The 113596-nt window shown below is 65.7% G+C and carries 97 protein-coding genes and 2 tRNA genes (2 of these 99 cut by a window edge); 53 read left to right on the plus strand and 46 right to left on the minus strand.

Features of this window, described 5'->3' with window-relative positions:
• From EAH73_RS08585 to EAH73_RS08600, 4 genes are all read left to right on the plus strand, one after another.
• A protein-coding gene (locus EAH73_RS08585) for a PAS domain S-box protein (protein WP_140466084.1) crosses the window boundary here: on the plus strand, positions 1-2883 show its 3' portion. The gene continues 915 nt to the left of window position 1, outside the view; only the last 2883 of its 3798 coding nucleotides appear in the window; its start codon lies off the left edge, out of view; the stop codon is at positions 2881-2883.
• 44 nt (positions 2884-2927) lie between these two features.
• A complete protein-coding gene (locus tag EAH73_RS08590) occupies positions 2928-3314 on the plus strand; it encodes a response regulator (RefSeq protein WP_068233985.1) in 387 nt (128 codons plus the stop codon).
• A gap of 206 nt (positions 3315-3520) precedes the next feature.
• A complete protein-coding gene (locus tag EAH73_RS08595) occupies positions 3521-4288 on the plus strand; it encodes an MBL fold metallo-hydrolase (RefSeq protein ID WP_140466085.1) in 768 nt (255 codons plus the stop codon).
• Between the two features lie 14 nt (positions 4289-4302).
• Positions 4303-5973, plus strand: coding sequence for an NFACT RNA binding domain-containing protein (locus tag EAH73_RS08600; RefSeq protein WP_140466086.1), 1671 nt, complete (start codon positions 4303-4305; stop codon positions 5971-5973).
• Between the two features lie 52 nt (positions 5974-6025).
• Here EAH73_RS08600 and EAH73_RS08605 read toward each other — a convergent pair.
• A tRNA-Leu gene (locus EAH73_RS08605) sits at positions 6026-6107 on the minus strand.
• A gap of 196 nt (positions 6108-6303) precedes the next feature.
• On the opposite strand from EAH73_RS08605, the gene EAH73_RS08610 reads away from it, so the two are divergent.
• Entirely contained in the window at positions 6304-6777 is a 474-nt protein-coding gene (locus tag EAH73_RS08610; RefSeq protein WP_140466087.1) for a low affinity iron permease family protein, read from the plus strand.
• 51 nt (positions 6778-6828) lie between these two features.
• Here EAH73_RS08610 and EAH73_RS08615 read toward each other — a convergent pair whose 3' ends face one another.
• Positions 6829-7494: a Dps family protein gene (locus EAH73_RS08615; protein WP_140466088.1), complete on the minus strand. Its 666-nt coding sequence runs from the start codon at positions 7492-7494 to the stop codon at positions 6829-6831.
• Between the two features lie 189 nt (positions 7495-7683).
• Between EAH73_RS08615 and EAH73_RS08620 the strand changes: the two genes are divergently transcribed.
• Positions 7684-8217: an MOSC domain-containing protein gene (locus EAH73_RS08620; protein WP_140466089.1), complete on the plus strand. Its 534-nt coding sequence runs from the start codon at positions 7684-7686 to the stop codon at positions 8215-8217.
• 76 nt (positions 8218-8293) lie between these two features.
• On the opposite strand, the gene EAH73_RS08625 is transcribed toward EAH73_RS08620, so the two are convergent.
• On the minus strand, positions 8294-9694 hold the full coding sequence (locus EAH73_RS08625) for an RtcB family protein (protein WP_140466090.1): 1401 nt from the start codon (positions 9692-9694) through the stop codon (positions 8294-8296).
• 1599 nt (positions 9695-11293) lie between these two features.
• Between EAH73_RS08625 and EAH73_RS08630 the strand changes: the two genes are divergently transcribed.
• The gene (locus EAH73_RS08630) at positions 11294-12196 is read left to right on the plus strand and encodes a histone deacetylase (RefSeq protein ID WP_140466091.1); all 903 of its coding nucleotides are present in this window, start codon (positions 11294-11296) and stop codon (positions 12194-12196) included.
• Positions 12197-12229: 33 nt separating this feature from the next.
• Positions 12230-13273, plus strand: coding sequence for a J domain-containing protein (locus EAH73_RS08635; RefSeq protein WP_140466092.1), 1044 nt, complete (start codon positions 12230-12232; stop codon positions 13271-13273).
• 144 nt (positions 13274-13417) lie between these two features.
• On the opposite strand, the gene EAH73_RS08640 is transcribed toward EAH73_RS08635, so the two are convergent.
• Positions 13418-14146, minus strand: a complete 729-nt coding sequence (locus EAH73_RS08640) for a PD-(D/E)XK nuclease-like domain-containing protein (protein ID WP_140466093.1) — start codon at positions 14144-14146, stop codon at positions 13418-13420.
• 80 nt (positions 14147-14226) lie between these two features.
• The gene (locus tag EAH73_RS08645; RefSeq protein ID WP_140466094.1) at positions 14227-14544 is read right to left on the minus strand and encodes a hypothetical protein; all 318 of its coding nucleotides are present in this window, start codon (positions 14542-14544) and stop codon (positions 14227-14229) included.
• 107 nt (positions 14545-14651) lie between these two features.
• Between EAH73_RS08645 and EAH73_RS08650 the strand changes: the two genes are divergently transcribed.
• The 4 genes from EAH73_RS08650 to EAH73_RS08665 all read left to right on the plus strand — a co-directional run bounded on the left by EAH73_RS08650 (position 14652) and on the right by EAH73_RS08665 (position 19481).
• Complete coding sequence (locus tag EAH73_RS08650) at positions 14652-15071, plus strand: EamA family transporter (protein WP_140466095.1); 420 nt, start codon at positions 14652-14654, stop codon at positions 15069-15071.
• Between the two features lie 138 nt (positions 15072-15209).
• The gene (locus EAH73_RS08655; RefSeq protein WP_140466096.1) at positions 15210-16010 is read left to right on the plus strand and encodes a glucose 1-dehydrogenase; all 801 of its coding nucleotides are present in this window, start codon (positions 15210-15212) and stop codon (positions 16008-16010) included.
• A 150-nt stretch (positions 16011-16160) separates the two neighbouring features.
• On the plus strand, positions 16161-18782 hold the full coding sequence (locus tag EAH73_RS08660) for an MGH1-like glycoside hydrolase domain-containing protein (protein ID WP_140466097.1): 2622 nt from the start codon (positions 16161-16163) through the stop codon (positions 18780-18782).
• Between the two features lie 84 nt (positions 18783-18866).
• A complete protein-coding gene (locus tag EAH73_RS08665; protein ID WP_140466098.1) occupies positions 18867-19481 on the plus strand; it encodes a cyclase family protein in 615 nt (204 codons plus the stop codon).
• A gap of 90 nt (positions 19482-19571) precedes the next feature.
• Here the strand turns inward: EAH73_RS08665 and EAH73_RS08670 are convergent, their stop codons facing one another.
• From EAH73_RS08670 to EAH73_RS08710, 9 genes are all read right to left on the minus strand, one after another.
• Positions 19572-20252 (minus strand): type 1 glutamine amidotransferase domain-containing protein, encoded by a 681-nt coding sequence (locus EAH73_RS08670; RefSeq protein WP_140466099.1) that lies wholly within the window; start codon positions 20250-20252, stop codon positions 19572-19574.
• Between the two features lie 77 nt (positions 20253-20329).
• The gene (locus EAH73_RS08675) at positions 20330-20641 is read right to left on the minus strand and encodes a putative quinol monooxygenase (protein ID WP_140466100.1); all 312 of its coding nucleotides are present in this window, start codon (positions 20639-20641) and stop codon (positions 20330-20332) included.
• Positions 20642-20667: 26 nt separating this feature from the next.
• On the minus strand, positions 20668-21666 hold the full coding sequence (locus EAH73_RS08680; protein WP_140466101.1) for an NADP-dependent oxidoreductase: 999 nt from the start codon (positions 21664-21666) through the stop codon (positions 20668-20670).
• A gap of 28 nt (positions 21667-21694) precedes the next feature.
• Complete coding sequence (locus tag EAH73_RS08685; protein ID WP_140466102.1) at positions 21695-22147, minus strand: MarR family winged helix-turn-helix transcriptional regulator; 453 nt, start codon at positions 22145-22147, stop codon at positions 21695-21697.
• Positions 22148-22264: 117 nt separating this feature from the next.
• Positions 22265-23155 carry an EthD domain-containing protein gene (locus EAH73_RS08690; protein WP_140466103.1) on the minus strand — a complete coding sequence of 297 codons (891 nt, stop codon included), beginning with the start codon at positions 23153-23155 and terminating at the stop codon, positions 22265-22267.
• Between the two features lie 132 nt (positions 23156-23287).
• Complete coding sequence (locus EAH73_RS08695; protein WP_140466104.1) at positions 23288-24052, minus strand: porin family protein; 765 nt, start codon at positions 24050-24052, stop codon at positions 23288-23290.
• Positions 24053-24141: 89 nt separating this feature from the next.
• Positions 24142-25326 (minus strand): hypothetical protein, encoded by a 1185-nt coding sequence (locus EAH73_RS08700; protein WP_140466105.1) that lies wholly within the window; start codon positions 25324-25326, stop codon positions 24142-24144.
• 109 nt (positions 25327-25435) lie between these two features.
• Positions 25436-26458 (minus strand): LacI family DNA-binding transcriptional regulator, encoded by a 1023-nt coding sequence (locus EAH73_RS08705; RefSeq protein ID WP_140466106.1) that lies wholly within the window; start codon positions 26456-26458, stop codon positions 25436-25438.
• A 108-nt stretch (positions 26459-26566) separates the two neighbouring features.
• On the minus strand, positions 26567-27649 hold the full coding sequence (locus tag EAH73_RS08710; RefSeq protein ID WP_140466107.1) for a glycoside hydrolase family 43 protein: 1083 nt from the start codon (positions 27647-27649) through the stop codon (positions 26567-26569).
• 356 nt (positions 27650-28005) lie between these two features.
• Between EAH73_RS08710 and EAH73_RS08715 the strand changes: the two genes are divergently transcribed.
• Genes EAH73_RS08715 through EAH73_RS08730 form a run of 3 tightly spaced genes read left to right on the plus strand, consistent with a single transcriptional unit; the run spans position 28006 to position 31329 of the window.
• Positions 28006-29025, plus strand: coding sequence for a family 43 glycosylhydrolase (locus tag EAH73_RS08715; protein ID WP_140466108.1), 1020 nt, complete (start codon positions 28006-28008; stop codon positions 29023-29025).
• A 47-nt stretch (positions 29026-29072) separates the two neighbouring features.
• A complete protein-coding gene (locus EAH73_RS08725; RefSeq protein WP_161599485.1) occupies positions 29073-30185 on the plus strand; it encodes a 1,4-beta-xylanase in 1113 nt (370 codons plus the stop codon).
• A 58-nt stretch (positions 30186-30243) separates the two neighbouring features.
• Positions 30244-31329 (plus strand): family 43 glycosylhydrolase, encoded by a 1086-nt coding sequence (locus tag EAH73_RS08730; protein WP_140466110.1) that lies wholly within the window; start codon positions 30244-30246, stop codon positions 31327-31329.
• Positions 31330-31410: 81 nt separating this feature from the next.
• Here EAH73_RS08730 and EAH73_RS08735 read toward each other — a convergent pair whose 3' ends face one another.
• Together EAH73_RS08735 and galK are read right to left on the minus strand one after the other, a co-directional pair.
• Positions 31411-32523, minus strand: coding sequence for a UDP-glucose--hexose-1-phosphate uridylyltransferase (locus tag EAH73_RS08735; RefSeq protein WP_140466111.1), 1113 nt, complete (start codon positions 32521-32523; stop codon positions 31411-31413).
• 36 nt (positions 32524-32559) lie between these two features.
• A complete protein-coding gene (galK, locus tag EAH73_RS08740; protein ID WP_140466112.1) occupies positions 32560-33729 on the minus strand; it encodes a galactokinase in 1170 nt (389 codons plus the stop codon).
• A 342-nt stretch (positions 33730-34071) separates the two neighbouring features.
• On the opposite strand from galK, the gene EAH73_RS08745 reads away from it, so the two are divergent.
• Positions 34072-35670 (plus strand): family 43 glycosylhydrolase, encoded by a 1599-nt coding sequence (locus EAH73_RS08745; protein ID WP_140466113.1) that lies wholly within the window; start codon positions 34072-34074, stop codon positions 35668-35670.
• Positions 35671-35724: 54 nt separating this feature from the next.
• On the opposite strand, the gene EAH73_RS08750 is transcribed toward EAH73_RS08745, so the two are convergent.
• Positions 35725-36180, minus strand: coding sequence for a hypothetical protein (locus EAH73_RS08750; protein ID WP_140466114.1), 456 nt, complete (start codon positions 36178-36180; stop codon positions 35725-35727).
• 304 nt (positions 36181-36484) lie between these two features.
• Between EAH73_RS08750 and EAH73_RS08755 the strand changes: the two genes are divergently transcribed.
• Positions 36485-38278 carry a glycosyl hydrolase gene (locus tag EAH73_RS08755; RefSeq protein ID WP_140466115.1) on the plus strand — a complete coding sequence of 598 codons (1794 nt, stop codon included), beginning with the start codon at positions 36485-36487 and terminating at the stop codon, positions 38276-38278.
• 135 nt (positions 38279-38413) lie between these two features.
• Here EAH73_RS08755 and EAH73_RS08760 read toward each other — a convergent pair whose 3' ends face one another.
• Complete coding sequence (locus tag EAH73_RS08760) at positions 38414-38950, minus strand: hypothetical protein (RefSeq protein WP_193560196.1); 537 nt, start codon at positions 38948-38950, stop codon at positions 38414-38416.
• A 261-nt stretch (positions 38951-39211) separates the two neighbouring features.
• On the opposite strand from EAH73_RS08760, the gene EAH73_RS08765 reads away from it, so the two are divergent.
• From EAH73_RS08765 to EAH73_RS08775, 3 genes are all read left to right on the plus strand, one after another.
• The gene (locus EAH73_RS08765; RefSeq protein WP_140466116.1) at positions 39212-39796 is read left to right on the plus strand and encodes a TetR/AcrR family transcriptional regulator; all 585 of its coding nucleotides are present in this window, start codon (positions 39212-39214) and stop codon (positions 39794-39796) included.
• Between the two features lie 99 nt (positions 39797-39895).
• Positions 39896-40774, plus strand: coding sequence for an alpha/beta fold hydrolase (locus tag EAH73_RS08770; protein WP_140466117.1), 879 nt, complete (start codon positions 39896-39898; stop codon positions 40772-40774).
• A gap of 92 nt (positions 40775-40866) precedes the next feature.
• The gene (locus EAH73_RS08775; RefSeq protein ID WP_140466118.1) at positions 40867-41502 is read left to right on the plus strand and encodes an MOSC domain-containing protein; all 636 of its coding nucleotides are present in this window, start codon (positions 40867-40869) and stop codon (positions 41500-41502) included.
• 239 nt (positions 41503-41741) lie between these two features.
• Here the strand turns inward: EAH73_RS08775 and EAH73_RS08780 are convergent, their stop codons facing one another.
• Positions 41742-42740, minus strand: coding sequence for a glycoside hydrolase family 43 protein (locus tag EAH73_RS08780; RefSeq protein ID WP_140466119.1), 999 nt, complete (start codon positions 42738-42740; stop codon positions 41742-41744).
• A gap of 186 nt (positions 42741-42926) precedes the next feature.
• Here EAH73_RS08780 and EAH73_RS08785 point away from each other — a divergent pair, with 186 nt between their 5' ends.
• Complete coding sequence (locus EAH73_RS08785) at positions 42927-44924, plus strand: sialate O-acetylesterase (RefSeq protein ID WP_140466120.1); 1998 nt, start codon at positions 42927-42929, stop codon at positions 44922-44924.
• A gap of 163 nt (positions 44925-45087) precedes the next feature.
• Here EAH73_RS08785 and EAH73_RS08790 read toward each other — a convergent pair whose 3' ends face one another.
• Positions 45088-45963, minus strand: a complete 876-nt coding sequence (locus tag EAH73_RS08790) for a helix-turn-helix domain-containing protein (protein WP_140466121.1) — start codon at positions 45961-45963, stop codon at positions 45088-45090.
• A gap of 300 nt (positions 45964-46263) precedes the next feature.
• Between EAH73_RS08790 and EAH73_RS08795 the strand changes: the two genes are divergently transcribed.
• The 7 genes from EAH73_RS08795 to EAH73_RS08820 all read left to right on the plus strand — a co-directional run bounded on the left by EAH73_RS08795 (position 46264) and on the right by EAH73_RS08820 (position 56581).
• Positions 46264-47568 (plus strand): glycoside hydrolase 5 family protein, encoded by a 1305-nt coding sequence (locus EAH73_RS08795; RefSeq protein ID WP_140466122.1) that lies wholly within the window; start codon positions 46264-46266, stop codon positions 47566-47568.
• 21 nt (positions 47569-47589) lie between these two features.
• On the plus strand, positions 47590-48723 hold the full coding sequence (locus tag EAH73_RS08800) for a glycoside hydrolase family 26 protein (RefSeq protein WP_140466123.1): 1134 nt from the start codon (positions 47590-47592) through the stop codon (positions 48721-48723).
• A 95-nt stretch (positions 48724-48818) separates the two neighbouring features.
• Positions 48819-50651 carry a sodium:solute symporter family protein gene (locus tag EAH73_RS08805; RefSeq protein ID WP_140466124.1) on the plus strand — a complete coding sequence of 611 codons (1833 nt, stop codon included), beginning with the start codon at positions 48819-48821 and terminating at the stop codon, positions 50649-50651.
• A gap of 121 nt (positions 50652-50772) precedes the next feature.
• On the plus strand, positions 50773-52005 hold the full coding sequence (locus EAH73_RS08810; protein WP_140466125.1) for a glycosidase: 1233 nt from the start codon (positions 50773-50775) through the stop codon (positions 52003-52005).
• Positions 52006-52084: 79 nt separating this feature from the next.
• Positions 52085-53251, plus strand: coding sequence for an AGE family epimerase/isomerase (locus EAH73_RS08815; protein ID WP_140466126.1), 1167 nt, complete (start codon positions 52085-52087; stop codon positions 53249-53251).
• A gap of 64 nt (positions 53252-53315) precedes the next feature.
• The gene (locus EAH73_RS23020; RefSeq protein ID WP_161599486.1) at positions 53316-54968 is read left to right on the plus strand and encodes a hypothetical protein; all 1653 of its coding nucleotides are present in this window, start codon (positions 53316-53318) and stop codon (positions 54966-54968) included.
• Positions 54969-55015: 47 nt separating this feature from the next.
• Complete coding sequence (locus EAH73_RS08820; protein WP_161599487.1) at positions 55016-56581, plus strand: glycoside hydrolase family 28 protein; 1566 nt, start codon at positions 55016-55018, stop codon at positions 56579-56581.
• A gap of 187 nt (positions 56582-56768) precedes the next feature.
• Here EAH73_RS08820 and EAH73_RS08825 read toward each other — a convergent pair whose 3' ends face one another.
• Positions 56769-56948 carry a hypothetical protein gene (locus EAH73_RS08825; RefSeq protein WP_140466128.1) on the minus strand — a complete coding sequence of 60 codons (180 nt, stop codon included), beginning with the start codon at positions 56946-56948 and terminating at the stop codon, positions 56769-56771.
• Positions 56949-57400: 452 nt separating this feature from the next.
• Positions 57401-57476, minus strand: a tRNA-Lys gene (locus tag EAH73_RS08830).
• A gap of 168 nt (positions 57477-57644) precedes the next feature.
• Between EAH73_RS08830 and EAH73_RS08835 the strand changes: the two genes are divergently transcribed.
• The gene (locus EAH73_RS08835; RefSeq protein WP_161599488.1) at positions 57645-58325 is read left to right on the plus strand and encodes a hypothetical protein; all 681 of its coding nucleotides are present in this window, start codon (positions 57645-57647) and stop codon (positions 58323-58325) included.
• An 84-nt stretch (positions 58326-58409) separates the two neighbouring features.
• On the opposite strand, the gene EAH73_RS08840 is transcribed toward EAH73_RS08835, so the two are convergent.
• A complete protein-coding gene (locus EAH73_RS08840; protein WP_140466130.1) occupies positions 58410-59210 on the minus strand; it encodes an SDR family oxidoreductase in 801 nt (266 codons plus the stop codon).
• A 175-nt stretch (positions 59211-59385) separates the two neighbouring features.
• On the opposite strand from EAH73_RS08840, the gene EAH73_RS23970 reads away from it, so the two are divergent.
• The 5 genes from EAH73_RS23970 to EAH73_RS08865 all read left to right on the plus strand — a co-directional run bounded on the left by EAH73_RS23970 (position 59386) and on the right by EAH73_RS08865 (position 67668).
• Positions 59386-61650, plus strand: a complete 2265-nt coding sequence (locus tag EAH73_RS23970; protein ID WP_140466131.1) for a GEVED domain-containing protein — start codon at positions 59386-59388, stop codon at positions 61648-61650.
• Between the two features lie 100 nt (positions 61651-61750).
• On the plus strand, positions 61751-65200 hold the full coding sequence (locus EAH73_RS08850; protein WP_140466132.1) for a gliding motility-associated C-terminal domain-containing protein: 3450 nt from the start codon (positions 61751-61753) through the stop codon (positions 65198-65200).
• A gap of 150 nt (positions 65201-65350) precedes the next feature.
• The gene (rlmD, locus tag EAH73_RS08855) at positions 65351-66763 is read left to right on the plus strand and encodes a 23S rRNA (uracil(1939)-C(5))-methyltransferase RlmD (protein WP_140466133.1); all 1413 of its coding nucleotides are present in this window, start codon (positions 65351-65353) and stop codon (positions 66761-66763) included.
• A 7-nt stretch (positions 66764-66770) separates the two neighbouring features.
• Complete coding sequence (locus tag EAH73_RS08860) at positions 66771-67316, plus strand: hypothetical protein (protein WP_140466134.1); 546 nt, start codon at positions 66771-66773, stop codon at positions 67314-67316.
• The gene (locus EAH73_RS08865) at positions 67294-67668 is read left to right on the plus strand and encodes a hypothetical protein (protein ID WP_140466135.1); all 375 of its coding nucleotides are present in this window, start codon (positions 67294-67296) and stop codon (positions 67666-67668) included. Before EAH73_RS08860 ends, EAH73_RS08865 begins: the two co-directional genes overlap by 23 nt.
• A 145-nt stretch (positions 67669-67813) precedes the next feature.
• On the opposite strand, the gene thiL is transcribed toward EAH73_RS08865, so the two are convergent.
• Positions 67814-68842: a thiamine-phosphate kinase gene (thiL, locus tag EAH73_RS08870; protein WP_140466136.1), complete on the minus strand. Its 1029-nt coding sequence runs from the start codon at positions 68840-68842 to the stop codon at positions 67814-67816.
• A gap of 151 nt (positions 68843-68993) precedes the next feature.
• Here thiL and EAH73_RS08875 point away from each other — a divergent pair, with 151 nt between their 5' ends.
• The 3 genes from EAH73_RS08875 to EAH73_RS23025 all read left to right on the plus strand — a co-directional run bounded on the left by EAH73_RS08875 (position 68994) and on the right by EAH73_RS23025 (position 70336).
• Complete coding sequence (locus tag EAH73_RS08875; RefSeq protein WP_140466137.1) at positions 68994-69623, plus strand: hypothetical protein; 630 nt, start codon at positions 68994-68996, stop codon at positions 69621-69623.
• A gap of 89 nt (positions 69624-69712) precedes the next feature.
• Positions 69713-70033 carry a hypothetical protein gene (locus EAH73_RS08880; RefSeq protein ID WP_140466138.1) on the plus strand — a complete coding sequence of 107 codons (321 nt, stop codon included), beginning with the start codon at positions 69713-69715 and terminating at the stop codon, positions 70031-70033.
• Between the two features lie 129 nt (positions 70034-70162).
• Positions 70163-70336 (plus strand): hypothetical protein, encoded by a 174-nt coding sequence (locus EAH73_RS23025; protein ID WP_161599489.1) that lies wholly within the window; start codon positions 70163-70165, stop codon positions 70334-70336.
• A gap of 82 nt (positions 70337-70418) precedes the next feature.
• Here the strand turns inward: EAH73_RS23025 and EAH73_RS08885 are convergent, their stop codons facing one another.
• Complete coding sequence (locus EAH73_RS08885) at positions 70419-72161, minus strand: M3 family oligoendopeptidase (RefSeq protein ID WP_140466139.1); 1743 nt, start codon at positions 72159-72161, stop codon at positions 70419-70421.
• A 149-nt stretch (positions 72162-72310) separates the two neighbouring features.
• Positions 72311-73414: a ferredoxin--NADP reductase gene (locus tag EAH73_RS08890; protein ID WP_140466140.1), complete on the minus strand. Its 1104-nt coding sequence runs from the start codon at positions 73412-73414 to the stop codon at positions 72311-72313.
• Between the two features lie 170 nt (positions 73415-73584).
• Here EAH73_RS08890 and EAH73_RS08895 point away from each other — a divergent pair, with 170 nt between their 5' ends.
• On the plus strand, positions 73585-74268 hold the full coding sequence (locus EAH73_RS08895; RefSeq protein ID WP_140466141.1) for a peptidoglycan DD-metalloendopeptidase family protein: 684 nt from the start codon (positions 73585-73587) through the stop codon (positions 74266-74268).
• Between the two features lie 148 nt (positions 74269-74416).
• On the opposite strand, the gene EAH73_RS08900 is transcribed toward EAH73_RS08895, so the two are convergent.
• Positions 74417-75634, minus strand: a complete 1218-nt coding sequence (locus EAH73_RS08900) for an ABC transporter permease (protein ID WP_140466142.1) — start codon at positions 75632-75634, stop codon at positions 74417-74419.
• 82 nt (positions 75635-75716) lie between these two features.
• On the opposite strand from EAH73_RS08900, the gene EAH73_RS08905 reads away from it, so the two are divergent.
• The 4 genes from EAH73_RS08905 (at position 75717) to EAH73_RS08920 (ending at position 78907) form a co-directional block, all read left to right on the plus strand.
• A complete protein-coding gene (locus EAH73_RS08905; protein WP_140466143.1) occupies positions 75717-76946 on the plus strand; it encodes an exo-beta-N-acetylmuramidase NamZ domain-containing protein in 1230 nt (409 codons plus the stop codon).
• Between the two features lie 111 nt (positions 76947-77057).
• Positions 77058-77981, plus strand: coding sequence for a methionyl-tRNA formyltransferase (gene fmt, locus EAH73_RS08910; protein ID WP_193560197.1), 924 nt, complete (start codon positions 77058-77060; stop codon positions 77979-77981).
• Position 77982: 1 nt separating this feature from the next.
• Complete coding sequence (locus EAH73_RS08915; protein WP_140466144.1) at positions 77983-78474, plus strand: dihydrofolate reductase; 492 nt, start codon at positions 77983-77985, stop codon at positions 78472-78474.
• Positions 78475-78499: 25 nt separating this feature from the next.
• Entirely contained in the window at positions 78500-78907 is a 408-nt protein-coding gene (locus EAH73_RS08920) for a GNAT family N-acetyltransferase (protein ID WP_140466145.1), read from the plus strand.
• A gap of 74 nt (positions 78908-78981) precedes the next feature.
• Here the strand turns inward: EAH73_RS08920 and EAH73_RS08925 are convergent, their stop codons facing one another.
• On the minus strand, positions 78982-83586 hold the full coding sequence (locus tag EAH73_RS08925; RefSeq protein WP_140466146.1) for a C25 family cysteine peptidase: 4605 nt from the start codon (positions 83584-83586) through the stop codon (positions 78982-78984).
• Positions 83587-83654: 68 nt separating this feature from the next.
• On the minus strand, positions 83655-84761 hold the full coding sequence (locus EAH73_RS08930) for a PorV/PorQ family protein (RefSeq protein WP_140466147.1): 1107 nt from the start codon (positions 84759-84761) through the stop codon (positions 83655-83657).
• A gap of 306 nt (positions 84762-85067) precedes the next feature.
• On the opposite strand from EAH73_RS08930, the gene EAH73_RS08935 reads away from it, so the two are divergent.
• Positions 85068-85415: a PadR family transcriptional regulator gene (locus EAH73_RS08935; protein WP_068234140.1), complete on the plus strand. Its 348-nt coding sequence runs from the start codon at positions 85068-85070 to the stop codon at positions 85413-85415.
• Positions 85416-85479: 64 nt separating this feature from the next.
• Positions 85480-88242, plus strand: coding sequence for a PspC domain-containing protein (locus EAH73_RS08940; protein WP_140466148.1), 2763 nt, complete (start codon positions 85480-85482; stop codon positions 88240-88242).
• A gap of 115 nt (positions 88243-88357) precedes the next feature.
• Here EAH73_RS08940 and EAH73_RS08945 read toward each other — a convergent pair whose 3' ends face one another.
• From EAH73_RS08945 to mce, 3 genes are all read right to left on the minus strand, one after another.
• Positions 88358-89797, minus strand: a complete 1440-nt coding sequence (locus tag EAH73_RS08945; RefSeq protein WP_140466149.1) for a CCA tRNA nucleotidyltransferase — start codon at positions 89795-89797, stop codon at positions 88358-88360.
• A 68-nt stretch (positions 89798-89865) separates the two neighbouring features.
• Positions 89866-90438 carry an L-threonylcarbamoyladenylate synthase gene (locus EAH73_RS08950; protein ID WP_140466150.1) on the minus strand — a complete coding sequence of 191 codons (573 nt, stop codon included), beginning with the start codon at positions 90436-90438 and terminating at the stop codon, positions 89866-89868.
• 31 nt (positions 90439-90469) lie between these two features.
• Entirely contained in the window at positions 90470-90880 is a 411-nt protein-coding gene (mce, locus tag EAH73_RS08955) for a methylmalonyl-CoA epimerase (protein ID WP_140466151.1), read from the minus strand.
• Between the two features lie 137 nt (positions 90881-91017).
• Between mce and EAH73_RS08960 the strand changes: the two genes are divergently transcribed.
• The 3 genes from EAH73_RS08960 to EAH73_RS08970 all read left to right on the plus strand — a co-directional run bounded on the left by EAH73_RS08960 (position 91018) and on the right by EAH73_RS08970 (position 93208).
• Positions 91018-92232 carry an IscS subfamily cysteine desulfurase gene (locus tag EAH73_RS08960; protein WP_140466152.1) on the plus strand — a complete coding sequence of 405 codons (1215 nt, stop codon included), beginning with the start codon at positions 91018-91020 and terminating at the stop codon, positions 92230-92232.
• 74 nt (positions 92233-92306) lie between these two features.
• Complete coding sequence (gene iscU, locus EAH73_RS08965) at positions 92307-92717, plus strand: Fe-S cluster assembly scaffold IscU (protein WP_035561862.1); 411 nt, start codon at positions 92307-92309, stop codon at positions 92715-92717.
• 164 nt (positions 92718-92881) lie between these two features.
• Positions 92882-93208: a HesB/IscA family protein gene (locus tag EAH73_RS08970; protein WP_068234160.1), complete on the plus strand. Its 327-nt coding sequence runs from the start codon at positions 92882-92884 to the stop codon at positions 93206-93208.
• Positions 93209-93308: 100 nt separating this feature from the next.
• Here EAH73_RS08970 and EAH73_RS23650 read toward each other — a convergent pair whose 3' ends face one another.
• The 4 genes from EAH73_RS23650 to EAH73_RS08985 form a co-directional block, all read right to left on the minus strand.
• Positions 93309-93650 (minus strand): nucleotidyltransferase domain-containing protein, encoded by a 342-nt coding sequence (locus EAH73_RS23650; RefSeq protein WP_240047191.1) that lies wholly within the window; start codon positions 93648-93650, stop codon positions 93309-93311.
• 39 nt (positions 93651-93689) lie between these two features.
• The gene (locus tag EAH73_RS23655) at positions 93690-94391 is read right to left on the minus strand and encodes a DNA polymerase beta superfamily protein (protein WP_240047192.1); all 702 of its coding nucleotides are present in this window, start codon (positions 94389-94391) and stop codon (positions 93690-93692) included.
• Positions 94392-94510: 119 nt separating this feature from the next.
• The gene (locus tag EAH73_RS08980) at positions 94511-95278 is read right to left on the minus strand and encodes a DNA polymerase beta superfamily protein (protein WP_140466153.1); all 768 of its coding nucleotides are present in this window, start codon (positions 95276-95278) and stop codon (positions 94511-94513) included.
• Positions 95279-95383: 105 nt separating this feature from the next.
• The gene (locus tag EAH73_RS08985) at positions 95384-98020 is read right to left on the minus strand and encodes a polynucleotide kinase-phosphatase (protein WP_140466154.1); all 2637 of its coding nucleotides are present in this window, start codon (positions 98018-98020) and stop codon (positions 95384-95386) included.
• Positions 98021-98051: 31 nt separating this feature from the next.
• On the opposite strand from EAH73_RS08985, the gene EAH73_RS08990 reads away from it, so the two are divergent.
• Positions 98052-99023 carry a hypothetical protein gene (locus EAH73_RS08990; protein ID WP_140466155.1) on the plus strand — a complete coding sequence of 324 codons (972 nt, stop codon included), beginning with the start codon at positions 98052-98054 and terminating at the stop codon, positions 99021-99023.
• A 3-nt stretch (positions 99024-99026) separates the two neighbouring features.
• On the opposite strand, the gene EAH73_RS08995 is transcribed toward EAH73_RS08990, so the two are convergent.
• On the minus strand, positions 99027-100463 hold the full coding sequence (locus EAH73_RS08995; RefSeq protein ID WP_140466156.1) for a 3' terminal RNA ribose 2'-O-methyltransferase Hen1: 1437 nt from the start codon (positions 100461-100463) through the stop codon (positions 99027-99029).
• 91 nt (positions 100464-100554) lie between these two features.
• Here EAH73_RS08995 and EAH73_RS09000 point away from each other — a divergent pair, with 91 nt between their 5' ends.
• A complete protein-coding gene (locus EAH73_RS09000) occupies positions 100555-101295 on the plus strand; it encodes a hypothetical protein (RefSeq protein ID WP_140466157.1) in 741 nt (246 codons plus the stop codon).
• A 59-nt stretch (positions 101296-101354) separates the two neighbouring features.
• Here EAH73_RS09000 and murI read toward each other — a convergent pair whose 3' ends face one another.
• The 4 genes from murI to EAH73_RS09020 form a co-directional block, all read right to left on the minus strand.
• A complete protein-coding gene (gene murI, locus EAH73_RS09005; protein ID WP_140466158.1) occupies positions 101355-102191 on the minus strand; it encodes a glutamate racemase in 837 nt (278 codons plus the stop codon).
• A gap of 232 nt (positions 102192-102423) precedes the next feature.
• Positions 102424-102918, minus strand: coding sequence for a hypothetical protein (locus tag EAH73_RS09010; RefSeq protein WP_140466159.1), 495 nt, complete (start codon positions 102916-102918; stop codon positions 102424-102426).
• 45 nt (positions 102919-102963) lie between these two features.
• Entirely contained in the window at positions 102964-103530 is a 567-nt protein-coding gene (locus EAH73_RS09015) for a hypothetical protein (RefSeq protein WP_140466160.1), read from the minus strand.
• Positions 103531-103568: 38 nt separating this feature from the next.
• Positions 103569-104408 carry a hypothetical protein gene (locus EAH73_RS09020; protein WP_140466161.1) on the minus strand — a complete coding sequence of 280 codons (840 nt, stop codon included), beginning with the start codon at positions 104406-104408 and terminating at the stop codon, positions 103569-103571.
• A 239-nt stretch (positions 104409-104647) separates the two neighbouring features.
• Between EAH73_RS09020 and EAH73_RS09025 the strand changes: the two genes are divergently transcribed.
• The gene (locus EAH73_RS09025) at positions 104648-106762 is read left to right on the plus strand and encodes a heavy metal translocating P-type ATPase (protein ID WP_140466162.1); all 2115 of its coding nucleotides are present in this window, start codon (positions 104648-104650) and stop codon (positions 106760-106762) included.
• Positions 106763-106869: 107 nt separating this feature from the next.
• Here the strand turns inward: EAH73_RS09025 and EAH73_RS09030 are convergent, their stop codons facing one another.
• Genes EAH73_RS09030 through EAH73_RS09045 form a run of 4 tightly spaced genes read right to left on the minus strand, consistent with a single transcriptional unit; the run spans position 106870 to position 110818 of the window.
• Positions 106870-107481 carry a M949_RS01915 family surface polysaccharide biosynthesis protein gene (locus tag EAH73_RS09030; RefSeq protein ID WP_410503756.1) on the minus strand — a complete coding sequence of 204 codons (612 nt, stop codon included), beginning with the start codon at positions 107479-107481 and terminating at the stop codon, positions 106870-106872.
• A gap of 16 nt (positions 107482-107497) precedes the next feature.
• On the minus strand, positions 107498-108013 hold the full coding sequence (locus EAH73_RS09035) for a WG repeat-containing protein (protein WP_140466164.1): 516 nt from the start codon (positions 108011-108013) through the stop codon (positions 107498-107500).
• Positions 108014-108063: 50 nt separating this feature from the next.
• Positions 108064-110001, minus strand: a complete 1938-nt coding sequence (locus EAH73_RS09040; protein ID WP_140466165.1) for a DUF4153 domain-containing protein — start codon at positions 109999-110001, stop codon at positions 108064-108066.
• A gap of 4 nt (positions 110002-110005) precedes the next feature.
• The gene (locus EAH73_RS09045) at positions 110006-110818 is read right to left on the minus strand and encodes a hypothetical protein (RefSeq protein WP_140466166.1); all 813 of its coding nucleotides are present in this window, start codon (positions 110816-110818) and stop codon (positions 110006-110008) included.
• A 214-nt stretch (positions 110819-111032) separates the two neighbouring features.
• Between EAH73_RS09045 and EAH73_RS23030 the strand changes: the two genes are divergently transcribed.
• Together EAH73_RS23030 and EAH73_RS09055 are read left to right on the plus strand one after the other, a co-directional pair.
• On the plus strand, positions 111033-111314 hold the full coding sequence (locus EAH73_RS23030) for a hypothetical protein (RefSeq protein ID WP_161599490.1): 282 nt from the start codon (positions 111033-111035) through the stop codon (positions 111312-111314).
• A 241-nt stretch (positions 111315-111555) separates the two neighbouring features.
• Entirely contained in the window at positions 111556-112743 is a 1188-nt protein-coding gene (locus EAH73_RS09055) for a zinc ribbon domain-containing protein (protein WP_140466168.1), read from the plus strand.
• A 121-nt stretch (positions 112744-112864) separates the two neighbouring features.
• Here the strand turns inward: EAH73_RS09055 and EAH73_RS09060 are convergent, their stop codons facing one another.
• On the minus strand, positions 112865-113344 hold the full coding sequence (locus tag EAH73_RS09060; RefSeq protein ID WP_140466169.1) for a hypothetical protein: 480 nt from the start codon (positions 113342-113344) through the stop codon (positions 112865-112867).
• 146 nt (positions 113345-113490) lie between these two features.
• Between EAH73_RS09060 and EAH73_RS09065 the strand changes: the two genes are divergently transcribed.
• A protein-coding gene (locus EAH73_RS09065; protein WP_140466170.1) for a hypothetical protein crosses the window boundary here: on the plus strand, positions 113491-113596 show its start. 590 nt of this gene lie beyond the right edge of the window; 106 of the gene's 696 nt are visible here — the first part of the coding sequence; the start codon lies at positions 113491-113493; the stop codon falls past the right edge of the window.

Genomic DNA, 113596 nt, shown 5'->3' on the forward strand with positions numbered 1-113596 from the left:
GACGACGCCCGCACCGAGCTGCAGTTTGCGTATTACGTGGACCAGCACCCCCAGCCCCGGGCCCACGCCCCGCGCCCGTTCTCGTCGGGCCTCTCGGAGTATGTCATTCGCGGCGGGCAGCCGCGCTACATCACCCGGGCCGAGATGCAGCAGCTGGTGCAAAACGGCACCATCACGGCCTTCGGGCTGATGCCGGAGGTGATGCTGGCCTCGCCGCTGAGCGTGGGCGAGCGCATCATCGGGGTGCTGGCCGTGCAGGACTACCACCGCCCCGATGCCTACGCGCCCGGCGACCTCGACGTGCTCCACTTCATCTCGAACCAGGTGGCGCTGGCCATCGAGCGCAAGCGCAACGAGGAGCAGATCCAGCGCCAGAACGCGCGCCTGAACGCCATTTTTGAGAGCGGCTCGCACTTGATGTGGACCGTGGACGGGCGCGGCCGCTTGGCCTCGTTCAACCGCAACTACGGGGCCTACTTCCTGCGCCGCAACGGGGCCCCCGCCACCCGCGGCCTCGACCTGCGCGTGGCCGACCTGGCCCGCATGGACGACGAGCCGCGCTCGACCTTCATGCAGTACTACCAGCTGGCCGAAACCGGGCAGCCCCAGCGCTTTGAGGTGCGCCTGCGCGACCTGCGCGGCCGCGACCTTTGGATTGAGGTGCACCTGAACCCGATTTACCTCGGCGACGGCTCGTTCGAGGAGATTTCGGCCATCGCCCACGACATCACCGAGCAGAAGCGGGCCCAGTTGGCCCTGGAGGCCCAGGAGGAGAAGTTCCGCTCCATCTTCGAGTCGTTCCAGGACGTGTACTACCGCACCGACGAGGCGGGGCTGCTCACCATCGTCAGCCCGTCGGTGCGCGAGGTGCTGGGCTACGAGCCCCACGAGGTGCTGGGCCGCCCGGTGCGCGACTTCTACTACGAAGCCTCCACCACCGACCGCCTGGCCAGCCTGGTGGAGCACACCGGCAACCTGCGCAACTTCGAAACCGCCATGCGCCACCGCGCCGGCCATCCGGTGAGTGTGCTCATCAACGCCCGCCAGGCCGTGCAGGGGGCCCCCGGCAGCGAGGGCATTGCCCGCGACGTAACCGAGCTGCACCAGATGCAGGACGACCTGCGCTTGGCCAAAGACACGGCCGAGGCCGCCCTGGAGGCCAAAACGCAGTTCCTGGCCAACATGAGCCACGAGCTGCGCACGCCCATGAACGGCATCATCGGCATGATTGACCTGCTGAACCAGACGGTGAACACCGACGAGCAGCGCGAGTACGTGGACACGCTGCGCAAGAGCAGCGACGCGCTGCTCACCATCCTCAACGACATCCTGGACCTGAGCAAGATCCAGGCCGGCAAGATGCGCCTGCAGGAAGGGGCCCTGGAGCTGAAGTCCGTGCTCGAGCGCATCCGTTCGCTGTTCCTGTACCGGGCCGAGCAGAAGCGCCTGATTTTCACCTACCACATCACGCCCCACACGCCGCGCTTCATCGTGACGGACGAGGTGCGCCTGTTGCAAATCCTTTCGAACCTGGTGGCCAACGCCCTCAAGTTCACCAACGAGGGCACGGTGAGCGTGGTGGTGTCGTCGGTGGCCACCGACGGCGATTACCACACGGTGCGCTTCGCGGTGCAGGACTCGGGCATCGGCATTTCGCCCGACGACGCCTCGCGCCTGTTCACCAACTTCACCCAGCTCGACACCACCTCCAGCAAAACCTACGGCGGCACGGGCCTGGGCCTGGCCATCAGCCGGCAGCTGGCCGAGCTGCTGGGTGGCGAAATCGGCGTGTTTTCCGACACCGGCCAGGGTAGCGTGTTCTGGTTCACCATCCGCTGCCGCCAGGCCGAGTTTGAGGACCTGCCCGTGGCACTGCCCGACGCCGAGGGCCCCGTGCAGACGTTCCTCACCCCGCCCCATATCCTGCTCGTCGACGACAACCCCATCAACCAGAAAGTGGGCCAGCGCCTGCTCTACAAGCTGGGCTGCGTGGTGGACGTGGCCACCGACGGCCCCGACGCCATTGCCCAGGCCACGGCGCTGGGGGCCAATTACGACCTGATTTTCATGGACATCCAGATGCCCGACATGGACGGCATCACGGCCACCCGCGAAATTCGGGAGCGCCTGGGCACCGGCTGCCCGCCCGTGGTGGCCATGACGGCCTACTCGATGCAGGAAGACGCCAGCCGCTTCATGCGCCAGGGCATGGACGACTACGTGGGCAAGCCCGTGAAAACCCAGCGCCTGAACGAGGTGCTGCACCGCTGGGTGCGCCCCCGCCCGGCCCGCCGCCCCCGCGCCGCCGCCGGGGCCCCCGAGCCCCTGGCCCTGCCGCCCGCCCCGGAAGCCACCGCATCCGTAGCAGCTCCTGGGGCTCTTATCGCAGCAGCGCCCGTGGCCACAGCAGCCCCAGTGGTTGAGGCGGCGCCTTTAGAGGCACCCGTCGCCGCTCCAGTGGCGGTGGTAGCCCCTGTGGTGGCGGCAGCCGCTACGCCCCCCGCTCCGCCGGAGCCGGTGCTCGACTTGGCGGTGCTGCACCAGCTCCAGGAACTGGGGGGCCCCGAGTTTGCCACCGACCTGTACCGCGAGTTTGAGGAGGAGGCCCGGCAGCTGGTGGCCGATGCCGCCCCGCTGGCCGAAGCGGCCTCGGCAGCCAACGGCACAGCGCTGCTCTCGCCCCTGCACCAGCTCAAGGGCACGGCCGCCACGGTGGGCGCGGTGGCCCTCGCGGCGCAGGCCCGGACGCTCGAAATCCAACTCAAGGAGGACCCCGCCGCCGACGTGAAAGATAATTTTCTCGTGTTACAGCATTACTTTGTAGCGTTTGCGGAAGCTTACGTGTCGGCACTGGCCCTGGCCGCCGACGCCGACGCCGCTTAACGACGCCTTGGTTTTTGTTTTTCACCCCCTTTGCCCCGCCTGCCATGCCCCCCGAAACCAGCACGAAAACTGTGCTCATCGCCGAAGACAGCTCCGTTATTCTCAACCTAACCCGCAAAATATTAGAGCTACAAAAATACAAAATTGTGCTGGCCCGCAACGGCGGCGAAGTCATTAAGCAGCTGGAAGCCAACCCGGTAGACTGCGTACTGATGGACATCAACATTCCTGTGATGGACGGCATGGAGTGCACCCGCGTCATCCGCCGCCACCCCAACCCGGCCATCAACCAACTGCCGGTCATCGCCATCACCGGCAACGCCAACAACTACTCCATGGAGCAGTTCCGCGAGGCCGGCGTGACCGACTACTTGCCCAAGCCGCTGGATTTCGACGCCCTGGTGCGGGTGGTGAAACAGTACGTGAGCTAGTATTTTATAGTATAAATTTTGAATTATAAATTATAAATAAACGGATACGCCGCTTTCGTTATTATCAGGGCGAAATGCAACTACCCGTTTATTTATAATTTATTAATTCGAAACCAATAGTTGCGAACCGTAGGGCCCCGGCGCTGCTGGGCTGCCCGGCCGGGGGCCCCGCAGCGCCCAAGCAAGGGCCCCTAATTTCCTGCGTAGTGACCATCACTTTTCTCGGCACCGGCACGTCGTCGGGCGTGCCCATCATTGGCTGCACGTGCCCGGTGTGCCGCTCGCTCGACCACCGCGACCAGCGCCTGCGCACGGCCGTGCACATAGCCGTAGACGGCCGCAGCCTGGTGGTGGACACGGGCCCCGACTTCCGGCAGCAGATGCTGCGCGCCCGCATCACGCAGCTCGACGCGCTGCTGTTCACCCACGAGCACAAAGACCACACGGCGGGCCTCGACGACATTCGGGCCTTCAACTTCCGGCAGCAGCAGGAAATTCCGGTGCACGGCGAGCCCCGCGTGCTCGAGCAGCTAAAGAAGGAATTTGCCTACGTGTTCGCCGAAAACAAGTATCCCGGCGTGCCCCAGGTCAGCCTCCACCCCATCCTGGCCGACGACGCGCCGTTTGACGTGCGCGGCGTGGCCGTGCAGCCCCTGCGCGCCCGCCACCACAAGCTGCCCGTGCTGGGCTTCCGCATCGGCGGCTTCTGCTACCTCACCGACGCCAACCACCTGCCCGCCGAAACCCGGGCCCTGATGCAGGGCGCCGACGTGATTGTGCTGAACGCACTGCGGCGCGAGCAGCACGTGTCGCACTTCACCCTGGCCGAGGCCGTTGAAATTTTGGAAGAGCTGCGACCTAAGCGCGCCTACCTCACCCACATCAGCCACCAGCTGGGCCGCCACCTAGCCGTCGAAGCCGAGCTGCCCGCCTGGATTCGGCTGGCCTACGATGGCCTGCAAGTGACGGTGTAGGGCCCCCGCGCACCATGCACACCAACTACTACTTCCTGCGCCAGCTGGCCCCGGCCCTCACGGCGCAGCTGCGGGGCTACCGGGTGGCCAGCTGCTTTTCGCAAGAAAAGGACGAGCTGGTGATTGGGCTGACCGATGGCGCGCGTGAATTCTGGCTGAAGGCCCAGCTCGGGGCCACCTTTCCGGCCCTGGCCCTGCCCGAAACCTTCCAGCGGGCCCGCGCCAACTCGGTCGATTTGTTTCCGGAGCTACTGGGTGAGCTGGTCGAAACCGTGGCCGCCTGGCCCCAGGACCGGGTGCTGCAAGTCAACTTCCGCAGCGGGGCCCGGCTGGTGTTCAAGCTCTACGGCCCGCGCCCGAACGCCATTTTCCGCTCCTCCCCCGACGCCCCGGCCCAACTGTTTCAGCAGCGCCTGCTGGCCGATGCCGACCTGCGCCCGGGGCCCGCGCCGGGGGCCCCGGCGGCCGCGCCAGGCGCCCCAGCGCCTAGCACCGCCCTAGGGCCCCCGGCTGATGGCTCGCCCACGTCATCCTCGAAATCCGACCCATCCGATAAATCCGTGGTTCAGACAAAGGCCAAGCTGCCGCCGGCCTTGGCCGACCTGCCGGCCCGCTACCTGCGTGCCCATGGCTACGATGCGGCCCCGCCGGACGCCCAGATGCGCCTAGTGAACCAGGTGCTGGCGCAGCTCGAAACCCCGGCCCACTACTACCTCATCCGGCTCGACGGGCGCACGCGGCTGAGCTTGCTGCCGCTGGGCGAAATCCTGGACACGCTGCCCGGCGCCGACCCCGTGGGGGCCCTGCGGCGCTTCGTGCCCATGGCGCTGTCCCGCCGCGCCCTTGAAGCCGAAACCAAGCAGGTGCGCCAGGCCCTCACGCGCCGCGCCGACGAGGCTACTACTGGCGCGGCCCACGCCCGCCAGCGCCTGCACGCCCTGGCCCACGAAGCCGGCTACCGCCACGCCGCCGACCTCATCATGGCGCACTTGCACGAGATTCCGGCCGGCGCGGCCGAGGTCGAGCTGCTGGATTATTACACCAACCAGCCGCGCCTCGTCAAGCTAAAAACCGGCGAGAAGCCCCAGCGCACCGCCGAAAACCTTTACCGCAAGGCCAAAAACCAGCAAATTGAGGAGCGCCAGCTCAGCCAGCGCATCGAGCGGCGCGAAACGGAGGCCCTGGGGGCCCTGGAGCGGCTGGAAGAGCTGGACACCCAGCCCGCGCTGGCCGAGCTGCGCGCCTTTCGCGCCTGGCGCAAGCAGCACGGCCTGGAGCCCGCCGCGGCCGCCGGCAAGGGACCCACCGAGCTGCCCTTCAAGGTGTTTGAGGACCGGGGCTTCACGATCCTGGTGGGCCGCAACGCCGCCAATAACGACCTGCTCACCCAGAAATACACCCACAAAGACGACTACTGGTTGCACGCCAAGGACGTAAGCGGCTCGCACGTGGTGGTGCGCCACCGCGCCGGCCAGCCCGTGCCCGCCCCCGTGCTGGAGCACGCCGCCCAGCTGGCCGCCTGGTACTCGCGCCGCCAAAACGACTCGCTGTGCCCGGTTACCGTTACGCCCAAGAAATTCGTGCGCAAGCCCAAAGGGGCCCGGCCCGGCCAGGTTATTGTGGAGCGCGAGCAGGTGCTGCTGGTGGTGCCCGCCAACCCGTTTGAGGGGCAAGAGCGGGAATAGGGCCCCAATGGGCATAAAAAAAGCCCGCTTTGCAGCGGGCTTTTTTGTTCAGTGCGCGCGGGGAGATTCGAACTCCCACACCCGAAGGCACCACCCCCTCAAGATGGCGTGTCTACCAGTTTCACCACGTGCGCAAACTTGGGGCACTGAACCGGGCAACTTCGGCCGAAACCGACTCCGCTGAGGCGGCGAAGCGGGTGCAAAGATAGGCTGCCGAACCGGCCCCCGCAACGGGGGGCGGCTTTTTTTGCGAATACCGGGGCCCTACTTCACCTTTTGCGCAGCAAAAGTTTACCATCTTCGTTGCTTTCTACGCTCATTTACTGCGGCATGGCTACCGGTGCTTCTTCTGCCAAAACCAATTCTTTTTTTGGCCGCCTGGCCGAAAGCATCACCCGGTTCTCGGGTTCGACGGCCGCATTCATCGGTTCGGCGGGCGTGGTGCTGCTGTGGGCGGCCACGGGCCCCCTGTTCAAATACTCCGAGACCTGGCAGTTGGTCATCAACACAGGCACCACCATCGTCACATTTTTGATGGTATTTCTCATCCAGCGGGCCCAGAACAAGGATTCTCTGGTGCTACACCTCAAGCTCAACGAGCTGATTGCGGCCACCCAGGGCGCCAGCAACCGCATGATCAACGCCCAAGACTTGTCGGAGGAGGAGATTCGGGTGCTCCACCAGTTCTTCTGCTTGCTGGCCGAAAAAGCAAAGCAAGACACCGACCTCGGCCAAACCCACTCGGTGGAGGAGGCGGAGGACAACCACGAGGAAAAGCTGGCCGCCCTGCGCGACGGCAAATAAAAAAGGCGGCCCCCGATACCGGGGGCCGCCTTTTTATAGGGTTGCAGCAGCTTACTTGGCGTGCACCAGGGGCGAGTCCACTACGTGCTCCGATACGAACCATACTTGCAGCTCGTTGGCGCGCATCACGTCGCTCACGGCCAAGTCGTTGGTGCCATCGTCGCCCGACTCGTCGGCTTTTTTAGCAATTTCGTGGCACTCCTGGAGGATAATCTGGTGGGCCTCCAGCAGACGCGAAATCTGCACGGGGGCCTCCTCGCGGTCGCGCGGGGGGCGCGGAATGAGGGTATTTTCGGCCACGTCGGCGGCCATAGCGAAGGCCACGCCGCCCAAAATCTGGATGCGCTCGGCGATGGTGTCCACCAGCTCCGACTGCTCCTCGTAGTGCTTGTCAAACAGCAAGTGCAGCTGGTAGAACGTGGGGCCCGTCACCTGCCAGTGGCTTTTCTTATATAGGTCGCGCAGCGACATGGTATCAACCAGCAACTGGTTCAGCATCTGCACACTTTCCAGGCGCACGTTATCGGCCAGGCCGATGGGCAGGCGCTGGCTCACGGTGCCAAACTTCTGGGTCGGGGCCGGGGCGTTGATCTGCTGGTTGAGGACGGGCTGTACGTTCACGGCCTTGTTGGGCAGGTTGGCAACGGCTACCGAGGTGGTTACGTTTTTGGCAGCTTTTTTAGGAGCGGCGTCTTTGGTTTTGGCAGGAACGGCCATAAAACAAGGGATTTAAAAGATTTTTTAGGGAGAAAGGCTGTTGTAAACGGCCTGCTTAGCATACGTAAGGGCCGGGCCGGGGTTAAGGCCGCGGGTATATTTGTGTGGTTTTGCAGGCCGGCTTTTTTAGGGCCCCGGGGGCCCCCGCGGCCTGGGCGTACTTTTCCTCTTTTCTGGTTTCCTAGCTCCATGCCTTTTCCCTTCTTCGGCGACGATAAATCGACCGTGGCGCGCCTGCTCGCCACCCTGCCCCAAACCGGCCGCCTCGCCTGGATTGGCCAGCGCCCGGCCCGCCGCCAGCCCCTGCTGAGCGTGCCCGAAGCCGAGGTCATTACTGATGCCCACCTGGCCGGCGACCACGCCCGCCCCAAGGCCGGCGGCAAGCGCCAAATCACCCTCATCCAGGCCGAGCACTTGCCCGCGGTGGCCGGCTACCTGGGCCTGCCGGGGCCCCTCGACCCCGCCCGCCTGCGCCGCAACCTGGTGGTGAGCGGCCTCAACCTGCTGGCCCTCAAAGGCCGCCAAATCCAAATCGGCGACGAGGTGCTGCTCGACATCACCGGCGAGTGCCACCCCTGCTCGCGCATGGAGGAGGAACTGGGCCCCGGCGGCTACAACGCCATGCGCGGCCACGGCGGCCTCACGGCGCACATTGCCCGCGGCGGCACCATCCGCGTGGGTGATGCCGTGCGGGTAGTAGCGGCCGAGCCGGCGGCGGAGTAGCAGGCTTGAATACCAACGAAACAGGGCCCCGGACGCATTGCGCGCCGGGGCCCTGTTTCATTATTAACGGCGCAAACTATGCGCCGTCCATGCGCACAATTTTGGGCGTGAAGGAGCCAAGCACGTCCACCAACTCGCGCTGGCTGGCCATCACTTGGTGGATGTCCTTGTAGGCCATGGGGGCTTCGTCGAGGCCGCCGCCGTGCAGGGTTACGCCGTGCGCGGCCAGGTGCTGGCGCACCTGGGCTTCGCCCAGCTCAGCCTTGGCGCGGGTGCGCGACATCAGCCGGCCGGCCCCGTGCGAGGCCGAGGCCAGCGAGGCCGCCGCGCCCCGCCCCCGCACGATGAAGCCGGGGGCCGTCATCGAGCCGGGGATGATGCCGAGTACGCCCGCCCCGGCCGGCGTGGCGCCCTTGCGGTGCACCACAGCGGCGCGGCCATCGGCCAGGGTTTCCCGCCAGGCGAAATTGTGGTGGTTTTCTACTTTCGCCAACGGCTTTTCGCCTAGGGCTTTGGCTATGCGCCGGTGAATCTGGTCGTGGCACGCCGAGGCGTAGTCGCCGGCCAGGTTCATGGCGGCCCAGTATTCCTGGCCAGTTTCGGTGCCGAGGCCCAGCCAGGCGAGGTGCTTGGCTTCGGCAGGCAGCATGCACTGCTCCATGGCCAGGGCCGTGTAGTGGTTGGCGATGCCCGCGCCCAGGCCCCGCGAGCCGGAGTGCGAGAGCAGGCCCACGTACTGGCCCGGGGGCAAACCGAGGTCGTTGGCCGGGTCGGTAATCTCAACGATGCCGAACTCCACGAAGTGGTTGCCCGAACCCGAAGTACCGAGCTGCTCGGCGGCTTTGTCGAGCTTGTTTTTCAGGAACGGCACGGCCCGGAAGGTGTCGTCGGCCAGCACGGCGTGGTCGAGGCGCTGGCCCCGCTCCCAGGACCGGCCCGAGCCGAAGCGGGTGTTATCCAGCAAGAGCTTGCCCATTTCCTGGGTGCGCTGGGCGAGGTACTTGGCCGGCAGGTCGAACACCGACAGCGCCATCCGGCAGCCAATGTCCACGCCCACGGCGTAGGGAATCACGGCGTTATCAGTGGCCAGCACACCGCCGATGGGCAGGCCGTAGCCGTGGTGGGCGTCGGGCATGAGGGCCCCAGCGAGCGTCACGGGCAGCTTCATGGCCGTTTCCATCTGGTGGATGGCCCCGGCCTCGATGTGCTCGGCCCCGAAGGTGGCGTAGGGCTTGCGCTCGGCCAGGGCGATGTGGCGCGAGGGGGCCGGCAGCAGCGCCGCGGCGGTGTGGCTCCAGGCCAGGTCGGCAAGGAAAGCGGGAGGATCGGCCAGCACCCGGCCGAGCAGGGCCAGCTGCTCGGCTTGGGTAAGGCGCTTGTGCTCTTTGCGTTGGAGCTGCGCCAGCGCTAGGCCAATGGCGCGGCCCTCGGGAAACCCGAGCTGCCGCAGGTCGTTGCCGCGTAATTGAGAAGCCATAAAAGGGGTGTTGCACGCGCAGCGGGCCGCGTTGATTGGGGGCCCCGGCGTTGGTAAAGGATCGGTTTTTTTAGCCGCGACGGGCCGGGCCACGGGGGCCGCCCCCGCAATTAGGGGCGGCCGCGCAGCCGCCGGCACCGGCCCGTTGTGGCTACTAACGTTTCCGGATTGGGGCCGCAGCCGGCAGAAGCCGCACCCACGCCGGGTTTGGAGCGGGGGCTGGCCCGGCTGCGGCACCCACCCAGAAACAAGTAACAGTCAGCCTTCTCCGAAATCCAGGGCAGCGGGCCGCTGGTGCGCATTTCCTCCCACGGCCAGGGCCAGGGGGCGGGGCTTATACCCAAGGCGCGGCCGGAGCAGCGCCGGAAATTACCAGCAAAATAGGCCCGCTTACGGCACCTGAACCAAACGGAGTTGGCCGATTTGGGACGGTCCACCGCAGTGAGGCCGCCCCGGTCGGCGACTACGCCAAAATGCGCAGCCGTCTTTCCAATGGAGTTATTATAAGGACATGGCGAGCAAAAAAGTTTCTTGTGAGCGGGGCCCCTGCCCAAGAGTTCGGGGCGCTGCAGTGATTAAAAAAGTCGCTCCCGGGGCCTATAGGCCGTTTAAAGCGGGGTGGTCCGGCGAATTGCCCAAAGGGCTTCGTCAGGCCACTCTGGCGTTTGAACAGGGGCCCTGTTCTTTGGTAAGAGCGGCCCCGCGACTGAAAAAGTCGCCGGACTACCCCGTTTTACCCAGCCGCCCTTTCCCGTACCATAGCCGCGGAAAAGCTGCTGCTCTACACGCTGAATGCCGCGCTAAATACTTTCCGAATAGCTTTTTTATCGGCAATTAATCGTGCCTAATTAATTCGCACTGCTGCTTAATTAATTATTAGTGGGCGCATTTATCCCAGGCAAATAAAACGTGTTTTTATTTGTTAACTAATTGCATGAAAAAGCCCGGCTTTGGAGGAGCCGGGCTTTCGTTAGGTGCGCTATGCAGGCCGAATTTATCGGGGCATTTTACGCAGTAAGAAAGCACGGCCGCGCCGGTCCCGCGGGCCGCGATGGGGGCGGCGAACGGGCTGTTTGCTCAGGGGCTGGGCGGGGAGGAACGGCACGGGACGAATGACTAACTGGCTATGAAAGCGTCATTAAACAAAAAACCCGAGCGTTGTGGGCTCGGGCGGCGTCGGGTTTCAGCGGGGCTGAAATCAGGCAAACGTACCGAGCAGAGACAGCCGTTTTGGCTGCGTCTTGGCTGAAATACTGGTGCGGATCAGTTGGCGGTACATGGTTGTTTGCTTTTGGTGCGACAAAGGTTGAGGATTAATTTTAATTGCGCAACTAATTTTCAAATAATTAATAAATATTTTTTTGGGCGGTTAATTAATCGCTGAATTATTGCTTTAATCCTCCATTAATCCCGCAATAATTATTTCAAGTATTAACCCGCTATTATGTCGGCGTTACCCTGCCAACGTGGTAAGAGGCTTCCTTCGGGACATTAAATGGGCATGACAGGAGGCGAGCGGGAGAAGCAACAGGGCCCCACTGTTGCATGGTAGCTGGGGCCCTAAAAACATCCGCGGCGGTTTGGCGGTACCTGCCGGGTATGCCGCGCCTTGCTACTTCCGACCACTACACCCTGGACTTGCCCGCCGGGCACCGCTTCCCCATCGCCAAGTACGCCCTGATCCGGGAGCAGCTGCTGTGGCAGGGCGTGGCCGCGCCGGACGATTTTTACGAGCCCGGGCTGTGCGCGGAGGCCGACGTGCTGCGGGTGCACACCGCCGCCTATTGGCACCGGGTGCGCGACTTGCAGCTCTCGGCCCGCGAGGTGCGCAACTTGGGGCTACCGCAGAGCCCGCAGTTGGTGCGCCGCTCGCTGAGCAGCAGCGCCGGCACGCTGCAATCGGCGCTGGGGGCCCTGAAAAGCGGCATCGGCCTGAACCTGGCCGGCGGCACCCACCACGCCTTTGCCGACCGCGGCGAGGGCTTTTGCGTGCTCAACGACCAGGCCATTGCCGCCGCGCACCTGCTGACGCACGGGCTGGCGCGGCAGGTGCTCGTCGTGGATTTGGACGTGCACCAGGGCGATGGTACGGCGGCCATTTTCCGCGACGAGCCGCGGGTGTTTACGTTTTCGATGCACGCCGGGGCCAACTACCCACTGCGCAAAGAGCAATCGGACCTGGACATTGCGCTGCCGCTGGGCACGGGCGACGCGGCGTATTTGCAGATTTTATCCGATACACTGGGGCCCCTGGTGGACCGGGTGCGGCCGGACTTTATCTTCTACCAGGCTGGGGTGGACGTGCTGGCCACCGACAAGCTGGGCAAGCTGGCCCTCACGCCCGCTGGCTGCCAGCGGCGCGACGAGCTGGTGCTGGGCCTGTGCCGCGCCCGGGCCCTGCCGGTGGCCGTGAGCATGGGCGGCGGCTACTCCGAGCGCCTGGCCGACATCGTGGACGCGCACTGCCACACGTTTCGGGTGGCGTTCAACTTTTGGCCCTAGCCGGGCGTTATGTACCCGCTGCCGCTGCCTGCCATGAAGAAAATCGCTCCCTCCGCCTCTCCCCTGCCTGCGCCGGTGCGCGTACCCCGCACCCCCGTTATTACCGAAGCCTGCGCGCGGCTGGCGGTGGCGCAGTCCGAAGCCTGCGCCCCGAGCAGCATTGCCCAGTCTGCTTTTCGGCGGGCGCTGCTGGTGCTGGAGGGGCTGCGGGCGCAGCTGGCGGCGGCCCAGGAGGCCCGCGCCGCCGCCCGCCAGCGCTACTGGCAGCAGGTGGGCCCCGCCGCCGCGGCCGTGGTGGCTGCCCGCCGGGCCCTGTACGTCCCCCTCGAAGGGGCCCTGCTCACGCCCTACTTCAGCCGGCTGGAGGAAACCCAGATTGTGCAGTTCATCGTGGGCAATGCGGGGGCCCTCATCGAGCGGTTTGGCGAAGACGAGGCGGCCATAATGGCCCGGTACGTGCCCGCCCGCCGGGCCGCGCCACCCGCCGAGGCAGCCCCCGGGGGCCCCGGGGCCCCTGCTGATGCGGCGGCCGCGGCCCGGGAGCGGGCGGCCCAGGCGCGGGAGCAGGCCCGGGCCGAGCGCCTGGCGCAGGCCACCACCCTGGCGGCCCGCGCCGACCAGCAGCGCCTGCAAACCAGCGCCAAAACCGTGTACCGCCAGCTCGCCCGCACCCACCACCCCGACCTGGAGCGCGACCCCGCCCAGCAGCGCATCAAAACCGAGCTGATGCAGGAGATAACGGCCGCCTACGAGACCGGCGACCTCTACGCTTTATTGCAGTTGATGGCCGACTCGGCCCACACCGACGCGGCCGATGCCGACGTGCTCATTGCCTACACCCAGGCCCTGCACCGCCAGCAAATCGACCTCAGAAACCAGCTCAACGCCCTGCAAAACGGCCCCGACGGCCTGGGCACCAGCACCGGCAAAAAGCGCGAGCTGGAGCTGCGCCAAATCAAGCGCGACCTGCGCGCCGAGGCCGACTACGTGCAGCAAGTGGCCCGCCAGCTCCACGAAACCGCCGGCCTGCGCGAAATCCTGCGCGAGCTGGCCGCCGAGGGCCTGGACACGGTGTAGCGCGGCTGAAGCGCGTCCGCGCTGTTGAACGAGCGCGGCGCGTGTAGCGTGGACTTTGTAGTCCGCGGCCCTCGCTTCGTCCTGCCAATAATCGTTGGGCGACCGTTCAAAAACGCGGACTACAAAGTCCGCGCTACAGCTTTGCTATAGCTCTTCGGCGCTGAGGCCCAGGGCATTTACGGCGGCTTGCACGGCCTCGGCGCGGTAGGCGGGCGCGGTGGCAGGGGCTTGCAGCAGGCGCAGCAGGCGGTGGTATTTCTGGCGGCCTTCGGCGAGCATCTGGTCGGTTACTTCGAGGGGAAACACGCCGAAGGGCTCCGACTTTTGCACGCCCACCAGCAGGAACCGCTCGGCGCCCAGGGCGTCGGTGTAGAAGGCGGCCTGGCGGTCGTAGTCGTAGGCCGAGCACTGCCAGCGGAAATGGTCGGCGTCGCGGGCGTTGGTGGTTTTGAAGTCGACGATGGTGTAGGGCAGGCCGGGCGCGTCCACCACCAAGTCGGCGCGCAGCTTGCAAAGCGTGCCGGTTTGGGGCTCGGTGAAAAGCACGCTGGGCTCGGGGGTGCCGGCCTCAAGCAGGCGGTTGAGCTCGGTATTGAGCTTTACACCCTCCACCAGCCACCACACCAGCGTATCGTTCAAGCCAGGCTGGCCAGCCTGGTAATCAGCGGGTTCGAGCAAAGCGGTGTGGAAGGCGGTGCCAAAGCTGAGGGCCCCCTGGTTGCCGCCGTCGGTGCGCGGGGGGCGGCCGTCGAGGGCGTCGCGCAGGCGCGAAAGGTCGGAGTTGGCAATGGCGGGCAGGGCCCGGTAGGTGTCGTAGTCGAGGCGCAGCAGGTCAGGCCGGCGGAAGGCGGGGTCGGCGGGAAGTGAGGACATGGTTTCTTAACAACAAAACGGCGTGTTTTGCTGCATCAGCGGCGGGATTTTCTTGGCAATCTTGCCAGCCAACGAGTTACCTACGGTTTCTTAGCAAACAGCAACGTAGTGTATCCTTGGGCACCAGAAAAAGTACTCTGCAACGCGTAGCCTTCCTGGTACAACTTATTCACGACTTTGTAATACCCTTCTCCGGAAGCACTCAACCGCTTGTCGCTGGCGCCACTGTCAAATTCCACTACTTCGCTTTTGCCTTCGCCCCGGGTAAGAACGAGGTGCACTTTGGTCGGGTATTCGTACACCCGCACCACTACAATTTCCGGGCTCGCCGTTTGCGCAGCGGCGGGGCGGGCGGCGAGGGCCAGCAAGCACGCGCTCAAGAGGAGTAGCTTTCTCATGGCAGCGAAATAAAGCCGGCGGCGTGAATGCCGGCTGAGCGCGCGGGGCGAAATGCGCGTATGCCTTTTCAGCGGCGAAATTTTCTGCCCATTTCTCTCGAAATTTTATGGCACCCTGGCTCCCCTACGCCCTGCTTTCGGCCGTGTTTGCGGCCCTCACCGCGCTGTTTGCCAAGGTGGGCATTAAGGGCGTCGATTCGGATTTGGCCACGGCCATTCGCACGGTGGTGATTCTCATCCTGGCCTGGGGCATCGCCATTGGGCGCGGGGCCACCGCCGGGCTGCCCGCGCTGAGCGGGCGCACGTGGGCGTTTCTGGTGCTGTCGGGGCTGGCCACGGGGGCCTCGTGGCTGTGCTACTTCCGGGCCCTGAAGCTGGGGCCCGTGGCCAAGGTGGCCCCCATCGACAAGTTGAGCGTGGCGCTGGCCATTGGGCTGGCGGTGGTGTTTTTGGGCGAAAGTTTGAGCTGGCGCACCGCCCTGGGCGCGGGCCTAATCGTGGCCGGCAGCATTGTATTGGCCCTCTAATAACCAACCCATTAGCCCCACACTAACGCGAGCTTAAACGGTTTTCTGTCAGCTTCTTCATCCCGATTTAATCTAACCCTGGGGGCCCTTGGCTCGTTTGCGGGGCAAGCTATTCGCTTTCACCAGCCTCTTCACACCATGCGCTTACAAAACCGCATCGCCCTCGTTACGGGCGGCAGCTCGGGCATCGGCACGGGCATCGCCCGCCAGTTTGCCGCCGATGGCGCCACCGTATTCGTCAACTACCACGGGGGCCCCTCCGATAAGGCCGACGCCGTAGTCAAGTCCATCACCGACGCTGGCGGCAAGGCCTTCGCCATTGCGGCCGACGTGAGCAAAGAGGCCGAGGTACAGGCCATGTTTGCCCACATCATCGAGCAGTGCGGCACGCTGCACATTTTGGTGAACAACTCGGGCCAGCAGAAGGACGCGGCCCTTGTGGACATGACCCTAGCGCAGTGGCAGCAGGTGATTGATGTGAACCTGACCGGGCAGTTTTTGTGCTCGCGCGAGGCGGCCCGGGAGTTCCTGCGCCGGGGGCCCCAGCCCGAAATTGCCCGCGCCACGGGCGTCATCCTGCACACCAGCAGCGTGCACGAAGTCATTCCGTGGGCCGGCCACGTGAACTACGCCACCAGCAAGGGCGGCATCATGCAGCTCATGAAAAGCACCGCTCAGGAGCTGGCACCCCACAAAATTCGGGTGAACAGCATCGGGCCAGGGGCCATCAAAACGCCCATCAACACCAGCGCCTGGAACACGCCCGAGGCCGAAACGGCCTTGCTCAAGCTCATCCCTTATGACCGGGTGGGCGAGGTGGAAGACATTGGGGGCCTGGCCGCCTGGCTTTGCTCCGACGAGGCCGACTACATCACCGGCCAAACCATTTTCATGGACGGCGGCATGACGCTTTACCCCGGCTTCGCCACCGGCGGCTAGGGCTTAGAATGTGCAGAATGTGGGAATGAGAAGGTGTGAAAATGTGCGGGCTGTGCCCGTTCGTCTTCCCGCCTGGCAGTTGCTGCTTATGGGCAGCGCCGGCCTTCCCAATTTCCACATTTTCACATCCCCACATTTCTACATTTTATTATGACTGCGGAACACGAACGCCTGCGCGACGTGGGGCCCTGGCGCACTTTTGGGCCCTACCTGGCCGAGCGGCAATGGGGCACGGTGCGCGAAGACTACTCGGCTAACGGCGAGCCCTGGAACTTCACGACCCACGACATGGCCCGCGCCTACGCCTACCGCTGGGGCGAGGACGGCCTGGGCGGCATCTCCGACGACCGGCAGCTGCTGTGCTTCGCGCCCGCGTTTTGGAACGGGCAGGACCCCATCCTCAAGGAGCGCCTGTTTGGGCTGAGCGGGCCCGAGGGCAACCACGGCGAGGACGTGAAGGAGGCGTATTACTACCTCGACAACACGCCCACCCACAGCTACATGCGGATGCTGTACAAGTACCCGCAGCACAAGTTTCCGTACGACTGGCTGGTGCAGCAAAACGCCAAGCGCACCCGCGACGACGCCGAGTTTGAGCTGGCCGACACGGCCGTGTTCCGGGAGGACAAGTACTTCGATATCTTCGTGGAGTACGCCAAGGCGGGGCCCCAGGACGTGCTCATCACCATCACGGCCCACAACCGAGGGCCCCAGGCCGCGCCGCTGCACGTGCTGCCCACGCTGTGGCTGCGCAACACCTGGGCTTGGGGCGATAAAGACGACTACTGCCCCGGCCTAAGCGCCGCCGACGCCGGCCGCATTGCCGTGCACCACCGCGACCTGCCCGGCCTGGCCCTGCACGCCGACGGGGGACCCGAGCTGCTGTTTTGCGACAACGAAACCAACGCGCCCCGCCTCTACCAGGCGGCCCCCCGGCCGGGCGTGCGCTTCTTCAAAGACGGGCTGAACGAGTACGTGGTGGGCGGCCGCGCCGACGCCGTGAACCCCGACCACAGCGGCACCAAGGCCGCGGCCCACTACGTCCTCACCATTGAGGCCGGCCAAAGCCAGACCCTGCGCCTGCGCCTGGGCCCCCAAGATTTGGCGGCGCCGTTTGCCGATTTTGACCAGCTGGTGGGCCAGCGCCGGCAAGAGGCCGGCGCCTTTTACGGGGCCCTGCAGCACGGCCTGGCCGGCGCCGACGCCCGCGCCGTGCAGCGCCAGGCGTTGGCCGGCATGTTGTGGAACAAGCAGTTCTACTACTACGACGTGCGCCGCTGGCTGGCCGGCGACCCCGCCTTCCCGGCCCCGCCCGCCAGCCGCCAGGAGGGGCGCAACGCCACCTGGACGCACGTGCGCAACCACGACATCATTTCGATGCCCGACAACTGGGAGTACCCCTGGTACGCGGCCTGGGACCTGGCCTTCCACGCCGTGCCGCTGGCCCTGGTGGACCCCGCCTTTGCCAAGGACCAGCTCCGGCTGCTGTGCCACGACCGCTACATGCACCCCAACGGCCAGCTGCCGGCCTACGAGTGGCAGTTTGGCGACGTGAACCCGCCGGTGCACGCCTGGGCCGCGTTTCGGGTGTTCAAGATGGACCAGAAGCACCACGGGGGCCCCGGCGACGTGGCCTTTCTGGAAACCATTTTCCACCGCTTGCTCCTGAATTTCACGTGGTGGGTGAACCGCAAGGACACCACCGGGCGCAACATTTTTGAGGGCGGCTTCTTGGGGCTCGACAACATCGGCGTGTTCGACCGCTCGGCCCCGATGCCCGCCGGCGTGTACATCGAGCAGGCCGACGGCACGGCCTGGATGGCCCTTTACGCCCTGAACCTGATGCGCATGGCCCTGGAGCTGGCCCAAACCAACCCCGTGTACGAGGACCTGGCCGGCAAATTCTTCGAGCATTTCCTGGCCATTGCCCAGGCCATGACCGGCTACGGGCCCCACGACATCGACATGTGGGACGAGGAGGACGAGTTTTACTACGACGTGCTGAAAACGCCCGACGGCCGTACCCCGCTCAAGGTGCGCTCGGTGGTGGGCCTGGTGCCGCTGTTTGCGGTGGAAGTGCTCGACGACGAGCTGCTGCAAAAATCGCCCAAGTTCACGGCCCGCCTGAACTGGGTGCTGGCCAACCAGCCCGAGCTGGCGGCCCTCGTGAGCCGCTGGCAGGAACCCGGCCAGGGCGCCACCCACCTGCTCTCGCTGCTGCGCGGCCACCGCCTCAAGGCCCTGCTGCGCCGCACGCTCGACGAGGCCGAGTTTTTGTCCGACCACGGCGTGCGGGCCCTCTCCAAGTTCCACAAAGACACGCCCTACGTGTTCCACGGCGACGGCCAGTCGTTCACGGTGACCTACGAGCCCGGCGAATCGACCACGAGCCTCTACGGCGGCAACTCCAACTGGCGGGGCCCCGTGTGGTTTCCGGTCAACTACTTGCTCATCGAGGGGTTGCAGCGCTTCCACCACTACTACGGCGACGATTTCAAGGTGGAATTTCCGACCGGCAGCGGGCAGTACAGCACCCTTTTGGCCATTGCCGATGAGCTCAGCCGCCGGCTCACCGGCCTGTTTTTGCGCGGCGAAAATGGCCAGCGCCCTTGCTTCGGCGCCGATGCCCAGCAGCAAACCGACCCCAATTTCAAAGATTACCTGCTCTTCCACGAGTACTTCCACGGCGACACCGGCCAGGGCCTCGGCGCCAGCCACCAAACCGGCTGGACGGGCCTTGTGGCCAAGCTGTTGCAACCAAGGGGCAAGTAATATCCGTAGCGTGGGCTCGGCGAGCCCCCGCGGCTGAATGTTTAACGCGCGGACTCGCCGAGCCCACGCTACACCCAATCTTCCATGAACTACCTCGATATCACCACGCCCATTTCCGACCAAATGGTGCACTGGCCCGACAACGCCCCGGTGCACTTGCGCCTCACACGCTCGTTTGCCTACGGCGACCCGGCCAACGTGAGCGAAATCAGCATGAGCGTGCACACCGCTACCCACGTGGATGCCCCGCGCCACTTCATCAAGGACGGGCCCGACGTGACGACGCTCGACCTGAACACGCTGCTGGGGCCCTGCCGCGTGGTGCGCATCCACGACCCCAAGCTCATCACGCTGGCCGAAGTAGAGCCGCTCGACCCGCAGCCCGGCCAGCGCATCCTCTTCCGCACCCGCAACTCGGACGCGGACTGGACGCACCAGCCTTTCAACCCCGACTTCGTAAAGCTCGACTTCCCGGCTGCGCAGTTCCTTCAGCAACGCGGCGTGGTGTGCGTGGGCGTGGACTACATCTCGGTGGGCGGCTCCGATACCCACCACGCCTTGCTCGACCACAACATCACCGTCATCGAAGCCCTCGCCCTGGGCGACGTGGAGCCCGGCGACTACGAGCTGATCTGCCTGCCCCTGCGCATCATCGGCGCCGATGGGGCCCCCTGCCGCGCCCTGTTGCGCCCGCTGTAGAGTAGGCCGGTTTACACAAACGCAAAGCCGCCCCGGGGCCCCTGTTGTAAGGGACTCCGGGGCGGCTTTGTGCTTAGGTAAGCTGAGAGGCTACTTACCCAACTGCTTGAGCAGCTCCTGGGCAGCGGGCTCCGACGAGGCCGGGTTTTGGCCCGTGATGAGGTGGCCCGCGGCGACTACGTAGGGGCCCCAATCGGCGCCTTTGGCGTAGGTGCCGCCGGCGTTTTTCAGCATGTCTTCGACTAGGAAAGGCACTACGTCGGTGAGGTGCACGGCCTCTTCCTCGGTGTTGGTGAAGCCGGTGACGGCCTTGCCTTTCACAAGCAGCTCGCCATCAGTGCCTTTCACGTGGCGGAGCACGCCGGGGGCGTGGCACACCAGGGCCAGCGGCTTGCCGGCGGCGTAGGCGGTTTCGAGCAGAGCGATGGAGTTTTTATCCTCGGCCAAATCCCAGAGGGGGCCGTGGCCGCCGGGGTAAAAGATGGCGTCGAAATCAGCGGCTTTGATGGTGTCGAGCAATACCGTATGGGCCAGGGCTTGCTGGGCGGCGGCGTCTTGCTTGAAGCGCTTGGTGGCTTCGGTTTGGGCCCCGGGCTCGTCGCTTTTGGGGTCGAGGGGCGGCTGGCCGCCCTTGGGCGAGGCCAGCGTGAGGTCGATGCCGGCGTCCTTAAACACGTAGTAGGGCGCGGCAAATTCTTCCAGCCAGAAGCCGGTTTTCTTGCCCGTGGTGCCCAACTCGTCGTGCGAGGTCAAAATCATGGCGATTTTCATAATCTTAGTCAGTTACAAAGTGGAAATAAAACCAGCCGCGCCCGCCCTAAGCGGGCGCGGCTGGTACGCCGCTGGCTTTAGCCTAGCAGCTGGTAAAAGGTGACTTTGCGCTCGGCCAGCAGCGGCACGATCTGGGCCACCACCAGGTCCTGGTAATGCGCCGAGTCGCGGTGCGCCTCCAGGGCGGCTTGGTCGGCGTACTGCTCGTAGAAAAAGAAGCGGGCCGGGTCGGCGGCGTCCTGGTGGGCCACATAGAGCAGGTTGCCGGGCTCGTGCTGGCGCACGGCGGCGGCGGCTTGCAGCATCAGCTGGCGCACGGTGGCTTCCTGGCCGGGCTGGGCGCGCCACTCGGCGGCCACGGCGATGATGTTCTGGGTTTCGGCACTCATAATTAAAGAAATAAGGGGGGCCCGGATTAAGCGACTTTCACCACGGCTTTGCCGGTGTTTTCGCCCTCGAATAAGCCCAGGAACGCGGCCGGAATCTGGTCGAAGCCATTGGTCACGGTTTCCTCGCCCTTGAGCTGGCCGGCGGCGTACCATTCGGTGAGCTTTTTTACGCCCTCGGGCCAGCGAGCGTGGTAGTCGCTCACGATAAAGCCTTGGAGCTTGGTGCTGGTTTTGAGCAGCTTGCCTTCGGGCCGGGGCCCCACCGGGGCGTCGGTGGCGTTGTAGGTCGAAATCTGGCCGCAGAGGGCGATGCGGGCGTGCTTGTTGAGCAGGTCGTACACGGCGTCGGTGATGGCGCCGCCCACGTTGTCGAAGTAGCAGTCCACGCCGTTGGGGGCGGCGGCGGCCAGGGCCCCGGCCAGGTCGGGCGTGGTTTTGTAGTTAATGGCCTCGTCGAAGCCCAGCTCTTTCAGGTAGGCCACCTTCTCGTCGGAGCCGGCGGTGCCCACCACGCGGCAGCCCTGGATTTTGGCCAGCTGGCCCACTATCGAGCCCACGGCACCGGCCGCGCCCGAGACAACCACCGTTTCGCCGGCCTTGGGCTGGCAGATGTCGAGCAGCCCAAAGTAGGCCGTGAGGCCGGGCATGCCCAATAGCCCGAGGAAGTAGCTGGCGGGGGCCTGGTCCGCGGGCACGCGCTGCACGGCGCTGGCCTCGGCCACGCTGTGCTCCTGCCAGGGCAGGTTGCCCACCACCACGCTGCCCACGGGCAGGGCTTCGCTGCGGCTCTCCACCACTTCGGCCACCACGCCGCCGGCAATGGGGGCCCCCACTTCGAAGGGCGCGACGTACGACTTGGCGGCGCTCATCCGGCCGCGCATGTAGGGGTCGACGGATACGTACAGGGTTTTGAGCAGCACCTGGCCCGCGGCGGGGGCGGGCACTTCGCGGGTTTCAAACTGGAAGTTGGCGGCTGTGGGCACGCCCTGGGGGCGGCTGGCCAATAGGATGGTGTTGGTATTCATAAGCAACGGTAATAAAAAACCCAGCGGCTTAGGCCAGCTGGGCCAAAATGTGGGTGAGGTGCACGCGCAGGGCCCCTACTTCGGCGGGCGACATGTTGACCTTGGCGAGCATTTGCAGGGGAATGTCGCCGACTTGCGCTTCCAGGGCGCGGCCGGCGGGCAGCAGGCCCACCACAACCGAGCGCTCGTCGCGCGGGTCGCGGCGGCGGCTGAGCCACTGCCGCTGTTCCATGCGCTTGAGCAAGGGCGTGAGGGTGCCCGAATCGAGCAGCAGCTTCTCCCCTAGCTCCTTCACCGTCAGCTCCTGGTGCTCCCACAGCAGCAGGAAAACCAGGTACTGCGGGTAGGTGAGGCCCAGCGCCTGCAAGTAGGGCTGGTAGGCCTTGGTGAGCTGCCGCGACACGGCATAGAACGGAAAGCAAAGCTGGCTTTCGAGCTTCAGTAAGGAGTTTTTGGCGTCGGGGGCGGGGGTAGCTTCCATAGGCTTCGGCTTTATAAACGGTGTTCGATTGCCTAATGTTTGATTGTGCGCAATTAAATTTTATAAAAGTAAAATACCCCAGTGGCCTTGCCAGGCCACCGGGCACCCCTCGCTCCGCTACGCCTGGGGCAGGAAGTAGGCCAGCACGTCGGCGCTGGTCTGGTTCAGGGCCCCAATCTGCTCGATGAGGCGGGCGGGACGGGCCCCGCGCTGGCCCGCCGTGGTCAGCACGCCGTCGCGGATGAACACGATGACGTCCTGCACCAAAAAGGCACCCAGCGAAGTCACCACGTCCTCAAAGCCGGCGGCCAGCGCCTCGTACTCGGCGCTGCGCAGGTAGCCCTCGGCCAGCAGCCGGTTTTCCCAGCGGATTTCCAGCGCGGCGGTGGTCAGCAGCTGGGCCGGCAGCCGGTGGCGCACGTCGGGGGCCGCGGGGGCGGGCTGGCTATTGTCGTAGGGCTCGGGCAGGTGCAGGCGCACCTTCAGGATGCCGGCCTGGGCGGCCAGCGACTCGGCCAGCCGGGTGGCGGCGACCCGCAGCGGCTTCAGCTGGGGCCCGTGCAGGTGCAGCAGCAGCCGGTAAGCGGTTTCCGGGGCGTTGGGCGTGGGGTTGGCGTCGTGGTCCACCAGGGTGCGGGAGCCGTCCGGCAGGTCGTAGGCCGCGTCTTGCCCAATGAAGTTGCGCTCGTCTTTGAACAGAACCGGGCTGGCTTTCTGAAACTTCCCCTGGTTTTTGGCCGAAGAAAACCCGATTTCCACCATGCCGTCGAGCACGCTGCCGTCGGCCTGCGCGCCCGGAGGCAGCGGCCAAAGGTTGGCGCTTTGCTCGCGGGCGAAGTGGTACTGCACGTAGTAGCCCAGGCCCGGCAGCCGGGCGCACAGGGGCCCGTGGGCATCGCTCCAGTAGTAGTGAAAAAGGTCGTTCGGCACGCCTTCGCGGCGGCGCAGAATGGTGTAGGTGAGCAGCTTGATGTTACTGTCGCGCTCCGAATAATCTGGCTTGGTCATGGGGCAAGGCGGGCGGTTGCGCAGGCAATGGCCCGCGGCGTAACCGGCCCGCGGTTGCCTTTCCCTACGGTAAACGCCCCCCCACCGATGCTCCTATTTCTGGCCCGGGGCCCTAAAAACGGCCACGCCGGCCTACAGGCTGAAGAAGTACGTGCCCGTGAGCTGCGCCACGCGGCTGTACGCCTTTTCGTCAGCAAAGCCGCGGCCAGGGTCGTAGCTCGTGCTGCTGGGCGCGAACAGCAGCGGCGGCGCTTGGTACAAGTTGCGCAGGCCCAGGCCGTAGCCCAGCTGCACTTGCAGGGGCCCCTGGCGGTAGCCCACTCCAAAGTTCACACCTGCATCGAGGCGCCGGTTGCAGGTGCCAGTGCCGTAAGCTACCCGGTTGTCAAAGTCAACCGGCCACGTGTCGATGGCCGGGCCTAAGTAGTCCCTGTACGTGCCGGTTTGGCGGCCGCCCACGGCCAGCGCCACGTAGGGCCCCGCGAAGAGTTGCAGGCCGTGGTCGCCGTGCAGGGTGTATACCACGTTCAGCGGCAGCTCCAGCCAATTGGTGCGGGTAGTGCCGGTCGCTATGCGGGCAGTGGCCCCGAATACGCCACCCGTGTAGCGGCCGGTGCTGAACTCGTTGCCTTTTTGCGAGAACAGCAGCGCCGGCTGAAACGCCAGCTTCCCGAAGCGGGCCTCGAAGGCCACGCCGGCTTGCCAGGCCAGCAGGGCCGACTTGTCGTTTTGCAGTTCGCCGGCCGGCAGATTGGACTGGTTGCTGGCCGGGTCCGTCGTGCTCAGGGCCCTATTGAGGCCGCCGCGCAGGCCGAGGCGGTAGGTGGTTTGGGCCGAGGCCGGGGCGACGCCAGCCAGCAGGGCGGCGCCGAGCGCGAGGGTAAATAGTGATTGCATAAGCACGGGCGGAAAGGCGTGGTGCTACCACGAGCCCGCTGGGGGCTAAAAGGTTGCAGGGGCCCCGGCGTCCGGGTGCCGGGGCCCCGCTAAAACACTTCGCCCAAGTTGAAAAACACGCCCCGCGAGCCCTGCACGCCCACGGCGTAATCGACGGCCAGGAAGGTGCCCACCTTCTTGCTCAGGCACAGGCGCAGGCCCGCGCCGCCGGCCGGGGCCACCCGCTGGAAGCCCGTGGCGGGGGCCCGCACCGTTTGGGCGTTGGCAAACACCGCGCCGCCCAGCACCCGCGAGCGGGTGAGGTTGAAACGGTACTCGGCCTCGCCGTAGAGCAGGCCGGGGCCCCGGAAGCGCCCCTGGATGTAGCCGCGCCCGGTCACGCTGTGCGTGTCCCAGCCGGTGGCGGGCAGGTCGAGGTAGGGCGCCGACGAGGCCACGAACTCGCCGTAGAGCCAGAAGGCCAGCACGTTGCCCGGCCGGCCGGCCGGCAGGTAGCGCCGGGTGTCAAACTGCACCCCGCCGTAGGAGGCATCCGAGGCCAGGGCGCGCAGGTTGGCGCGCGCTACCACAATCAGGTACGACTCGCCGGCGGCCGGGCGCAGCGGGTTGGCGCGGGTGTCGCGCAGCACCGACGCCACCACGCCCGACGAGGTGGAGCGCCCGGCCACGCCGCGGCGGTAGCCCGCAATTTCGGCCAGCGGCTGCCCGTCGGGGCCCTGGCTCGTGATGTTCCAGCGCTGGTCGAGGAAGTAGCCCACCCCGGCGTAGAGGGCCCCGGCGGGCCCCACGCGGTGGTAGTAGCTCTGGTGCAGGCGCAGCAGGTTGTAGTCCATGGCCACGGCCCCGGCGGTGCGCGTAGCGCTGCCCAAGCCGTAGGTGAGCTGCGGGTAGTGAAGCAGGCGGTGGTCGCTCAGCCACAGGCTGCGGTTGGCGGGCCGCCACACGGCCCCGTTCACCGACAGCACCAGCTGCCGGTTCTGGGTGTAGGTGAGCGTGTTGGAGAACACCGACACGTTGGCCCCCGGCCGCCGAAACGTGATGCTGGCCGTGACCGAGGCCAGCAGCCGCGCCTCCAGGGTGTAGCCCACGGCCGGCAGCACCACCACCGCCACCGCCCGCGGGGGCCGCACGCGCCCCGAATCGGGGGCCGGGCGGGCGGGCCGGGGCGGCAGCACCCGCCGCACCAGGTCGCCCAGGTCCTGGGTGGGGCGGCGCACCGAATCGGCGGCGGCGGGGGCCTGGGCCTGCGCAGCGCCTCCCGCAAGCCATAGCACCCCGGGCAAAAGCAAGCCTAATCTCATCCGTCGTTCGTGCACACGTCCACGCCTTCGAACGCGGCCGGCGGGGCCAGGGTTGGCGCCGGGGCTTTGGCGGGGGGCCCCACTAGCCCCGCAGCGACGAGGCGCGCACCAGCAAATCGGGCTGAAGCAGCACCCGGCGCGGCGACACGTTCTGGCGCTTTTCGCCCAGAATTTCGAGCAGCAGGCGGGCGGCGGCCTGGCCCATTTGCTCGCAGCGCTGGTCCACGGTGGTGAGCATGGGCTCGGTGAACGACGAAAACAGCTCGTTGCTGAAGCCCGCCAGGGCCACGTCCTGGGGCACGCGCAGGCCGCGCTTTTTCAGCACCTGCAGGGCCCCCACGGCCGAAACATCGCTGGCCGAAAACACAGCGTCGGGCCGCACCGGCAGCTTCAGCAGCTGCTCCATGCCCTGGCTGCCGTCCTCCAGACGCATGTCGCTGGTAAAAACCAGGGCCTCGTCGAAGGGCACGTCGTACTCGCGCAGGGCATCGAGGTAGCCCTGGCGGCGGTTTTTGTAGATGTTCAGGTGCTGGGGCCCCGCGAAGTGGGCAATGCGCCGGCAGCCCTGGGCCAGCAGGTGCCGCGTGCTCTGGTAGGCCCCTTCGCGGTCGTCGAGCACCACGGCGTTCACGTCGCGCCCCTCCAGAATGCGGTCGAAAAACACCAGCGGCAGGTCGCGCTTAGCAGCCTTGTCGAAGTGCTTGAAGTCGCGCGTGGTGCGGGCCAGCGAGACCAGAATGCCCTCCACCTGGGCGTTGATGAGGGTTTCGATGTTCTTGCGCTCGTGGGCCACGTCTTCGTTCGACTGGCAGATGAGGATGTTGAAGCCCGCCTTGGTGGCCACCGTTTCGATGCCCTTCACCACCATCGTAAAGAAGTGGCCGTCGATGTGCGGCACCAGCACGCCCAGCATGTTGCTGCGGCCCTTGCGCAGGCCCGCGGCCATGTGGTTGGGGTGGTAATTCAGCTCCTTGGCCAGCTTGGTGACGCGCTTTTTGGTGGCGTCGCTGATGCTGGGGTGGTTGCTCAGGGCCCGCGAAATGGTGGACACCGACACGCCCAGGGCCGTGGCCATGTCGGTGATGGAAGCGCGCTTGGAAGCCAACGGGCGGGGGGGGTTAGAAAGGAAGCAGAGAAAACCGCAGCGCAAATATCCACGCAAAATCTGTGCAATCCCGCGGGGCACCACCGGCACCCCACCGGGGCCCCGCGCCTAGCCCGGCAGCGGCTGCGGCGCGTAGGTGGGCCCCAGGCAGCGGGGCCCTTCGTTCGTCCAGGCCAGCTTATCGATACAGAGCTGGCGCTCCGTCATTTGCGGATTCCAGGCGTGGTACACCAGGTACTCGGTGCGGCCGTCGGGGCCCAGGGTGTGCGAGTGGTGGCCGGGGCCCCGCACGTGGCCCGGCACCGCGTGCAGCACCCGCGCCCCGGCCCCGCCGCCGGCCTCCGAGTAGGGCCCCAGGACGGTGTCGGCCACGCAAAAATCGACGCCGTAGCGGTCGGTCAGGAAGTTGGCCCCGCTGTAAAAGCAGTAGTATTTGCCGCCGTGGCGGCGCACGAAAGGCCCCTCCAGCGTGTGCCACTGCGCAAACACTTGGTTATCATAGAGCGGCATCCGGCGGTTGGCCTCAAAAATCGTCCAGGGGTGGCGGGCGCGCAGCACGGTACGCGGCTGCTGGGCCAGGCGGGTCATGGTGGCCAGGCGGTCCACGGCCAGGCCGGTGCCGGGGAAGTAACCGCCGTCCGAATCAATGAAATCGCGGGCGTAGAACAAGTACCACTGCCCGTCGTCGTCGCGGAACGGGTGCGCGTCGATGGTGAACTTACTTTCCGGCACGTCGAGCGCCGCCACTTCGGTGTAGGGCCCCTGGGGCAACTGGCTGGTTGCTACGTGCAAGCGGTGCCCCTGGGTGGCCGCAATGGCCCCGCCGCCCCGCGAGTAGTACATGTAAAACGTGCCTTCGTGCAGCACCACCTCGGGGGCCCAAAAGTCGAGCCCCGCGCTGCCGGGCGGCGGCACCAGGGCCCCGCCCGCGTCGCGCCATTTCACCAAATCCTTGGAAACCAACACGCTGAAGATGCGCCCGTCGGCCGTGCGCCCCTGCCCGGTGGTGCCAAAGGCGTAGTACGTGCCCTGGTGCAGCAGCACGGCCGGATCGGGGAAGTTGCGCGGCACCACGGGGTTGGTGTAGGTGCGGGCGGCGGCGCGGGCGTTGCGGCCGGGCAGCAGGGCCAGCAGGCCGCCGGCCGCGGCGGCCAGGCGCAAAAAGGTGCGGCGGGAATCGGGAACGGGCATGGGGCGGGCAGGAAAAGGGAAACGGGCCAAAACGGGCAGTGGGCGGCGGTAGCGCCTGGCTCACAGGGGCCAGCCAAAGGTGGCATTTTCCAAATATAGGTGCAAACGTTTGCACGAATCGCAAAATAACCTATACCTTGCGGGCGGTGACGCCACGGTGGTTTCGGCCCGGCCCGGAATAGCATTTTTTGCTCCTTTGGGGTGGTTCGTGGCGAACGTTTGCTTGCGCGGGCGCCGGGGCGCTTCCCGGGGTCCGCGCCCCCTCCTGCCCGGCGGCTACCCCGGCGGCGGGCGGGGCCCCTGCCCGCCCCCTCCCACCCGGCGCCCCCCACGCCTTTGCCTCCGCCCTCCTGCCCATGCGTTGCCAACTGTTGCTTTTGCTGGCGCTGCTCGGGGCCCGGCCGGCCGCCCAAGCCCAGGGCCCCGCGGCCGGCCGCACCTTCACCAACCCCTTGCAGGCCGACGGGCCCGACCCGTGGGTGGTGCGCCACGGCGGCTACTACTACCACACCCACACGACGGGCAAAAACATCACCCTCTGGAAGTCAAAAACCCTTGAGGGCCTGAAGGATGCCCTCGGCACGGTGGTGTGGACGCCGCCCGCCGCGGGGCCCCACTCCACCCAAATCTGGGCCCCCGAGCTGCACTTCCTCGGCGGCAAGTGGTACCTCTACTACACGGCTTCCGACCGGGCCAACGCCGGCGACCAGACGCGCTACGTGTTTGTGCTGGAAAACGCCAGCCCCGACCCTACCGCTGGCACCTGGGCCGACAAGGGCCGGGTGAACACCCGCTACCCGGGCCTCGACGGCTCGGTGTTTGCGCACGGCGGCCGGCGCTACTTCCTGTATTCGGCCTACGTGGGGGCCCAAAGCGTGCTGGCCATTGCCCCGATGACCAATGCCTGGACGCTGGACGCAGCCCGCGAAACCATCATCGCCCGGCCCACCCACGCCTGGGAAAAAGGCGGCGGCCGCCAGATTCTGGAGGGCCCCGAGTTTCTGGCGGGTAAGCAAGGGCAGCTTTTTATCGTGTACTCGGCCAGCGCCTGCTGGGACGATAACTACTGCCTGGGCCTGCTCACGGCCCGCCCCGGGGCCGACCCGCTGCGGGCCGATTCGTGGGCGAAAGCGCCGGAGCCGGTCTTCCGTCCCTCGGCCGAAAACGGCGTGTGGGGCACCGGCCACAACGCCTTCACCACCTCGCCCGACGGGCGCGAAAACTGGCTCATCTACCACGCCAAGGCCGCCGCCGATGGCAAGTGCGAGGGGCGCAGCACCCGGGCCCAGCGCTTCGGCTGGCACCCCGACGGCACCCCCGACTTTGGGGCCCCGGCCGCGTTGGCCACGCCCCAGGCCGTGCCTTCGGGCGAATAACTATTCCATGTCTACCTGCTTTCCAATTCCTTTTCCCTTTTTCCCGCATGAAGAAATTCTCGTTCCTGCTTTTGCTCGTGGCGCTGCTGGGGGCCCCCGGGGCCCACGCCCAAAAGGTTAAAACCAAAACCAAGGGCGCCGCCGCGGCCACGGCCGCCGCCCAGGCCCCCCGCTGGACCACCGCCAAGGCCAACGCCTGGTACGCCGCCCGCCCGTGGATGTCGGGCGCCAACTTCACGCCCAGCACGGCCATCAACCAGCTTGAAATGTGGCAAGCCGCCACCTTCGACCCGCAAACCATCGACAAGGAGCTGGGCTGGGCCGAGGGCATCGGCTTCAACACGATGCGCGTGTTTTTGCACAGCCTGGCGTGGAAGGAAGACCCGGCGGGCTTCAAAAAGCGCGTGGGCGACTACCTGGCCATTGCCGACAAGCACCACATCAGCACCATTTTGGTGTTTTTCGACGATTGCTGGAACAAGGACCCCAAGGCGGGGCCCCAGCCGGCGCCCAAGCCCGGCGTTCACAACTCGGGCTGGGCCCAGGACCCCGGCGACCCGGCCTCGCGCGACTCGGCCACCTTCGCGCAGCTGCGGCCCTACGTGACGGACGTGCTCACGAGCTTCGCCCACGACAAGCGCATCTTGCTCTGGGACTTGTACAACGAGCCGGGCAACAACGGCAAGGGCCTGGCCTCGCTGCCGCTGCTGCGCAACGTGTTTGCCTGGGCCACCGCGGTGCGCCCCGACCAGCCCCTGAGCGCCGGCCTCTGGAACTGGGAACCCGCCTACGGGCCCCTGAACACGTACCAGGCCCTGCACTCCGACGTCATCACCTACCACTGCTACGACGAGGTGCCGCTGCACGAGCGCATCATTTCGCTGCTCGCCACCCACGGCCGCCCGCTACTCTGCACCGAGTACATGGCCCGGCCCCGCAACTCGCGCTTCGTCAACATCATGCCCCTGCTGAAGAAGTACAACGTGGCCGCCATCAACTGGGGATTGGTGGACGGCAAAACAAACACCAAGTACCAGTGGGACGTGCCGATTGCCGACGGCTCGGAGCCCACCGAGTGGTTCCACGAGGTGTTCCGCAAAGACGGCACCCCCTACCACCAGGACGAGGCGGACCTGATCAAGAAAACCAACGGCAAGTAGGGCCCCGGGGCCCTACCCCTCACTTTACTACGGCTTTGCGATGCGCACTTTTCGAGGAATGACGCGGCTTTTGGGCGCACTACTGCTGGCGCTGGCGCTCCTGCCCGCCTGCACCCGGCAGCCGCGGGGCCCCGGGCCCCTGGTGCCGGCCACGGGGGCCCCGCCGGCGGCCACGTTCACCAACCCGCTGCTGCCGGTGGGGGCCGACCCGTGGAGCATCTACCACGACGGCTACTACTACTACACCAACACGACCGGCGACAACCTCACGCTCTGGAAAACCAAGAACCTGGCTGACCTTAAGCACGCCGAGCACCGCGTGGTGTGGACGCCGCCCGCCACGGGGCCCAACAGCCAGCACATTTGGGCCCCCGAGCTGCACTTCCTGCGCGGCAAGTGGTACCTCTACTACGCCGCCGACGCCGGCGATAACCCCTCGCACCGCCTCTGGGTGCTCGAAAACGCCTCGCCCGACCCGCTGCTGGGCACCTGGACCGACCGCGGCAAGCTGGCCGACCCGGCCGCCGACATGTGGGCCATCGACGGCTCGGTGTTCATCAACAATGGGCGGTTGTACCTCGTCTGGTCGGGCTGGGACGGGCGCGTGAACGGCCGCCAGGACATTTACCTGGCCCCAATGAAAAACCCCTGGACGCTGGCCGGCCCGCGGGTGCGCATCTCCACCCCCACCTACCCCTGGGAGCGCAACGGCGACCTGCACGGCGCCAACGACCCGGCCCACGTGGCCGTGAACGAGGGCCCCGAAGTGATTAGGCACGGCAACAAGCTGTTTTTGGTGTACTCGGCCAGCGGCTGCTGGACGGATTTTTACGTACTCGGCATGCTTACTGCCAACGCGAACAGCGACTTGCGCAACCCCGCGTCGTGGACGAAAACTCCCACGCCCGTGTTCCAGCAGTCGCCCGAAAACAAGGTGTACGCGCCGGGCCACAACTCCTTTTTCACCTCGCCCGACGGCAAGGAGAACTGGTTCCTTTACCATGCCAACAGCGCGCCCGACCAGGGCTGCGGCCCCAAGCGCACCCCGCGGATGCAGCGCTTCACGTGGCGCCCCGACGGCACGCCCGACTTCGGCCAGCCCGTGCCCGCCGACCAAGTACTGGCCGTGCCCTCGGGCCAGTAGCCCGCCCGGCCCCCAACCGACAAAAGCCCCGCCAATCGATGATTGGCGGGGCTTTTGTCGGTTGTTGCAACCCGTGGGGCCCTACTTGGCGGGCGCTTCGGGCGGAGCCACTTCGTCGGCCACGGGCGCGGCGGTAGCGGCCGCCGTTTGCTTGTAGTGGACTTCGGGTAATGAGCGCAGACGTTCGGCGGCCCACTCGGCCGTCACGTCGCGCTGGGGGTTGGCCAGCATCTCATAGCCCACCATGAACTTGCGCACCGTGGCCGAGCGCAGCAGCGGCGGGTAGAAGTGCATGTGCAGGTGCCACTCGGGGTGCTCCTGGCCGTCGGTGGGGCGCTGGTGCCAGCCGGCCGAGTACGGGAACGACAGCTCGAATAGGTTGTCGTAGCGAATGGTGAGGCGGCGCAGGATGTCGGCCAAGTCGTTCTTCTCGGCGTCGTTCAGCAGCTCCAGCGAGGCCACGGCGCGGCGCGGCAGCAGCAGCGTTTCGAAGGGCCAGGTGGCCCAGAACGGCACCAGCACCACCCACGTATCGTTTTCGATGACGACGCGCTGCTTTTCGCGCAGCTCGGTGGCCAGGTAGTCGGTGAGCAGCGTGCGGCCGTGCTCCTCGAAGTACTTGGCCTGCTGCACGGTTTCCTTGGCGGGGTCAACCGGCACGGTGTGCTGGGCCCAGATTTGGCCGTGCGGGTGCGGGTTCGAGCAGCCCATGATGAAGCCCTTGTTCTCGAAAATCTGCACGTAGTTGATGTCCGGCCGGGCCCCCAGGGTCTGGTACTCGTCCACCCACACGTCCACCACCCCGCGGATGGCCTCCGGGGTCATTTCGGGCAAGGTCAAGTCGTGCCGCGGCGAGAAGCAGATGACGCGGCCCACGCCGGTTTCGGCCTCCGCAATCAGCAGGTTGTCAATGTTGATGCCGCCCGCGGGCCCGTCGGGCTGCAAGGCCGCAAAGTCGTTGTCGAACCGGAACGTGCCGGTGTACGGCGGGTTGTGGGCGCCGTTGGCGCGCACGTTGCCGGGGCACAGGTAGCAGGTGGGATCGTAGGCGGGGCGGTTGTCGGGGGGCGTTTTTTCCTGCTGGCCCTGCCAGGGGCGCAGGGCGCGGTGGGGCGACACCAGCAGCCAGTCCCCGGTGAGCGGGTTGTAGCGGCGGTGCGATTGGTGGGTGGGGTCGAAGGCGGAATCGGACATGGGCGGGAAACGCAAAAGGGAGGAAAAGGGATGGATTTAGGCGGCCACGGTGGCGTCGCGCAGCTCGCTCACGCCGCCCACGATGACCGTGTGGTAGGTCTCGAGCTTATCGTGGTAGCGCAGCTCAAACGCCTTTTCCATCGCGGCCACAAACGCGTCGACCTCGGCCACGGCCACCAGGTTGATGGTGCAGCCACCGAAGCCGCCGCCCATCATGCGGGCCCCCAGCACGCCGGGCAGCGGGCGGGCCATTTCCACCAGCGCGTCCAGCTCCGGGCAGCTCACCTGGTAGTCGTCGCGCAGGCCGGCGTGCGAGCCGAACATGGCTTGGCCCACGGCGGCCATGTCGTTGGCCTTCAAGGCGTCGCAGGCTTCCTGCACGCGCTGGTTTTCCTGCACCACGTAGCGGCAACGGCGGTACACCACGTCGCCCATGGCGTCGTGCGCGGCCTCCACTTGGGCCAGGGTGGCGTCGCGCAGGCTCTTAATTTCGGGGTGCGTTTTTTGGAGTACGGCCACGCCCTGGGTGCATTCCTGGCGGCGCTTGTTGTACTCGGAGCTGGCCAGCGAGTGCTTCACGCCCGAGTTGCACAGCACGAGGTGGTACTGGTCGGCGGCGAAGGGGAAGTACTCATAGTCGAACGAGCGGCAGTCGAGGCGCACCACGTGGCCGGCGCGGCCGTGCAGGCTGGCAAACTGGTCCATGAGGCCGCTCATCACGCCGGCGTAGGTGTGCTCGGCCTGCTGGCCCATCTTGGCCAGCGTCATGCGGTCGAAGCCCGTGTGCAGCAGCTCGTTGAGGGCAAACGCCAGCCCGCACTCGATGGCAGCCGACGATGACATGCCCGCCCCCATCGGTACGTTGCCGCCGAATACGCAATCGAAGCCCGGCACCGCCACGCCGTGCTTCTGGAACTGGGCCACTACGCCCAACAAGTAATTGGCCCACAAGTGCTTGCTGGGCGCCACGTCGGCCACCGCCACGTCGTAAGCATCGGCCTTGTCGAACGACACCAGCCGCACCGTATCGCTGCCGTTCAGGCCCACCGCGAAGAAAATCTCCTTGTTGATGGCGGCGGGCAGCACTAGGCCGTCGTTGTAGTCGGTGTGCTCCCCGATGAGGTTGATGCGGCCAGGGGCCCGCACCAGCAGGGGCTCGTGGCCAAAACGGCGGTGGAAATCGGCGGCGATGGCGGCAATGGGCATGGCGGGAGGGGATGAAAGGGTGGGGAAATAATTGCTAGACAAGCCTAAAGATGGGAAATTTTATTAATTAGAACAAACGTTTGCATTAAATTTGATCTCATTTTTATTATAATACGCTTGTATCCAAGTCATTATGTCAACAAAAACGTTAGCACATTTACCCATAAAAAGAGTCCATTTAACGTGCGTTTCATGAAGCTTTCAGGCAGTAATTTGCCCGGTAAAATCGGCTAACCCCGCGGGCCCGCGCTTGGGCGAACGGCTGGCCTTGCCAGCGGCGGCCGCGCCGCTTGCTGGGGCCCTGGCGGGTGGCTTAGGGCCCCGGTTCATTACTTTCGGCGCATGAGAACTACGACTTTTTACCGCTGCGTGTTGGGGCTGGGGCTGTTGGGCGCCGCCCGGCCCGGAGCCCAGGGCCAGCGCCTGAGCCCTGCTGCCGCCCCCGCCACCACTGCCTCCGCGGCCATTGCCCTGGCCAACCCCGTGCTGCCGGGCGATTTCCCCGACCCATCGGTGGTGAAAATTGGGAATACTTACTGGGCCACGGCCACGTCGTCGAACTGGGGCCCCGTGTTTCCGCTGCTGAAATCGACCAACCTGACGGACTGGACGCTGGCGGGCAGCGTGTTTGGCGGCGAGCGCCCGGCCTGGGCCGACTACTACTTCTGGGCCCCCGAAATCAGCCAGGACGGCGGCAAAACCTACATCTTTTACACGGCGCACAAGCGCGGCGGCAACCTGGCCGTGGGCGTGGCCAGCGCCGACCGCCCCGAGGGCCCCTACCGCGACCACGGCCCGCTGGTGGGCCAGCCCGACGGCTCGATTGACGCCTTCCCGATGCGCGACGAGAAGGGCCAGCCCTACCTTATTTGGAAGGAGGACGGCAACAGCGCGAACAAGCCCACGCCCATCTGGGCGCAGCCGATGAACGCGGCCCGCACCGCCCTCACGGGCACCAAAACCGAGCTTTTCCGCAACACCGCGCCCTGGGAAGGCAACCTCGTGGAGGGCGTGAGCATGGTGCGCCACGGCGGCTACTTCTATGCCTTTTACGCGGCCAACGGCTGCTGCGGGGGCGGCTGCACCTACGCCACCGGCGTGGCCCGCGCCCGCACCCTGCTGGGGCCCTGGGAGAAGTACGCCCGCAACCCCATCCTCACCCAAAACGCGGCCTGGAGGTGCCCCGGCCACGGCACCGCCGTGGAGCGCAACGGCCGCTGGTACCTGCTGCACCACGCCTACGCCGCCGTGGCCGGCAGCCAAATGGTGGGCCGCCAGGGCGTGCTCAGCGAATTTACTTGGGGCCCCAGCGGCTGGCCGGTGTTTGCCGGCGGCGGGGTGGCCACGGGGGCCCCGGCGCGGCCCGCGCCGGCCGTGCGCGATGGCTTCGACGGCACCGCGCTGGGCCTGGCCTGGCAGTGGCCGGTGGAGTACCAGCCCACGGCGGCCGTGCGCGATGGCCAACTGCACCTCAGCGCGCGGCCCGACCACGGCGGCGCGGCCCTGGGCCACACCGTGTACGTGGCCGACTACGATGCCACCGCCACGCTGCTACACCCGGGGGCCCTGCCCGCCGGCACCGCCGCCGGCCTGGCCGCCCTCGGCGACCCCGACAACGCCCTGGCCCTGCTGGCCGGCGACGGCCGCCTGCGCCTGGTGCGCCGCGCCAAGGGCCAGGAAGAAGTGCTGGTGGAAACCGCCCTACCCGCCGGCGCGGGGCCCCTGCGCCTGCGCCTGCAGGCCCGCCGCAACACCCAGTTTACCTTCGCCTACAGCACCGACGAAGGCCGTACCTGGGCCCCCCTGACCACCGGCACCGCCACCAGCGGCGCCTACCTTCCGCCCTGGGACCGCGGCATTCGGGTGGGTGTGCTGGCGCAGGGCCCCGCCACGGCCGTGGCTGACTTTGATGAGTTTACGCTGACCAGCCAAGCGCCGTAGCACAGCTTTTGCGCGCCCCGCACCGGGGCGAACGACGCCAAACGGGCGGCTGGCTTATGGCCGGCCGCCCGTTCTTTTTGGGGCGGCCGGAGCCGGGCGCGGGGCCCCGGCGGGGTGGCGGCGCGCCTCTTCGGCGGCGTAGAAGGCGGCCTCGCGGCGGTAGGCATCCTGGTTCCAGGTGGGCTCGACGGCGGCGGCCTGCTCGGCAGCCTGGGCCACGGCTTCGGCCAGGATGGGTGGGAACACGGCGGCGGTGGGGCTGGCCGTTAGGGCCCCGTAGGCTTGGGAGAGGAGCGTTTCCAGGCGCAGAATTTCGGCCTGCCCGCCCAGGGGCAGCGCCTCGATGGGCGTGCGCCGCTGCGGAAACGACTGGCCGCGGTAGCTGGCCATAGCGGGCGCTTCGGGCGGGGGGCCCTGGGCCTGGGCGTGCCCCGGCACGGCGGGCGCAGCCGCGGCCAACAAGACCAGCAGCAACGGTTTGCGAAGAAAAAAGCGGAGGTGAGTAGGCATGCGTGGGGCCCCCAGGGCCCTGGCGGCCACCGGTTCCCGAAGGTAGGGCCCCGGGCCGCCAGGAGCCCGGGGGCCCCGCTCCGGCCAGGGGGCCGCCGGGCCCAGGGCCCCTACCCCGCCAAGGCCCGCCAGCAATGGCAGGTTAAGTGCAAGCAATTGCCGGATTAGTATTAAAGTCAAGTAGTTGATTAACCTACTTTTACAAACACCGCAAACGATTTCTGTAGCTGCTGCTTGCGGCCGCCAAAACGCCTGCTTTTTAGCTGCTTACTTCTCCTTCCTTTTCACTTTTTTACCCGCTTTTATGCATTCTTCTCTACTCGACTCGCTGGGCCGCTGGGGCCGCGGCCTGGCGTTGGCCGGGGCCGTGCTGGCCCCCCTAGCCGGCTGGGCCCAAACCACCGTGGTGCCCCTCACCAACGGCCGCGCCGAGGCCGAGGCCGGCGTGCTGAGCGGCGTGACGGTGGCCACCACGCCCACCGGGTTTTCCGGCGCGGGCTTCGTCACGGGCTTCGACAACAACGACGCTAAGAACGTGGCCATCACCTTCGACAACCCCACTGCGGGCCTCTATAAGCTGGCGGTGGGCTACACGTCGCCCTACGGCCCGAAGGTGGCCAACCTGGACGTGAACGGGTCCAAGTCGACCGTTTCGTTTGCCAGCACCACCGCCGGGGCCGATTTTGCCGCCGCCGACGCCGGTACCGTCCTGCTGCCCGCGGGCCTGACCACCGTCACCATCGGCGGCAACTACGGCTACTATGGCGTGGACTACGTGCAGCTGACGGCCGCCTCGGTGGCCCCCCCGCCCAAGCCGGCCAAGCAACTCTCCGACCCGCTGGCCACGCCCGCTGCCAAAGCGCTGCACGGCTACCTGGTCGATTTGTACGGCAACAAAATCCTGTCGGGCCAGCAGGACGATAACTACGGCCGCGCCAACTCGGAAGTGAGCTATGTGCTGGCCACTACCGGCAAGGAGCCGGCCATCGTGAGCATGGACATATTCGACTACTCGGCCGCGCCGGTGGCCAAGTATGGCACGCCCAGCGGCACCACCGAGCGCTACCTGGGCTGGAGCCGCAGCGGCAACGGCCGCGGCATCACCGCCCTGATCTGGCACTGGCGCGCCCCCGCCGACAACGTGACGACCGCCAACCCGACCAGCAGCCCGGACGGTGCTTTTTACACCACCAACACAAACTTCAACTTCGCCGCCGCGCTGGCCGACACGGCCGGTACGAAGTACCACTTGCTGCTGGCCGACATCGACCTGATTGCCGTGCAGCTCAAGAAGTTTCAGGTGGCTGGTGTGCCCGTGCTGTGGCGGCCGCTGCACGAAACCCCGGGTACGTTTTTCTGGTGGGGCAACCAGGGCCCCGACAATTTCAAGAAGCTCTGGCAGCTGCTCTACACCCGCCTCACGGTGCGCCACCAGCTGCACAACCTAATTTGGGTGTACTCGGCCAACGCTACGCCTGACGCGGCCTGGTACCCGGGCGACGCCTACGTGGACGTGGCCGGCGACGACATCTACCAATCGTCCGCGACGCCCGACCCCAACGTGAACATCTCGGGCAACTGGACCGCCATGCGGGCCCTGGCCCCCACCAAGCTCATTGCCCTCACCGAGAGCGAGAGCCTGGTGAATCCCGCCCAGGCGCGGGGCTATGCCACGTGGTGGTCGTGGTTTTGCGCCTGGCAGGGCAGCTACATCCGCACCCAGCCCGTGGCCTTCCTCACCAGCTTGTATAATGACAACGACATCATTGCCAAGGACAGGCTGGCCGACTGGGCCACCCAATCACCTTTGGCGGCCCGCAGCGGCGCGGCGGCCACGGCGGCCGGCCTCACCGCCTTCCCCAACCCGGCCAGCGGCTACACCCTCACCGCCAGCCTGCGCCTGGCCACGGCCCAAGCCGTAACGGTGGAGCTGCTGAACGCCCTAGGCCAGCGCGTGGTCACGCTGCACCCGCGGCTTGCCGCCGGCGCCAACCAGTTCCAGGTGCCGCTGGCCGGTGTGGCCCCCGGCGTGTACCAGTTGGTGGTGCGCCCCGCAGGCCAGCCCGCCCTGAGCCAGCACGTGCTGATCACCAAATAGTTAATTCATGAATGGTTTAATGCAAACGCTCAAAAAGGCGGTTGCGCTACGCCTACCGAAGCATCCCTCCCGCGTCGTTGCCCCACACTTTTTCGATACGCTCCAAGCGCTCTGGTTGCCCTTTGGGCTACCCTTTTAGCCAAGGCCGAGGTTGGCGTCCATCCACGCGGCCACATCGGTGACCAGCAGGGCGTGGCGCTGGTTGAACGTCCCGTCTTTGGGCCAGGCCACCCCACGCCCTTGGGCAAAAGCGGCGCGGTACTTACGCATCATATTCTGCGGGTCTCGCACCAGATCTTCCATCAGCAAGGGCACGGTCCATTCCAAGCGGCCGAACGGGCGGTGGAGTGCCGCGGCCAACTTGTCGGCTACCTCGCCGTAGGTCACGGCATCGCCGCCCAGAAGCACCACCTCGTTCTTGATGGTAGTTTCAGCAAACATGGTTTCGGCGGTCAGCAGGCCAACATTGTCCGGCGTGGTCAGCGTAACGGCGGTGTCAAGGCTGCCCAGCGCTTGCATTTCGCTTTTGGTGATGTCAACCACCCCGAACTTAGGCTCAAGCAGATAGCTCACGAACATGCCGGTCGAGATGATGCACGACTCGGTAGCAGCCTGGGGCTGAAGCTGCGCCGCATCACGGCCGCCATGGAACTGCTCATCGAAGGCCAACACACAGCGGAGGAAGTGGGCTACGCATTGTGCTACAATATATTACTTGTGTTGAGCAGCGCCCTCTTTCAGGTAGTGAGGCGTCGGCCTACCGAATTTTTAGCAAGCATCAGAAGCGCAGGGTAGCCCCGGCTACTGCTCGCATAATACCCCGGCATGCAGTCGTGGTACCGCACGTAGAGACAATTCGGATAGGCTATTAGCAAGTTATTAAATAATATTGCCTACTATTGTACCAGCAAGTACAATAATCCGTTGCGAGCCGTGGCTGGAAGACCCAAACTGTTTGATGAGTACGCCGTGATTGAGCGGGCGCAGCGCGTTTTTTGGCGGCTGGGCTACGCTGCGGCATCTACTGAGGAGCTGCTGGCGGCCATGGGCATCGGCAAGGGCAGCTTCTACCTGGCCTTTCCAGGTGGTAAAAAAGAGCTGTTTGTCAAAACGGTGCATCAGTTTCACCAGGCTACTTTCCAGCAGCTCGCGCAGCGGGTAGCCGCCAGCGCGCAGCCCCTAGAGGAGGTAAAGGACTACTTCCGGCGCATTGCCACCGCCGCCCCGGATGCCCACGAAAAGGGCTGCTACCTGGGCAACACGGTCGTGGAAATGTCGGTGCTTGACCCGGCCCTGCAGCAGGAGTCCGGGCGGCTACTGCTGCAGCTGGAGGGCCTGTTCTTTACCGTCATTCAGCAAGCCCAGGCCAGCGGCCAGCTCACCAACCCCACCGATGCCCGCCTGCTGGCCCGCCACCTGCTCACGCTCTGGAATGGCCTCAGCATTACCCGCCGCCTGTACCCCGACAATGCCCAGCTGCACGAACTCATTGATCTTCAGCTAGCGGTGCTGCACTGACTTTTTTTTGCGCCAATTTGTACCGATTAGTACACAATTTAATTTCAAACCCGATATTCCTAATTCTTTTTTGTTGCACCCCTTTTTTCCTTCTTGCCGATGAACACGCAACCCCCAGTTTATTGCCGCACCATTGCCGTCGATGGCCTCGACGTATTTTACCGTGAAGCCGGCCCGGCCGATGCGCCCGTGCTGCTGCTGCTACACGGCTTCCCCTCCTCGTCGCACCAGTTCCGCCAGCTGCTACCGCTGCTGGCCGACCGCTACCGCGTGCTGGCGCCCGACCTGCCGGGCTTTGGCTTTACCACCTCGCCGCCAGCCACGGCCTTCGCCTACACCTTCGCCCACTTGGCCGAGGTGGTCGACCACTTTACGCAGGCGCTGGGGCTGGCGCAGTACGCGCTCTACGTTTTCGACTACGGCGCGCCGGTGGGCCTGCGCCTGGCCCTGGCCCACCCCGAGCGGGTGACGGCCCTCATCACGCAGAACGGCAATGCCTACGAGGAAGGCCTGAGTACCGCATGGGACTCGGCCCGCACGTACTGGCAGCAACCCACGCCCGCAAACCGCGCCGCGATGCGCGCCATGTACACCTGGGATTCTGTGCAGGACCAGTACCGCCACGGCACGCTCGACCCCGCGCAGGTGGCGCCCGAAGCCCCGGCGCTGGACTTCTGGGGCCTGCAACGCCCCGGCTACGACGAGATGCAGCTCGACCTCATCCTGGACTACCGCACCAACGTGGCGCTGTACCCGCGCTTTCAGGAATACTTCCGGGCCCACCGCCCGCCTACCCTGGCCGTGTGGGGCGAAAACGACGCTTTTTTTCTGCCCGCCGGGGCCCTGGCCTACCGCCGCGACAACCCCGCGGCCCAAGTGCAGTTGCTGCCCACCGGCCACTTTGCTCTCGAAACGCACGTGGTCGAGATTGCCGGCTTCGTTCGCGCCTTTTTAGCCACCGTGTTGGCAGCGGGGTAGGGCGGGCCGCTGGCTGCCCTGTTGGCGCGGCCCGGTTGCCAGCGGCCACTTGATTGCGCAGTAATTCATTCGTTTACAAGCATTTGTATTCCATGCAACTCCTCTCGATTAACGTTGGCCAGCCCCGCTTGCTTAACTGGAACGGCCGCGAAATCAGAACCGCCATTTTCAAGCAGCCCGTGGCTGGCCCGGTGGCGCTGGCCGGGTTCAACCTAGCCGGCGACGCGCAGGCCGACCTGCGCGTGCACGGCGGCCCCGACAAGGCCGTGTACGCCTACGATGCCAGCCACTACGCCGCGTGGCGGGGGCTGCTGCCCGCCTGGCAGGACTGGGGCCCCGGGCTGTTCGGTGAAAACCTGACCACGGAGGGCCTGCTCGAAACGCAGGTGCGCGTGGGCGACGTTTTTGGCCTGGGCACGGCGCAGCTGCGGGCGGTGCAGCCCCGGCAGCCCTGCTACAAGCTCAACGTGCGCTTCGACGACGGGGGCATGGCCGCGCACTTTGCCCGCGCCGCCCGCCCGGGCATTTATTTCCGGGTTGAGAAGCCGGGCACGGTGCAGGCCGGCGACGCATTCACCCTGCTCGAAGCGGCGGCCACCACCATCACCATTCAAGACGTCTGGCAATTACTAACCGCGCGCACCATTGCCCCCGACCGCCTGGCCGACGTGCTGGCCCTACCCCACCTGCCCGCGGAGGTGCGCCGCTACCTCGGCGGCCAGGCGTAGTAAGTAACGCATTGACGCAGCATCTTTTACTTCAACTGTCCCACACCTTTTGATGCGCTCCAATCGGAGCAACGACGCGGGAGAGGTGCTTCGGCAGGCGCAGCACAACCACCTTTTTGACGGTCTGCTTATTTTACGCTCAACTACCTAGCCCGCCCCCTTTTGGTCACAACAGGGCCCCCGGCTGCGTATGCTGCCGGGGGCCCTGTTGTGACCAAAAGGGGGCGGGCAGTTCGGCCTTATTTCAGGGGCTGGGCGGCCACGCCTTGGGTGGTGATTTTGACGGGCAGGATGCGGCCGGCCTTGTCGAAGTGCATCTCGTCGATGCATACCTCGCGGTGGTTGCCGTCGGCGTCGCCGAGCGGGTGGCGGTGGTAGGCAATGTACCAGCGGTCGGTTCCCGGCACCTGGATGACGGCGTGGTGGCCGGCCCCGGTGCCCACTTTGAGGTCTTGGGCCAGGATTTTACCCACCCGCTGGAACGGACCGAACGGCGAATCGCCCACGGCGTAGGCCACCGAGTAGTCGGGGCCCGTCCAGCCGCCTTCGCTCCACATGAAGTAGTACTTGCCCTGGCGGCGGAACATCACGGGGCCCTCCACGTAGCCCTGGGGCGTGATGGACTTGAACGTGGTACCGTCGGCGAAGGGCACGAAGCCCGTGAAATCGGCCTTGAGCTGGGCAATGTTGCAGTGCCCCCAGCCGCCGTAGATGAGGTAGTATTTCCCGTCGGCGTCCTTAAACACGAACTGGTCGATGGGCTGGGCCCCGTGCTCCACGGTGCCCACCAGCGGCTTGCCCAGGTAGTCTTTGAAGGGCCCGGCCGGGTTGTCGGCCACGGCCACGCCGATGCCCCCCGGCGGCTCGTTGGGCTTCTCGGGGTGGTAGTCGTTGGCCCCAAAAAACAGGTAGTACTTCCCGCCCTTCTCCACGATGGCGGGGGCCCACATGGCGCGGTGGGCCCATTTCACGCGGGCCGTGTCGAGCACGTGCGGATGCTTGGTCCAGTGCACCAGGTCGGGCGACGAAAACGCATCGAGGTACACCTGCTGGTTGTAGGGGGCCGAAAAAGTGGGATAAATCCAGTATTGCTTCCCGAAGATGGCCGCCTCGGGGTCGGCGTACCAGCCGGGAAAAATGGGGTTGTGGGCCGCCCGGGCGGGCGGGGGCGTAGCCTGTTGAGCCCGGGCGGCGGCAGGGGCGGCCAGCAGGGCAGCCAGCAAAAGCGCGTGTTTCATGCGGCGTGGAAAGGGGAAGGAATGGGGCCCCAAGGTATTCACCACGATTCGAAAAGCCCCCGGCGGGGCCCCGGCGCGGGGCCGGCCGCTATGCGTTTTGGTCAAAAAAATACCAGTATTATTCTGCCTGCCTGGCCGATCTTCGCCCGGGCTTAGTGCCCGCTCTTCGCCCCTAGCCCGCCCGCCATGCCCACCCACCGTTTGCGCCTGCTTCCTTTCGTTTTGCTGGGCCTGGCCGCGCCCGCCGCCCGCGCCGCCGTGCGCCTGCCCGCGCTGGTGGGCAGCCACATGGTATTGCAGCGCGACCGGCCAGTGCCGGTCTGGGGCTGGGCCGCGCCGGGCGAAAAAGTAACCGTCACGTTCCGGGGCAAGGCCTACCCGGCCACGCCCGGCGCGGGCGGCCGCTGGCAGGCCACGCTGCCGGCCACGCCCGCCGGGGGCCCCTACGCCCTAGCGGTGCAGGGCAGCAACCGCATCGAGCTGACGGACATCCTGGTGGGCGACGTGTGGCTGGCCTCGGGGCAGTCCAACATGCAGTTCAAGGTGAAGGACAGCAACGTGGGCGGCTACCAGCCCACCGACAACGCCGACCAGGAAATTGCGGCCGCCAACTGGCCCAAAATCCGCGTGTTCACCGTGAACCAGGCAGTGGCCTACCGGCCCCAGGCCGAGGCCGCCGGCAGCGGCTGGCAGGTGTGCAGCCCGGCCACGGTGGCGCAGTTTTCGGCGGTGGCGTACTTCTTCGGGCGCGCCCTGTACCAGCAGTACCAGGTGCCGATGGGCCTGCTGGTGAGCAGCTGGGGCGGCACCCCGGCCGAGGCCTGGGTGAGCGCCGCGGGCTTAAAAGCCTTCCCCGAGTTTGGCAAAACGGTGGCCGACTTTGCCAGCCGCCCCACCGACCTCGCCGCCGACCAGCAGGCCTTCGCAGAGCAGCAACGCACGTTTTCTCAAAACCTGGCCGCCCACGACCAGGGCTACCTGCCCGGCGGCAAAACCTGGGCCAGCCCCGATTTCGACGCCCGCGCCTGGCCCACCATGGCCGTGCCCGGGGCCTGGGAAAGCGCCCCGGCCCTGGCCGACTACGACGGCGTGGTGTGGTTCCGCAAGGAAATTGAGCTGACCGCCGCCGACGCCGGCCGCGACCTAACCCTGGCCCTGGGGCCCATCGACGACGCCGACAGCACCTGGTTCAACGGCGTGAAGGTGGGCGGCACCACCGGCTACGACCAGCCCCGCACCTACCGCGTGCCCGCCGCCCTGGTGCACCCGGGCCGCAACGTGGTGGCCGTGCGCGTGGTGGACACGGGCAGCGGCGGCGGCCTGATGGGGCCCGCCGAAGCGCTGCGCCTCACCACGCCCGGCCGCACGCTAGCCCTGGCGGGGCCCTGGCAGTACCAGCCGGGCGTGGCCCCCGGCCTGGTGCCCAAGCCGCCCGTGGCCGGTGGGGCCCAAAACGCCCCCACGGCCCTCTACAACGCCATGATTGCTCCACTCGAACCGATGGCTTTCAAGGGCGTCATCTGGTACCAGGGCGAGAGCAACGCCGGCCGCGCCGCCCAGTACCGCACCCTGTTCCCGGCGCTCATTGCCGACTGGCGCGCCCACTGGGGGCCCCAGTTGCCGTTTTTGTTCGTGCAACTCGCCAACTTCCAGCCCGCCCAGCCGCAGCCCACCGAGTCGGCCTGGGCGGAGCTGCGCGAAGCCCAGGCCGGGGCCCTAAAACTGCCCCGCACCGGCATGGCCACCGCCATCGACATCGGCAACCCCGCCGACATCCACCCCCACAACAAGCAGGAAGTGGGCCGCCGCCTGGCCCTGGCCGCCCGCCACGCAGCCTACGCCGATAACCAGGTGGTGTACAGCGGCCCCACCTACGCCAGCCAGGCCGTCGCGGGCCCCACCATCCGCCTGAAATTCGCCCAAACCGGCGCGGGCCTGCAAGCCAAGGGCGGGGCTCCGCTGCAAGGCTTCGCCGTGGCCGGAGCCGACCGTCAGTTTCACTGGGCCACGGCCAAGTTGGTAGGCAACGAGGTGGTGGTGCAGAGCGCGCAAGTGCCCGCGCCCGTAGCCGTGCGCTACGACTGGGCCGACAGCCCCAACGGCAACCTATACAACAAGGAAGGCTTGCCCGCCGTGCCCTTCCGCACCGACACCTGGCCGGGCACCACGGAGGGCCGCAAGTAGCCCGTAGCATGGGCGTTGCGAGTCCGCACGGTTGAACAAGCTCAACGCACTACAGCGCGGACTTTGTGGTCCGCGGCGCTGCCCGGTCGCCCAACGATAATCGACAGGACGAAGCGAGAGCCGCGGACCACAAAGTGCGCGCTACAGCGCGTTGAGCCGCTATTCAAATGAAAATGCGGGTGCCCGAGAAGTTGCCGCGGAACTCCTTGGGTGTGCAGCCCTTGCGCTTTTTGAAGGTGCGGTTGAAGTTGGAAATGTTGTTGAAGCCGCACTTATAGGCCACTTCGGCCACGTTGTGGGTGGTTTCGATGAGCATGCGCGTGGCGTGGCCCAGGCGAATTTCGTTCAGGCTGTCGATGAACGTGCTGCCGATGCGCTTTTTGATGAAGCGGCTGAACGAGGCCACCGGCATATTGGCCACCTTGGCCACCTCCGTGAGCGTGACGGCGCGGCTGTAGTGCAGGTTCATGTACTCAAACACCTTCTCGATGCGGCGGCTGTTGTAGTTAAGTTGCTCGTGGTTGGAGCTGGCGTCGGAGAGCGTGCGCATGTTGCGCGACGTGGACAGGTCGTGCAAGATGGAGAGCAGTTCCAGCACCGAGTCGAACCCGTTTTTCTGGCCCAGCGCCAGGATGCGGGGCTGGAGCCGCTCAATGGTGTCGCGCGAGAACAGGATGCCCCGCTGCGCCTTCTCAAACATCGTTTTGATGAAGCTGAGCTGGTTTTTGCGCAAAAACCGCTCCTCAAACAAGTCCTGGTGGAACTGGATGGTGAGCTCCCGGATGTCCTCGGTTTCGCATTTGTGCGTGAACCAGGCGTGGTACAGGTTGGGCCCCACCAGCACCAGCTCCAAATCGTCGATGGCCTCGATGTGGTCGCCCACGATGCGTTTGGCACCCTTGGCGTTTACGATCAGATTTAACTCGTACTCCTCGTGGAAGTGCAGCGGGAAGTCGAACTTCTTCTTAATGCGGGAAAATAGCGTGAAGCAGTCGCTTTGGGTGAGCGGCGTGATTTCACGCATGATGTCGGGCTTCATGGCAGGGCGGGCGGGAGAGTTTGCGTCAATAAAAGTACAGCCGGCGGCGAAAATTCTATCAGTCCGCAATCCTTTGCCACGCAGGGCAAAAGAACATATTTTATTATCCAGCAGCCCTGTTTGAATATATTAGGGCTTTGGGCGGAGCGTGATGCTGCAATAGCATACAAATAAATGACCTTATAGTATTACGAATTGCTCATCGATTGCGGGACCTTTGTTTCCTTGGCGCCCGCCAATTTCTGGGCGTTGTTTTCCCTCGTTTTCATTCCTCGTCCGGGGCCCTCACACGGTTTTTGCATGAACAAGTTTTTTCGGTGGAGCGGCGCGGCAGTGGTGGGCCTGGCCCTGGCCACGGGGGCCCTGGGGGCCCCGGCGCCGGCGGGCTTCGTGCAAGCCAAGGGCACGCAGTTCACCCTCGACGGCAAGCCCTACCGCTACATTGGGGCCAACTACTGGTACGGCGGCTTGCTGGCCACCCAGGGCCCCGCCGGAAAGGCCCGCCTGGCCCAGGAGCTGGACTTCCTCAAGCAGCACGGCGTGGCCAACCTGCGGGTGATGGTGGGCGCCGAGGGCCTGAGCAGCGGCTACCAGTACCGGGTGCTGCAGCCGCTGCAGCCCACGCAGGGGCAGTTTGACGAGAACATCATGGCCGGGCTCGACTACCTGCTGGCCGAGTTGGGCAAGCGCCAAATGAAGGCCGTGCTGCACTTCACCAACACCTGGGAGTGGAGCGGCGGCCTGGGCCAGTACCTGGAGTGGAACAACTACACCGGCCAGCCCCTGCCCAAAAACCCCGGCTATACTTGGGACAAGTACCGCGCCTACATCGCGCAGTTCTACGGCTGCGCGCCGTGCCAAGACGCCGTGGCCACCTACATCCGCTACGTGCTGGCCCGCACCAACAGCCTGACCGGCCAGCGCTACACCGCCGACCCGGCCATCATGGCCTGGGAAATCATCAACGAGCCGCGGCCCATGCTGCCCGCCGCCAACCCCGCCTTCGAGGCCTGGATGCGGCAGACGGCGGCCCTGGTAAAGTCCATCGACCCGAACCATTTGCTGACCACCGGCAGCGAGGGCGTGATGGCCTACGACGGCGACCAAGGCGTATTCGAGCGCCTGCACGCCGACCCGCACATCGACTACCTCACCATCCACATCTGGCCTAAAAACTGGGGCTGGTTCCGCGACACGGCCACCGCCCAGGGCTTCCCGGCGGTGCTGGCCCGCACCAAGGCCTACGTGGACCAGCACGTGGCCGTGGCCGCCCGGCTGCGCAAGCCGCTGGTGGTGGAAGAGTTTGGCCTGCCGCGCGACGGCCAGGTGTTCACCCTGGGGGCCCCCACCGCCCTGCGCGACCAGTACTACGGGGCCCTGTTTGGCATGGCCAAGGGCAACACGCCGGCCAGCCGCGTGATTGCGGGCTACAACTTCTGGGCCTTTGGCGGGGCGGCGCGGCCGGTGTCGGGCCAGGTGTTCTGGAAGCCCGGCGACGCCTACATGGGCGACCCCGGCGGCGAAGAGCAGGGCCTGAACTCGGTGTTCGACGCCGACCAATCGACTTGGGCCGTGATTGACCAGTACACCAAAACGCTCCGCTAACCCTTCGCTAATCCACCGCCCATGAAGCTGTTCCGCACTTTTGCGCTGGCCGTCGCGGCCGCCGCGCTGGCCCTGGGGGCCCAGGCGCAAGCCCCGGCGCCCATCGCCGACCCGGCCGCCACGCCCGCCACCAAGCTGCTGCTGGCCAACTTGCACCGCCTGCTGCCCCGCGGCGTGATGTACGGCCACCAGGACGACCTAGCCTACGGCATCACCCAGGACGCCAAGATGTGGAAGGGCGACGCCAACCGCTCCGATGTGAAAAGCACCGCCGGCGCTTACCCGGCCGTGTTTGGCTGGGAGCTGGGCCACCTGGAGCTGGATAGCGCCCGCAACCTCGACGCCGTGCCGTTTGCCAAAATCCGCAGCTACGTGCAGCAGGCTTATGCAATGGGGGCCGTCAACACCATCAGCTGGCACCTGGACAACCCGCACAACGGCAAAACCGCCTGGGACACGGCCCGCACCGTGCCGTTCATTCTGCCCGGGGGCCCCGACCACGCCAAGTACGTGGCCTACCTCGACCGGGTGGCCACCTTTTTGGGCAGCCTGAAGGGACCCCAGGGCGAGGCCATCCCGGTCATCTTCCGGCCGTTTCACGAGCACACGGGCTCGTGGTTTTGGTGGGGCAAAAAGGAGTGCACCCCAGCCGAGTTCACGGCGCTGTGGCGCTTCACGGTGGACTACCTGCACAACCAGAAGCAGTTGCACAACCTGATTATTGCCTACTCGGCGTCGGACTTTGCCGACGAGGCCGACTACCTGGAGCGCTACCCCGGCGACGCCTACGCCGACGTGCTGGGCTTTGACGATTACGTGAACGGCAAGGACGTGGCCAAGTTCCAGCCCGGCATGGCCCGCAAGCTGGCCCTGCTCACGCGCATCAGCAAGGCCCACGGCAAGCTGCCGGCCGTCACCGAAGTGGGCTACGACGGCGTGCCCGACCCCGCCTGGTGGACGAAAACCCTGCTCCCGCTGCTCAAGCAATACCCCGTGTCGTACGCCCTCACCTGGCGCAACGGCGACCCGGTGCACTTCTTCACCGCCCACCCCGGCCAGGCCAGCGCCGCCGATTTCAAGCAGTTCTTTCAGGACAAGCGCACCCTTTTCGCCAACCGCCTGGGGCCCCTGCGCCTCTACACCAAGCCGATTTAGCCCGTTCTTTTAAGCCGTTCCGCGCGCCCTGCGGAACGGCTTTTTCAACAAGCCCCCAGCCAATAACCCTTGGCCGCCGGCTTACCATTTCCCTGATGAAATTACATTTAATTGACCTCCTGATCATCGCGGCGTATTTGCTGACGACGGTGTTCATCGGCGTGTACTACAGCAAAAAGGCGCGCGAAAACAAGGACAGCTACATGCTGGGCGGCCGCACGCTGCCCTGGTACAAGCTGGGCCTGAGCGACGCCTCCGACATGTTCGACATCAGCGGCACGATGTGGATGGTGAGCCTGTGCTTCGCCTACGGCATGAAAAGCATCTGGATTCCGTGGCTCTGGCCGGTGTTCAACCAGGTGTTTCTGATGATGTACCTCTCGCGCTGGCTGCGCCGCTCGGGCGCCAGCACCGGGGCCGAGTGGCTGGCCACGCGCTTCGGCACCAAGGGCCCCGGCGTGCTGGCCTCGCACCAGGTGGTCATCGCCTTTGCCCTGCTCAGCTGCCTGGGCTTCCTGGCCTACGGCTTCGTGGGGCTGGGCAAATTCGTCGAGATTTTCATCCCCTGGGAGCTAGTGAAAGGGTACGTGCCCTTCGCCGTGGCCCCACAGTACGTGCCGCACGTGTACGGCATCGTGTTCACGCTCTTTGCCATGTTCTACGCCATCGTGGGGGGCATGCACAGCATCGTGCTCGGCGACATGATTAAGTACGCCATCATGACGGTGGCCTGCGTGGCCATTGCCGTCATTGCCTACACCAACCTGCAGGGCAAGCAGTTGGCCGTGCCCAACGGCTGGTTCAACCCCTTCTTCGGCTGGCGGCTGGGGCTCGATTGGTCGAAGCTCATCCCGGAAGTGAACAGCAAGATTGCCAGCGACGGCTACTCGCTGTTCGGCATCTTCTTCATGATGATGGCCTTCAAGGGCGTGTTTGCCTCGCTGGCGGGCCCCGCGCCGAACTACGACATGCAGAAAATCCTGAGCACCCGCTCGCCCGAAGACGCCAGCAAGATGAGCGGCTTCGTGTCCATCATCCTGCTGCCGATTCGCTACTCGCTCATCATCGGCCTCACCATCCTGGGCCTGCTCTATTACCACCAGATGAACCTGAAGGCCCCCGACGGGACCATCGACTTCGAGCGCATTCTGCCGCTCACCATCAACAACTTTTTGCCCGCCGGGCTGGTGGGCCTGGTGCTCACGGGCCTGCTGGGGGCCTTCATGGGCACGTTCAGCGGCACCGTGAACGCGGCCCAGGCCTACATCGTGAACGACATTTACCTCAAGTACGTGAACCCCCAGGCCCCCACCGGCCGCATCATTTCGATGAACTACCTGGTGGGCGTGGTGGTGGTGGCCGTGGGCGTGGCCCTGGGCTTCATCGCCAAAGACGTGAACACGGTGCTCCAGTTCATCGTGTCGGCGCTCTACGGCGGCTACATCGCCTCCAACGTGCTGAAGTGGCACTGGTGGCGCTTTAATGCCACGGGATTTTTCGTGGGCATGCTCGCGGGCATCGTGGCGGCGCTGGTGTTCGGGGCCCTCATCCCGGCCGCCAACCTGCTGTACTGGTTCCCGCTGCTGTTCGGCATTTCGCTCACGGGCTCCATCGTGGGCACCTATATGTCGCCGCCCACCGAGGCCGCGGTGCTCCACTCGTTCTACAAAACGGTGCGGCCCTGGGGCTTCTGGGGCCCCGTGCTGGCCCAGGTGCAGGCCCAGGACCCCGGCTTCCGGCCCAACCCCAACTTCGGGCGCAACATGTTCAACATTGTGCTCGGCATCGTGGCCCAGCTCTGCCTCACCATCCTGCCCATGTACCTGCTGCTGAGCCAGCACGTGCCGCTGGCCATCACAATCGCCATCCTGGTGGTGGTGGGCCTCATCCTGAAAAAAACCTGGTGGGAGCGCCTCAGCGACGACTAGCCTTTGCGGGCCGCTGGCGCGTGGCGCCGTCCGGCGGCCTTTTTTGCCCGGTGCGCCTCTCCCCCGCTTTTGTACTATCCCATTAACTCCCGGCCGCGCCGGGGCCCCAGCATTTTTTTCCATGGCCTCCCCTGTATTCAACCGCCGCCTGCAGCAGCTGCAAGCCCACCACGACCAGCTCGTGCACCGCGCCAACCCCCGCGAGGAGGCCGGCAACGGCATTTTTGACCGCTACGCCCACCCCGTGCTCACGGCCGCCCACGCCCCGCTGGCCTGGAAGTACGACCTGAACCCGGCCACCAACCCCTTCCTGATGGAGCGCATCGGCGTGAACGCCACGCTGAACGCGGGGGCCCTGAAGTGGCACGACAAGTACGTGGTGGTGGCCCGCGTGGAGGGCAACGACCGCAAGTCGTACTTCGCCGTGGCCGAAAGCCCCAACGGCGTGGACAACTTCCAGTTCTGGGACCGCCCCATCACCATGCCCGAAACCGCCGAGCCCGACACCAACGTGTACGACATGCGCCTAGTGGCCCACGAAGACGGCTGGGTGTACGGCCTGTTTTGCACCGAGCGCCGCGACCCCGCCGCCTCCGACGCCGACCAATCGGCCGCGCTGGCCAAGTGCGGCATCGCCCGCACCAAGGACCTCGTGGCCTGGGAGCGCCTGGCCGACCTCACCACCAACTCGGCCCAGCAGCGCAACGTGGTGCTGCACCCCGAGTTCGTGGACGGCCAGTACGCGTTTTACACCCGCCCGCAGGACGGCTTCATTGAGGCCGGTTCGGGCGGCGGCATCGGCTTCGGCCTGTCGCCGTCCATCGAAAACGCCACGGTCATGCAGGAGGTCATCGTGGACAAAAAGCAGTACCACACCATTTCGGAGCTGAAAAACGGCCTGGGGCCCGCCCCCATCAAAACCGAGCAGGGCTGGCTGCACCTGGCCCACGGCGTGCGCAACACCGCTGCTGGCCTGCGCTACGTACTGTACGTGTTCATGACGGACTTGCACGATTTGACGAAGATTACCCACAAGCCGGCTGGTTATTTCCTGGCTCCGGAGGGCGACGAGCGGGTGGGCGATGTGTCGAACGTGGCTTTCGGCAACGGCTGGATTGCCGAGCCCGACGGCCGCGTGTTCATCTACTACGCCTCCTCCGACACGCGCCTGCACGTGGCCACCACCACCCTGGCGCAGCTGCTCGACTACGTGGTGAACACCCCCGAAGACGGCCTACGCTCGGCCACGTCGGTGCAGGCCATCAACGCGCTGGTGGACCGCAACGAGACCTTTCTGGGCGGCTCCGACGTGGCCGCCCACGCCGTGGCCCACGTGGTGGCCAAGAGCCTGTAACCTTTGTCGTACCCGTCGCCCGCTGCGGCCGCTCCCGCTTTTGGGGGCGCCCGCAGCGGGCGATGCTTATTGTAGCCGCATGTACCAAGCCGCCGATTTTCAGCGCGAACTTGACCGCATCCTCTCCTACTGGGCCACCCGCGCCGTGGACCCCACCGGCGGCTTCTACGGCCGCCTCGACGCCGACGACGCCGTGGTGCCGGGGGCCCCCAAGGGCGCGGTGCTCAACGCCCGCATCCTGTGGACGTTCGCAGCCGCCTGCAACCACGCGCCCGATCCCGCGCGCCTCGCCCTGGCCCGCCGCGCCTACGACTACATCCGCCAGCACTTCGTGGACGAAGAATTTGGCGGCGTGTACTGGACTGTGGATGCCCAAGGGGCCCCGCTCGACACCAAAAAGCAGGTGTACGCGCTGGCCTTCACCGTCTACGGCCTGGCCGAGTACTACCGCGCCAGCGGCGACGCGGGGGCCCTGGCGCTGGCCCAGGCCCAGTACCGCGCCATCGAAGCCCACAGCTTCGACGCGGCCCGGGGCGGCTACCTGGAGGCATTCGCGCGCGACTGGCAGCCGCTGGCCGACCTGCGCCTGAGCGCCAAGGATGCCAACGAGAAGAAGACCATGAACACCCACCTGCACGTGCTGGAGGCCTACGCCAACCTGTACCGCGCGTGGCCCGACGCCGGCCTGGCCCAGCAAATCAGGGCCCTGCTGGGCGTGTTCGACACGTATATTATCGACCACGGCACGCACCACTTGCAGCTGTTTTTCGACGAAAATTGGGCGTCAAAGTCCGAAGTCGTTTCCTACGGCCACGACATTGAGGCCGCCTGGCTGCTGCTCGAAGCCGCCGAGGTGCTGCGCGACGACGCCCTCGTGGCCCGCCTCCGGCACCTGGCGGACCCCATGGCCGCGGCCGCCGCCGAGGGCCTCGACGCCGACGGGGGCCTCAGCTACGAGCTGGAGCCCGGCCACCTGGTGCGCGAAAAGCACTGGTGGGTGCAAGCCGAGGCCCTTGTGGGTTTTCTGAACGCCTACCAGCTCACCGGCAACCCGCAGTTTATGAACTACTTCGACGGCGTGTGGCAATTCGCCCAGGCCCACATCCTCGACCAGCAGCACGGCGAATGGGTGTGGGGCGTGGAAGCCGACCACGCCCGAATGGCGGGCCAGGACAAGGCTGGCCTCTGGAAGTGCCCGTACCACAACGGCCGCGCTTGCCTCGAAATCCTGCGCCGCAGCGCCTGAACTTCAATTGTTTTCCTAGATATTTGGCGCCATGGATAGAAGGAATTTTCTTCAAATTTCCGGCTTGGCGCTAGGAAGTTTAGTAACGCAGGCCGCCATGGGGGCCCCGGCGGGCCCCGCCGAAACCGTGGAATTGCCCACCCGCGTGCTCGTGCGGCTCGGCCCCGGCCCGGAGGCGCAGGCCCTGGTGGCGTCCGACGGCCTCCGCACCTGGACCCACCGCGACGTGACGGTGCGCCTCACGCCCCAGGCCGGCGGGGGCCTGGCGGTGGCAGTGCAGTCGCCCACCCTGCCCCTGCACGCCGTGCAGCTGCACTGGCGCTACGCCGTACCAGCCGCGGCCACCGTGCTCGGCGACGCCTGGGAACGCACCTACGGCGACGTGCAGTTTCAGCCACCTGCCCTGGCCCGCAAGCTGCCCTGGTACCTGGTGCAGCACGACCCGCGCACCGGCCGCACGGCTTGCTTTGGGGTGCGCACGGGGGCCCGCGCCATGTGCTACTGGCAGGTGGGCGGCGGCCAGCTACAGCTGACGCTCGACACCGAGAGCGGCGGGGTGGGCGTGCGGCTGGGGGCCCGCACGTTGGCCGCCGCCGCGGTGCTGGCCACCACCGGCCGGCCCGGCGAAAGCGCCTTCGCCGCGGCCCATCGCTTCTGCGGCCTGATGAGCCCGGCCCCGCGGCTGCCGCGCCAGCCCGTGTACGGCATCAACGACTGGTACTTTGCTTACGGCAACAACTCGGCCGACCTCATTTTGCAGCACACCCGGCTGCTGGCCGACTTGATGCCAGCCGGCGACAACCGGCCATTTTCGGTTATCGACGCGGGCTGGGCGGCCTACGCCCCCGAGCTGCCCAACGATGGCTCATGGAACGACGACTTCTCGCGGCCCAACGCCAAGTTCCCCGACATGAGCAAGTTGGGCAACGACATCCGGCAGCTGGGCATGCGGCCGGGGCTGTGGATGCGCCCGCTCTGCGCCAGCCACACCACGCCAGCCAACCGGCTACTGCCCCGCATTCCGGGCCGCAACGACCCCAAAAGGCCCGTGCTCGACCCCACCATCCCCGAGAACCTGGCCGGCATCCAACGTAATTTTGCCACCTACCAAGCGTGGGGCTACGACATGGTGAAGCACGACTTCAGCACCTACGACCTGCTGGGCCGCTGGGGCTTCGACATGAAAGACCGCCTCACGCCCGCCGGCTGGCGCTTCCACGACGACACCCGCACCACGGCCGAGATTGTGCTGGCCCTGTACCAGGCCATCCGCGACGCGGCGGGGCCCCTGTACATCATCGGCTGCAACACCGTGGGCCACCTCGCAGCGGGCCTGTTCGAGTTGAGCCGCACCGGCGACGACACCAGCGGCCAGGAATGGGACCGCACCCGCAAAATGGGCGTCAACACGCTGGGCTTCCGGCTGGTGCAGCACAACCAATTTTTTGCCGTCGATGGCGACTGCGTGGGCATCACACCCAAGGTGGCGTGGGAACGCAACGAGAAATGGCTGCGCTTGCTGGCCGGCAGCGGGGCCCCGTTGTTCGTGTCGGCGCAGCCGGAAGCCATCGGCGCCGCCCAAAAAGAAGCCCTAAAAGCCGCTTTCGCCCAGGCGGCGCGCCCGCAGCCGGTGGGCGAGCCCCTCGACTGGCTCACCGCGCTATGCCCCACCCAGTGGCGGCTCGACGGCAAAACCACGGCCTTCGACTGGAGCTAACCGGCCCACGCTCCGGCCGCGCGTCCGCCTTTCTCAACCCACCCGCCGTGTCCTGCTTATTGCTTGCCCTGTCGTTGCTGTTGCTGCCGGCCGCCGGGGCCCTGGCCCAAACGTATTCCGTGCGTGACTACGGGGCCCTGGCCGACGGCAAAACCCTGGTCACGGCCGCCATCCAGCGGGCCATCGATGCTTGCAACCGCGGCGGGGGCGGCACCGTGGAAGTACCGGCCGGCACATACATCGTGGGCACGATTGCGCTGAAAACCAACGTGAACCTGCACTTGGGCAGCGGGGCAGTGCTCCGGGGCAGCGCCAACCTGGACGACTACCTCGCCTACACCCTGCCGGGGTACGGGCGCAACCGCTACGGCATCCTCTACACGGCCAACGCCGCCAACGTGGCCCTCACCGGGCACGGCACCATCGACGGCAACAACGGCGTGTTTTACGACTTTGACCAAGCCAAAAAGCTCGACACCGCCGCCACGCGCTACACCCGCCAGCGCGGCAACTTCCGCCGCTTGCCCGCGGGCGAAGACATCGGCGACGGGCCCGTGGTGCCCAAGGACCGGCCCCGGCAGATGGTCATCTTTTCGCAGTGCGTGAACGTGCGCGTCGCCGATGTGTCGCTGCTCAATTCGCCGTTCTGGACGCTGCACTTTGCCGATTGCGACGCCGTGAACGTGGACGGCATCCGCCTGTGGACCAATTTCTTGGTACCCAACGCCGACGGCATCGACGTGACCAGCAGCCGCAACGTGACCATTGAGAACTGCGACATCCGAGCCGGCGACGACGCGCTGGCCATCACCGGCTACGACCACCACTTCGAGTTGCCGGGCTTCACGGGCGTGCGCCACGCCTGCGAGAACATCAACGTCAGCAACTGCAACCTGCAGTCGTATTCCAGCGGCATCCGCATCGGGTTCCTGGACCAGAACGTGGTGCGCAACGTCAACGTGAGCAACTGCAACATCACCAACTCGACGCGCGGCATCGGCATTTTCCTGCGCGACGAAGGCTCGTTGGAAAACCTGACGTTCACCAACATCCGCATCGAAACCAAGCTGCGCACCGGCGACTGGTGGGGCAACGGCGAACCCATCCACATCTCGGCCGTGCGGGGCAAGGAAAACGTGCGGCTGGGCCACATCCGCAACGTCACCTTCACCAACGTCAGCTGCCGGGCCGAAAACGGCATCTTGCTCTACGGCAGCGCCGAGAGCCCGCTGCAAGACATCACCTTCAACAACCTGAAGCTGGAGTTCGTCGATAGCCCGCTCAACGACGTGGCCGGCGGCAACGTGGACCTGCGCGGGGCCCTGGGGGCCCCAACCAGTCTGTTTGCCCGCGACATCCCCGCCTTCCTGGCCGAGCACGTGCACGGGCTTATCCTCACCGATTTTAAGCTGGACTGGACAAAACCCCGGGCCACTTTTCTCACCAACGGCGTCGAAGTCAACCACTTCAAAAACGTGCGAATCGGCCACTTCGTCGGCACCGGGGCCCCCAACAACCTCACCGCCCGCCCTGTGGTGCTGCGCGACGGCACCGCCGCCACCGTGGACCGTCCCAAGGCCGATGTGCAGCGCCGCGACGTACGCAGCCGCTAACCCTTTACTACCCCACCGGCGCCCCAGGAGGAAGCTGAAACCCCATTTTTGGTTGCTAAAAGGCCCGGCACCCGCCGGCCCCAGTGGGGCCGGCGGGTGCCGGGCCTTTTAGCAACCACCCAGCGCCATCGGCACTGCGGGACACTGCGAATATATAATTTATCTAATTCTATTTATTGCGCAGCCGTTACTCAGCGGTAACCAAGCGAAAATTCAAAAATCCAAAAGCCATTGTGACCAAAGCACTGCCGCGGAAGAAGTAGTTTATCACCGTGGGCACGTCAAAAAAGTGGTTTAACACCATGTTAACGATAAAAATACCCATTCCCATTACCAGCATCAGGTGCGAAAGCGTGAACTTCTTCATAAGGGTGACTTTAATTTAGAATAAACAGGATATGTCCAACACCACGCAGTGCAATCGTATGTGTCGTCCCAAATGTAAACAAAAATGTAACACGGCAAAGAAAATAACTTGTCTCCGAAATATAATTTAATCCGGAGCAGTGCCTCACTGCTGACTTTAGAGCGCATTGGCGCGCTACTTTGGGCGGCGGGGGCCAGCGGCCAGGGCCGGCCTTGCGGGCACCCGGGCGAAACCCCACTTTCTTTGCACAGCAGTTGCGCTGGGGCCCCACCGGCACGGGGCCCCGGCGCCTGCCTGCGGTGCGCGCCGGGCGGCCCCACGCCGCGGCCCACTACCCCCGCCCTATCCTATTTTCCGACGATGCTTTCCAACTTCCTGGCCCTTTCTTTCTCCTACCGCACCCCGGCAAATACGGACGCAAAAAAGCCCCTGCCGTTACCGACAGGGGCTTTTGGTGATCCCGCTGGGATTCGAACCCAGGACCCGTACATTAAAAGTGTACTGCTCTACCAGCTGAGCTACAGAATCGTTTTGGAGGAAACAAGTAAGGCGTTTCCTTCTTTGTGGGTACAAAAGTACAGCAACCTTTTGGGCTACGCAACACCAACGCAAAAAAAAGTGCCTTGGCACTTTGCTGGGGCCCTATTGCTAGGGTTTATGGCGCTGCCTTTCTGGGGATTGGGTGCTGACGGCGGCTTGAAAAAAAATTTGCCGGCAACCGCGGCGGCTACTGCCGGGGCCCCACTTGGCGTCGATTCGCTGCTGGCGGCGCGCCAGTACGCGGCGGCCACGGCCCTGCTGCGGCGGCAAGTGTGGGGGCAGCAGCGGGCCTCGGCGCGGGCGCTGCTGCAGCTGGCCTACGCCCAGCAGCAGCTGGGCCACTACCCGGCCGCGCTGCTATACCTGGGCTTGGCACAGGCCCGCCAGCCCCGCCTCGATACCTGGCGGCAGCAGGCCGCGCTGGCCGCCCGGCACCGCCTGGTGGGCTACCCCACCACCTGGCAGCAGGAACTGCGCGTGCGCGCCCAGCGCTACTACTACCCCGGCCTGCAGCTGCTGCTGGCCGGGGCCGTGCTGGGGGCCGTGGGGCTGGGGTGGCGCTGGCGGCGCACCCGCCCGGCCGCCTGGCTCGGCTACGCGGGCTACCTGGGGGTGGCGGGGGCCTACCTGCTGGCCCTGGCTCCGGCCCCGGTGGGCCTGGTGGCCCGCCCGGGCGCGGTGCTGATGGCCGGGCCGGGCGCGGGCGCGGCCTGGCTGAGCACCGCCGCGGCCGGCGACCGCCTGCTGGTGCTGGGCCACGAAGACATTTGGCTACGCGTGCGCTGGCAGGACCGCGTGGCCTACGTGCGCGAAGCCGACACCTTCGTTATCGAGTAGCGCGGCCCCGTGAAACGCCGAACGGCCGGGGCCCTAGGGCCCCGGCCGTTCTATGCGTTAGGGAAATGCAGCGGCCCTGGGGCCTTAAAAGTCGCCTTCTTCTTTACGGAAGTTATTTAGCACCATCTTATCCATCAGGCCTGGCAGCCACTTGTTTAGAAAGACCACCAATTTTCCTTCTCCGGTGAGCACCATGGTGCGGCGGCGCTGGGCCACGGCGCGCAGCAGATGGGCGGCCACTTCCTCGCTGCTCATCATCTGGCCCTCGTCGCGGGGGGTTTCGTTTTGGGGCTGGCCGTTGGCCACCAGGGCCGCGTGGCGGATGTTGGAGGCCGTGAAGCCCGGGGCGGCCGTGAGCACGTTCACGCCCGCGGGCAGCAGCTCGGTGCGCAGGGCTTCGAGGAAGCCATTCATGGCAAACTTGGAGGCCGAGTAGCCCGTGCGCCCCGGCAGCCCCCGGTAGCCGGCGATGCTGCTGATGCCCACCACCGTGCCCTTGCGGGCCAGCAGGTGCGGCAGGGCGGCCTTGGTGGTGTACACGGTGCCGAAGAAGTTGGTTTGCATGAGCTGCTCCAGCACCTTCACGTCCACATCGGCAAACTTGGCGCGCATGCTCAGGCCGGCGTTGTTGATGAGCACGTCGAGCCCCCCGAAGCGGGCCACGGTGTCGACCACGGCGCGGGCGGCGGCGGCGGCATCGCCCACGTCGGCCTGCACGGTGAGGTGGGCGATGCCGGCGGCGGCCAGGGCCCCGGCGGTGTCGGCGAGGCGGGCCGCGTCGCGGCCAGTCACGGCCACGGCGTAGCCGGCGCGGCCGAAGGCCAGGGCGCAGGCCCGACCAATGCCGGAGGTGCCCCCGGTGATGAGCACAGTTTTTTGAGACATAGCAAACGCTGAAAAGAACGCCCAAAAATACGCCCGCCCGCGCCGCACGGGGCCCTGGCCCGCACGGGCCGGAAACCCGGCGACGAAAAATGCTCATTGGCCGACTCTTACGCGGGGGCCCTGGTTTCATTCTTACATTTAACCACGGAAAAAATCTACCCTTCGCTCCCTGCTTATGCGCCACGGTGTACGCCTTTGGAAATCGTTGCTGGCGGCCGCTGTGCTGGCGGCGCTGGGGGCCCCGGCGGCCCGCGCTCAAACCTGCCCGGCGGCGGCCGCCTGCACCCCGGGCCCGGCCGGCGCGGCAACCGGCGCAGTCACGGCCTTCAACATGGGCATCCTCAACGTGACGCTGGGCAGCATCAACAACACCACCCTGGGGCAAGCCGACGGCTACCAGGACTACAGCTGCCGCGCGCCCGGTACCACCACGGCCACCACGCTCACAGTGGGCCAGAACTACACCCTCGCCGTGCGCACCAGCCTCAACAACAACGAGACGGTGCTGGCCTGGATTGACTACAACAACGACGGCGCGTTCGACCCCGTGACGGAGGTGATTATGGCCGCCACCCCGGCCACCGGCACGGGCACGGCCGGGGGCCTGCACGCCGCCACCTTTGCCCCGCCCGCCACGGCCCGCACCGGGGTGCCGTTGCGCCTGCGCATCGCCGCCGATTACACCAACAGCCCCGTGCCCACGCCGTGCTCCACGCCCCAGTTCTCGCAGGACGAGGACTACGCCGTGACGCTGGCCGCCAGCACCGGGCCGCCGGTGGCGGCCTTCACCACCAACGGCACTACCACCTGCTCGGGCTGCGTGCAGTTCGCCGATGCCAGCCAGGGCCTGCCCACCTCGTGGGTGTGGAGCTTTGGCGACGGCACCGCCAGCACCGCCCAAAACCCCAGCCACTGCTACGCCGCCGCGGGCACCTACCGGGTGCAGCTCACGGTGGCCAACGGCAACGGCAACGCCATCAGCGCGGCCACCACCATTACCTACCCCGGCACCGCGCCCGCCGCCACCTGCGCGCCGGCCACCACCGCCTACTGCTGCCTCTACGGCGTGGTGCGCGTGCGCCTGGGGGCCCTCGACAATGCCTCGGCCGACGGCAGCGCGGGCTACCAGGACTTTAGCTGCGCCCAGCGCGCCACCCTAACCGTGGGCACAACCTACACGCTGCAAGTGACCACGGGCGGCACCCTGCCCCACGACACCCGCGTTTACCTCGACCTGAACAACGACGGCGCCTTTGCGGCCTCCGAGCTGGTGGGACAGGCCCTGAACACGGCCAGCCCCACGTTTTCGCTGAAGCTGCCCGCCACCGCGCCGCTGGGCCAGCCGTTGCGCCTGCGCCTGGTGGCCGACTACGTGGGCAGCGACCCGCAGCCCTGCAAGGCCCCCACCAACGGCCAGGTGGAGGACTACAGCGTGGTGCCGGCGGCCAACCTCAACCCGCCGGTGGCCGCCTTCGCCTCGACCTACGTGAGCGGGGGCTGCGTGAACCCCGTGCAGTTCACCGACCAGACCACCAACGCGCCCACGGCCTGGCGCTGGGATTTTGGCGACGGCACCACCAGCACCCAGCAAAACCCAACGCACCAGTTTGCCGCCGGCACCTACACGGTGGCCCTCACCGCCACCAGCGCCAATGGCACGAGCAGCACCTCGCGGGCGGGCTTCGTCATCAGCGTGCCCTGCCTAAGTTACTGCGCCTCAAACGGCACGGGCTTCGGGGCGGGCACCAGCAGCCCCCTCTGGATCACCAACGTGAGCGCCGCGCCGGGCGGCTTCAGCAACGCCAGCGGGCTGGAGCCCGGCGGCTACGGCAGCTACGTGGCCAAAACCATTACGCTGGCCGCGGGCACCACCGCCACCCTCACGGTGGGCGTCAGCAGCGTCGCCACGCACCGCACGGTGGCCTGGGCCGACTTCAACCAGGACGGGATATTTGCGGATAACGAGCTACTGTTCAGCACCACCGCGAGCGGCAACACCTATGCGGGCACCTTCACACTGCCCGCCACCGCCCGCCTGGGCAGCACCCGCCTGCGCATAGAAACCGACCAGACCACCCGGGCTCCCGACCCCTGCGCCGCTGACATCGCCAACGGCGAAGTGGAGGACTACACCCTGCTCGTTCAGCCGGCCACCCCTACCGCCACGGCGGCCACGGCGGCCCTGCCCGGCCTCACGGTGGCGCCCAACCCCACCGCCGACGGCCGCCTGCGCCTGCACTTGGCCGGCGCCGGGGCCCCCGGGCCCTACGCCGTAGAAGTACAGAACCTGCTGGGGGCCACCCTACTCACCACCGCCGTCCGCCTGGCCCCCGGCACCGACGCCACCCTCGACCTGGGGCCCCTGGCCGCCGGCCTGTACCTGCTGCGCCTGCGCGACCCCCAGGGCCAGGTGGCCGTGCGCCGCGTGGTGCGCGAGTAGGCGGCTGGTCCATAATTTAGGCCGTCGTGCCCAGCTGGTGGGGCTCGGCGCCCCACCGGGCTGAGGCTTCTTTTCCTGCTTGCTGCTTCTGTTTTTCAATATGCTAACAATTCTACTTCGGCGGTTTTGGGGCCTGGGGGCCCTGCTGGTTTTATTGGTGCTGGGCCTGGCCGGGCCGGCGCGGGCCACCCATTTGCTGGGCGGCGAAATGAGCTACCGCTACCTCGACGCCAACGGGCCGGCCGCGGCCCCGTTCCGCTACGAGCTGACGGTGACCATCTACAACAACTCGCTGCCGGGGGCGGCCCAGCCCAACAACGAGGCCATCGTCGGCATCTACAACCGCACCACCGGGGCCCAGATTGTGCTCACCGCCACGAACTACCCGCGCATCGCGGCGCAGGGCGGCACGCCCGGGCTGATGAGCATCGCCTCCACCTCGCTCTCGCAGGTGCTGCTGCCGCCCACGGCCACGGGCTGCACCGTAACGGGGCCCCAGCAGCCGTTTCGCCTCCAGAAATTTGTGGGCGTGGTGAACCTGCCGGTGTCGTTTGACGGCTACTACGCGGTGTTTACGCGCAGCGCCCGCAACGTGGACGTGACCAACCTGAACGCCAGCAGCAACAACCAGCCCCTGACCCTGTACACGAGCATGGCCCCAGCCCTGCTGCCCAACCACGCGCCGGTGTTTTCCGACACGGCCGTGGCCGTGGTGTGCCAGAACGATACGACCATCAGCCTCAACAACGCCGTGGACGCCGACGGCGACCGGCTGGTGTACACCTTCGGCTCGCCTTATGGGCAGTTTGCCAGCTCGGGCTCGAACCTACCCCGGCAGTTTCCGCCCCTGCCGCTGGCCATTAGCTACAACGCCGGCTACTCGCTGGCCAACCCCTTCGGCAGGGGCCCCGGCAATTTCGCGCTGCTGAACGCCAACACCGGCGTGGCCCGCTACGGGGCCGCCAACCAGGGCAAGTACGTGGTGGCCGTGGACGTGGCCGAGTACCGTACCATCAACGGGCGGGAGGTGCTCATTGGCACCACGCGGCGCGACTTGCAGCTGGTGGTGGCCCTGTGCCCGGCCACGCAAGCCCCGGCCCTTGCCCCGGCCGTCACGCTGCCCCGCGCCTACACCATCGAGGAAGGCCAGGCGCTGACCATTCCCATCACGGCCACCCAGCCGGCCGGTAATCCCTTGGTGCTCACCGCCAACAGCGCCCTGCTCGACGGGGCGGGCGGCTTTAGTGCCACCTTCAACGGCAGCCCGGGCACAGTGGCAGCGGGCGGCCTCACGGGCACGGCCACGGCCACCGGCCGCGGCACTGTGGCGGGCACGTTCGTGTACAATTCGGCCTGCGGCGAAGCCCGCGCCACGCCCTACGACGTGGCCCTGACCGTACGCGACGTGGCCTGCGGCGGCAAAACCGTGGCCGACGTGCTGCGCATCACCGTGACGCGGGCCGCGGGCCCCACGGCCATTGCCGGCGATGCCACCGCTTGCACCCAAACCGCCCACGCCTACACCGCCAACGGCGCCACGGCCACCTACCGCTGGCGTGCCACGGGCGGCACCGTGGTAGGCAACGCCACGGGCCCCACGGTGCAGGTGCTGTGGGGCCCCGCCGGCACCGGCACGCTGGTGGCCCGGGGCGTATCGACCTACGGCTGCCTCACCGATTCAACCAGCCTGCCGGTGGCCATTCTGGCGGCCCCGGTGCTGGCCGTGGTGGGCCCGCTCAGCGTCTGCCAAGGCGCCGCTACTACGCTGAGCGTGAGCGGCGGGGGGCCCTACATCCTCACCGGCGGCGGCACTACCCAAACCGGCCCGGGGCCCTTCGTGGTGGCTCCTACCCAAACCACGACTTACACCATTACGGGCGCGGCCAACCCCAGCGGGTGCGTCGGCACCGTCCAAGCAACGGTAACCGTGCTGCCGCTGCCCACCGTGGTGCCGGGCGCGGCGGTGGCCATTTGCTCGGGCGGCACGGGGCAGCTGGGGGCCCCGGCGGTGCAGGGCGTCACGTATAGTTGGAGTCCCGCCACGGGCCTCAGCAACCCGGCCAGCGCCAACCCCACCGTGACGCTGACCAACGCCACGGCCGGGGCCCTCACCGTCACCTACACCCTCACGGCTACGCTGGTCACCGGCTGCACGGCCAGCGGCACGGTGGCCGTTACCGTCAGCCCCGTGCCGGTGGTGCGCGCGGGCACGGCCGCCACCGTGTGCGCCGGCCAACCCGTGACGCTGGGGGCCCCCGCCCAAACCGGCTTCACCTACGCCTGGACGCCGACCGCGGGCCTGAGCAGCGCCACCGCAGCCCGGCCCGTGTACACCGCCATTAACACCACCGGGGCCCCCATCGTGGTAAAGTTCCGGGTGACGGGTACCTCGCCCCAGGGCTGCGCCGGGCGCGATTCGGTGCTGATTACCGTGAACCCACTGCCGCCCCAGCGCACCATCACCGGGCCGGCCTTCGTCTGCGACCCGTCGCAGGAATTCACGGGCACCTACGCGGTGGCGGGGGCCAGCGCCACTTCCACCTACCAGTGGGCGGTGGTGGGCGGCACCCTTACCGGCGGGCAGGGCACGGCCCAGGTCACGGTGCGCTTCGCCTCCGGGGCCCCCAGCCGCTCGCTGAGCGTGGTGGAAACCTCGGCCTTCGGCTGCACGGGCACGGCGGTTTCCAGCCTGAATATCCTGCTCGACCAGCCCACCATCAGCCTCACCACGGCCTCGGTGGACGCGACTAGCAACGCCCGCATCATCCTCACCTTCAGCGTACCCAACGGCCAAAACACGCCCAACCAGGTGCAGGTACTACGCCGCGTGGCGGGCACCGGGGCCTTCGCCGTGGTGGGCACCGTGGCCCCCACCGCCACCACCTACACCGACGCCAACGCGGTAGACGCCGGCGCTAATTCCTACGAGTACCAGCTCTCCCTCGCCAATGGCTGCGGCACGGTGCTGACCACCGCCGTGGCCCAAACCGTGCGCCTGCAGGCCACCGCCACGGCCGGCGCGGGCGGCTTCAGCCAGGGCAGCGTGTCCTTGAACTGGAACCCCTACGTCGGCTTCGCGGTGAGCGGCTACCGCGTCTATCGCCGCCTCGATGGGGCCCCGGCGGCGCTGCTGGCCACCGTGCCGGCCACCACGCTCACGTACACGGTGCCCAACGGGGCCCTGGATACGAGCAGCGACGGCGCCGGCTTTGCCCAGTATTTCCGGGTAATCGCCTTCAGCACCAACGACACGCCGCTGCTCTCCAATTCCAACGAGGCCCTGGTGAGCTTCGCTAACCCGCTGGCATTCTACAACATCATCACCCCGAACGGCGACAACCGCAACGACCGCCTCGTGATTGACAACGTGGCCCTCTACCCCGGCAACTCGCTCACCATCTTCAACCGCTGGGGCCGCGAGGTGTACGCCGCCACCAACTACCAAAACACCTGGGGCGACGCCCCCGACGTAGCCCCGGGCAAGTACTACTACCTCTTCAAGCTGGCCGACGGCAGCACCACCAAAGGCTGGGTAGAAGTGGTGAAATAGGGCCCCGGGCTGAGAAAACGCAACAGGTGCTGGGGGCCCTAACCGATAAGTTTTGGGGCCCCCAGCAGTGCCCAGCACCATCCGTTTTCATTCGTTAAATGTGCACAATTCGCGGTTCGGACATTCCGGGGGTTATTTTTGCGGCTCCTTATGAGCAAATTCAAAAATATCCCCGCCGAGCTGCTGCGCAACGTCAAAATCCAGGACATGGTGGCCGAGGGCAAGTGCCTGGTACGCCTCGAAAACCTGGTGATTTTCGTAAGCCAAGTGGCCCCCGGCGACGTGGTGGACCTGCGCGTGACGAAGGCCAAAAAGAACTTCCTGGAGGCCGTGCCCACGAAGTTCTACCAGTACTCCGAGCTGCGCGTGGAGCCCTTTTGCCAGCACTTCGGCACCTGCGGCGGCTGCAAGTGGCAGCACTTGAGCTACGACGCCCAGCTGCGCTACAAGCAGCAGCAGGTGGAAGACCAGCTCAGCCGCATCGGCAAGGTCGAGCTGCCCGAAATCGCCCAGATTCTGCCCTCGCCGGCCCGCACCTACTACCGCAACAAGCTCGAATTCACGTTCAGCGACAACGGCTGGCTGACCACCGAGCAGATCAACGACGATTCGCGCACCTACAACCGCGAGGTGGTGGGCTTCCACACCCCGGCCCGGTTCGACAAGATCATCGACGTGGAGCACTGCTGGTTGCAGCCCGAGCCGAGCAACGAAATCCGCCTCTTCATCCGCGACTACGCCCACCAGCACGGCCTGCCGTTCAACAACCTGGTGCGCCAAACCGGCTTGCTGCGCAACCTCATCGTGCGCACGGCCCAGAGCACCGGCGAAACGATGGTGATTTTGCAGTGCTACCACGCCCACGACGCCATCGAGCCGCTGCTGGACGCCGTGCTGGCCAAGTTCCCCGAAATCACGTCGCTCAACTACGTGCTGAACAGCAAGGGCAACGAAACCTTCCACGACCTGGAGGTGGTGTGCTACCGCGGCAAGCCCTACATCGAGGAGGACATGGAAGGCCTGCGCTTCCGCATCGGCCCCAAGTCGTTCTACCAAACCAACTCCGCCGGGGCCCACCAGCTGTATAAAGTGGCCCGCGACTTCGCCGATTTGCAGGGCACCGAGCTGGTGTACGACCTCTACACCGGGGCCGGCACCATCGCCAGCTTCGTGGCCAAAAAGGCCCGCAAGGTCATCGGCGTGGAGTACGTGGAGCAGGCCGTGGCCGACGCCCACGTGAACGCCGAAATCAACGGCATCACGAACACGGAGTTCTACGCCGGCGACATGAAGGACATCCTCACCGCCGCCTTCACCGAAACCCACGGCCGCCCCGACCTCATCATCACCGACCCGCCCCGCGCCGGCATGCACCCCGACGTGGTGCAGCGCCTGCTGGAGCTGCGCACCCCGCGCATCGTCTACATCAGCTGCAACCCAGGCACCCAGGCCCGCGACCTAGAACTGCTCGACCCCGCCTACCGCGTCACCCGCGTGCAACCCGTGGACATGTTCCCCCACACCCACCACGTAGAGAATGTGGTGCTGCTAGAGTTGAAGTAATTCGTTTATGGACGAGGACATTTGGCATCAATCCATTTTTAATCGAAAACTGATTGTAAAACGTGATTGGTTTGCCGACGTGTTTGGCCTCATTCCATACGTATTACCCCTTTTAATAAGCGGCTTATTCTTATTCTCTAAAAACGGAAGCATCGTTTCATTTGCCTTCTTCTTTCTATTTTCCTGCACTGTTTTTCAAGGAATTTATTCTTTACACCAAGAAAACAACTTGTCGGAAATACAAACAGAATACTCAGCTGCGCATAACAAACAGGCGCTGCTTTTCGCAATAGATCACCTCAATTGGTCACTCTTAATGAATGAGGATACTACTGTGACAGCGGTAATAGACAACAGATTAGGTTTTATTAATCAAAACCTAATTGCGCTAATTACAGATCAGGCTATTTATTTCAACATTAAGCACGAAGGCACCAGTAAAGGCAGAGTGCCTTTCTTCTTTGGTTTAAACGAGAAAAGAGGCATTCAATTAGTTCAGGCAATTGAGCAATATAATTTCGATCAAAACAATGGATTACTTCAACGACCCTGAACTGAACGGCAAATACCTGGGCACCATCACCAAGGATTTTGCGACCGTATCCGATACGCTGAAGGAGGCGTCGTACCAGATTCGCAAGCGCGACATCAGCAAATACCCCATCTTCGTGTTTGCCAAGCAGGAGGTGCCGCTGGGCAGCCTACTGGTGAACGCCGACGAGCTGAACCTGCAGTGGCACGTGTACGCCAGCTACGTCGAATTATTTATCCAGCAAGGCATTATCGGCGCCGATGGCGTTGACAGCTTCGAGGAGAATTACAAGAACGCCGACGAGTTTTGCTGCTTGTTTGTGCTGGATGAGGAGTTCACGAAATTCGTGTTCGTGCCCTACCCGGAGGATTAATTCCCCTCTCTGTCATCCTGAACGCAGTGAAGGATCTGAGGACAGCCGAACGGCTTGCAGTGAATAATTACTGCGCGTCGTTTCGCTGTCCTCAGATCCTTCACTGCGTTCAGGATGACAGGATTGGCGAATTAATTACCTCTACCTAAAATGCTTTCCAGCCTTGGGCTTGCAGGGGCACGGCTTGGCCGGCTTTGGTGACGAGGTTTACGGCGTCGTCCTTGTCGGTGAGGTGGCCGATGATGGTGATGTCGGGGTGGTTTTTGATTTTTTCGTAGGCCGTGACGGGCAGGGTGAAAAGGAGCTCGTAGTCCTCGCCGCCGTTGAGGGCGCAGGTGAGCGGGTCGAGGTTGAACTCGGCGGCGGCTTCGAGCGTGGGGTTGGCCACCGGAATGTTGTCGGTGAACACGCGGGCCCCGGTGCCGCTGGCGGCGCACAGGTGCATCACCTCCGAGGCCAGGCCGTCGGACACGTCGATCATGCTGGTGGGCGTCAGGCCCAGCTCGCGCAGCTCGTGCACCACGTCGAGGCGGGCCTCGGGGCGGAGCTGGCGCTGCACCACGTACTCGTAGTTGTCGAGTTCGGGCTGGGCCTCGAGGTCGGCCAGAAACACTTGCTTCTCGCGCTCCAGCACTTGCAGGCCCAGGTAGGCCCCGCCGAGGTCGCCGCTCACGCAGAGCAAATCGGTGGGCTTGCCGCCCGAGCGGCGCACCGCCTGGCCGGCGGGGGCCTCGCCCAGCACCGTGATGGCCAGCGTGAGGCCGGTGCGGGTGCTGGTGGTGTCGCCGCCCACCAGGTCCACGTTGTAGGCCTCGCAGGCCAGGCGCACGCCTTCGTACAGCTCCTCGATGGCCTCCACCGAGAAGCGCGAGGGCACGGCCAAGCCTAGCACGAGCTGGGTGGGCAGGGCGTTCATGGCGGCAATGTCGGACACGTTTACGGCCACGGCCTTGTAGCCCAGGTGCTTGAGGGGGCAGAACGAGAGGTCGAAGTGCACGCCTTCCACCAGCAGGTCGGTGGTCATCACCACTTCCTGCCCGGCGGTGGGGGCCAGGATGGCGGCGTCGTCGCCGATGCCGAGCACGGTGCCGGGCTGGCGCAGGGTAATTTTTTGCTGGAGGCGGCGGATGAGGCCAAATTCGCCGAGGGCGTGGAGCGGGGTGAGGTCGGACATGGGCGGGGAGCGGGAAACGGGCCGGTGGCGGCCCGGCCCCAAAGGTACGGCCGGGGCCCCCGGGGCGTTTGGCGCGGGGCCCCGGGGGCCCGACACCACACTACGCGGTTACCTTTGCCGTTGTCATTTTCTACTTCACTTGCCCGCTGTTATGCCGCGCCCGCTTCGCTCCGCTTTTTCCATTAAATCCGTTTTGGGGGCCCTGTTAATCGTGGTGGCCTGCGCCGCCTCGTGCAAGCGCGACGGCAGCACCGCCCGCACCGCCGCCGACCCCGCCTCGGCCACTGCCGTGCAGTCGCAGCTGACGGTGCTGCGCGACTCGGCCGACGCCAAGTGGCAGGCCATGGTGGCCAGCGACGACCAGAAAATCGGCATCACCCGCCTGCTGCTCCGCGAGTTGCAGCAGCAGCCCGGCTCCAACCCCACGCAGCTGGGGGCCCTGGCTGCCGCCAACAGCCGCCTCAAGGCCCGCCGCTACACCCAAACCAACTTGCCCTCGGCCCAAATCGACGCCTACGACGCCGCCCAGGACTCGCTGCTGCACGCCCTCTACCCCGTGGCCGCGCCCGCCGGTGGGGCCCCCACCGAAAACGCCCGCAACTTCGTGGAAGGCATCCAGCAACTCGACGCCGGCGTGGCCAGCTTCCGCATTCAGTACGACCGCGCCGCCAAGCAGTACAACGCCTACCTGGCCCTGCACCAGGCCGACGTGGCCCACTTTGGCGGCAAGTACCCGGTGCCGCAGCCGCTGCCCATCTTCGAGCTGGCGGCCCCGCAGTAGAGCAAGCTTATTCCTAAATCAGAAAATTAGGCCGTTATGCAGCGCGCAGCGAAGCATAACGGCCTAATTTGTGCTTCACCACCTGATATATGTCCTTTTCCTTCAAATCATTACGTACCGCCGCGCTGCTTGCCGTAGCCGCGGCGGGCACGGCCTGCCACCGGGGCCCCAGTGCCGCGGCCTGCGGCACGCCCGCCACCGTGCGCGACCTCAGCGGCCTCGACGGCTGCGGCAAAGTACTGGAGCTAGCCGATGGTACGCGCCTGCTGCCGGCGGGGCCCGCGTGGCAAGGCTTTGCGGCTGCCGATGGCCAGCGCGTCACCATCGCCTACACGCCCCTGGCGGGCGTGATGACGACCTGCATGGCGGGCAAGTCCGTGACCATTACCTGCATCGAGGCGGCCCGGTAGCGTGTTTTTAGGGCCTTGGCCGTAGTGATGCGGCGGTGGTAGGGACGGGTACCAGTTTGGCATGATGGTTGGCAATGCAATCACAAGTTGTTGCTATTTTTTCCATCCATCTTATCAATTCCCTGCGCCATGTTAAATTTCGTATTGCGGCGGTTGCTGCCCCTGGTTGTGCTCAGTACTCTTGGTTTATCTTCTTGCGTGGTGCGCGAACCGCGTCGCGGTTATGGCTACGGCTACGACCGCCACGGTCGGCACGACCACCACGACAGACATGATCGTTACGACCGCTATGACCGCCACTAAATAGCTTGGCCCCGTGGGGCCCCAACGCAACGAGCCGCCCGGAGTATTCCGGGCGGCTCGTTGCGTTGGGGCCCTATTGCGTTTACAGCGCGGCCATCTCTTCGCGCACGAAGTCGGTCAGCGTGCGCAGGTAGTCGGTGCTGAAGTCGAAGCGAATCCCGGCAGCGGCGTAAATCTGGCCGATGGGCGCGGTGTAGCCCAGAGCCAGGGCCCGCTTGTAGGCAGCCAGGCCCTCGGCGGGGTTCTGGCGGTAGTGACGCCACACGGCAATGGCCCCGAGCTGCGCCATGGCGTACTCGATGTAGTAGAACGGCACTTCGTAGAGGTGCAGCTGCTTCTGCCACAGGTAGGGCTTGATGCCCTCCAGCCCGCGCCAATCCACGGTGCGCTGGTTAAACTCGTCGAAGATTTCCGTCCAGCGGTGGTGGCGCTCGGTTTCGGTGTGCTGCGGGTGCTCGTACACCCAGTGCTGAAACTTGTCGATGGTGGCCACCCAGGGGAAGGTTTCGAGCACGCTCTCAAGGTGCGTTTTCTTGGCCCGGCGCAGGTCTTCAGGGTTCTCAAAAAACACGTCCCAGTGGTCCATGCTGATCAGCTCCATGCTCATCGAAGCCAGCTCAGCCACTTCGGACGGCGGGTGCTTGTCGGCGCCCAGCGCCAAGTGGCGCGTGAGGAAGCTGTGCACGGCGTGGCCGCCCTCGTGCAGCATCGTCACCACGTCGCGCAAACTGCTGGTGGCGTTCATGAAAATGAACGGCACGCCGGTTTCATCCAGCGGGTAGTTGTAGCCGCCGGGGGCCTTGCCCTTGCGGCTTTCCAGGTCGAGCTGGCCCATTTGGCGCATGGTGCGCAGGCAGTCGCCCAGGTACGGGTCAAGGGCCTGAAATACGGTAATGGTCTTCTCCAACAGCTCGGCGCCGGTGGCGAAGGGGCGCAGCGGCGGCTGGCCGCTGGGGTCCACGTCGAGGTCCCAGGGGCGCAGGGCGGGCTGGTTCAGGTCCTGGCGGCGGGCCAGGTCAAGGTCGTCAATCAGGGGCACCACCGTTTCGCGGATGGCGCGGTGAAAGTTGAAGCAGTCCTGCGCCGTGTAGTCGAACCGGCCCAGCGCGGCAAACATATAGTCGCGAAAGTTCTCAAAATCAGCGTTCAGGGCCACCTGGTGGCGCAGGCCCACCAGCTCCGTGAATAGCGCGTCGAGGCTTTTGGCGTCGAGCAGGCGGCGCTGCTGCACGGCGCGCCAAGCGGTTTCGCGCACGGCGCGGTCGGGGCTCTTGAGGCGGTCGGCGGCCTGGGGCAGGGTCAGTTCCTCGCCGTCGAGCGTCACGGTCATGGCCCCGGCGGTAGCGGCATACTGCTGCTGCTTGGTGCTGATTTCGGTTTTCAGCGGGATGTTGTCGGCCCGGTAGATTTCCGACGCCCGGCGCACCGAGCGCAGAAACACGCCGTAGCGCGCCTGGTCGAGCCCGTCGAGGTAGGGCGAGGCCAGCATCTTCTCGTTCAGGGCGTGGTCGTAGGGGGCCACGCTGGGCTCAATCTCGTTCACGAAGTACTGGAACGCTTCGGAGCGGGCGGTATCCTGGGTGGCGCACGTCATGCGGATGTAGCGCCAGGCGAGGTCTTCGCTCAGCACGGCTTCCAGCTCCGAGCGGTCGAGCAGCCAGCGTTCTAGCTCCTCAGCCGAAGCCACGGGGCGGGCCGCCAGCTCCTGGAAATAGGGCTCCAGCGCCGCCCAGTCCGTTACCTGAAAATCTTCGGGCACGTAGTGGCGCGGGGGGCGCTGGGTATCGGTGGCCGAGGCGGCCGAGGGTTCAGCAAGTTGAATCATCAGAAGAAATAATAAGCAGCGCGGGGCACGAACGGGCACCGCCAACGCGGCATGCAATATCTGCAATATTCCGTAAAACAGGGCCCGGGGCCCCATGCCATGCGAAGGCCTGCAAACCCGCATCCGCGGCAAAAAGTTGCCCAGGGGCCCTAGCCGATTTCAATCACTACGTCGTCGGTTTGGGGGTGGGCCACGCAGGTGAGGATGTAGCCTAGCTTCAGTTCCGAATCCGATAAACCGTCGCGCTCATCCAGGTGTACCTTGCCGCTCAGGCACTTGCCGCGGCAGGCGGTGCAAACGCCCGCCTGGCACGAGTAGGGCAGGTCGATGTCCTGGTCAAGGGCGGCGTCGAGGATGGTGGTGCCGGCGGGCACGGCCACCACGTACTCGGCCCCTTCGTACTGCACCGTCACGCGCCGGGCCCCAGCGGGGGCATCGGCCGGGCTGGCCGATACGTCGCCGTGCGCACCGGCCGCCGCCACGGCCGCTTCCTCAAACGTGCTGGTGGAGGCCGTGAAGCTCTCCCAGTGCACGCGGCTTTCGGGCACGCCCAGCAGGTCGAATGCGGCGCGGGCCTCCGTCATCAGCCCCTCGGGCCCGCAGAGGAAATACTCGGCCTGCTCGGCCGGGAACTGGTGGCGCTGCTCCAGAATGCGCAGCAGCGTGGTGCGGTTGAGGCGGCCAGTGTGCTGGTGGGGGCCCCCGGGGCGCAGCGGCTGGCTGTACACGTGCTCCACTTGCAGGCGGCCGCGGCTGCTGGCTTCCAGCTGCGCGAGCTGATCTTTAAAGATGACGTTTTCCTCGTTGCGGTTGCCGTAAATGAGCAGCACGTGGCTGGCCGCCTCGCCGTGCAGCACGGCCTTGAGCATGGCCATCAGGGGCGTGATGCCCGAGCCGGCCCCCACCAGCACCAGCGAGCGGGCGGCCTTGGGGCTGGGCTTGAGGGTGAAGTTGCCGAGCGGGTTCATCACTTCGATTTGCTGGCCCACGCGCACGGTATCCAGCAAGTAGTTGCTCATCAGGCCACCCAGCACGCGCTTCACCGTCACGGCCAGGCGCGGGGCCTCGTGCGGAGTGCTGCTGAGCGAATAGGCGCGGCGCTCCTTTTTGCCGCCCGGGCCGCAGGGTAAAATCAGGGTCAGGAACTGGCCAGGCTGGGCCGCAATGGGCTGCCGGTCGGGCCGCTCCAGGTGAATGGTGATGGCATCGGGGGTTTCCTGGGTCAGCGCAACAACGGTCAGGGTTTGGTACATCTTAATATAGTAGCGGAGGGAATGAATACTGGAAAGCGGCGGCTGGGCACGGGCCGGGCCGCCGGGCCCCCACGGGGCGGCCGGCGGCCGGCACAAAACCGGGCCCCAAAGGTAACTTGCCGCGGCCCCAGGGGTTTCGCCACCGGGGCCCCCGCGCCAAAATCTTGCCCATGCCCACTCCTTTTCTCCGCGCCCTGGCGCTGGTTCCGGCCGCGCCGGTGGTGCCCCTGCCCCTGGGGGCCCCCAGCGCCGCCCGCCTCGATTTCACCGCCGCCAACCCGCTGCTCACCCCCGAAGCCCTGCGCGACACGCCCGCCTTCGACGCGCTGGTGCAGCAGATGCTGGCCGACCAGCACGCCGCCACCGGCCTCGGCGGCTACCTCGAAAACCGCGTTATCTATCGCCGCAGCGCCCATTTTGGGGCGGCCGAATTGGCCCGCTCCCTGCACCTGGGGGTGGACGTGTGGGTGCCCGCCGGCACACCCGTGGCCGCGCCGCTGCCCGCCATTGTGCACAGCCTAGCCGACAACAATAATTTCGGCGATTACGGCCCCACCGTTATTCTGCAGCACGAGCTGGACGGCACCGTTTTCTACAGCCTGTACGGCCACCTGAGCCGCGCTGAGTGGCTGGGCCTGCGCCCCGGCCAAACCTTGGCGGCTGGCGAAACCTTCGCCACTGTGGGGCCCTACCCCGAAAACGGCGACTGGCCCCCGCACCTGCACTTCCAGCTGATGCTGGACCTGCAAGGCCGCCAGGGCGATTTCCCCGGCGTGGCCCGGCCCGACGAGCGCGCCCAGTGGGCCGCCCGCTGCCCCGACCCGAACCTGCTGCTGCGCTCGCCGCTGCTGTAGCTTAGGCGCTGTTGAACGATGTAGCGCGGACTTTGTAGTCCGCGGCTTTCGCTTCGTCCTACCAGTCGCTGAATGGTAATTTAATTGCCCAACGATTAACCGACAGGACGAAGCGAGCGCCGCGGACTACAAAGTCCGCGCTACGTTCTTAATCGAACTTGATGGCCACTACGGGCTTAATCCGCGAGATTAAGTACGTGGGAATGAGGATGGCTAGCAGCGTGGTGCCGAAGGTGGCCACGTTGAGGATGAGCAGCACCTTGAGGTCCCAGAAAATCGGTACCCGGTCCATGTAGTAGTTCTCGGGGTCGAGCGGGATAACCTTGAAAAAGTACTGGATGGCGCAGAAACCCAGGCCTACCGCGTTGCCGATGAGCATGCCGCGCACCGTGAGCGAGAGGCCCCGGAAGAAGAAAATCCGCCGGATTTGGTTATCCGTCGAGCCCAGCGCCTTCAGCACGCCAATCATGTTGGTGCGCTCCAGAATCATGATGAAAATGGTGGCCACCATGTTGAACGTAGCCACGAAGATGATGAGCACCAAGAAGATAATGACGTTACGGTTGAGCAGCTGCAGCCAGTCGAAAAGCTGGGCGTACTGCTCGGTAATCTTGTCAATTTTCAGGTCGTAGGGCAGCGCCTCGTAGAGCTGGTCGGCGGTGCGGTCGAGGTGCTTGAAGTCCTTGAGCACCACCTCCAGGCCGCCCACCAGCGAATCGGGCCAGGCGTTCAGCTCCCGGATCTGGCGGATGTCGCCCACCACGTAGGCATCGTCGAACTCGTCGAGCCCGGTTTGGTAAATGCCGCTCACCCGGAAGCGCCGGATGCGGGGCGGGTTCTGGATGAAGTAAAACAGGGCCTCGCTGCCCACCCTGAGGTTCAGCTTGTTGGCCATCTTGCGCGAGAGCAGCACCTCGTTGCTGGCCGAGTCGGTGGGGAAGTGAAGGAACTGGCCCGCCACCAGGTTCTGGCGCATGGGCGACTGGCCCTCCTTCTCGTCGATGCCCTTCACCACCACGCCCAGCACCTCGTCGGGGGTTTTGATGATGGCCGTTTTATAGGCGTAGGCCTGCACCGTTTTCACCTGCGGGAACTGGTGCAGGCGCTTCTCCACGGACGGGGCCCCGATGGGGGCCACTTCGAGCGAATTGTTCGTATCGAAGCGCGACACCTGGAGGTGGGCGCCGAACGAAAAAATCTTGCTTTGGATCTCGTTGCGAAACCCTTGCAGGATGGCAAATGACACAATCATCACGCCCAGCCCCATGGCGATGCTGATGATGGCTATTTTTGTGACCGACGAAGTGAAGGAGCCGGAATCGGCCCCGCCGTCGATTTTGTGCGATATGTAGCGGGCAACGTTCATGCAGTGCCGTAAAGCTACGCAGATTGCGCACCCCCAAACCCAGAAGTTTCGCTTTTCACCCCAAACTAACGCCCCCGCCGCCATGCCCAGCCCTGCTTCCCTTCCTTTCGTGGCGCTGCTGCTGGCGCTGCGCACCTGCGCCGCCGCCCCCGCACCCGCTGGGGCCCCGGCCGCGGCGAGGGCCCCCAGGGCCCCAGGGGCCCCCGCGCCGGCTGGCCCGGTGGTGGGCGCGGCCCAGCTGGCCAAGTACCTGCCGCTGCTGCAAGGCAAGCGCGTGGGCCTGGTCGTCAACCAATCGAGCCGCGTGGGCAACGCCTACCTCGTGGACACGCTGCGCAGCCGCGGCGTGAACGTGGCGGCCATTTTCGCGCCCGAGCACGGCTTCCGCGGCGAGGCCGCCGACGGGGCCCTCATCCAGGACGGGCGCGACGCCCGCAGCGGCGTGCTCGTGCGCTCGCTGTACGGCAAAACCCGGAAGCCCACCCCCGAAATGCTGGCCGACGTGGACGTATTAATCTATGACATTCAAGACGTGGGGGCCCGGTTCTACACCTTCATCAGCACCCTGCACCTGGTGATGGAAGCCGCCGCCGAGCAGGGCAAATCCGTCATCGTGCTCGACCGGCCCAACCCCAACGGGGCCGCCGTGGACGGCCCCGTGCGCGAGCCCGCCTTCGTTTCATTCGTGGCCCAAGACCCGCTGCCCATTGCCCACGGCCTCACGGTGGGCGAGCTGGCGGGCATGATAAACGGCGAAAAATGGCTGGCCGGGGGCCGCCGCTGCCGCCTCACGGTGGTGCCGTTGGGCCCCGGCTACACCCACGCCACGCCCTACGCCCTGCCCGTGCGCCCCTCCCCCAACCTGCCCACGCCGCACGCCGTGGCCCTCTACCCCACCATCTGCTTGTTTGAAGGCACCAACATCAGCGTGGCCCGCGGCACCGATTTCCCGTTCGAGGCCATTGGGGGCCCCACGCAGCCGGCCAGCCGGCCGTTCACGTTCACCCCCCAGCCCAACGCCGGCTCACCCACCCCGCCCCTCAACGGCCAGCTGTGCCGCGGCCTCGATTTGCGGGGGGCCCCAGCGCCGCCCACCGGCTTCTCGGTGCAGTACCTACTCGATTTTTATCAACAGAGCACCGACAAAGCGCATTTTTTCAGCAATAAGTTTGAGCAACTGAGCGGCACGGTGGCCCTGCGCCAGCAAATCATCGCCGGCAAAACCGAGGCCGAAATCCGCGCCTCCTGGGAGCCGGGGCTGGGCCAGTACAAGCAAATGCGCCAGAAGTATCTGCTGTACCCGGAAAAATAGTTGGCCGTTGTTCGTTGCCGGTTGCCAGGCGCAAAGGGCGCTAGCCACCGGCATCTCGAACGCAGCACCTACTCGATTACTAACAACCGACAACGAATAACCGACAACTACATGCTGAACATCATTTTCATGGGCACGCCCGACTTTGCGGTGGCCACCCTGGAGGCGCTGCTGGGCTGGCCCGGTGGCCGGGTGGTGGCCGTCGTCACGGCCCCCGACCGGCCCGCTGGGCGCGGCCGCCAGCTCCAGGCCTCGGCCGTGAAGGCCGCCGCCGAGGGCCACGGCCTGCCCGTGCTGCAACCCACCAACCTAAAGTCGCCCGAATTCCAGGCCGAATTAAAAAGCTACGGCGCTGATTTGCAAGTAGTGGTGGCCTTCCGGATGCTGCCCGAGGCGGTGTGGGCCATGCCGCGGCTGGGCTCCATCAACATTCACGCCTCGCTGCTGCCGCAGTACCGCGGGGCGGCCCCCATCAACTGGGCCCTCATCCGGGGCGAAACGGAAACCGGCGTGAGCAGCTTCTTTTTGCGCCACGAAATCGACACCGGCGACCTGATTTTCCAGGACCGCGTGGCCATCCTGCCCGAGGATGATTTCGGCACGCTCTACACCAAGCTCCAGCACGCCGGGGCCCTGCTGGCGCGCCGCTCGGTGGAGGCCCTGGCCGCCGGCACCGCCCCCAGCCTGCCCCAGCAAATGGACGGCGACCTGCGCCCGGCTCCCAAAATCAGCAAGGAAACCGGCCGGCTCGACCTCACCCAGTCGGCCGTCGATTTGGTGAACCTGGTGCGGGGCCTCTCCCCGGTGCCCACGGCCTTCGCGCCGCTGCCCGACGGCCGCACGCTCAAAATATTCCGCGCTGGGGCCCTACCCGCGGGCTCGCAGGAAGAACCCGGCACCTGGGCCACCGACGGCCGCCGCTACCTGCGCGTGCGCGCCGCCGACGGCTGGCTCGACCTGCTCGACGTGCAGGCCGAGGGCAAAAAACGCATGAGCGTGGAGGAGTTTTTACGGGGTAATAAACTGGTTTTCTGAGATGGTAGCATTGGTAGTGGCCGTGGCCGATAACGACGTGATTGGCCGCGATGGGCAGCTGCCCTGGGGCCGGATGAAAACCGATTTGCAGCACTTCAAGGCCCTCACGCTGGGGCATCCGGTGGTGATGGGCCGCAAAACCTACGACAGCATCGGCCGGGCCCTGCCGGGCCGCCCCAACCTGGTGGTGACGCGCCAGGCCGGCTGGGCCGCGCCCGGCTGCGAGGCCGTGGCGTCGGTGCTGGGGGCCCTGGCCCGCGCCCAAGAGCTTGATAATGAAATGGTATGCGTCATCGGCGGCGGCGAAATCTACCGCGAAGCCCTGAACGCGGCCGACGTGGTGTACCTCACCGAAGTGCACCACGCCTTTGAGGGCGACGCCACCTTCCCGGCCCTCTCCCCCACCGCGTGGCGCGAGGAAACCCGCGAACGGCACGAAGCCGACGCCGATAACCCCTACGCTTTCAGCTTCGTGACGCTGCGCCGCCGCTGAGCCGGGGCCCCTATTTTCTTTGCTAATGGACATCCGGCCCATTCCCTTTGCCGCCACGTACCCGCTACGCCACCAGGTGCTGTGGCCCGATAAGCCGGTGGAATACTGCCACCTGCCCGATGACCCGACGGGCCAGCACTTCGGCGCATTTCAGGGCGAGGAGCTGGTGGCGGTGATTTCGCTGTTCGTGCCGGGGCCCCTGGCGCAGTTCCGCAAGTTTGCCACCCGGCCCGACTGCCAGGGACGGGGGCTGGGCACGGCGTTGCTACGCCACGTGCTAGCGGAGGCGGCCCGGCTGGGGGCCCAGCGCATTTGGTGCAGCGCCCGGCTGGCCACGCTGCCGTTCTACGAGCGGTTCGGCCTGGGACCCGACGGGCCGGCTTACGAAAAGGAGGGCATCCCCTACGTGCGGCTGCAGAAGGAATTGCCGTAACCCGGAGCCCTAAAGTGCACAAAAAAAGCCGCCCATTTAGGCGGCTTTTTTTGTGCGTTGGCAGTTGGCTACAATTAGCGCAGCAGCACCAGCTTGCCCCAGTCGTTCTTAAACGCTTGGTCGCCGCTGGTGGCGCGCTGCGAGAACTTGCCGTCCGGGTCGTCGAGGCTGACGCGGTAGAGGTAGGTGCCGTTGGCGAGGCGGTCGCCGTACTGGTCGGTGCCGTCCCAGGCAAAATCGGTGAGGTTATTGCCCAGGTGAATATTGCCCAGCTCGCCCATGAAAATCTCGCGCACCACGCGCCCCGTCAGGGTCATGATCTGGATTTTCATATTGCGCGGCAGCTCCTGGCCCGTCACCGTGAACACGAAGCGCGCTTTGCTCGTCACTGGGTTCGGGTAGGGGTACACGTTGGTGATTTGCGAGGCGTTCACGACCGTGAATTTCACCTGGAACTCCTGGGCGGCGGCGCTGAGGTTGGCCGTGTTGCGGCCCTGCGCGCGCAGGGTGTAGGTGCCGTCGGGCAGCGGGGTGGTGCGGCCGGGATGGTAGTCGAGGTAGGCCGTGCTACCGGCCGCAGTGGTTTCCACACGGAAGGTGGCGTCGGGGCCCAGCACATTCACGGCCGTGGCCGGGCCAGTGCCCGATTGCAGGTACACGGTGAAGGCCGAGGCGTCGGCCAAGGGCCGCAGCTTGTCGGTATCGGTGAGCTGGAGAGTGACTATGGGGCGCGGCGACACGATTTCGCCGTTTAGGATGTGGCGGCCGTCGAAGGCCACGTCGAGCACCGGCGGCACGCTCGTGCTGCCCACCTGGAAGGGCGCCAGGTTCAACTCATTGTTGACGTGGGTGAGCTCGGGCAAGGCCTTGGGATCAGTGGGGGCCACCGGCAACGGGTTGAACGTCACCCGTGTGGACAGGTTACCGAACTTGCCGGTGAGGGGCACTTCTACGTTCTGGACCAGGATGGCGTCGGGCTGCAAGGGCGCCGTCACGGTCTGGACCACCGAGGCCACCTGGGTGTTGGTATTGCTGTCGAACACCTCCGTTTTCACCCGCATGGGGGCCCCAAAGGGCAGCGCCGACACGTTCTCAAACTGCACCGGGAAGGCGAGCTTGCCGTTGCCGGCGGCCTGGGCCAGCAGCGCGGCGGGCGCGTAGGTGGCGGCCGGCACCAGGTCGCGCCGCACGATGCCCTCGGGCACGCCGGTGTAGAGCACCAGCCACTCGCGCAGCTGCGGAGCCACGCGGTTGGTGTCGGCCACGCTCAGCTCCAGCTGTAGGTACGGGTACTCAGTGGCCGATATGCCGGCCAGCGAAAACCGCGACGACGGCACGTTGGCGTTCAGCTCTTTGGTAACACCGTTGGCGTCGATGCCCAGCAGGCGCAGCCGGAAGCTGCTGGAGCCGTTGGCGCGCGTGACTTGGTGCAGCAGCGTTTTCCACTCCTGCGCCGGGCCGATGCGGGCCGAGGTGATAGTGGCCCGCGTGTTCTGCGCGTCAAACGCCCAGCGGCCGTTGGGGCCCGCCACGGTGGCGCCCTTCAGCGTGTTGCGCTGGAGTTGGGCGTAGTGGCTCTGCGACCAGCCGCTGGCCCCGTCGATGACGCGGAACGAGCTGGTGGCCCAGCGGCCGTCTTCGCCCGCGGCGGCGGCGGCAAAGCGGACGCGCCAGTACCACACCACGCTGTCGCGCCCGGCAATGGCGGGCAGCGCGGGCCGCCAGCTCACCAGCAGCGGGGCCGTGATGTCGGTGCGCTGCACAAGGGGGCTGTTGAAGGCCGCAGTCGTGTCCAGCTCCACATTAAAGAGTCGGGGGGCCCCGTTGGGGTCGTTGGTCTGGGCCACCAGGCGGGGCGTGCGATTGGGCACAATGGCAAATTCGGGCGGGTTCAGCGCCGTCACGCCGCCTTGCAAAAAGGTGTAGCTGAGCGTGGCCGTGTTGTTGGTTTCGTCTAGTTCGGCCACCTTTTTCTGGTAGTCCAGCTCCACCGTGAATTGGTTGTTGCCGAACACGTTCACGCCGTTTACCACCGTGTTGGTGATGGGGAAGGCGTACACCGTATCGCGCCGGAAGGCCTGGCGGAACACTTGGGTGTACACGTCGTCGGGCCGACTGGTGCCCACGTAGCTGCGCGTCACCCGAATCTCGACCGGCTCGCGGGTGACCTTGCCGGGGTTGCTCACGCCGATGTTCAGCAGAAACGAGGCCGAGGCCGCCGTCACGTCGGTGGGCGGGTTGGCCGAGGCCACGGCCAGGGCCGCGCTGCTGGCCACAAAGTCGGGCTTGGCCGGCGCGTACAGCGTCAGGGCGGGGTCGCCCTGCCAACCGGTGCCCAGCAGCTGCTCAATGCCCACGTCGTCCTTAAAGGAAGGCAGCTTCTGGAGCCGGCTCACCATCTCGTCGTGCACCGCCGTGACGGGCTGGCCGTAGTACCGGGCGTCATTCAGCATGAGCCGGTAAATGGTGTCCTGCGAGGTGGCCAGCCGGTCGGGGTAGCTGAAGCCGTACTCGCCGAGCGAGCCCAGGGCCCCGGCGCTGGGCACATTAAAGAGCCAGTCTTCGACGCGGGTGTAGCCGGTGGTGAAGGTGTGGTTGCCCGCGCAGCCGTTCAGAAACAGCATGGGGTACTTGCCCGCGTTGGTGTAGCCGCTGCCCGCGTCGGCGGGGGTGCCAAAGTCGAGCAGGAAATGGTTGTTGGAGCCGTGGCCGAAAAACGTGATGAATGAGAGGCCCGCGTTCAACTCGGTGGCGATGTTGACGGGCACGGGCAAGGCGCTGGTTACCTCGCGGGTGGTGACGGTGCCGCCAAAAAAGGGCTGCTCTACGCGCACCTTGCCGCGGTCCATCGTGGCCCGGAAGTCGTCGGTTTCGGTCTTGTCGGTGCCGGCCACCAGGTGCAGCACGTTTTTGCGCCACGGGGCCAGGCCCAGCGCCTCGTGCTCCTTCAGCTTGGCCAGGTAGGTGAGCACTTGTTGCTCGTTCACCACCGTGAGGCGGCCGGTGCGAATCTTGGCCCGGTAGTCACCGGCCCGGAAATCGGCCGATATCATGTTATCCGACACGGCCCGCGAGCTGGTGGGAATCAGGTCGAAGCCCATTTCGCCGGCGGTGCGGAAAAGGCGGCCTCCGTAGGACGATTCGCTGGGCACGATGCCCTTGCCCAGCAGCAGCATGTAGCGGTTGGGGTTGGTGGGGGCCCCGGCCACCAGCCACAGGCTAAAGTGGCGCAGCGCTAGCCACGACCGCTCGCCGTAGTGGAACTGGTCGTAGAGCTGCGGGGCCGTCACCACCAGCGTGTCGTAGGCCCCGCCGGCCGCCGAGGCCCGGTAGCCCGCGTACAGCCGCGGTGCCTTGGAGGCCCCGTACACCTGCGGGTGCGTGACGATGGCGAAGGTGGCCCGGGCGTTGAGGGCCCGGAACACGAGGCGGCGGGGCGCGGCGGGCACTTCGGCCGCGGCGGCATCGGCCAGCAGCAGGCGGCGCGACTGCGCGGCGGTGGCGCTCGGAAACACGAAGCGGCGGCCCAGGGCCCCCAGCGCGGTGGCGGCGGCGGGCGCAATGCGCTGCACGTTCCAGGGGTCGTGCACGTCGTAGCCACGGGCGGTGGCCGGGATGCTGTCTACTTCAAATGCGGCCGGCGCGCTCAGCGTAGAATCGCTCCGGAAAAACTGGGGGCCCCCTTTGAACCAGCGGCTGGCCTGGGGCACCACTGCCCGCAGGAACGACACGCGGAAGGCGTCGCGGGTGCTGCTGCTGGTGCTGGTAACCGGCACCGAGCACCGGATGCGCACCGTGCCGTCGGCCCCCACATCGGAGCGCAGCAGCGCGAAGCGGCGCGTCACGTTGTCGTAGTTGCTGTAAGTGACGGTGCCCAGCGTACGGAACACGGTGGGGTTGGCCGGGTTGGCCACCGCTACTTGGGTGAAGTGCGGCACCAGCGTGCCGCCGCTCAGGCCCACCTCAATGGTGGGAGCCGGCGCGGGGCCCGTGCCCGGCACGGCGCGCAGCCCGCCCACCACGCCATCAAAAATGCCGTTGCCGTTGCCCGCCCCCGGCGTGGTGCTGGAGCGAAAGCCCTCGCTCGAGCCCAGCCAGGGCAAAAACGTGACCTGGTTGGGCCCCACCGGGTCTTCCACGTAGGCGTTCACGATGGGCTGGGCCGGGGCGTATAGCCACCATGCCTGGGGCGTGCCCCCACCGGCCGACTGCGACTCGGCCATGCGCCGGCCCTGGGGCCCCGAGGGGCCCGGGTAGGTGAGGAAATAGGCGGCCGTATCGGTATAGAAGCTGTAGAGCTGGTGGGGCTGGTCGCCGTTGGCGCGGTAGAGGTCGCGGTCGAGGACGCCGTCGTTGCGCTGGCCGTAGAACTCCAGGTACGTGCTGGCGTCGAACGTGGTGGGGGCCCCGCCCTGGTACACGGCCAGCTCCTTGCCGCGCCGCCACAGCTGCAAGCGGCTGGGGTCGAGGCCATTGCTGAGGCCGGCCTTGGTCAGGTAGGCGTAGTCAAGGCGGTAGAGGGCGTCGCGGGTAATCTTGATTTTGTAATACGTCTGGCCCGGCGCAATCCACTCGTTGCCGTAGGGCCCCGACTGCGCCTGCACCGCGCCGCCGCTCAGCAGCAGCAGCCAGGCGCAGACAGCCCATTGCACCATTTTGCGGGTAGTAAGTTGTTTCATAGCCTAATGAATACACCCGGCCGTCGCCCCGGCCGGTAAGTTGGAAGGATATAGCAGCAAATAGTCGGTTATTTAAAGCCGTAGCCCAGGCTTACAATCAGCGAGTTGGTTTGCGAGCTTTGGCCCAGGGCCTCCACCGCGAGGCGCGACAGGGCCAGGTCCACGCGCAGGCCGCTGATGGCCACGCCGGCCCCCAGGCTGTACTGCCCTTTCCACGGCTGGGCGCCGCTGAAATCGGTGATTTTCTGAAAGTTGCCGGCCCCGCCGCGCAAGAACACCAGGTTTTTGTAGCCCAGCTCCACGCCGGCGCGCGGGTCCACACTCACCACGCCGGTGGACACGAGCGTGCCGCGCTGGCCGTCGGTGGTGGTTTCCAGGTCCACGGCCACCAGGGCGGTGAACTGTTGGGGCAGCTTGAACTGCCGGCCCACGCCCAGCACCAGGCGCGGCAGCGTGATTTCGTTGCGGTTCGACGGAATCGGGTCGTTCGAGCCGTAGAGCACCGCGCTGCGGTAGTAGTCGGCGTTGATGCTCCAGGCGGTGAAGGTGGTGGTCACGTCGCGGGCGGTGAGGCCCAGCTGCCAGCCCTTGTGGCGGTACTGCACGCCCAGGTCCACCCCGAAGCCGTAGGCGTTGGCGAAGCTGCCCACGTTGCGGTACACAATTTTCGCGTTGGCCCCCACGGTGAGGCCCTCCACCTGCCCAATTTTGCGGGCGTAGGAGAGCAGCATGGCGTAGTCGGCCACTGAGAAGTACGTGATTTTGTCGTACTGAATGTATCCGTACTCGTTGATGAGGTTGCGCGTATCGGCAATGTTGTCAACGCCCAAGCGCATGATGCTCACGCCGATGGCGCTCTTGTCGTCGAGCGGCATCGAGAACGCGGCGTAGTCGTTCTTCACGATGCCCGAGAACAGCTCGGAGTGCATCAGCACGCCGTCGTACTTGTGGGTTTGGTTGGCCAGGCCGGCGGGGTTCCAGTAGCCGGCTGTGGCGTCGTCGGCCAGGCCCACCTGCACCTTGCCCATGCCCAGGGCCCGGGCCCCCACCCCCAGGTTGAGAAACTCGTTGCTGTACTTGGGCGCGGTGGTGCTTTGGGCAGCGGCGGGCAGGGCCAGGGCCCCGAGGGCCAGGGCCCCCAGCCACCGCCGAGCAGCGGCGTAGCGTTGGGTCATAATAGATAGGCGGACGGTAGATTTTTCTCGCGGACGGAACGCAAGTTACCGCTTTCTAGTGCAGGGCGGGGCCCCGGAATCAGACAATTTCCGGTAGTAGGCAGTGCAATTGGCCCCGGCGGGGCCCCCAGTGCGGTTGCGGCGGCAAAAATATTTTTCGGGCAAAAAGGGCCTAAACAACCCACTGGGGGCCTTTTGCAATTCCATCTGGGAAAAGCACCATACTATTTTGCAACAGTACCTTGCAAAGCAAAGTACCTACCATACATTTGTACTGTTCATCACCCACTAGCCCCCTCATCGCCCATGAAACTTGAAAACACCCAGGTGCAGATGCGCAAGGGCATCCTGGAGTTCTGCATCCTGGAAATCATCGCCCGCGGCGAGGCCTACGCCTCCGACATGCTGGAGGAGCTCACGGCGGCCCGCATGATCGTGGTCGAGGGCACGCTCTACCCGCTGCTCACGCGCCTCAAAAACGCCGCCCTGCTCGATTACACTTGGAAGGAGAGCACCAGCGGCCCGCCCCGCAAGTACTACATCCTCACCCCGGCCGGGGCGCAGTTTCTGCAGGAGCTGCGCGACACGTGGGAGGAAATGGCCCTGTCCGTGGGCATCATCCGCCAGGGCCGGCCGCCCGGCGACACCCGCTGATGCGGCCCGCTTTTTTGCCTTTCACTCACCAGTCTCTAACCGGCCTCGTTCGGCCTTCTTTCGCATGAAAAAGAACATCAGCATCAACTTGCAAGGCCTCATCTTCCACATCGAAGAAGACGGCTACGAAGTGCTCGGCCGCTACCTGGCCGAGGTGAAGGCGCACTTCGCCAGCTTCCGCGGCCACCAGGATATTGTGGCCGACATCGAGGGCCGCATCGCCGAAATTTTCAGCGCCCGCCTCTCGGCCGCCAAGCAGGTCATCACCCTGGAAGACGTGGAGGCCATGACGGCCAAAATGGGCCGGGTGAGCGACTTCGCCTCGGACCTGGACGACGAGGACGAGGCCGAAACGGCTGGGGCCCCCACCGGCGGCACCTTCGGCCCCGACGGTCCGTTTGGCACCAAAGGTCCGTTTGGGCCCCAGGGCCCCTTCGGCCCCAAAGGCCCGTTTGGCAACCAGAGCTCAAACGGCCCGTTTGGTCCCAACGGTCCCTTCGGCCCCGGTAGCAAAACCGCTGATGGGGCCCCCAAGCGCCTGTTCCGCGACATGGCCCATCGCAAAATTGCGGGCGTGGCCGCCGGCCTGGCTCAGTATTTCGCCGTGAACCCGCTGTGGGTGCGCCTGGCCTTTGTGGCGCTGGTGCTGTTCAAGCCGTTTTTGCGCATCGGCCACACCTTCGATTTCGATAACCCGGTGAACTTCGCGGGCTTTGCCGTGCTGCTCTACGGCATCCTGTGGGTGCTGCTGCCGAAGAACTACGACGCCCCCAACCCCGACGACATTGCGCCCGGCACGGGGCCCCTGGCCGGCCGCCGCCTGTTCCGCGACACCGACACGGCCAAAATCGGGGGCGTGGCCGCCGGCCTGGCCTACTACCTCAAGCTCGACGTGACGCTGGTGCGGGTGCTGCTGCTGGCGGGCCTGTTTGCGGGCGGCTTCACGCTCGTGCTCTACCTCATCCTGTGGGTGGTGGCCCCCGAGGCCAAAACGGTGTCGGAAAAAATGCAGATGCGCGGCGAAGGCGTGACCCTCTCGGGCATCGACAACAACCTGCGCGCCACGGTGCTCGACGCCGACGGCAACCCCGTGGCCACGGCCCCCAACCGCCCGGTGGGCGCGTTTCTGGAAGGCGCGGCCCGCGGGGCCCGGCCGGCCGTGAGCTTCCTCGGCACCCTCATCCGGTGGGGCGTGGGGGCCCTGCTCATCTTCATGGGCGGCAGCGCGTTGGCGAGCTTATTTGTTGCCCTGGGCGTGGTGGCGGGCTTGTTGCCCTCTACTTCGCTGGCGGGCGGCGACGGCCGGGGCATCCGCTTCGACGACGGCGGCAGTGCCCAGGGCTTTGCCGCGGTGCTGCACAACGTGCAGCCCTGGGCCGGGGTGGTGGCGCTGCTGGCGGTGGGCATTCCGATGCTGGCGCTGGTGCTGCTGGGGCTGCGGCTCATCCTGCGGCGCTCGGTGCTGGGGCGCATGGGGGGCCTCTCGCTGCTGGGCCTGTGGCTGGTGGGCGTGGCCGGCTCGGCCGTGGCCGGTGGCCAGCTGGCCCGCGAGTTCCGCACCCGCGGCAGCGTGACGACAACCCGTCCGCTGGCCCCGGTGCCCGGCCGCAGTATGGTATTAGGTGTGCGCCAAGGTGATAACGAAGACGGCGACGAGTTTTTTGAAAGCATCGACGTGAACATCGCACCCGCCGACAGCGGCCGGGCCCCGTTCATCGAGCAGGAAGTGCGGGCCCGGGGCGCTTCGGCCGCCGCTGCCCGCCAGATGGCCACCTCGTCGGTGCACTACAGCTTCACCCAGCAAGATTCGGTGCTGACGCTCGACCGCGGCTTCACGCTGACCAACGACGCGCCCTTCCGCAACCAGAAGGTGACGCTGACGCTGCACTTGCCGCTCGATAAAAGCTACCGCCTGACCAAGGAATTCGTGGACCGCCTCGACGACGACGACTTCCAAGGCAACCACCGGCCCAGCGGCGACGAGCCGCACCGCGCCCGCCTGCTGCGCAACGGCCGCTTCCAGTGCCTCGACTGCGCTCCGTATTCGAGCGACGACGAGAACTACGACAGCAGCGCCGACGACAACGACAACGACGGGGGCGATGACAACGACGACGATAACAGCCGCAGCAGCCTCAGCCTGGACGGGGCCCCCAGCTTCGACACCGACCTGAACAGCTACGGCAGCGGCCGCCGCAATTTCAGCGAAACCGACTTCAACCAGGTGAGCGTGGTGGGCGGCTACCGCGTGGTGGTGCGCCACGGCGACGCCTTCAAGATTGAGGCCGGCGGCAACCAAGATGAGCTGAACGAACTGCGGGTAACGCGCGATGGCAATACCCTGGAAATCAAGCCCCGTGACACGTCCCTTTTCGGCGATAACGGCGGCGACGACCAGCGGAAGGTGCTCATCCGCATCGAGATGCCGGCCGTGGAAAGCCTGGAGCTGGCCGGGGCCATCCAGGCCGACCTCGGCGGCTTCGACCGCCAGGACCGCCTGCGGGTGCAGCAGGCCGGCGTGAGCCACCTGCGCCTCAACGGCAACTACGGCACCCTGAAGCTGTCGCTGGCCGGGCCCTGCCGCACCACCGCCACCGGCCAGGCCGACGACCTTGCCCTCGACGCCGCCGGGGCCGCCGAGCTGGCCGGGGCCAACCTGCGCACCCGCACCGCCAAAGTGAGCCTGGTGGGCGGCTGCAAGGCCCGCCTCAACGTGAGCGAAACCCTGCGGGGCGAGGCCGTGGGCGGCAGCGAAGTAGCCTACAGCGGCAAGCCCCAGAACGTGAAAGTGAGCACCGTGGGCGGCTCCAGCTTCCACAAAATCTAGGGCCACTTTGGCGCCCCGGCACCGAAAATTTTCGCCGGGGCCCCACAGCGGGCAACCTTACCCCCGCCGGCCGCATCTATTGCCCTACGAAGCCTTTCCACAAAGGAAGGATCCCTCAGACTGGTGAGTGAAATGAGGTTCCTTCCGGCCGAAGCCCCCGGGCCGCCCCCTGCTGCAACAGGAAGGCCCAGGCTTCGGCCATTTCGTTTTTAATGGTGCCCTCCAGGATGGCCTCCAGCACGGCGTTTTTCAGCTCGCCCACGTCCTTAGACGGCTTGAGGCCAAAGGTTTCCATGATGATTTCGCCGGTGATGACGGGCTTGAAGTTGCGCAGGTGGTCCTGGGCCTCCACCTCTTTCAGCTTCTCCTCCACCTCCGCAAAATTGCGCAGGTAGCGGGCCTTGCGCTCGTGGTCCTTGCTTGTGATGTCGGCCCGGCACAGCAGCATGAGCCGGTCAATGTCGTCGCCGGCCTCGAAGAGCAGGCGGCGCACGGCGGCGGCGGTCACGGTTTCCTTCACCAGCGCGATGGGGCGCAGGTGCAGGCGCACCAGCTTCTGCACCATGCGCATCTCCTCGCCCTGCGGCAGCTTCAGGTCGGCAAAAATGCCCGGCACCCACCGGGCCCCCTTGTCTTCGTGGCCGTGAAACGTCCAGCCCTGGGCCGGGAAGTAGCGCTTGGTGGCGGGCTTGGCAATGTCGTGCAGCACGGCCGCCCAGCGCAGCCACAGGTCGCCGCCGGCCGCGGCCACGTTATCCAGCACCTGCAGGGTGTGGTAAAAGTTGTCCTTATGGGCGTGCTTGCCCACCTTTTCCACGCCGTAGAGCTGCGCCATCTTCGGGAAGATGAGGTGCAGTAACCCGGTCTGGAACAGGAGCTTAAAGCCGTAGCTGGGCAGCGGCGACTCGATGATCTTGTTCAGCTCGGTGGTGATGCGCTCCTGCGACACAATTTTGATCCGCTCCTTGTTGCGCACAATGGCGTCGTAGGTGTCGGGCTCAATGTCAAAGCCCAGCTGCGAGGCAAAGCGCACGGCGCGCATCATCCGCAGCGGGTCGTCGGAAAACGTCACGTCGGGCCCCAGCGGCGTGCGGATGGTCTGGGTGCTAAGGTCCTGCATTCCGCCGTAGCGGTCCACCAGGGCCCCAAAATCGGCCGGGTTCAGGCTCAGGCCGAGGGCGTTGATGGTGAAGTCGCGCCGGGCCAGGTCGTCCTCCAGTGTGCCCACTTCCACCTCGGGCTTGCGGCTTTCGGCGCGGTAGCTCTCCTTGCGGGCCCCCACAAACTCAATTTCGCCAGCTTCCTGGGTGGGCAGCATGGCGGTGCCGAAGTTCTTGAACACCGTAACCTTACCGCGGCCCGGCAGCCGGCGCCCCACCTCCTGGGCCAGGGCAATGCCGTCGCCCACGGTCACCACGTCGATGTCTTTGCTGGCGCGGCCCAAGGCCAGGTCGCGCACGTAGCCACCGATGACGTAGGCCGGCTGGCCGAGGGCCCCGGCCGCGTCGGCGATGGTGCGAAAGATGGGCAACTCGGGCAGTTCGGGCGTGTTCATGGGCGCAAAGGTCGGCAACCCGGCCGAATTTGGGGCCCGGCGCCGGGCCCAGCGCGCCCGCGCCGCTGCTAGTCGCGCACCACTTCCAGGGCCCCATTGGCCCCCAGGCGCACCACCCGCGAGGGGGCCACACGGGTCGCGTCGTCGCGCCGCCAGTTCGCCACGTGGTCGGCGCCGCGCAGCAGGGCGGGGTCAATTTCGCTGTACACCGCGGGGGCCGGTTCGCCAGGCTTGTTGGCCGACGTGGACACCAGGCCGTGGCCCAGGCGGCGCACCACTTTGAAGCAAAACTCGTCGTGCACAATGCGCAGGCCCACCGTGCCGTCGGGCGCTACTAGGCCGGGGGCCACGGCGCGGCTAGCGGGCAAGATGTAGGTGGTGGGACGGGTTTGGTCGGCCAGGGCAGCCTCCAATTCGGCCGGCACTTGGGCAGCGTAGCGGGCCAGCATGGCCAGGTCAGCCACCAGCACGATGCTGGGCTTGCCGGCCTCGCGGCCCTTCAGTTTGTACAATTTTTCAACGGCCGGCGGCACTTCGGCGTCACAGCCCAGGCCCCACACCGTGTCGGTGGGGTACAGAATGACTTGCTGGAGCAGCAGCGCATCCACGGCGGCGTCTACTTCTTGCTGGAAAAACTTCATATCGAAGGAGTTATTAATAGAAACGCCGGCGCTAAGCTGCCGCGATGCTTTGGCAAAGCTCTACCAGTACGCCGCCGGCGCTTTTGGGGTGCACAAAGCACACGAGCTTGTTGTCGGCGCCGCGCTTGGGGGCCTCGTTGAGCAGGATGAATCCTTCGGCGCGCAGCCGGGCCATTTCGGCCTCGATGTCGTCCACCTCGAAGGCCACGTGGTGGATGCCGGCGGGCTTCTTCTCCAGGAATTTGGTGATGGCGCTGTCGGTACTGGTGCCGGCTAGCAGCTCGATTTTGGAGCCACCCACTTGGAAAAACACCGTATCGACGGCCTCGCTGGCCACGTGCTCGGTTTTGTAGGGCCCCGTGCCCAGTAGCTTGGTGTAGAGGGCCGTGGCGGCGGCCAAATCGGGCACGGCCAAGCCGAGGTGTTCGAGGTTGGTGAGCATGAAAAGGCCCGGGGTGTTATATAGTAGGAATGTCCCTATTTTTGTGGGGCCAAAGAAAACCGTTTATCTTGAAACGGTGTTCTATGACTGGCTGGCCCACCGCCAGCCCTTCCCCTGCCAACAACCGCTCTTGCGCAATGCTTAAGCTCCCTATTTACCTCGACAACAACGCCACCACGCCCCTCGACCCGCGGGTGCTGGAGGCGATGATGCCTTACCTGACCGACGTGTTCGGCAACGCTGCTTCGCGCAACCACCCTTTCGGGTGGGCTGCTGAGGAAGGCGTGGACTACGCCCGTACCCAAATCGCCCAGCTCATCGGCTGCGATTCGAAGGAAATCATCTTCACCAGCGGCGCCACCGAGGGCGACAACCTGGGCATCAAAGGGGTGTTTGAGATGTACGCCCAGAAGGGCAACCACGTCATCACCACCACCACCGAGCACAAAGCGGTGCTGGACACGTGCAAGCACCTCGAGAAAATCGGCGGCCGCGTGACCTACCTGCCCGTGGACGAGCTGGGCCTCATCAGCCTCGCCGACCTCGAAGCAGCCATGACGCCCGAGACGATTCTGGTGACCATCATGTACGGCAACAACGAGACGGGCACCATCCAGCCCATCCGCGAAATTGCCGCCATCGCCCACAAGCACGGGGCCCTGTTCATGACCGACGGCACCCAAGCTGTAGGCAAGATTCCGGTGGACGTGAACGCTGATGGCATCGACATCATGGCCTTCACGGCCCACAAAATGTACGGCCCCAAAGGCGTGGGGGCCCTGTACGTGCGCCGCAAAAACCCGCGCGTGAAAGTGACTGCCCAAATGGACGGCGGTGGCCACGAGCGCGGCATGCGCTCGGGCACCCTGAACGTGCCCGGCATTGTGGGCTTTGGTAAGGCTTGCGAACTGGCTCGCCTGGAAATGGCTGCCGACGCCGCCCGCCTCAGCGTGATGCGCGACCGCCTGCAAACCGAACTGATGCAGCTCGAGGAAAGCTACGTGAACGGCTCGGTGGAGCACCGCCTGCCCCACGTGGCCAACATCAGCTTCAAGTACGTGGAAGGCGAAGGCCTGATGATGGGCATCAAGGACCTGGCCGTGTCGTCGGGTTCGGCCTGTACTTCGGCCTCGCTGGAGCCCAGCTACGTGCTCAAGGCCCTGGGCCTGAGCGACGACCTGGCGCACTCCTCGCTGCGCTTCGGCCTGAGCCGCTTCACCACCGATGAGCAAATCGACTACGCCATCAACCACGTAAAAGAGGCCGTCACTAAGCTGCGCGAAATGTCGCCCCTGTGGGAAATGCACAAGGAAGGCATCGACCTCAGCAAAATTGAGTGGGCTGAACATTGATTTATTAGCTGGGACCCTGTGCCCTGGCTACGTGCTGCTCGCTCCTACTTTCTACATCAATACTCTTTAATACCATGGCTTACTCCGATAAAGTAATCGACCACTACAGCAACCCCCGCAACGTGGGCACGCTGGACAAAAGCAAGAAAAACGTGGGCACCGGCTTGGTGGGGGCCCCCGAGTGCGGCGACGTAATGCGCCTGCAAATCGAGGTGGACGAAGCCACCAACACCATCACCGACGCCAAATTCAAAACTTTCGGCTGCGGCTCGGCCATTGCGTCGTCGTCGCTGGCCACGGAGTGGTTGAAAGGCAAGACGGTAGACGAGGCCCTGGCCATCGACAACATGGAGATTGTGGAAGAGCTGGCCCTGCCGCCGGTGAAAATTCACTGCTCGGTGTTGGCCGAAGACGCCATCAAATCGGCCATTTCGGACTACCGCGTAAAGAATGGCCTGCCCGCTTTGGAGTTGGCTCACCACTAGGTTTTAGTAGAAAAGTGGGGCCCCGCGGCGTCCTGGCTTACGCCGGGCTGCTGCGGGGCCCCACTTTTTTTGCCTTATTTAGAATCCTTCTTCGCCGTATCTTTGTTAGGAAATAACCGCCCCGGCTCAGGCCGGGCGTTTGAACCGCATAACCGACACTTGCCATGATTACCGTATCCGACAAAGCCAAGGAGAAAGTAGAGCGCCTGATGCACGACTCTGAGCTGGACGCCACGTACCGCTTGCGGGCGTCGGTGGCTGGCGGCGGCTGCTCGGGCCTGAGCTATAAGCTGGACTTCGACAACGAGGTGCGGCCGATGGACCAGGAGTTTGAAGACAAAGGCGTGCGCGTGGTGGTGGACATGAAGAGTTTCCTGTACCTAGCCGGCACCGAACTGGATTTCTCGGACGGCCTGAACGGCAAAGGCTTTCAGTTCAACAATCCCAATGCCTCCCGCTCGTGCGGCTGTGGCGAGAGCTTTTCAGTGTAATCCGTATTGCAATACGAACGAATTAGGGGCCCCGTGCAATGCGCACGGGGCCCCTTGTGTTCTATGGCTGAATCATCTGCAAGACCATAGCAGCACAGGATTAGCTTACTTTGCGGTCCAAATAAAAAGCTCGCCTTACTCGCACCAGCAACTGCTCAGCGGCATTTCTGTCAGGTGCTTCGGGCAGGGCTGAGGCAGCAAAGGCGGCTTCCACTTGGGTTACCAGTTGCTCGGCTTCGGTTACCAGGGCCTCGTATTCGAATTCGCCGCGTCGGATTTGCAGCAGGAATTCTCGGTTGGGGCGGCGCACACGCAGTTCGCCAGTTTTAGCGATTTCGCCAGCCATTTGCAGCAGCCGAAACACGTGCAGCATGTTCTTGGCGTCGTAGTTCTTGCCGTGCTGCACTGTATTTGCGTACCGCTCCGCATTGCGTTTTTCCACCCAGTCCCAGTACTCGCGAAATACGCGGCAGTAGGTACTTTACCCATTTCGATTGAAGAAGAGGTATGCCACCGGCGTTTCGCCCTTGGGCACGGCCGAGAGCAGCACATCCTGCGACGCGTCCGCGTCGCGCACCAGCCCCCGGTAGCCCAGGTTCTGGTCGGGCGTTTCGTCCACAAACAGGGCGTATAGGTCGGTCAAGTGGGGCACATTGGCCAAGCCGCATTGCGCGGCTGTGTAGCCTTGCCGCGCCAGCCAGGGCCCCACGGGCTGCGCCCCCGCGCCCACCGTCACATAGCAGAAGTCCAGTACCGCCTTGCGGGCCGGTGGCTCGGGGTGATTAATCTTCTTGTTTAGGCCCTTGGCCTTGCGGATTTGCGCCACAGCGTACTCGGCAAAGCTCTGCCGGCACAATTGCGAGAGGAAGTCCGGGGCCCGGAACTGCGCAAACAGTGGGTGCCGGTACACCACGCAGTCGGCCGGCGTGCCCAGCAGTTCCAGCACCGTGGGGTTGTTTTTGAGCAGTAATTCCACGAAGCGTCGCAGCTCGTAAAACACCTCGTCGTTGGTTGCGTTCGCTACCTGCGGCACGTAGTCCAACCCAAAAAACGCGTTTTCCGGCAGCACAAACACCCCCTTCAAGTCGGTGTCCGAGTGCGGCAAATCGGTGCCGTACGCCCGGCTCCCGCTCACGGCTTCAAACAGGATAAGCCCCTGGCGGCGCAAATCGGCAATGGTCATGGGGCGAAAGTAGGGCCCCCGCACTACAGCCATAGCGTGGACGCTGCCCTCCATGGCTCCGCGCGTTCCTCTGTGCTCCCTGCTGTTGTTGTCCTCACGCCGCTACTTCAGCCGCTGCTTCAACCCGCAAACGCTTCCCGCAGCAACGCCTGAAATACCAGGTCCAGCTCGCCCGCGCTGCCGTCGCGCGCCACCGGCAACGCTTCCCGCGCGGCCTGCCCCGCTGCCAGCTCCCCCTGCAGGAATTCTGCCAGCGCCTCGGGCCGGGGCCCCACCGTTCGCTCGTTGGCCTGGGCTTTGCGCTGCAGCAGCGCATCCACATCGGCCGCCAGGGCCCCGGGCAGCAGCGCCCGCAGCGGGGCAAACTCCATTGGAGGCACGGTCTGTCGTTCCCGAATCCAGCGGGCTGCCAGCGCTGCGCGCAAGGCATAGAACAGCCGTTTTAGCCGCACTTCCTCGCCCGTCAGGTCTTCGGCTACGCCGCGCCGCAGCTGCCCCAGGTAGTGGTGCAGCCCCGCCTTCAGGTTGAATGCATCAGGCAATAGCGGGGCCAACTGGGCCCGAAAGCTCAGTGCCTCGTGGTACACCACCGGCGACTGCAGCCACTCGAACAAGGCCGCGTTCGACCCGCGCAGCAGCCGTAGGGACTTGCGCAGCTCCCAGCCCGCTAAGTCCAGTTCGTCGTCCACCGGAAAGTTCAGCGTGTCGCGCCCCTCATCCAGCGCTAAGTACCAGGCCGCCGGGTGGCAGTAGATGAAGCGCACGTCGTAGTCCGAATCCGGTGAGGGAAACCCCCAGGCCCGGCTGCCCGACTCGCAGGCGTATAAAATGCGGATGCCGTGCGTCGTTTCGAGTTGGGCCAGGGCGGTTTGGATACGGGCAACCATGGGCAATACGCTTTTAGTTTGAGTATACCGATTCCCACAGGGGAATTTTAACGAAGCAAGGAGTAGGAACGGTCGAAACGATAGATACCGCGTTCCGCCGCAACGCTACAGGCGCGGGTCCACGGCCTCGCTTTCCAGGGCCAGCACGCCGAACACGCACTGGTGCACGCGGCGCAACGGCTGGCAGGCTACGAAGCGCTCCAGGCCTTCTACGCCCAGCGAGAACTCGCGCAGGGCCAGGTTGCGCTTGGCCTTCACGTTGCGTTGGCGCAGGCGCTCCAGGTTGCCCGGCAGCAGGTAGTCGGGGCCGTAGATGATGCGCAGGTACTCGGGGCCCCGGCACTTGAGGGCGGGTTGCAGCAGAGTTTGGCCTTTGAGAGCCACGAAGTCGTAGGGCTTCACCACCATGCCCTCGCCGCCGGCCGCGGTGAGGTCCGTCCACCACTGGGTGGCGGCTTCTACTTCGGCCGGGTCGCCGAGGGGCACCACGCGGTAGGGCGTGGCGCGCAGCAGACCGGGGTCGGCCAGAGCGAGGGAGCGCAGGGTTTCCATGTGCCAGGCGTGGTCGCGGTCGAAGTACGTGTGGCCTTCGGTGGCCAGCAGGTGGAACGGGGCCAGCTTGAAGTCGTCGAGCGACTGCACGGGCCAGCAATAGCGGCGGTAGGCGTCGGCGTAGTGGGCGGCGGCTTCGCGGCGGGCCGTGGTGCGGGCCAGTAGGGCCCCGGCGCCGGCCAGGCCGCGGGCGGCGGCTTCGGCCAGCACGGCTTCGGCCTGGGGCAGGGCGGCATTGGCGGCGGCGGCCACGGCGGCGTACTGGGTTTTCACCAGCTCCTGGGCCTTGGCCGACCACGGCAGCAGCTCGGCGTCGAGGATCACCCAGTCGGTGCCGAACCGCTCCCAGAAGCCCGCCGTGGTCAGGGCATCGCGCAGCCGGGCCAGGAAGGCCGTTTCCAGGGCCCCGTCGGTGAAGAAGTTGCGCCCGGTGCGGGTGTAGCACTTGCCGATGCCCGCGCCCGCCAGCCCCAGCCGCCGTTCGATGGCGGCCTCGTCCTTCCCCAGCACCACCACCACGCGGCTGCCCATGTGCTTTTCTTCGCAGACAACGCGCTCCACGCCCTGCTTTTGGTAGTAGGCGAAGGCTTCGGCGGGGTGTTCGAGCAGGTCGGGCAGGGCCGAGGTTTCGGTGGGCGACATGGTGGGCGGCAGGTACAGCAGCCACTTGGGATGCACGGCGAAGCGGCTCATCACCTCCAGGGCCGCCACCGCGTTTTCTTCCCGAATGGTGACGCCCCGCAGCAGCCGGGTTTCGATGAACTGCTTGCCCGTCACGTCGCTAATGTCGAGCAAGTCGTCGTTTTCGTGCTGAGCGGCATTGGTGCTCGGTGCCTGGTGCTCGGTGCTTCGGCTGTCTTGCTGGGCGTCGGCAGCCAACTGCTTATAATTCAGCGGGCGCACGGGCTCGCTGTACACTTGCGCGGCGGGCACGGCCACCAGCTCGCGCTCGGGGTAACGCAGGGCGGTGAGGCGGCCGCCGAATACGCAGCCGGTATCGAGGTCGATGGTGTTGTTGAGCCACTCGGCGTCGGGCACGGGCGTGTGGCCAAAGGCCACCAGGGCCCTACCGCGGTACTCGCGGGCCCACTCGTAGCGCACGGGCAGGCCAAATTCGTCAATCTCGCCGGTGCTCTCGCCAAAGAGCGCGAAGGCCCGCACGGCGCCCGAGCCGCGGCCCTGCATGGCCTCGGGCAGGCCGGCGTGGGCCACCACCAGCTTACCGCCATCGAGCACGTAGTGGCTCACCAGGCCGTCGAGGAAGCGCCGCACCTCGCCCTTGAACGCCTCGGGCTCGGCCTCCAGCTGGGCCAGGGTTTCGGCCAGGCCGTGGTTCACGGTGACCTTTTTGCCGTTGAGGTGGCGCAGGAGCTTGATGTCGTGGTTGCCGGGCACGCACAGAGCGGTGCCGGCGCGCACCATGCTCATCACCAGGCGCAGCACCTGCGGCGAGGCGGGGCCCCGGTCCACGAGGTCGCCCAGGAAAATGGCGCGCCGCCCAGCCGGCGGCGTCACCCGGATGCCCAGGTCGCGCACGTCGTTGATGGGCTCCTCGTGCAGCACGTAGCCCAGGGTTTCGAGCAGCGCGCGCAGCTCGTAGTAGCAGCCGTGCACGTCGCCGATGAGGTCGAAGGGCCCCGTTTCGTCCTGGCGGTTGTTGTAGAGGCGGTCGCGCACGACGCTTTGCACGGCGTCTACCTCCGCCTCCCCGCGCAGGTGGTGCACGTGCCGGAAGCCTTCGTCCTTGAGGGTGCGCAGGCTTTTGCGCAGCGCCTGGCGGTGGCGGGCCACCACGTGGGGCCCCACGCCGCGCCGCTCGGGGCGCTGGGCGTTGCGGGCCAGGGCCACGGCATCGGGCACGTCGAGCACCACGGCCACGGGCAGCACGTGGTACTGCCGGGCCAGGGCCACCAGGGGCTTGCGGCCCTCGGGCTGCACGTTGGTGGCGTCCACCACCGTCAGCAGCCCGCGCTTCAGGCGCTTGGCCACCAGGTAGTGCAGCAGCTCAAAGGCGTCGGCGCTGGCCGATTGGTCGTTCTCGTCGTCGGCCACCAGGCCCCGGCACGTGTCCGACGACACAATTTCGGTGGGCTTAAACAAGCGCCGGGCAAACGTGGACTTGCCCGCCCCCGAGCTGCCAATGAGCAGAATCAGGGCGAGTTCGGGGACCTTCAGGGTATCTTGGGACATTGGAAAGGAAATTCTTTTTGCTATAAATTTTATGAACCTGAGCACAGCTTATCATCGGGGTACTCCAGGAATATTCCTTGTCTTTGCTCTACTAATAGACACGTTAACTACTTGTGTGCAAGAGAAGCCGAAGTTTATTCATCCCATCGAGACTTCGCATCTTTTGGAACACGCCTATAAAGCAAAATCACAAGCGGAGCTTACGCTATTTTTTGGGGAGTGGAGCAGAAATATCGTCGCCATCAACAAAGAAGAGTTAGCCCAATTAAATAGTCAGCAAAAAGAAGCCTACGACGTATTTACTGCTTTCTACAAACCGCATAGACTTGATAGCTTAGGCGGTTCAGAATGGGGAGATAGTATTTATGAGAAGACAAAATTTTTACTAGTTCAAAATGATATCAAGATTCGTATTATAGACCGCATATTTTATTCAGACACTTACATCGACAGTGTAATAACCGGGGTTATCAATCGAACGGTGAAAGAGGATTCAGTTAGAAAACGTCGCCTCAAAAGGGTAAATGGAAAGTTAAACCAACAGGTTAGAGAAGAATTCGGCTTTGAAAACGCTTTCTCTTTCCATAGTCAAGGCGATGAGCAAATTGATACTGACTCATTAACTGATTTTCGTCCGGTTGTAAAAATTCCCGGTAAACAGATTATTTATTTAACGCCAAAACGAGCGGAAACCTTGAAGGCATTTCTTGGAGACAAACACCTTCCTATTGGAGCAGGAGGAATTATGAATCCTGCTCGTTCGAGCGGCGAGAGTGAAAAACGCAAGAAATTTCTAGAGAATGATATTAAGATATGGTACGGCCATTGGGGTGGTTATTGGCAGCTTAATTCCTATCCGGTGGCTTACTTTATTACATTGGATAAAAATATGCTTTACGCCCGCGTTAGCTTCAGAATGGTTTATGAGGGTGGCGAAACCATTCTAAAAAAAATGGGCGGACGCTGGGAAATTATATCAAGCAAAAGAACTTGGATAGAATAGGTATTATTTAGCCATCCCAAACACCGCCAGCTGCGACGGGGCCCCCACGCCCTCTACCTCCTCCCCCATGCCTACTAGCCGCACCTGGTAGCCGTGGCGCTCGGCGACGGCGGTGGCCCAGGCGGCAAACTCGGCGCGGGTCCACTCGAAGCGGTGGTCGTCGTGGCGGAATTCGCCGGCGTTGAGTGTTTCGTAGAGTTGGTTGTAGTCGGCGTTGGGCGTGGTGACGAACACGTGCCCCGGGCGGGCCTGGCCGAACACCACGGCTTCGAGGGCCCCTAGGCGGCTCTCGTCGAGGTGCTCGATGACCTCCACCAGCGCCGCCGCGTCGAAGCCGGCGAGGCGCTCGTCACGGTAGAGCAGCGAGCCTTGGATGAGGTTGAGGCGGGCGCGCTGGCGCGGGGGCATTTCGACCAGGTGCAGGCGTTGCGCGGCCCGGCTCAGGGCCTGGTGCGACACGTCCATGCCGAGGATGTACTCGATTTTGGGCAGGCGCAGCAGCAGGCGCAGCAGCTTGCCTTCGCCGCAGCCCAGGTCGAGCACGCGCTTGGGGCCCAAGTCGTAAATTTCCTGGGCCACTTGCTGGAGGCGCTGGTCGTGGAGGCTCAGCTTGGGCTCGGCCGGGGGCCCCGGGGCGGCGGCGGGCGCGGCCGCGGCGGGGGTTTCTGGGGCGTCGGGAGCTACGGGCTCGGGCAGCTCTTCCTCCGTGCCTTCCAGCAGGCGCGCCAGCGTGGGGTTCACGTAGGCGGCCAGGTAGCGCAGGTAGCGGCGCGTGATGAAGCCGCGCTCGGGGTGCTGGGGCAGCCAATCGCCGCCGCGGTGCAGCAGCTTTTCGGCCTCATTTTCACCGATGTAGTAGTGCTTGTCGTTGTCGAGCACCGGCAGCAGCACGTAGAGGTGGGTGAGCACGTCTTGCAGGCGCAGGCCGGCGTGGCGCAGGTGCAGGGTGTAGTAGCGGCTGGGGCCCCAGGCCGGCACGGTGGGGTCGAGCGGCGTGGTTTCCACCTCAACTTCGTAGCCCAGCGGCTCGAAGAGGCGGCGCGGCCAGTCGGGGCCCGGGGCCGACACCACGGCCACTTTCACGGCCAGCGGCAGGGCCTGGGCGGGCAGGTCGGGGCGGTCTTTGCAGGTGCCGTTCATGGCCGTACCAAAGGCCTTGCTCAGGGCCCCGCTCAGGAAGGACGAGGCCACGTAGGGCCGGTCGTTCACGTACTGCTCCAGGGCGAAGCCCTCGTTGCCGGGGCCCCGGCCGCGCACTAGGCCCACGGGGTCGAGGTCGAGCAGCAGGGCGGCGGTGCAGCGCTCGGCGGTGGCTTCGGGGTAGAACACGTGGGCCTGGCCCCCGGCCACCTCCACGCTTTGCAGGCGCGCGGGGTTCTTGTGGAGCAGGTAGCCGAGGTCGGTGGCCGGCTGGTAGGTGGTGGTGATGGTCAGGAGCATGGGGCGGGTGGCGGGGCGGCACCGCGGAGCCGGGTGCAAGCGGCGGCAAGCTACGCCCGGTTATATTTCCGCATTGCTTACCACTGCGCCCATGAAACGATTTCTTTGCCTGGCCTTGCTGCTGCCGCTGCTATTCTGCGCACCGCTCCCGGGGCCCCAATTCAAAGAATGCCCGTGCACGCACACCGATCCGCAAAAGCAGCTCTACAATCAGGTTCTCACTGAATTAATAGAGCATCATTTCTATAATTATTATCTCCCCGAATCAGAGTCCGAAACAATTAATAAAAGCATTATAATTAGTAAAGGTATTGTTGTGAACACCTCGAAAATTGACCGTTTAGAAGCGCACTACCAGAACCAGCTATTCAACCACAAATCGCGCTTCAAAACAATTTATTTAGATACTGTTTCCCGCAAATCATTTGCCGGGTCCATTGATTTGCATTTGAATTCGCCAGGAATAGACTCGCGCTTCGTAGCAAAAATTAATGCGCTGCTGTCCCAGGTTGCCCCGCATGGCGAAGCAGCCGCTGCTGCGCAACTAATGACCATCCAAACGGTGATGGCACCGACCGATTTTCAACTTTGCACCGCCAGAATTGCCTACGCCGCCCCAAGGGCACCCCACGAATACGCTCGCGAACAGGACGCTCACCAATTTGGGCGCGTGCGCTTTTCAAACATCGTCTTCAACGCGAACAAAACCCAAGCGCTAGTGAGCTACGATTGGCACTGCGGCGGCAAGTGCGGTTTGGGTGAATTATTAATTGTGCACAAAGTAGCCGGCAGATGGCGCATCAAGCACGCCGAAATGATCTGGATTTCCTAGCGAGCCGGACGGGTTTTGCGCCTTATTATTATCAGGTTTAGGGCCCCGGGCAAACACCCCTACTCCCACAGCGGGTAGTGCTCCAGCTGCACTTCCTGGCCGAAGAAGATGCGCGTACTTTCCTCGAACGAGCGGGTGAAATCGGACACGTAGAAGTGATGGGCCGGCGGGGCCCCGGCGGCGGACGCGGCCAGCAGCTGGCGGGCCCCCAGGGCCGCGGCCACGGTGGCGGCCACCACGTCGGAGGGGTCGAGCACGGCCACGCGGCCCTGGTAGTAGGCGTCGATTTGGGGCTTGATGAGGGGGAAGTGGGTGCAGGCTAGCACCAGGGCGTCAATACCTTGCAGGGCCTCGTGGTCGAGGTAGGCGCGGATAATTTCCTCCGACACGCGGCCCGCGAAAAAGCCTTCCTCAATCATGGGTACGAGCAGCGGGGTGGCCAGCGCGTGCAGGTCCACGCCGCGGTCGAGCTGGTCAATTTTCTTGCGGTAGAGGTTGGAGCCCACCGTTTGCTTGGTGCCGATGAGGCCCACCGGGCGGCCGGCGTAGTGCTCGCCCACGTGCGCCACCACGGGGTCTATCATGCCCACTACCAAGGCTTTGGAGCCCACGTACTCGCGTACCAGCTCGTAGGCCGCGGCCGAAGCCGAGTTGCAGGCAATGAGGATGAGCTTGCAGTGCTGGCGCAGCAGCACCTCGCAGATTTTGATGGAATAGGCCTGGATGGCGGCGGTGCTTTTCTCGCCGTAGGGCAGGTGGGCGGTGTCGCCGAAGTACACCAGCCGCTCGTGGGGCAGGCGCTGGGCCACGGCGCGGGCCACGGTGAGGCCCCCAATACCGGAATCGAAGATGCCAATGGGCCGGGCGGCGGGGCTGGGGGCGGCGGGTGCGGTCATGGGGGCAAAGGTAGCGGGCGCGGCCAGGCGCGGGGCCCCCAGGGGCCCCGCTGGGTTTTGCCGGTTGGAGGCCCCGGGGCCCCCACCCTACTGCCTGGTGCAGCCTGGGCTTTTGCAGCGGGCCAGGCAGCTGCCCCGAGCGGAGAGCCAGCCGCCGGGGCCGCTGCCAAGGGTTAATTTTAAGCGTTAGAGCACCGCGTGAAAACTAACCGCGCGCGGCGCTGGGGCTCCATTAGCGGGCCGTGCGGGCCGCGCGCCGGCCTACCCACCAGCCCAGCGGGCCGGCCACCAGGCTGCCCAGCGGCATGATGTAAGCCAGGGGCTTCACGATGTAATTAAAGCACTCACTGCCAAAATATTCGCAAAAGCCAGCCACCGTCGCACCGTAGTAGGGCGCTAGGCGCAGGGCCTCGTCGGCCGCATTGTAGCCGCCCACCAGCACGATAATGGCCAGCGGGGTGAGTACCCCGTAGGCCGCGCCCCGCCAGCCGGCGCGTTGCGGCGGCTGGCCGCCGCTGCGCCGCCAAAAAAGCCACGCCCCCCCGTAAAGTATGGCCACCCCCAGCAGCAGGCTCGGGCCGAAATCGAACCGGCTTAGCCAGCCAAAATTCAGGGCCTCGCCGGTGTGCGCAAAAACCAAGGCCCCTACCAGGTAGATTAGGCCCACCCCACCGGTGGCGGCCCAAAAGACCGGGGTGCGGATAAACAGGCGAGCGGGCGGTGGCATAGGGTAGCGAATCAAACAAACGAAGTAAAACTACTACTAACCAGATTATTGGCTTTCCGCGTTGTACTTCTCAGGGGATGTTTTTTTGAAGAAGGTTTTGTCGACGGTAGCATCCGTGAAGTACGCTGGGACGGCGGCGCTGGTGCGGCGGTACGTCTCATCGGCCGACACACCCTGGCCGAAACCGCATTCGCCGTGGCCCGGCTCGGTTTCGATAACGACCGCTTGGGGCGAAAAAGCCAGCCGCAGCTGGCAGTCCAACATATCTTCCTCGCTCCGAATGGCGCAGCGCCCTACGCCCCGGCGCACCACCGCCCGCCGGTACAGGTTGCCGAGGTGAAAGGCAGGTGGCCCGTAGCATACATCCAGGGCCACCAGCACCGTCGAGTCCGACTCGGGGTACACGTAGAGCGTGCCGCCCGCCTCTTTGCGCTTGGGGTCGCCCCAGTTGTATTCACCGGCGTAAGAGGCTGTTAGCAGCGTAGTGCGCGGCGAAGCAGGTGCGGCGGCCGGGGGCGTAGCGGGGTTTTTGGCGGCCTGGTCGGCGGGCGCGGTGCAGGCCCCGAGGGTGGCGAGCAGCAGCCAGGCAGGGTGCAGGGATAAGCGAATCATGGGGAGTGAAAGGGCTAAAGAAGGCGGTTGCCGCCGGGCTACGGTTGGGCGGGGAGCTCCAGCTCGGCGTAGGTAAGGGGCACGCGGGTGGCTGCGGTGGCCACGTCGGCCTGGGGGTCGGCGTCGGGGTGGGCTTGCAGCAGCACCACGTGGCGGGCATCGCGCCAGCGGGCGGCGCGGGGGCCCCAGCGCTGCGGGTCGCGCGACCAGATGAGCTGCGGGGCACCGCTGCCGCAGCGGTACAGGCTGATATCGGTGGGGGTGCCGCCGCTGGTCACGTCCTCGCACACGCTGAGCAGGTAGCGGCCATCGGGCGAGGCGCTGGGTGCGCCCAGCAGGTGGGTGCGGCGGCCGGTGCGCTGGTCCACGAGCAGCACGGCGGGGCCCTCGTCGGTGGCTACGTCAACCACCCACTGGTGCACCTGCGGCAGGCTGCCCCAATAGTAGTAGCCGATTTCTTTACCCTCGGGGCCATCCTCAGCGGCGGGCTCGGGCTTCAGCGTCACGGCCGGGCCCTGGGCGGGGCGCAGGACGAGCAGCTCGCCCCGGCGCTGCACGCGGCCGTCGGTAGGCAGCGGGGCATCGGGCACGTGCGAGAGGCTTGCGGGCCGCTCATCGTCGCTGGGCCGGGCGGGCAGCGGGCCAGCGGGCAGCTTGGCAAAATCGGCCTGAGTGCTGGGGCGCAGTTGCAGAATGGCTAGCTGGTGGCCCACTGAATCGGCCACGGCCAGCGTATCGGCGGGGGCCCCGGCGGGGGTTGCGGGGGCCCCAGTGGCAGCGGCACTGGCGGCCGGCGGCGGGGCCGTGGTGCCAGCGGGCGGGTCGGAATGGCAGCTGGCGAGCAGCAGCAGCAGCGCGGGGCTCAGGTATGTTTTCATGCGAAGAAGAGTTTGGGGCGCTGCCGGTTGCGGGCGTTGGCATTGGCGTGGCAAAGAAATGCACAGGGCTGGTTTCGGCGCGGAGGGAGTAGTAGGACGCCGCCGTGAAAAACCGCCGCCGCCGCGCCGGCCCGCACACCTTTGGGCGGGCCGTTGCCGTATCCCTGTTGCGCCGCGCCTTGGCCGAGTTGCCGGGGCCCCTGCCGCCTTTCCGCTACCGACTTTATTTCCTGGTTTTCATGCCCGATCCTTCTTCCAACGACCTCCGCGAAGAGCTGAACACCGCCAAGCAGGCGCAGCCCGAAAACGTGGGGGCCCTCACCCGCGCCCAGCTCACGCCCCAGGCCGCCGCCGCGCCCCAGGGCCACGACGTGCCCGGCCACGACCACGCCGATGCCGGCCACGACCACGCCAGCCACGACCACGGCCACGACGGCCATGACCACGACGGCCACGACCACGGCCCGGCCGGCGACAACCCCTACCTGGCCCCCGCCATCAGCCTGGTGCTGATGCTGGCCGGCCTGGCCCTGGACTACTACAAGGTGGGCTTTTTTGCGGGCTTCGTGCGCCCCCTTTGGTACGGCGTGGCCTACCTGCTGGTGGGCTGGAATGTGCTGCGGGCGGCCGTTCAGAGCATTCCCAGCGGCAACGTTTTCAACGAGTTTTTGCTGATGGGCATTGCCACCATCGGGGCCTTTGCGCTGGGCGAATACGCTGAGGGCGTGGCCGTAATGCTGTTTTACACCGTGGGCGAGCTGTTTCAGGACGCGGCCGTGAACCGGGCCAAGCGCAGCATCAAGGCACTGCTTGAAATCCAGGCCACTGAGGTGGGCGTGCTGCGCGACGGCCAGCGCCTGGTGCTCGACCCCCGGGCCGTGGTGGTGGGCGACGTGATTGAGGTGCGCCCCGGCGAAAAGGTGGCCCTCGACGGCACCCTGCAATCGGCGCGCGGCACCTTCAACACGGCCGCCCTCACCGGCGAGTCGGTGCCCCAGACCCTGCAGCAGGGCGCCACCGTGCTGGCCGGCATGATCAACCAGGACACGCTGAGCGAAATTGTCGTCACGGCCGCGTTCCAGGACACCAAGCTGAGCAAAATACTGGCCATGGTGCAGGATGCGGTGGGCCGCAAGGCCAAAACCCAGCAGTTCATCACCAAGTTTGCCCGCGTGTACACGCCAATCGTGGTGGGGCTGGCCGTGCTGCTCACGCTGCTGCCCTACTTTTTTGTGCACGACTACGTGTTCCGCGACTGGCTGTACCGGGCGCTGGTATTCCTGGTTATTTCCTGCCCTTGTGCGCTGGTAATCAGCATTCCGTTGGGCTACTTCGGCGGCATCGGAGCGGCTTCCAAGGCGGGTATTCTCTTCAAAGGCTCCAATTTTCTGGACGTGCTGCGCGAGATTGATACCGTGGTAATGGACAAAACCGGCACCCTCACCAAGGGCGTGTTTGCGGTGCAGCAGGTGGTGGCCGCCCCCGGCCCTACCGGGGCAGCCCAAGACCCCGCCCGATTCACGGCCTTGGCCGCGGCCCTGGAGGCCAAATCGACCCATCCCATTGCCCAGGCGCTGGTGGCCTACGCCCCGCCCGCCAGCCCGCCCCTGGCCGTGGCCGACGTGGCCGAAATAGCCGGCCACGGCCTGCGCGGCCGCGTGGATGGCCAGGACGTGCTGGCTGGCAACGCCAAGCTGCTGCGCAAGTTCGGCGTGGCTTATCCCCCCGAAATCGACCAGGTGGCCGATAGCATCGTGGTAGTGGCCGTGGGCGGGCAGTACGCCGGCTACCTCACCGTGGCCGACGAGCTGAAGCCCGACGCAGCCCAGGCCGTGCGCGAGCTGCGGGCGCAGGGCATCACGGGCATCGTTATGCTCTCGGGCGACAAGGATACCATTGTGCAGCGCGTAGCCAAGGAGCTGACCATCAGCGAGGCCTACGGCGGGCTGCTGCCCGAAGACAAGGCCGCCCACGTCGAGCGCCTGAAGGCCGCCGGCCACCGCTTGGCCTTCGTGGGCGACGGCGTGAACGACGCCCCCGTGGTGGCCCTGGCCGACGTGGGCATCGCCATGGGCGGCCTCGGCTCCGACGCCACCATCGAAACGGCCGACGTGGTCATCCAAACCGACCACCCCAGCAAAATCGCCACCGCCCGCCGCATCGCCGTGGCCACCCACGCGGTGGTGTGGCAGAATATCTGGCTGGCCTTCGCCGTGAAAGCCGTGGTGCTCGCCCTCGGCGCCGGCGGCCTAGCTACCATGTGGGAAGCCGTCTTTGCCGACGTAGGCGTGGCCCTACTAGCCATCCTGAACGCGGTGCGGATTCAGCGCATGGACTTCACTAGCAAGAAGTAAGCGCAGGGCGTGATGGAAGGACTCGAATGTCGGCCGACCTCTTGTCATCCCCTGGCGAGTCGCCCTCCGGTATCGGCGGGGGCCCTGGGCGGCGCGGCGCGGTGGGGCTACTCGTCGCGGTGCTGCTGCCAAAGCTGGGCCGCGTGCTGGCGAAAAGCTACCGGGGCCGCCCGCAAGGCCGCGTCGAGGGTATAGGTGCCCCCATCGGGCGGGCCGCTGCCGCTGGCGATGCGAGTGGTGCCGCGCACCGCGTACTTGTGGGGGCCCTCATACATGATGATTTTCTGGGTGCTTGGGCTGACGTCGCCCCGGCAGGTGGTGCGGTACACCAGCCACACCTCGGCGGTGCCGTTGTGGTCGAGGTCGGTCACGGTGAGGCCCCTGGGGCGGAAGCTGGCTTGGATATCGAGGGGGCAATCGGCCTCAAAATCATGCAATTGCCAGGTGGGGGCCGGGCCAGCGGCGGAGTACTGGTAGGCGTAGAGGTCGGCACGCTGGCCATCGCTGCTTTGGGCCGCCGGGTCGGCCGCCGGGCCGCTCTGGGTGGCCAGCACGGTGTAGGTGCCGGTGCGGTCGGTGTAGCGCAGGGCCTGCACCACCCGGCCGCTGTGCCGCAGGGCAACGGGCACGGCAGCCGGGGCCAGGGGGCTCACCCGCAGTTGGGCCTGGGCACTAAAACTGAGCGGCAGGAGCGCCAAAAAACAAAAAAAACGCGGCATAAGAAGGGCAGGATTTTTAGGGCAAGGCCGGCGGCACGGGCCGGCCCTCGTGGTCAATATAATGCCATTCGGCGCAGCGCCACCACGAATGTTCGCCGTCGGTTTCGGAGCGGCAGCGGCTCCCCACCTGCGCCCGGCCGCTGTCGAAGGGGAAGGCGGCCTCGTAGCGCGGGGGCAGCACCACGCGCCCGGTGGCGGTGTCGGCGTAGCCGATGAGGCCGGTGGCACTCACAATGCGCATGAGGCCCTCGGCGGGGTAGTCGGGGCCGTTGTCGAAGAGGTAGGCCCGGAACAGCACCTGCTCCTGCCGGTTGATGCCCACCCAGCCCACGCCCGGCTTCAGCACCAGCGCCAACCGGTCGAAGCGCTTGGTAGCCGCCGTGGAGTAGCGTCCGAAGGGAATCACCGTGTCGCCGGGGGCCGCCACGTAGGCGCAGGCATCGTCGCGCTCGCGCACCACCAGGCACAGTGGCGGCGCGGGGCGGCAGGCCGTTAACAGTATAATGGTTAGCAATATAAGTTTGGGCGGCATAGTCGAGGTGGTACGTGGGCAGTTTGGTATCGTTCTCACCCCCCATCCCCCTACGGCGTAATTTCCAGCAGCCCTTCGGCCGAATAATAATACCGCACTTCCCCGCCATCCTGCTCCCGGTTGAGGGTCGTGATGAACAGGCGCAGCCGCATGTGGGCGTTGCCGGCCCGTAGCTCCACTGGGGCCGGCAGGTCGATGGAAGCGGCGGCGTTGGTGCGGCCGTAGCGGCGCACCAGCGAATCGGTGGGGGCCCGTAGCGCCAGGCGGAGCTGAGTGTGCCAGCGACCCGGCGGCCCCTGTTGCTGTTGCCGTTGCTGGAGTTGCAGGCTGTCGCCCGCGAAGTTGGTGAGTAGGCGGAAGGTGCCTTCGGGCAGGGGCAGTACCAGGCCCGCATCGCCGCGGCTGGTGGCGCTGTCGAAACTGAAGGCCGAGGAGCCGACGTCCTTCAGCCAGTAGCGGCCCTGGCCCAGGGCCACGTACTTGGCCGGGTCGCGGACGTAGAAATTGATGGAATTATTCTCGGGGCCTTCGTTGAGAGCGTTTTGCAGCTGGTAGGGCTCGTAGTGCTCGAAGCCGCTGAGCGCAAACGGCCGGTCTTGCCGCCACTCCTGCTGCTCGTAGGCATCGCGGTGGCGCAGCGAATCGGGCAGGTGCAGGGGCCCCGCAAACTGCAGCTGCAAGCGGGCCAGGGCATCGCACCGGCTGAAGAAATCGAACAGCGACGAGAGCCGCCCGCGCACCGGGCGCGGCAGGCTGGGCACCCGCCGGGCGGCCCCGTCGAGGCGGCCTTTTTGCAGCAGCTGGTAGCGGCTGGTGAGGGCGCGCAGCTGGGCGAGCTGGCTGCGCTCGGCCACCGCAAAGGCCCCCCAGGGACCGGCCGCCGACCCGAAGGCCAACCCCGCCAGCGTCACCGGCACCCAGATGATGCCCTGGCCCCGGCGCCACAAAAAGTAGGCGGCCATGCCCAGCAGCCACGCCGCCAGCAACAGCACAAAGTAGCGCTCCTCGGTGAGGCCATAGGCCCGGATGCGCGTGCCGATGGCCACCGCCAGCAGCCCCAGCAGCGGAAACAGCGCCCGGTAAAACCAGCGCGCGAAGGTGCGAATCCAGGTGTTTTCTGGGCTGTTGCGCAGCGGGTGAATGAGCAGCAGCGCCAGGATGCCGGCCACCGCCAGCGCCAGTATCAGCGCCAGTATCAGCGCCGCCACCCAGCCCTGGGGCAGCGTCCAAGTCAGCAAAATGCGCCCCAGGTAGGCGTAGAGAATGCCCACGTAGAGCGCCACCAGCGGCAGCAGCACAAATTGCGTGAACACCTTCAGGCCCCTGGGGTAGGGCGCGTCCTGCTCCAGAGCGGCAAAATCTTCGGGCACGCCCGCCAGGAAAAACCAGGTATTGAAGATCGTGGCCAGCCCCACAAATAGGTAGCCGAACAGGTCGGGGCTGAAATAAAAGCCGAACAGCTCGCGCACGGCCACCAGCGCCACCGCGCCGCCCGCCCACAGCACCCCCGCGTAGAGCCCGCCCGTGAGCAGCCGCCGCAGCAGCGCCTCGTTGTAGCGCCAGAAGCCGGGCGTGTCGGCCCCCCGGCGCAGCTCTCCTAGGTAGGGCGCGGCGGCCACGGCCAGGTGCAGGCCCAACAGCAGCACCGCCAACCGCAGGCCCCACACGAGGCCCGGCAGCGCCGGGGCCAGCACCGCCCAGCCCGCCAGCAGCGCCAGGGCCCCCGCCAGCGCGGCCCAGCGCCCGGCGGCCGGCCAGCGGTAGCGCGCGGCGGCCAGCGCCAGGGCCAGCGTGAGCGGTACCCCCAGGGCCCCCGCCGACAGCAGCGGAAACACCCAAACGGGCTGCTCGCCCTCCAGGTTAGAATAGGCAATGGCCTGGCAGCCAGCCACGCACACCACCGCTGCGCACAGCAGCGTGAGCGGGAAGCGCCGGGCTACCCGCCCGGCCTGGGCCGCTACGCGTTGCAGGGAAGGCAATTTGGTCATACACTTATTGCCACCACGGGCGTTTTTCCTCGATCCGGGACTGACGGTTTTTGGGGGCGGTGGGCTGGCCGTCCAGCGCGGCCATGTAAGTTTGCCAGCCGTTGCGCAAGTACTTATCACTCACCGAGAACTCACCCGCTCCGATGTCCAGGGGGCCGGCCTGCGGAATGCGGAAATCGCCCCAGTGGCAGGCTTTGCGCTGGCCGGTGGCGTAACTGGTCCAAGTGGCCACGCACTGGTTATTGGCCCAGCTGTCGGCCTGGGCACTGAGGGTATTGTAGCGGGGCTTCTCTTGCTTATCGAGATTATCGAGGTAGAAATGGGTGGTAAGGGTGCCCCGAATGGTGCCGCTGCCGGGTTGGCGGCGGTCTTCGGCCAGTTCGACGCGGCAGGTAATCTCGCCTTCCCGCAGCGGGGGGTACTCGGCGCTGGGAACCTTGTAAAGCCGGGCTCTCACTACCGTGATGGTGCCCGTGAAGGCGCATATATTGTTCTTCACCCGCGTTTTACCACTTACCCGGTACACGTAGGGGTTGGCCGCATCGGGGCGCACGCTGGTATAGTGCAGGTAGAAGCGCTGGTAGTTGGGGCCAATAAAACCCAGCGGCTCGGGGAAACTAACGAGTTGCTTGGAAGCATAAAACGCCAGCCGGTCGACGTGCCACAAGTAGCTCAGGTTGTGCGGCTTGAGAGTAGCGTAATAGTCGGTGCCGGGCGGAGGCGCTTGGGCCGAGCCGGCCAGCGGCCCCAGCAGCAGGGCCAGCAGGCAGCCGCAGCACCACCAGCGAGCGGCGAAGCAGGAGCGTAAAAGGCGCATACTAGCGTAGCATATTGGTGGCTGTTGAGCGCAAGCGCCGGCGGCCGGTGGGTACCCAAGCAGAGGCAGCCCCGCCACCGAAACTGCGGGCAAGTTATACCCGCTACTTCAATCGCCTCCCCCTCAATAAACGGCACCTTAGCGGTACGCCGGCGGCCCCGTAACAGGGGCACGTAGCAGACTCGGCTCACCCCTTGGCAGCGTACTTTGTGGAATGGAGCGCCTCATTCGTCGCCTGCTTATGGTGTGGTTGCTGCTGCTGGGCGGCGTGCTACTGGCTTACCACCTCGGCTATTCGTCGCTCGCCTACCCCCTGATGTGGGCGGTGGCTATCGGTAGCCCCATCGTAGTGCTGCTACTGCTGGCGCACACGGTGCTGGGGCTACGCGAGGTGTGGCACCGGGTGCAGGCGCTGCGCCGGGCCAGGCACTGGCGGCGCAAGCCAAAGGCCGATAACCGGTGGATGGACACCCAGTGGGAGGATATAGATGTATAACGACAAGCCCCGGCAAGGTGTCCGGGCTCTTTAGGGAATAGTAAGCCTGCTTCGCCACCGCCGCGCCCACCGTTGCAGGATGGCACGCACTGGCTCCGGCACGACCTCCTCCGTGCCTTTCGCCCAAGTGGGCCCCTAACCTTGGTGGCAACTCTGGCGCAGGCATTTGGGCGGCGAGTCGCTGCGCCGCTGGCTACTTTTACCCATCACGCAGCCGCCCCGTTCTGCGCATTGCCAAGCTATGGCCAAAACCATTCGCCCCATTTTATGCCCGCAGTGTGGCAGCCCGGCCAAGACCCCGCTCGGCCCCGACCGGTTTCGCTGCGACGCCTGCCAGACTGAGTACTACTTCGATACCGACGATGTGACCGTGACCGTGCGCCACCAGTACGCCACGCCCGCGCCGGTGGTCCGGCCGCCCCTGTCGTGGGGCCAGCGGGTGGCCATTGGGCTGTGCGCGCTCGTGGGCGTGGGGGTCGTGGTGTGGCTGGTACTGCTTATTGCCCAGCCGCGACAGTCAGGAGGGGCGGCTATGGTGGTTGCGAAACCCATTTTCTACCTCACCCACTACGTGTACGCCGATGCCGCGCGGCAGCCCGTGTACGTGACCCTGCGCACCCAGGCCCCGCGCTGGGGCTCCGACTCACTCACGCTTTACGCCGACTTTTTTGACCCGCGCATTGGCCGGCTGCGCCGCGAGCAGGTGCTGGAGCCCCTGGGCCGCCACCCCGACGACCACCGGTACACCTGGCACACGTTTCCCAACGGCCAAACGTATCTGCTTGGCAACGAGCACTTGTACCGCGTCGATACCCGCGCCAACCAGCTGGCGGACGTCACCAATACCCTGCTGGCCGACTACGCACCCGCCAGCAGCGGCGTGGCCGAGCTTACCATTGACCCCTATAAAGAGGCCCTGCGCGTGCTCACCAACGACGGCAAAACGCTGTACTACCTGCCCGCCACGGGCCGGGTATTCGCCGATGAGGAGGCCTTTTCGCAGGCGGCCAAGGCGGCGCAGCCCCCGCGCTATTTCAGCCTGGAGCAGCCCTACGAGCCGGGCCTAAACCACCAGCCCTACCAGCTGCTGCGCTACCGCGCCGGGGCCCCGCCGCTCGACCTCACCAACGGCCGCCGCTTCTTTGAGCCCCGCATCCTGTACCAAGCCCCCGATGTGCTGCTCATCGACGGGGCCCCCACCGCCAAGCCCGGCAGCCCGCGCCTCGTGCAGCGCCTCGACCCCGCCACCGGCCGCGTGCTCTGGAGCCTCCCCGCCAGTTGCTACGACGTGCAGGAAGCCGTGCGTACCCCCGACGGCTTCGCCCTGCACTACCGCACCGACTCGGAGCTGGACTACGTGCACGGGGCCCTGCTGCTGGCCGACGATGGCCGCGTACTGCACGATTTCCAGCGCAAGCGCATGGAATAGCCTGAGGGACAGATTTCTACCAAATAGAATAGCGACTGGGCAGCAATTGTTGCTGCGCTCCTTGGTAAGAAAAAGAGCATTTTTAGTCCCGCCAGCCGGGGCCCTATCCCTCCTGCAAACCTTAGTTCTGGCCTACCACGCTGGGTTGCAGGGTCTGGATGGTATGCTGAATCACGGCATCCATGGCGGCCTTGCGGGCGGCCGGGTACTCCCACAAAAAAGTAGTGAGCGTGTTACTTTTAAGCACCGTTTTCTCGTAAAAAATGGTGCCCTTCACCTGCCCCGACAGCACGTAGCCGGTGCGCGTGAGCTGGTCGAGGGTGAGGGTGGCGTGCTTCTCCTGCCAGCTCTGCCGGGCTATGCGGCGGTCAGCGGCCAGGCCACCATCCAGGGCGTTGTAGCTGGCGTAGGCCGTAAGCACCGTCTGCCCATCGGCCGACACGAAGCGGCGGCCGTCGCCATTTTCGGCTTCGGGCTGGGCGCGCAGGTCGGCCGGGTAGTCGATGCGGTAGCCGAAGCGGGCGTTGTGATAGGCGCGGTAGGCGGGCGGGGCCAGGGCGGCCAGGCCCAACACTACGGCCGATATAGAAGCAAGCGTCATAGGGAAGTAACTTGAACCTGAAATTAGGTTGATAATCGGCAAAATATCGGCCCTCTGACTGCTGCTGGTCCTTTAGTGACCCGGCAATCTTGCGTGGCCGCGCGGCAGCCCAAGTAGCGCAGCGCTTTTCTTTTGCTTCTTCGCCCATGCCCACCCACTCGCCCACCGACCTTGCTGCCCGGCCGGCCCAACTCAGCCTGGTACTGGTGCAGCCCACCGGCATGTCGGTGACAATGGCACTCCTGCTGGGCC

This window comes from Hymenobacter nivis, from assembly GCF_006439025.1.
GTDB lineage: Bacteria > Bacteroidota > Bacteroidia > Cytophagales > Hymenobacteraceae > Hymenobacter > Hymenobacter nivis_A.

What these genes read in the sequence shown, in the direction of transcription:
- EAH73_RS09020 (WP_140466161.1), bottom strand. Translation starts at nt 104,408, where the DNA reads ATGAAAACATACCTGAGCCCCGCGCTGCTGCTGCTGCTCGCCAGCTGC.
- EAH73_RS08785 (WP_140466120.1), top strand. Translation starts at nt 42,927, where the DNA reads ATGCCCACCCACCGTTTGCGCCTGCTTCCTTTCGTTTTGCTGGGCCTG.
- EAH73_RS08600 (WP_140466086.1), top strand. Translation starts at nt 4,303, where the DNA reads ATGCACACCAACTACTACTTCCTGCGCCAGCTGGCCCCGGCCCTCACG.
- EAH73_RS08745 (WP_140466113.1), top strand. Translation starts at nt 34,072, where the DNA reads ATGAGAACTACGACTTTTTACCGCTGCGTGTTGGGGCTGGGGCTGTTG.
- EAH73_RS08625 (WP_140466090.1), bottom strand. Translation starts at nt 9,694, where the DNA reads ATGGCTTCTCAATTACGCGGCAACGACCTGCGGCAGCTCGGGTTTCCC.
- EAH73_RS08645 (WP_140466094.1), bottom strand. Translation starts at nt 14,544, where the DNA reads ATGAGAAAGCTACTCCTCTTGAGCGCGTGCTTGCTGGCCCTCGCCGCC.
- EAH73_RS08615 (WP_140466088.1), bottom strand. Translation starts at nt 7,494, where the DNA reads ATGGCCGTTCCTGCCAAAACCAAAGACGCCGCTCCTAAAAAAGCTGCC.
- EAH73_RS08750 (WP_140466114.1), bottom strand. Translation starts at nt 36,180, where the DNA reads ATGCCTACTCACCTCCGCTTTTTTCTTCGCAAACCGTTGCTGCTGGTC.
- galK (WP_140466112.1), bottom strand. Translation starts at nt 33,729, where the DNA reads ATGCCCATTGCCGCCATCGCCGCCGATTTCCACCGCCGTTTTGGCCAC.
- EAH73_RS08880 (WP_140466138.1), top strand. Translation starts at nt 69,713, where the DNA reads ATGTCCTTTTCCTTCAAATCATTACGTACCGCCGCGCTGCTTGCCGTA.
- EAH73_RS08635 (WP_140466092.1), top strand. Translation starts at nt 12,230, where the DNA reads ATGAAGAAAATCGCTCCCTCCGCCTCTCCCCTGCCTGCGCCGGTGCGC.
- EAH73_RS08885 (WP_140466139.1), bottom strand. Translation starts at nt 72,161, where the DNA reads ATGATTCAACTTGCTGAACCCTCGGCCGCCTCGGCCACCGATACCCAG.
- EAH73_RS08725 (WP_161599485.1), top strand. Translation starts at nt 29,073, where the DNA reads ATGAAGAAATTCTCGTTCCTGCTTTTGCTCGTGGCGCTGCTGGGGGCC.
- EAH73_RS08675 (WP_140466100.1), bottom strand. Translation starts at nt 20,641, where the DNA reads ATGAGTGCCGAAACCCAGAACATCATCGCCGTGGCCGCCGAGTGGCGC.
- EAH73_RS08895 (WP_140466141.1), top strand. Translation starts at nt 73,585, where the DNA reads ATGCCCACTCCTTTTCTCCGCGCCCTGGCGCTGGTTCCGGCCGCGCCG.
- EAH73_RS08900 (WP_140466142.1), bottom strand. Translation starts at nt 75,634, where the DNA reads ATGAACGTTGCCCGCTACATATCGCACAAAATCGACGGCGGGGCCGAT.
- EAH73_RS08850 (WP_140466132.1), top strand. Translation starts at nt 61,751, where the DNA reads ATGCTAACAATTCTACTTCGGCGGTTTTGGGGCCTGGGGGCCCTGCTG.
- EAH73_RS08780 (WP_140466119.1), bottom strand. Translation starts at nt 42,740, where the DNA reads ATGAAACACGCGCTTTTGCTGGCTGCCCTGCTGGCCGCCCCTGCCGCC.
- EAH73_RS09055 (WP_140466168.1), top strand. Translation starts at nt 111,556, where the DNA reads ATGGCCAAAACCATTCGCCCCATTTTATGCCCGCAGTGTGGCAGCCCG.
- EAH73_RS08800 (WP_140466123.1), top strand. Translation starts at nt 47,590, where the DNA reads ATGAAGCTGTTCCGCACTTTTGCGCTGGCCGTCGCGGCCGCCGCGCTG.
- EAH73_RS08825 (WP_140466128.1), bottom strand. Translation starts at nt 56,948, where the DNA reads ATGAAGAAGTTCACGCTTTCGCACCTGATGCTGGTAATGGGAATGGGT.
- EAH73_RS09045 (WP_140466166.1), bottom strand. Translation starts at nt 110,818, where the DNA reads ATGCGCCTTTTACGCTCCTGCTTCGCCGCTCGCTGGTGGTGCTGCGGC.
- EAH73_RS08950 (WP_140466150.1), bottom strand. Translation starts at nt 90,438, where the DNA reads ATGAAGTTTTTCCAGCAAGAAGTAGACGCCGCCGTGGATGCGCTGCTG.
- EAH73_RS08665 (WP_140466098.1), top strand. Translation starts at nt 18,867, where the DNA reads ATGAACTACCTCGATATCACCACGCCCATTTCCGACCAAATGGTGCAC.
- mce (WP_140466151.1), bottom strand. Translation starts at nt 90,880, where the DNA reads ATGCTCACCAACCTCGAACACCTCGGCTTGGCCGTGCCCGATTTGGCC.
- EAH73_RS09060 (WP_140466169.1), bottom strand. Translation starts at nt 113,344, where the DNA reads ATGACGCTTGCTTCTATATCGGCCGTAGTGTTGGGCCTGGCCGCCCTG.
- EAH73_RS08670 (WP_140466099.1), bottom strand. Translation starts at nt 20,252, where the DNA reads ATGAAAATCGCCATGATTTTGACCTCGCACGACGAGTTGGGCACCACG.
- EAH73_RS08610 (WP_140466087.1), top strand. Translation starts at nt 6,304, where the DNA reads ATGGCTACCGGTGCTTCTTCTGCCAAAACCAATTCTTTTTTTGGCCGC.
- EAH73_RS08860 (WP_140466134.1), top strand. Translation starts at nt 66,771, where the DNA reads ATGGACGAGGACATTTGGCATCAATCCATTTTTAATCGAAAACTGATT.
- EAH73_RS08970 (WP_068234160.1), top strand. Translation starts at nt 92,882, where the DNA reads ATGATTACCGTATCCGACAAAGCCAAGGAGAAAGTAGAGCGCCTGATG.
- murI (WP_140466158.1), bottom strand. Translation starts at nt 102,191, where the DNA reads ATGACCGCACCCGCCGCCCCCAGCCCCGCCGCCCGGCCCATTGGCATC.
- EAH73_RS08695 (WP_140466104.1), bottom strand. Translation starts at nt 24,052, where the DNA reads ATGCAATCACTATTTACCCTCGCGCTCGGCGCCGCCCTGCTGGCTGGC.
- iscU (WP_035561862.1), top strand. Translation starts at nt 92,307, where the DNA reads ATGGCTTACTCCGATAAAGTAATCGACCACTACAGCAACCCCCGCAAC.
- EAH73_RS23030 (WP_161599490.1), top strand. Translation starts at nt 111,033, where the DNA reads ATGGAGCGCCTCATTCGTCGCCTGCTTATGGTGTGGTTGCTGCTGCTG.
- EAH73_RS09000 (WP_140466157.1), top strand. Translation starts at nt 100,555, where the DNA reads ATGAAACGATTTCTTTGCCTGGCCTTGCTGCTGCCGCTGCTATTCTGC.
- EAH73_RS08690 (WP_140466103.1), bottom strand. Translation starts at nt 23,155, where the DNA reads ATGACCAAGCCAGATTATTCGGAGCGCGACAGTAACATCAAGCTGCTC.
- EAH73_RS08655 (WP_140466096.1), top strand. Translation starts at nt 15,210, where the DNA reads ATGCGCTTACAAAACCGCATCGCCCTCGTTACGGGCGGCAGCTCGGGC.
- EAH73_RS08980 (WP_140466153.1), bottom strand. Translation starts at nt 95,278, where the DNA reads ATGGTTGCCCGTATCCAAACCGCCCTGGCCCAACTCGAAACGACGCAC.
- EAH73_RS08660 (WP_140466097.1), top strand. Translation starts at nt 16,161, where the DNA reads ATGACTGCGGAACACGAACGCCTGCGCGACGTGGGGCCCTGGCGCACT.
- EAH73_RS08985 (WP_140466154.1), bottom strand. Translation starts at nt 98,020, where the DNA reads ATGTCCCAAGATACCCTGAAGGTCCCCGAACTCGCCCTGATTCTGCTC.
- EAH73_RS08815 (WP_140466126.1), top strand. Translation starts at nt 52,085, where the DNA reads ATGTACCAAGCCGCCGATTTTCAGCGCGAACTTGACCGCATCCTCTCC.
- EAH73_RS08930 (WP_140466147.1), bottom strand. Translation starts at nt 84,761, where the DNA reads ATGACCCAACGCTACGCCGCTGCTCGGCGGTGGCTGGGGGCCCTGGCC.
- EAH73_RS08755 (WP_140466115.1), top strand. Translation starts at nt 36,485, where the DNA reads ATGCATTCTTCTCTACTCGACTCGCTGGGCCGCTGGGGCCGCGGCCTG.
- EAH73_RS08940 (WP_140466148.1), top strand. Translation starts at nt 85,480, where the DNA reads ATGAAAAAGAACATCAGCATCAACTTGCAAGGCCTCATCTTCCACATC.
- EAH73_RS08775 (WP_140466118.1), top strand. Translation starts at nt 40,867, where the DNA reads ATGCAACTCCTCTCGATTAACGTTGGCCAGCCCCGCTTGCTTAACTGG.
- EAH73_RS08925 (WP_140466146.1), bottom strand. Translation starts at nt 83,586, where the DNA reads ATGAAACAACTTACTACCCGCAAAATGGTGCAATGGGCTGTCTGCGCC.
- EAH73_RS08790 (WP_140466121.1), bottom strand. Translation starts at nt 45,963, where the DNA reads ATGAAGCCCGACATCATGCGTGAAATCACGCCGCTCACCCAAAGCGAC.
- EAH73_RS08840 (WP_140466130.1), bottom strand. Translation starts at nt 59,210, where the DNA reads ATGTCTCAAAAAACTGTGCTCATCACCGGGGGCACCTCCGGCATTGGT.
- EAH73_RS08715 (WP_140466108.1), top strand. Translation starts at nt 28,006, where the DNA reads ATGCGTTGCCAACTGTTGCTTTTGCTGGCGCTGCTCGGGGCCCGGCCG.
- EAH73_RS08685 (WP_140466102.1), bottom strand. Translation starts at nt 22,147, where the DNA reads ATGGAAGCTACCCCCGCCCCCGACGCCAAAAACTCCTTACTGAAGCTC.
- EAH73_RS08805 (WP_140466124.1), top strand. Translation starts at nt 48,819, where the DNA reads ATGAAATTACATTTAATTGACCTCCTGATCATCGCGGCGTATTTGCTG.
- EAH73_RS09035 (WP_140466164.1), bottom strand. Translation starts at nt 108,013, where the DNA reads ATGCCGCCCAAACTTATATTGCTAACCATTATACTGTTAACGGCCTGC.
- EAH73_RS08920 (WP_140466145.1), top strand. Translation starts at nt 78,500, where the DNA reads ATGGACATCCGGCCCATTCCCTTTGCCGCCACGTACCCGCTACGCCAC.
- EAH73_RS09040 (WP_140466165.1), bottom strand. Translation starts at nt 110,001, where the DNA reads ATGACCAAATTGCCTTCCCTGCAACGCGTAGCGGCCCAGGCCGGGCGG.
- EAH73_RS08915 (WP_140466144.1), top strand. Translation starts at nt 77,983, where the DNA reads ATGGTAGCATTGGTAGTGGCCGTGGCCGATAACGACGTGATTGGCCGC.
- EAH73_RS09015 (WP_140466160.1), bottom strand. Translation starts at nt 103,530, where the DNA reads ATGATTCGCTTATCCCTGCACCCTGCCTGGCTGCTGCTCGCCACCCTC.
- EAH73_RS08630 (WP_140466091.1), top strand. Translation starts at nt 11,294, where the DNA reads ATGCCGCGCCTTGCTACTTCCGACCACTACACCCTGGACTTGCCCGCC.
- EAH73_RS08810 (WP_140466125.1), top strand. Translation starts at nt 50,773, where the DNA reads ATGGCCTCCCCTGTATTCAACCGCCGCCTGCAGCAGCTGCAAGCCCAC.
- EAH73_RS08730 (WP_140466110.1), top strand. Translation starts at nt 30,244, where the DNA reads ATGACGCGGCTTTTGGGCGCACTACTGCTGGCGCTGGCGCTCCTGCCC.
- EAH73_RS09030 (WP_410503756.1), bottom strand. Translation starts at nt 107,481, where the DNA reads ATGCCGCGTTTTTTTTGTTTTTTGGCGCTCCTGCCGCTCAGTTTTAGT.
- EAH73_RS08935 (WP_068234140.1), top strand. Translation starts at nt 85,068, where the DNA reads ATGAAACTTGAAAACACCCAGGTGCAGATGCGCAAGGGCATCCTGGAG.
- EAH73_RS08620 (WP_140466089.1), top strand. Translation starts at nt 7,684, where the DNA reads ATGCCTTTTCCCTTCTTCGGCGACGATAAATCGACCGTGGCGCGCCTG.
- EAH73_RS08770 (WP_140466117.1), top strand. Translation starts at nt 39,896, where the DNA reads ATGAACACGCAACCCCCAGTTTATTGCCGCACCATTGCCGTCGATGGC.
- EAH73_RS08945 (WP_140466149.1), bottom strand. Translation starts at nt 89,797, where the DNA reads ATGAACACGCCCGAACTGCCCGAGTTGCCCATCTTTCGCACCATCGCC.
- EAH73_RS23655 (WP_240047192.1), bottom strand. Translation starts at nt 94,391, where the DNA reads ATGACCATTGCCGATTTGCGCCGCCAGGGGCTTATCCTGTTTGAAGCC.
- EAH73_RS08590 (WP_068233985.1), top strand. Translation starts at nt 2,928, where the DNA reads ATGCCCCCCGAAACCAGCACGAAAACTGTGCTCATCGCCGAAGACAGC.
- EAH73_RS08960 (WP_140466152.1), top strand. Translation starts at nt 91,018, where the DNA reads ATGCTTAAGCTCCCTATTTACCTCGACAACAACGCCACCACGCCCCTC.
- EAH73_RS08865 (WP_140466135.1), top strand. Translation starts at nt 67,294, where the DNA reads ATGGATTACTTCAACGACCCTGAACTGAACGGCAAATACCTGGGCACC.
- EAH73_RS08990 (WP_140466155.1), top strand. Translation starts at nt 98,052, where the DNA reads ATGAACCTGAGCACAGCTTATCATCGGGGTACTCCAGGAATATTCCTT.
- EAH73_RS23025 (WP_161599489.1), top strand. Translation starts at nt 70,163, where the DNA reads ATGTTAAATTTCGTATTGCGGCGGTTGCTGCCCCTGGTTGTGCTCAGT.
- EAH73_RS08640 (WP_140466093.1), bottom strand. Translation starts at nt 14,146, where the DNA reads ATGTCCTCACTTCCCGCCGACCCCGCCTTCCGCCGGCCTGACCTGCTG.
- EAH73_RS09025 (WP_140466162.1), top strand. Translation starts at nt 104,648, where the DNA reads ATGCCCGATCCTTCTTCCAACGACCTCCGCGAAGAGCTGAACACCGCC.
- fmt (WP_193560197.1), top strand. Translation starts at nt 77,058, where the DNA reads ATGCTGAACATCATTTTCATGGGCACGCCCGACTTTGCGGTGGCCACC.
- EAH73_RS08905 (WP_140466143.1), top strand. Translation starts at nt 75,717, where the DNA reads ATGCCCAGCCCTGCTTCCCTTCCTTTCGTGGCGCTGCTGCTGGCGCTG.
- EAH73_RS08795 (WP_140466122.1), top strand. Translation starts at nt 46,264, where the DNA reads ATGAACAAGTTTTTTCGGTGGAGCGGCGCGGCAGTGGTGGGCCTGGCC.
- EAH73_RS08680 (WP_140466101.1), bottom strand. Translation starts at nt 21,666, where the DNA reads ATGAATACCAACACCATCCTATTGGCCAGCCGCCCCCAGGGCGTGCCC.
- thiL (WP_140466136.1), bottom strand. Translation starts at nt 68,842, where the DNA reads ATGTCCGACCTCACCCCGCTCCACGCCCTCGGCGAATTTGGCCTCATC.
- EAH73_RS08875 (WP_140466137.1), top strand. Translation starts at nt 68,994, where the DNA reads ATGCCGCGCCCGCTTCGCTCCGCTTTTTCCATTAAATCCGTTTTGGGG.
- rlmD (WP_140466133.1), top strand. Translation starts at nt 65,351, where the DNA reads ATGAGCAAATTCAAAAATATCCCCGCCGAGCTGCTGCGCAACGTCAAA.
- EAH73_RS08890 (WP_140466140.1), bottom strand. Translation starts at nt 73,414, where the DNA reads ATGTACCAAACCCTGACCGTTGTTGCGCTGACCCAGGAAACCCCCGAT.
- EAH73_RS08710 (WP_140466107.1), bottom strand. Translation starts at nt 27,649, where the DNA reads ATGCCCGTTCCCGATTCCCGCCGCACCTTTTTGCGCCTGGCCGCCGCG.
- EAH73_RS08995 (WP_140466156.1), bottom strand. Translation starts at nt 100,463, where the DNA reads ATGCTCCTGACCATCACCACCACCTACCAGCCGGCCACCGACCTCGGC.
- EAH73_RS08650 (WP_140466095.1), top strand. Translation starts at nt 14,652, where the DNA reads ATGGCACCCTGGCTCCCCTACGCCCTGCTTTCGGCCGTGTTTGCGGCC.
- EAH73_RS23970 (WP_140466131.1), top strand. Translation starts at nt 59,386, where the DNA reads ATGCGCCACGGTGTACGCCTTTGGAAATCGTTGCTGGCGGCCGCTGTG.
- EAH73_RS09010 (WP_140466159.1), bottom strand. Translation starts at nt 102,918, where the DNA reads ATGCCACCGCCCGCTCGCCTGTTTATCCGCACCCCGGTCTTTTGGGCC.
- EAH73_RS08735 (WP_140466111.1), bottom strand. Translation starts at nt 32,523, where the DNA reads ATGTCCGATTCCGCCTTCGACCCCACCCACCAATCGCACCGCCGCTAC.